The sequence below is a fragment of the Nocardia amamiensis genome (assembly GCF_015477605.1).
Lineage (GTDB): Bacteria > Actinomycetota > Actinomycetes > Mycobacteriales > Mycobacteriaceae > Nocardia > Nocardia amamiensis_A.
Genome location: NZ_JADLQX010000005.1, coordinates 56,681 through 172,023, shown reverse-complemented (window position 1 = coordinate 172,023; position 115,343 = coordinate 56,681). Strand labels below are relative to the sequence as shown.

Sequence of the window (115,343 nt, the reverse complement as noted above, 5' to 3'; positions counted from 1 at the left end):
CGGTGGCGCGGAACCGCCAGGCCCGCAGCCGAACCCGGAGGGCACACCGGACCGTTCCTTCCTGCCCGGTTCGTCGTTGCGATCGCACATCCCGCACCTGCCGAAGCGTTACGACTTCGACATGCCGGATCCACTGCACATCCCCGTGCAGCACCTGCCACCTGTGCTTCCACAGCCACAGCCACAGCCACAGCCACAGCCACAGCCACAGCCACAGCCACAGCCACAGCCACAGCCACAGCCACAGCCACAGCCACAGCCACAGCCACAGCCACAGCCACAGCCACAGCCGGAACCCCCGAAGTCGCCGGAGCCGCCGGGCCTACCGGAATCGCCGGAGCTGCCAGAGTTGCCGCAGTCACCGGGGCTGCCGGAGCACCCGGAGTTGCCGCAGCCGCCGGGGCTGCCGGAGCACCCGGAGTTGCCGCAGCCGCCGGGGCTGCCGGAGCATCCGGTATTGCCGGATTCGCCGGAGTTGCCAGATCTACCGGGGTCGCCGCACCCACCGGCCGTGCCGGAACCGCCGGAGCTGCCGGAGTTGCCTCAGCCGCCGGGGCTGCCGGAGCATCCGGAGTTGTCGCAGCCGCCGGGGCTGCCGGAGCATCCAGAGTTGCCGGAACCGCCTGGACTGCCAGAACTCCCGGGGCTGCCCGAGAGACCGGAGACGCCGCAGCCGCCGGACAAGCCGCGATTGCCGGATGTGCCGCGGTTCGGGCTGCCGGACCTGCCCGAAACCTCGGGTCTTCCCCGATTGCCTGAGCTTCCGCATGCGCCGGACGTGCCGCGCCCGCCGGGCTTGCCGCACGCTCCGAACCATCCACCGGCACCAGGGCCAGTGGACGCACCGGAGCTTCCCAATCGGCCGGAACTGCGCGACTTCCCAGGGGAACCGAGTGCGCCGGATGCGCCCTTCTCGCTCGAACTGCCCGAGGCACCGCGGTTTCCGCATGTGCCGGGCCTCCCGACCGCTCCGCACTCACCTGCTCCGCCGCACGTTCTCCCACCGGAGGCCTCGCCCTCCCAGAATGGCTCCGCGCCAGCGAGCGAATCGGCCGGGTGGAACGAATCAGGGCCCGGGACCGCGAATTACTCCGCGGCACCGGCATCTTCGGGTACGCCGGTGGCGCCGACCTGGCCGGATACGTCGGGCCCACACAATCCCGCAGCGCCCCAGAACGACATTTCCGGAAGCAACGGCGATCCGTCGTCCACGCACACCGCATCGAACTCGACACGCGAATCCGCAGGCCACCAGGAATATTCGGGCTCGAGCCCGGACCAGCACATCCCGCGGCCGGACATCGTCGCACCCAACCCCGCGGCTCCAACGCCCAACCAGCCAGGTGCACCCGGCATCCCCGCCATGCCGCCGATGGCCTCCCCTTCGTCGGATTCCGCCCCGTCGCGTGCGTTCCCGCGTGCGTCGTACGGCAACGGGCGAGATCACGGCGGCAATGGCGGGCCTGCTCCGAGCGGCGGGATTCTGGTTCGCGCACACGCCGGGTTCGGTGAAGTCGCCGACTTCGACCCCTCGACCGGGGCCCTGCGCGGCGTCGCACTCGGCGTCGGGCCGGTCGGCGGGGTCTATGGAGACCTCGGGCCGACGCACATGGTCTTCTACCGGGATGGCGCCCGCCTGGTTCTGCGCGCGGGCGAGCGGGTGATCGATCTGGAAGACCGGCAGCTGGCCGCGCAGTGGCAGCAGGTCGACAATCGCACCACGCGGTTGGTACTGACCGTGGCAGGCAGGGTGGTGTGCGATGTGCAGTATCCCGCGGTGCCGCCCGACTTCGACCTGGGCTTGCTGATCCGCGACGTGCTCGCTGACCCGGTCCGGCGCACCCGCATCTTCGCGGGATGAACCCGCGCGGACAATGGACGAGAGTAAGGAGGGATCGTGCGCGACGACTATCCGACCGACGACGAACTGCGCGCCAACTTCGACGAGCTGCTCGCTTCGGTGCTCACCGGTGGCGGCATCTACTCCGAGAGCGGTTTGGACATGGAAACCGAGAAGGCGCTGTGGACGATCGCGCGCGCATACCCAGGTGTGCCCGACGAACTCGTCGATGCCGCGCGCGCCGCGTTCGCCGGTCAGCTGGACGGTTCGAACGCCGCCGCCAGACAGGCCGTGATCGCCCGCAAAATCGAGGAGTTCAACCGGCGCAAGGCGGCGGAGCGGCCGGGCACGTAGCTGGGCAGGATTTGCGCGACTACCTCGTAGTTCAGCGGCCGTCAGGCGGGTCGCTGTGCCAGGATGGGACCAGTGACACAGCTCGGGCATCGGCGCGCCGCTCCCGCGTGGGGGCCGTGCCTCGGTGCGGACGAATGAGGAGATCGCGTCGACGTGACCAGACCAGACGACGAGGCCGAGAACCGCGCGGCGAGCGACGACGCGGGGTCCGGCGGCGGTCCCGATGAACCGACCGCGGGAGACGCAGGCGACGCCTTCATGCGGCAGTTCATGACGAGCTTCCAGGAGCACAGCGACGACCCGGACGTGGAATTCACTCTCGTCGAAGACGAGGGTTCCGATATCGCCGAGCGGGCCAAGCAACTCAACCACCAGATCGCGCGCGAGCTGGCGGCATCGGGTCCCCAGGGGTGGGCGCGGCTGAACGCGGTGTTCGCGCTGACGACGGGCGCGGAGGTGGCGCAAGTCGTCTTCGCCGACGACCAGGATCGCTCGGTGCGCATCCAGCCCACCGAGGCCGTGCTCGCGCTGGCACGCGAGCAGCGGCAGCTGTCGGCGGAGCTCAGCGACGGCCCTTGGTGGCGACTGGTGCTGACGTTGACCAATGTCGGGGAGATCGAAGTCGACTATGACTACGGCGACGAGCCGTTCCCCGATGATCAACTGTTCCCGCCGGAGATCTACCGCGCGGATCTCGAGGTATATCCGCGGGATACTCTGCCGGTCTGGTTGGCGGCCTATTGCGGACACGACGGCAGGCAGTCCCGCACGGCGCAGGAGGCCGCCGTACAGGCCCGAGCCGATCGCGAGGCGGGTGTGCGCGGGGTCTTGTCCGAGCGGGACTTTCCCGCTTTCCCGGTGATGTGGTCGCGGTGGGCGGTGATGGCAGCCGCGTTCGTAGCGGCCGGATCGCAATGGGGCCCGCGGGTATTGCCCGCGCTCGGCTGGTTCGAGGGTGCCAAGCGCAGCGGCTCGACGTTGTATGTCCTGCCTGGTGGGCGGGCCGTGCTGTCGGGTGGTGTGTGGAACGCGCCGGAGCTGGATGCCACCTACAACGACGGCGAGCCGATGCCCGCGTTCTTCGCGGGCGCGCCGGAGTGGGTGGCGAATCCGGTGTTGAATCCGCGTGCCGCCAATGGATTGTTGTCGTTCTGCTACTGGTGGGAGAACGGGAACTGGTATCGCGGCGAGTCGTCACCGGCTGATCAGCTCAGTGACGCGGTGCCGGGCATCTGGACCGCCGACACGGTGGCGGAAGTGATCACCGGACTGGTTGCCGAGCAGCCGACCGACCAGCAGCGGGCGGCGGTGACCACCTTGGTGTCGGCCGCAGAAGTCGGTGTCGTCACACGCGACACCCTGGTGGACGTGTTCGGCGACGACGGGAGTTTCGACGTCGACAGCGCCCTCTACCAGCTGACCATGGCCGGTGTGGCGTTGTCGCTGCCCGAGCCGATGGCCGCGGACGAGGCGATTTCCCGGGTGCGCCAGTACATTCAGGACCGCGGCATGGACACCAGCGGGTATCCGCTGGACGAGCTGCGCGCCGACCGGATCAGTGTGGGCTGGATGGTCTACGTGCCGACCGAGCCCGGTGAGATCTCGATCGGCCGGGCCCTCTTCTACATCGCCGACGACGGTGTGCTGGAGCAATCCTCGTCGTCGGTGGCGCCATCGGTGTACATCGCCGAGTTCGAGCAGCGTTTCCAGCAGCGCCAGGGCTCAGTGGAGGCGTGACCGGGGATTCACGCACAGAGCGACCGTCGCAGGAACCCTACGCACATGGGAGAACTGATGGTACGAGGACGATATCTCTCCGAAGACGAGCTGCGGCGCAACTTCGAGCGTGAACTAGGTTCGGTCACCACCGGCGGTGGGCTGCATTCGGAAACGGGGCTGGACATCGAAACCGAAACGGCCCTGATCGATATCGCCCGAGCGTATCCCGAGGTCACCGAGGGTTTGGTGTCGGCGGCGCGGGCCGCTTTCGCCGGACAGCTCGACGGCTCGAATGCCGCCGCGCGCCGTGCTGAGCTGGAACGGGCTATCGAAGAGCACAATCGGAAGAAGGGCCAGAACCCCAGCGGATGAACACATCCGGAGCGTCCGCGGATGATCCCAGGTCGCCGGGATTTTATGTGCTGGACAGTTGACGTTCATGCGATGATCGAAGGTGGGTGTTCGATCAGTCGAAGGACAGCAACATGGCAGCAGGCGAAATCGAGAACTACACCGAGAAGCTGCGAACTGCCGGTCTGGACACTTCCGAGGCCGATGAAGCATTGCTCGGCATCGTGACCGATGCGCAGGACGCCGCCGACCGGGCGAGCATCGCCGCGGGCCCGGACAAGTTCGGCAGCAAGTTTCGCGACGGCCCAGAGGGCTTCGACAACGTGATGGACAGCATCAACGATGCCACGAAGAACATCGCGACCTCTTTCCGCCGGATGTCCCGAGGTCAGTACCAAGCCGCGGACGCGTTCGACAACGGCGAGCAGGCCGGTACCGAGAACTTCGATCGCCTCGTCTGACCCGAAGGGCCGGAATGAGCGACGCAAGACGCGACGAGCGGGATATGGATTCGATCCTGGAGGCATTCCAGGAGCAGATGCGGATCATCGCGGAGGCGCAGCAGAAGCGCACGAAACTCACCGGGACGGCGACGTCGCGGGATAAAACCGTGACGGTGACCGTGAATGCCAACGGTGTCGTCATCGAGACCAAATTCACTGCGGGCATCGAGGCTTTGAGCTACGCGCAGATCGCCAAGACGGTGACGAAGGTCGCGCAGGACGCCGCGGCCGATGTGGCCCGCAAGAACCAGGAACTGGCCGCGCCCATCACGGATCGGCGCGCCCGGCTGCCGAAGCTTTCCGACTTGGTCGACGGCATGCCCGACTTCGCCGGTGAAATCCCGGTCGAACCACCGGTGTCGCTCGCGCCGCCGGGTTCGCCCGAGCGTGCGGAGGACGACGATGACGCCACCGCACTGCGATTCACCGATGTCGAGGAGTTCGACCACGGTGAGCGGGAGGCCGAGCCGGGGAGAGTCACCGACCCCAGCTGGTAGCACGAGGACGCCGCCATGCCCTTCTCGATAACCATTCCGCCTTGGCTGGAATGGCTGGAATGGGTGGCGGGGGCGGACTGGCCCAAAGGTCTGGAGGGCGATCAGAAGGCGGCCGGAGAAGATTTGCAGCGGCTGGCCCGTGAGCTGCGCACACGAGCCAGGCAGAAGGCCGAGACGGCGACCAACTCCACGATACTGGCCTATCCGGCCGGCGCGGGTCGCGATGAGATGGAGAAGTCGCTCAAGGAGCAACTGAAGGCCATCGACAAGCTGGCCGACAAATACGACGCGGCGGGGCAACGCGCCATCGACTCCGCCGCTGAAATGCGCGCGACGAAGCTCAACGACATTTTCTCGCTGGCGTGGTTGGCGGCGGAACTGGCGTACGCGCTGTTCCTCGGCCCGGGAGCGCCTTTCGCGCAAGCGGGCGCTATCGCGGCGACGCAGGCCGCGTGCCGGTGGCTCGGTGGCTTTCTGCTGCGCAGGATCGAAGCGATCCTGGCCAGGACGGCGCTGTCGCAAGCCAGCAGGGAGATCCTCGCCAAGGTCATCTACGAGATCGTGCAGGAGGCGATTACCGAAGTATTCCAGGGCACGTCACAAGAGCTGGCGGTGCAAGGCCTGAATATCCAGGCCGGGTACCAGCACGGTGGACTCAACTGGGACGCGGTCGGCCAGAACGCGTGGATATCCGCCGTTGCCGGTGGCGCGGGCGGTGCGGCCGGCCACGGCCTGCACAATGTCGTGAGTCACCTGCCCGGCGGCGCCAGCGGGCTGGCAGGTCTGGGCAAGGGTGCGATCACCGGTGCGGGCGCGGGCTCGGCCGGTGCGGGCGCGGCCTACCTGGCGACCGGATTATCCGGTGGCGGCTGGGAATTCGACCCCCGCATGTTCACCGGCGGTGCGCTGTCGGGTGTCGGGCCGAGCATGGTCTACGGCTACCGGGGTGGGTCGAACTACTCCGGCGGGCCGATGGGTAACGGGCCGGGGCTGACACCGAATGTCGGCACCATGCCGGACGGCACGAGCCAGGCTCCGGCGTCGAGCAACGGAACCGGCGCGGGAACTGGCTCCGGTGCCGGAACCGGGGCAGGGACCGGTACCGGCACCAATGGCGCGGGAACGGCGACAACTTCCGCGGGCACGAATGGCAGCGGCACTGGCGGAAGTACCTCGAGTAGTTCGAATGGCGCTGGCACCGCCGCAGATACGTCCGGCAGTACAAACGGTGCCGGTGCCGCGGGCGACCCAGCAGGAACCGCGCAGAGTGCGAATCACGCTGGTTACGCCGGCAATGCGTCGAGCGACACACAGCGTGCGGATGACGCCGGTATCAACGCCGATACCTCTGGCGGGCAGAGTACGAATGGTGCTGGAGTCGCCGGGGAAACGGCGGGCGGCACGCAGACTGGCGGCGACACCTCGACCGGTTCCCAGCAAGACGGAGGCACGGATACGGCCGCCGCGAGCACGAACGGCGACAGCCATGGTACGGAAGGTCCCGGTGCTCAGCAGGCAGGGTCCGCCGATTCCGGTGCCGACGCCCGCGGCCCGTCGGACGCGGTGGCAAGCCAACCCGCCTCCGATCCAGGCCGAGCCGCACCCGATGCGGGCCAGCGCACACCTGATGCGGGTCAAAACGCAATCGACGCAAGCCAAGCCCCCGGCACCAGCCGGGACGGAAGCGTCGGTGAGAGTGCTGACACATCCCAGCCCGGCGGAGCTACTCCTTCCACCACCGCGCAACCAGCTACCGCACCGCAAGGCGCGGCCACCGACTCGGCCGCGGCAGGTGCCACACCCGGTACCTCGGCTGGATCGGTGGCGGCACCAGGCGCCGGGACCGTGCCGGGAACGGCAGCGACGCCGACCGGCGCGGCGCCGAACTCGCCCTCGACCGCTCCGAACATTTCGGCGAGTTCTTCCTCGACTACCGCTGGCCCCTCCACGGCTTCGTCGTCGACCACGCCGAGCACTTCGGCGAGTTCTTCCTCGACTACCGCTGGCCCCTCCACGGCTTCGTCGTCGACCACGCCCAGCACTTCCACGAGTTCGTCCTCGACCGGTGCCCCCGCGGGTGCGGCGCGAACCGTCGGCCCGGCGACCGGTCCGGATCAGGGCCGACCCCTGCTCTCGCAAAGCGATTCTCCCGTCGACCCACGCGCAGGTCGTGCTGGGGATCGAGACGGCACCGCGCCGCGCGCCGGCGGTACCGCGGCGCAGGACGGTACGCAGGCACGCGCCGGTGCCGCAGACCGGACAGCTGCCGGGCCGCTCGGTAGGGAAGGAGCCGTCCAAGCCCAAACGGCCGATTCCGAAGCCGCGCAAGCGAGGCCGGACGCCGACGGGGACGCCGACCAGGGTGTCCCGGACCAGACCGTGGGGCCCGAGGATGTCGCGCTGGTCGCCGGGCCGATCGCGGCATCGTCCAGCCCCTCACCGGATCGCCGTACCGCCGACTCCAGCCGCGGCCGTCCCGATCCCGCCGCCGATCGCCGGACCGACGCGGACTCGGATACGTCCGGAGACGGGGAGACCTCCGGCCGGACTCCCGCCGACGCCGATAGCGATGTCGATACCGCCGCCGACAGCGCCGCCGACACCGGCAGGGATGCCGACACCGGCAGGGATACCGACACCTACCGCGCTCCCGACACCGAGCGGAATCGCCTAGACCGGGTTCGACTCCTGCCCGAAGACACCAGCCCGCCGACCCGGGCCGAGATCGACGATGCGAACGACGCGCTGCGCCGCTTGGGCGACGACGCGCGCGCCGAAGATCTGCTGCACGGCGAGAACACCGATACCGACGCCGCGCGGGACCGGGCCCGCAGGAACGCCGAGTGGTGGAACTCGCTGCGCGACAGCGCCACGCCGGACGGCGAGCTGAGCCCGATGCAGCGGGCGATGGTCCGGACACATCCGGACGTGATCGGCAACGCGCCCGGTATCGACGCGATGGCGGCGAACGAAGCGAACCGGTTGCAGATCGCGCGTGAGATCAAAGATCTCCAGTCGCGCTACGGCCTGAGCCGCGCCGAACGCGCACAGTTGCGCAATCTGCGGGCAACCGTCCGAGCCCTGGCCAGAGCGCATTTCCGGGCTGCCTCGCTCCCTTCCGCCCCGCCGGTGCACCTCGTGGCCTACGACTCGACGGCGTTCAGCGGGAAGGGCCGCGCCGCAATAGCTTTCGGAAATATCGACACCGCGGATCACGTGTCGTGGCATGTGCCCGGTATCCGGTACACGGTTTCGGACCTGCAGTCCGGTGTGCATATCGCCGCCGGACAGTACCGGTCCTCGGCGAGCCGGGTGCGTGCGGGCGAGTCGATCGCCTCGGTCGCGTGGATCGGCTACGACGTGCCGAGCGGTCGCGCGCAAGGCGTCTTCACCCGCAGGGCGCGTTCCGGCGCCGAACTCCTGGTGCGCGACATCGCCGCCGCCGACGCGGCGCGGGAGGCCAGGGGTGGACCCGAGGCCGTGCCGACGAACAAGGTGTTCGCGCACGGCTACGGCATCGATGTCGCCGAAGTCGCGGGCAGGCGCGGCAGGCTGGAGCGACTGGCCGGTGACGTCGTGCTGTCCGGGATGGCCGAGCCGTACATCAGGGAGGGTCACTTCGGTGACGTCCGTGTGCACGTACCCGACGGGGTGCGCGGCCTGTTCGGCACCATCGATCCGCCTGTGCCGGCAAGTGATTCGGCACCACCTACCGGAGTGCCGACTCGGGCGTCGCACGACGCCGGACGAATCGGGGCAGACCTGGTCGGCTCCGTCGACCACCGGCCCCCCGACACCGCGCCCGACCCGGACCAGCCGCCCGCCCAGTCGGTGAACAACTGCGGCGAACTCGCGCTCTGGCGAGCCGCCGTGCAGACCGGCAACGGCTCGATCTCGCTGGTCGAACCGGGATCGGTCGGCCCGGAGGGCATGTCCTGGCACGACTTGGAGGTCGCGTCCGGCGGTGAGATCACCAGGGTCGTCGGCAGCAAGAAGCGTCCCGCGCACCAGATGATCGCCGATGGCCTGCGGTATCTGGGCGGCGACGCGGCGGTGCTGGTCGTAGACGAGCACAAGGGCAAGGCCGACGAGCACGGGGTCGGCGCGCACGCCTACGTCATGTACCACGACAAGGCCACCGGAAAGATCATGGTGGACGACCCCTTGCGCGGCGGGGTCTTCGAATTCGATCCGGATACCGCACCGGACGCCAAGTCCACCTGGGGCGTCTTCTTCGGCGCCGAAGGCGAGCACCTGCGCCCCCTCGCCGACGGAGGCGCGGGCAGCCGAGCCCGCGGCATCGCGGTGGGCGACACCGAACCGGACGACGAAGAAGAGCCGGTGGAGCCGGCCGACGACCTGCTCGCCGACGCGGTGGCACGGCGCGATGAACTGGCGGAGCGAATCCGGCAGCTGGCCGAGAGCATGCGGGCCGCTGTCGACCCTGAGGGCCTGACACCGCAGCAGCTCGACGAGACGGTGCGTGACCTCTCCGATCGGGACCTGGCCGACGAGGACGTCGCCCGGCTGTCCGAAATCGCCGATCTGGCCCCTGACTACCTGCACGCGGATGCCGAAGTCCGGGACCTGGAGGCAGGGCGCCCGGTCGCGACACCGGATTCCCACACCGACGCTGTCCCCGCCGGGACGGATCCGTCGGCTGGGACGAACCACACCGCCGCCGACCCGGACCGTTTCGACACCAGGCGTACCGGGGATTCGTCGTCCACTACCGATAGCGATGCGCGACAAGCGGACGAGCCAGCGCAACGCGGTGACCGCGTGCCGCCGGAGGAGCTGACCGAGCCGTCCGGAGACCGAGTACTGCCGGAAGACCTGTCCGAGCCGAGCGAGGCCGACCTGGCCGCCGCGGACGCCGCGTTGCGGCGGCTCGGACCGGACGCATCGGCGGCGGACTTGCTGCACAGCGACTACCCCGCCGACATCGTGGCTGAACGGGCAAGAGATCTCGGGCGACGTAACGCGGAGTGGTGGAATTCACTGCGCGACAGCGATATACCGGCTGGCCAGCTGAGCCCGATGCAGCGGGCGATGGTGCGGGCGCACCCGGCCGTGATCGGCAACGCGCCCGGCATCGATGCCGCCGCGGTGGACCGGGCCAACCGGCTGCGGATGGCCAGGGAGCTGGCCGAGTTGCGGTCGCGCGACAGGTTGACGCGCGCCGAGCGCAGGCAGCTGCGCGTCCTGCAAGCGACCGAGAAGGCGCTCGCGGGCGCGCAGCGGCGAGCCGCGGCCGTGGACCCCGATCTACCGGTGCGTGTGATCGCCTTCGATTCCACGGCTTTCGGCGGAAAAGGGCGGGCCCTTGTCGCTTTCGGTGACGTCGATACCGCACAGCATCTGGCGTGGCACGTCATCGGCATGGGACACACCGTCGAGAAACTGCACGCGAGCCTGGATTTCGCGCTCAACGAATACCGGGTCACCGCGGGCAGGCTCGGCGCGGGCGAGCGCAACGCCTCGATCGCGTGGGTCGGCTACGACGTGCCCGCGGGCGGAAAGATCACCGCGCTGCTGCAGGCGGCGACCCTGCGCCGCGCCAAGGCGGGTGCGGAACTGCTGCTGCGCGATATCGCCGCGACCGACGCGGCGCAGCAGCATGTTCGCGGGTCGGACGGGAAACCGGTCAACCGCGTTTTCGCGCACAGTTACGGCACCGCCCTCACCCAACAGGCCGGAATGGGTGGCAGGCTAGTGGGTCTGGCGGGCGATATCGTGCTCTCGGGCGGACCCGGCGGCCCCATGACGAATGCCGCGCAGTTCGGCAGTGACATCGACGTCTATGTCGCCGCCGCGTCCAACGACATCTTCACACGGCTCGGCGCGACGGTGCCCGGCCGAGCGGGTCGCATCCTGCCGATGCTCGGTGTCGGGCTCGGCACCGATCCGGCGAGCGCGGGATTCGGCGCGATCAGGATCGCCGCCGAACTACCGGACAGCAGGCGGTTCTCCGGTGTCTGGCAACGGCATTCGGGCTACTACAAGTTCGCCGACACCCGCACCGGCACGCCGACGGAGGCGCTGGACAACTTCGGACTGATCGGTTCCGGCCGCGGTCGCGAGGTGCCCACCGCCGCGCACCGTCCCGAGGTCGCCGAACCGGGCTGGGTGCAGCGCCAATTGGGCGCTCGGTTCGAGGATCCGGAGCGCGGCCGTGTGCCACGCGCCGGCGACGGCTCCACGCCGCACCGGGTTCCGGACACCGTCCCGGATCGGCGAACCGACCCGCCGGATACCGCGAATCGAGTCGAGCAGCAGCACAACGAGTGCGCGCCGCGTGCCCTGCGCTGGATCCAGCGTCTGACCGGCAGCGCCGTGGTACGGCTCCCAGCGGGCGATATCGGCCCGCCAGGGATGACCGCGGAGCAGTTGGAATCGCACGCCGGTGGCCGGTTGCGCGCGTATGGGGCCGACCCGCGGCTGTCGGATCCGCACGATCTGATGGCGGCGAGGCTGCGGCTGCTCGGTGACGGCGCGTCGGTGCTGGTCGTCGACCAGTACCACGGTCCCGCCGACGAACACGGCGTCGGTGCGCACGCCTACGTGCTGAGCAACGACAACGGAACGATCATGGTTCACGACGACAGCGTCGGTGAGCCGCACCCGTACCCGCCGCGCACATCCACCCGCGACCTCGCCGGAACCTGGGGAATCTTCTACGACTCGGACGGCAACGCGCTCGACCCGGCCGAGGGCGTGGACCGAGCGCCGCGGGATGGCTCACTACCTTGGCATCGCATCGGCGCACAACCGGCCGAGCCCGGCTACTTGGTCGCCCCGCGCAACCCGGAGACGGGCTTGCCGGACGACGTGCAGGTCACGCGCGCCGACCACGATCTCGTGCGGGCGGCCGAGGACGCCCTGCGTGATCGGCTCGGCCCCACAGCGAACGCCAATTCCCTCCTGCGCCCCGCGGATCTGGAGAGCTCCGCGCGCACCCGGGCCGAAGAGAACGCCCAGTGGTGGCACGCGTTGAGTTTCGACCAGCGGCGCGCCATGGTCGCGATTCACCCAGAGATCATCGGCAACGCCGACGGCATCCCCGCCCAGGTGAAGGACGAGGCGAACCGGCTGTCGATCCGGCGCGACCTGGACGCGTTCATCGAGCGACTGGGCGCCCACTATCGGCGCCACCCCAGCCAGCTGGAACGGGTGCTCGCCGGGCCCGAACTCGACGCCGCCGAGCGCGGACAGCTGCGCAACCTCCTCGCCACCCAGCGGGCTCTGCTGCGCGCGGATCGGCTGGCCGGCGCCATGCACGTGGACGTGCCGACGCCGCGGGTGCACGTCCTGTCCTACAGCGCGACGGATTTCGGCGGCAGCGGGCGAGCCGTGGTCGCGTTCGGCGACGTCGACACGGCGTCCTCGGTGTCCTGGCACGTGTTCGGCGTGAATTCCAGCATCCGGACCATGGTGGAGCAGCTGAAGTCGGCCAGGAACGCCTACGAGATGACCGTGCGCACCGACTCGACGGTCACCGCGGCGTCCATCGCCTGGATCGGCTACGACGCACCGGACAGTCTGGCGCAGGCCACGACCACCGCCCGCGCGGAGGACGGCGGCGCACGGCTGGCCCAGGACGTGGTTTCCTTCCAGGCCACTCGTGCATACCTGGCCGCGCGCCAAGGCGGCGAGCCGGTGCCGACGAATCACCTGTTCGGCCACCGTTACGGCGCCACCACGGTCAGCGAGGCAGCGGCGGGCGCTCGGCTCGCCCGCGAGATCGGCACCGTGACGATGCTGGCCTCGCCGGGTGCGGGCCGGGTGGAGAGCGCGGCGGAGTACGGCGCGAACGTCGAGGTCTACGTGGCGAGTTCGTCCCGGGACTGGGTCGCCGGAATGGGCGCCAACACGCCCGGCGGCCAGGGCAGGCTGTTGAACATCGGCTTGGGAGTGAATCCGGCCATCGACGTCTTCGGCGCCACCCGCATGGCGGCCGAGATCCCCATCGAGGGATCCACGGGCACCAAGAAATCGATGTTGTCCCGGATATCCCTGAAGCTGATGGGATATCAAGACCCCCGGTTCGCCGCGGGCGCCCGGGTGCACAGTCAGTACTACTGGTTCGCCGACGAACACACCCGCGCGCCGACCGAGGCACTGGCCAATATCGGGCGAATCGCCGCGGGGCACGGCGATACCGTGCGGGAGGTGGAACACCGCGCCGCGGTGGAAGACCCGAGTGTGTGGCAGCGCAGGATCGCGTCCCGCTCGGCGGATCCCGAGGCCGGGCGGATGGTCCGCTTCCGCGATGGGTCCCTTCCGCGGCCCGAACCCGCCGACGTCGCCGCGGCCCCGGATACCGGCGCGCTGGTGCGGGAAGCGCTGGCGCTGCGCGGCGACGGTGTGGTCCCCGCGGACCTGATGCACCGCGGGTACGCCGACGACTACACGCGGGCGCGCGATCTGGCGACCGAGAACGCGCTCTGGTGGGATTCGCTGCGCGACAGCGGCACTCCGCACGGCGAGCTGAGCCCGATGCAGCGTGCGATGGTGCAGTCGCACCCATTCGAGGTGGGCAATGCCGACGGCATCCCGGCTCACGTCAAGGATCAGGCCAACCGGTTGCAGCTGCGACGCGACCTCGACGCACTGCTGGCTCGCAGGCCGCGGGGCGGCTCGCTCGCGCGTATCTTCCGCGGAAGCGACATCACCCCGCTGGAACGCCAGCAGCTGAAGAACATCATCGCCACTCAGGAGGCGCTGAACCGGTCCGGCGGTGTGCGACCCGGAATGCCGACGCCCCCAGTGCATTTGCTCGCCTATGACGGTCTCGCCTACGGCGGTGAGGGCCGGGCCGTCGTCGCGATCGGCAATGTCGACACCGCCGAGCACGTGGCCTGGCAGGTGCCCGGCATCACCACGACGGTGGAGAAACTGACCAAGCGCCTGCAGATGGCGCGCGACCCGTACGAGTCCATGGTGCTGGCCGACCCGACCGTTGAGGTCGCGTCCATCGCCTGGATCGGCTACGACGCGCCGAGCGGCAAGAAGATCTGGCTGGAAACCAGGACTCCGGAGTTCGCGGAGATCGGTGGCCGCCTGCTCGCCCGCGACGTGATGGCCTACCAGGCTGCCCGAGCGGTCCGTGCCGCACGTCCGATCGACCAGGCGGCTGCCGATCCGGCGGCGACCGATCCCCGGCCGGTGGGCCCACCGCCGCCGAAGATCCACCTTTTCGGCCACAGCTATGGTTCCACCACGACGAGTTATGCGGCCGCGGGCGGGCGGCTGGCTCGCGACGTCAGCACGATCACGCTGGTCGGCTCGCCGGGCGCCGGACCCGTACAGCACGCTTCCGAATTCGGGATCGGCGACAACGTCTACGTCGCCAAGCTCTCCTTCGATCCGGTCACCGGGCTCGGTGCGCTCATGCCCGGCCGGCACGGCCGCTTCCTCAATATGGGCTTGGGCATCAACCCGTCGGTCGAAGCGTTCGGCGCGCGGCGCATTCCGTCGCAGTTCCCCGCGGTCGGCCCGTTCGGCCGCGCCTTCCCGGCGCACGGCGCGTACTTCGACTTCGTCGACGCCGACATCGGCGAGGCGCCGGAGTCGCTGGCGTACTTCGGCCTGATCGCGACCGGACACGGCGACGAAGTGCCGCAGGCGCCGCACCGCGTCGTACCCGAGGAGCCCGGTGCGTTGCACCGTGCCGGATGGGCGCCGAAAGATCCGGAGGGCAAGCGAACTCCGGTGCGGCAGGATCAGCTCGGGCGCAGGCCCGCTGACGGAACTCAGGAACACCGGACACCTCGAGCCCCGGAATCGGGACAACCCGCGCCGGAGCGCACGGACTCCAGCGACGTACGGGATCCCGGGTCGCCGCGTCGAGTGCCCGAGGGTGGGGCCAGACCGGAGATCCAGGGCCACCGCGGTGGTCGCGGACTGTGGTCGGAGAACACCCTCGCGGGCTTCGCGCACGCGATGGATCTCGGCGTCGACGTGATCGAACTCGATGTCGGGCTCACCAGAGACGGCGTGCCGGTCATCTCGCACGAGCAGAAGATCGACGGGCACACCGTGCGCGACACCGGCCCGGCCCGGCCCGGCGATCCGCAATTCCCCTACGTGGGTAAGCCGATTCGCGAGCTCACGGCCGAACAGATCCGCACGCTCGACACCGCGGTGGTGAACAAATCGTTCGCCGGAACCCAGCAGGCCGCGCCGCGCGGCAGCGGGGTGCCGACTTTGGCCGAAGCCGCGGCGCTGGCCTCCGGCCGCGGCGTGACGCTGGCGGTGGAGATCAAGACCGATCCGTCCTGGAGCGACGCGGAAGTCCGTGCCGTGGTCGCGGCGACGGTGGCGTGCCTGAGCGGCTACGACGTGCCGTATCGGGTGCTCGGCTTCGACTGGCGGGTGCTGACGCACGCCGCCGAGCTGGCGCCGGACGTCGACCGCGTCGCGCTGGTGAGTTCCCGCACCGCGACCGAAGCGTGGCTCGGCGTCGATCCCGGCGTCTCCGGGCCGGGCCGTGTCCGTGGCATGGCGGCGCAGGTCGCCGGCCCGCGCCGTTCGCCGGGCGGCGACATCCCCGCCGCCGCACGGCAAGCGGGCGCGACGATGCTCTCGCCCGAGCGCGCTATGGTGACCGACGAGTTCTTGCAGCAGGCCGCCGACGTGGGCATGCCATTGGTGCCCTACACGGTCAACAATCCGGACGAAATGCGCCGCCTGATCGAGGAAGGCGTCGCGGGCATCGTCACCGATCACCCCGACCTGCTGCGCGCGATCCTGGTCGAGCAGGGCTTCGAGGTTCCGGAATCGGTGCAGCCGAGAGGCGATCACGGCCCGGATGATCCGCCGCCCGCTCCCGGTCCCGACAACCGCGGACCGGATCGAGGCCCGAACGATCGCGGCCCGCGTGCCGGCGGACCCGATACCCGCGGGCCGGGCGACGCCGATACCGCACGGACGGACGGCACGGGCGAGCCGGACGCCGCACGCGGCGGACGTACGGACGACCAGGCCGATCAAGGCCGGTCGGGTGACGACCGACCCGCTGCCAGGGCGGAAGTCGCCGACAGCGGACCCACCGACCTCGAGTCCGGTAGCGCGCCGACCCCGCGTGGTGTCGAGGGCGGTGGACGCGGCCCGAATGACCCAGGGGACACCCAACCGGCGGCTTCCGACCCCGATGAGCCGGGCGGCGACAGTGACCGAGGCGGCACGGATACGCACCCGCCGCACCTCGGTCCCGCTCTTCCGGTCGATCCCGGATTCACCGAAGAGCAGCGGCGGATGGCCGACGCGGCGCTGCGGGACGGCGGCTTCGAGGGACCGGACGCGCTGCAGCGCAGCGGAACCCGTCGCATCGTCGACTCCGCGCGGCGGCGGGCGACCGAGAACGCCGACTGGTGGCATGCGTTGACCGACCCGGCCCGCCCCGGCGAGCTGAGCCCGGCACAGCAGGCTCTGCTGCGGGTCTACCCGCATCAGATCGGCAACGCCGACGGCTTGCCCGCGCAGGTGCGCAACGACGCGAACCGGCTCGCGATCACCCGCGACCTGGAAACGTTCCTCGCGCGGCGGCCCGAAGGACGCGGCATGTGGTGGTCGCGCACCGTGCTGAGCGCGGCCGAGCTGAAGCAGCTGGGCAACCTGGTCCGCACCCGCAACCACTTGGCGCAGCTGGAACAGCAGGCAGGTCAGCTGCCCGGCAATCCGCCCGTCCACGTTCTGTCCTACGACGCGACGGCTTTCGGCGGCGACGGCAAGGTGGTCGTCGCGCTCGGCGACGTGGACACCGCCCGAACGGTGAACTGGCATGTCCCCGGCACCAATACCACTCTGCGGTCGCTGCACTATCAGTTCACCCCGCTACGTCATCTGTACGAAGAGACCAAGCGGGTGGACCCCGATCTGGAATTGGCCTCGATCATCTGGATCGGATACGACGCGCCGACCGGTCCGATCAACACCGGGTACGTCAGGGCCGCCTTCCGCGGTCGTGCGAAGGCGGGCGGCGACCTCCTGCTGCACGAGATCGCGGCCTTCCACGCGACCAGGGCGCACGCCGGAACCGCCGACCCGCGGCAGCTGACGAACCGGATCTTCGCGCACAGCTATGGTTCCGTCACCGCCAGCTTCGCGGGCAAACACGGCAGGCTGGCCGGGCTGGTCGGCTCGATCGCGCTGTCGGGTTCCCCCGGCGCGGGGCCGGTGCGCAGTGCCGCGGCGTTCGGCATCGGTGCGCAGAACGTCTACGTCGCCGCCTCCTGGCGTGACCCGGTGACCATGTTCGGCGCCGACCGACCGGGCGCGTGGAGCCGTTATCTCGGCACCGGGCTCGGTCTCGGCATGGACCCGTCGTCGGAAGCGTTCGGCGCGAGACGAATTCGCGCCGAATTCCCGCGGTCGGAGAACTTCGGCAATGCCGAACAGGTGCACCAAGGCTATCTGCGACCCAGCGATCCGCGGACCGGGCGGCCCACCGAGTCGCTGGCCAACTTCGGCCGGATCGCCGCGGGTCGAGGCGACACCCTGCCCTCGGTGGATCATCGCCATCCGCCGCCGGACCCGGGGTGGGCGCGGCGCCGGGTCGGTACCGCGCCGATCGATGTCGAGCGCGGTCGTTACGACGACGGCAGCACCGATACCAGGGCGCCGGATGTGACTACTCCGCCCGGCGTCGCGCATGTGACCGAGGCCGGTCCGCGCGACTGTGCCGTTCGCTCGTTGCGGATCGTCCAGGACCGGACCGGCAGCACGGCGATCGACGTCGCCGCGGCAAGGGCCGTCGGCATGGACGGCATGCGCTGGCAGGATCTGGAAGCGTACGCGGGCGGCCGTCTGCGAGCCGAAAGCCACGCGACCATCGCGGCACGCTTGCGGCGCATGGGCGACGGCGCCACCACCCTGGTCGTCGACGAGTACCACGGCGTGGCCGAACGCAATAACGGCGTCGGCGCGCACGCGTACGTGATGACCAACGACAACGGCACCATCCTGGTGCGCGACCCCGCGACGAACGAGGTTCGCCGCTACCAGGATTGGACTCCGCCGCCTGGCGTAGCGGGAACCTGGGGAATTCACTACGACGCCGCAGGCGTTCCGCAACACCCGCATGACCTCGGCAGGGACGGCGGCGCCCGTCCCGCCAGTCTGATCGGCGAATCGCCGCACCCGCCGGGCGATCCCGATGCCCAGCTCGCCCGGGCGCGCGCACAGTGGACCGCGGTGGAAGAGGCCGTGCGCGCGAAAGGGGAACCGGTCCGCTACGAGCGCATTCCCACCGGCCCGGAGAGCAACGCCGTCTATATCGTCGAATTCGCCGACGGCGGCAAGTGGGTATACAAGCCGACATCCGGCCAGACGTTCGGTCAGATCCAGGTGCTGCCATCCGGTTCGGTCGTCCGTGAAGTCGCCCGGTACCGAAGGGATCTGCTGCTCGGGTACGGGCATGTGCCGCCGACCATCGCGTGGACCGGGCGTTATGGCGCCGGTTCACTGCAGGAACTGGTCCGGGTCCTGCCGAGTAGCCCGGTGTCGGCATATTCGCTGGCGGAGCGGCACGCGGTGGCGATCGGGGTCTACATCGATGCCGATCAAGATCACAACGACTATCTCACCGCGGCCGGTGACGCGCGCCGCCCGCGTGGATCTCTCGTGATCCACGATGGCGAGCACACCTCGCCGCTGGACACCAGTCGCATCGGTATCCGGTCGAGTTTCGTGGTCGACGCGCTGCACGAGTCGCTGCACCCGGATCCGCTCGCGGCGGCGAGGGAACTGCATCCGGACGCGTTACGCGCCGTGCTCACCGAGTTGGGCATCGAGCCCGAAGCCGTCGACGGCGAGATCCGGCGGCTCGCGGAAATCCAAACCGACGGCGTGATCAGCGGCAGTGAATGGCCGGGGCGGATCAGGGACGTGCCACGCATCGCTCCGCCGCCGGAGCCCGAGGTCGCGCCCACTCCCGAGCCGGAGAGCACCGCGCCCGGTGCCCGCGCGGACGCACCGAGCCTGTGGCGGCGCCTCCGCGGCCTGTTCTCCAGCGACAGCGGCCCCGCGCCGGATCCGGAGGTCGTCGACGGTACGACCCGGCAGCGCGCACCCGACGACACCCCGACCGACACCACGCGCTACCGCAACGACTGTGCACCACAATCGCTTTCACGGGTGGTCGACCTGACCGGCAGCACGGTCGTACGGGTGCCCGAGGCGGCGGTCGGCCCCGAGGGAATGACGGCCGATCAGCTGGAGGACGCGGCCGGTGGACGTCTGGAAAGCTTCGACTCCCGCGACGCGATCGCCGACCGGCTGCGCGGAATGGACGACGGCGCGACGATCCTGGTGGTCGAGGACTACCACGGACCTGCCGACCGGCACGGCGTCGGCGCACACGCCTACGTCATGACCAACCAGGGCGGCACCATCATGGTGCACGACTCCGCCCTCGGCTTCCCGCACCCATACCAGCCGGGGCAGCCCACCCCCGATGTCCGCGCCGTGTCGGGAATCGTCTACACGCCCGACGGGACGCCGACCCGCTCCATCGACGAATTCACCCCGGACTCGAACGCACGCCCGGATACCGGGATCGGCATGTCCTCGGACACCGATCCGCGACCGGTCCGCATCGAGGAGACCTTCGGCACGGATCCGGACCTATCCGCCGACGAGCGCAGGGCAGATGCCGAGACCGCGCGCAACTGGGTGGTCGAGAAGCTGCGCGAACTCGGCTGGCGCAATTCTGGGCAGCTCGACGACATGCGCGTCGTCGTGTCGGAACTCGTCGCGAATGCGCTGGACCACACCTCGGACCCGGTCCGGGTCGTCATCGAGGTGACCGGGAAGGCGGGCGCCCGATCGGTGCGCGTCGACGTGATCGACACCAGCGGTGTGCAGCCCGAACTGGAGGGCTTCGATCTGCGGCCCGACGACCTGATCGAGCAGTCGGACGACGACTTCGACCTCGACGCGCTGATCGCGGGCCTCGGCGAGCGCGGCCGCGGCCTGGCGATGGTCGCGGACATGACCCACGATGCGGGAACCACCGAGCTCGAGGTGGGCAAATCGACCTGGTTCGTGCTGCAGGAACTGCTGGTCCGGGTCGCGCCACAGGAGGGGCTGGCCGCGGCGTTCGCGCGGTACGGCGACACCGGCGGCGGTTGGACCGGCGCCGACAGCACCTACTCGCGGCGGTTGCCGGACGGCAGGCATCTGTGGATGTTCTCCGACACGTTCCTCGGCACGGTGCGTCCGGACGGGTCCAGGCCCTCGGATGGCCACTTCGTGAACAACACCTTCGTGGTGGACGACAACGGCGCGATGTCGACGATTCACGGTGGGACGCAGGAGGTTCCGCAGGCTCTGGTGCAGTCGGGGCCGGATGGTTTCTACTGGCTCGGCGGATCGTTCGTCACCGGATCCACGCTGAACGTCATGTTCGTCGGGTTCTCCCGCACCGGCGCCGGGATGTGGGATTTCGCCTTCCGCGACAACGTGCTCGCCCGGTTCGGCACTGACGATCTCCGCCTGCTCGACATTATCCCGATGCCCTCGGAAACGGGCGTGAATTGGACGGCGTGGCTCGAATTCGACGGCACCCACACTTACATCTACGGCATGGAGGACGACGGCACGTCCAAATACATGCACGTCGCCCGCGTGCGGGGCGATGATCTGCGCACGTCGTGGGAGTTCTTCGACGGCTCGGGTTGGTCGTCGAGCGAGACCGAATCCGCACGCGTCATGCCGGGTGTCGCCAACGAATACAGCGTCACCCGGTGGCGCGGCCACTACTTGTTGATCACGCAGGACACCAGGTCCCCGTTCGGTACCGACATCCTCGCCTATGTCGCGGACGCACCGACCGGACCGTTCACTTCGCCGACCGTGCTCTACCGGACCCCGGAGACCGGCGCGGAAGGCTCTTACGGCGACGCCGACGTGATCACCTACAACGCCCACGAGCATCCCGAACTCCGCCGCGGCGACGGCTTGGTCATCAGCTACAACGTCAACAGCCTCGACCCCGGCGGCGTGATCGAGGACGTGACCAAATACCGTCCGCGCTTCATCGAGGTCGAGTTGAATCCCGATTCCGGCGGGCCGGATTCCAGTGGCACCGCCCCGGCGGATCCGCCCACCGGACCGGGCGAGCCGGACAGCGGTCGGCGCGCCGAGCTCGGCGAGCCCGAACCCGGGCAGATCGGCGACGTCGAGCCGGCGAGGTCGCCTGCTTCGGAACGGGAGGCGTTGTCGTCCGATGCGGAGCTGAGTCCGCCCGCGACAACAGCACCGGTGAGCGACGCCGATGTCGAAGCGCTGATCGCCGATCGCTCGGCGGCGCTCGGGATAGACACCGACTCCGCGCTTCTGCTCGAGGCCAGTTTGCTGATCGAGGACAAATACCTGAGCATCGCGGTGATCGCCGACCAGCCGCGGCCGGAATTGGTCTTCGGTGAGCGGGCCTGGGCAGGTCACCTGGGCGCGCGACTGGTTGCCCGAGAACACGGCAGTCGAGCGCTGACAGTGGATTTCATGCTGGATCTGCACGACCGGCTGACCATGGCGGAAAAGCATGGAACTGGCGAGGTTCCCGCGCCGAGATCGAGAACGGGCGTTTTGTCCTCGGAACCGACCGAGGATCAAATGGCTGCGATCGAACAGAATCCGTTGCTTTCGTACGTTCCGCCACCGGCCGGGCCCGGTGAGCACGGCGTCATCGAGTACCACGATTTCGCCTCCCGTGCCGAACTCCGCCGCGAGCTGCAGGCGCTGTGCGATTGGTACAACGAGACGAAGCGCGATCCCGGCCACGATCCGTACGAGCTGGCCGCCGGCCTGCAGCGCTGGTTCGTCTCCATCCATCCATTCGAATACAACGGTCGTGCCTCCAGAATTCTCATGAATTGGTCGCTGGAGCAGGACGGGGAATGGCCCAGTGCGGTCGGAGAATTCGATGATGACATCCTCACCCGAGCAGCGGACTGGGTGGCCACGGTTCGCGCGGGAAGCCAGCGATATGGCGAATGGATGGCCAGGATTGCGCAGCACGGCCCGACGATCGAACCGGTGACTCTGTTCGGCCTGGATCGACAACGGGAACGCTACCGGCAGATGGGTGGCGAAACCGCTCCTTTCGTGGTGGGGCAGCGGCACGACGGTGCCAAGTATCGGCGAGTGCTGGCGGTGGTCAATTCCGAGGAGCCGCTGTTGCATATCGACGATCCGATGCCTTCGGCACCTGACTTCGTCACCGGTCCGCGGGAAGATCTTCGCGCGTGGGCGGCCAGTTTCGACGACCGGCAGGTACGGCATCTGATCAGCGAGCGGCACGTCGAGGCCGCAGCTCACCTTGCGGCGCTCCAGGGCGGTGAATGCCCTCCGGTCGAGGAGATCGTCGGCGCCGCGCGGGAACTGAGCGTGTTTCTGCGAGAAGCGCTACATCGGCTCATGCTCAGAGCAGCCCTGCCCGGCTCGGTTCCGGACAACGCCGCCGGACTGTTCGACATGGTGCGGGCGTTGCCCGATCGCTTCGCAGAAGTACCGGAACTGCGTGCCGCTGCCAGCACCTTGGTCGCTGCGGAAAGCGCACTCGCGCAGTTGCGTGCCGAGCCGTCCGAGCCGACCACTGGGCCCCGTTCCCGTATCGGTGTCTCGCAGCGCGAAGACCCGGCGGATTCTGGCGAGGCCCCGCCATCGCGAGATGGGCAGGTTCCGGCGCAGCGTGCACCGGCGGTGGAGCCCACCGAGTCCGCAGTCGTGCCGCCACAGCGGACCCAGGTCCGCGACACCGGACGCTTGCCGTCGGAGCGCGATGTCGATGCGGCCTTGGTCGCCGCGGTCAAGGCGGGAGACACCGAGGCGTTCGGCATGCTTTATGAGCGGCACGTGGGTGCCGCCCGCACCGCCGCGGCCGGGGTGGTTCGCGGCCGGGAGCACGTCGACGACGTGGTGGCCGAGAGTTTCGCGAATGTCTTCGCGCTGTTGAGCCGCGACGGCCGCACCATCGAGCATTTCCGCGCGTACTTGCTGACCACGGTGCGCCATGTGGCCGTGGCGTCTCGCAAGCAGGGGGACCGGCAAGTCGCGACCGACGACTTGGAGCGTCTCGCTCCCGAGGAGCCGTTCCGCGACACGGTGGTCGAGGAACTCGACAGTTCGCTGGCCGCGCGCGCGTTCCGGTCGTTGCCCGAGCGATGGCGAATGGTGTTGCAGCGGCTCGAGGTCGAGGGCATGAAGCCCCGCGAGCTGGCATCGGAACTCGGGTTGACCCCGAACGCCACGAGTGTCCTCGCCGCCCGCGCCCGGGAGGGCCTGCGTCAGGCGTATCTGCAGATGCACCTTTCCGGTCCGGTTCGGGAGGAGTGCCGCCCGGTGGCGGAGAAACTCGGCGCCTTCGTGCGTGCCGGTCTCGGCAAGCGTGAGACGGCAGCCGTGCGCGATCACCTGGCCGGCTGCGCCGACTGCGGCGCGGTCCACCGGGAACTCGCGGACATCGATGCCGTGATCCGGCGTAACCGAGGCGAAGTCCCCGACGCGCCGGGGCGAAAGCCGCCGGGCGACGGCACCGTGCCGGTACAGCGTGTCTCGGATCAGCCGGGTGGTGCGGTCCGATCCGATTCCGCCGGGCAGGACCGCGCGGATCGGAATCCGCCGACCACAGGTGGAAAGGATGCCACGAGGTCTGGCCGACCGGCCGAGGGGGACGCCTCGCCGTCGCCCGGTCCGTCGGTGGATGACGCTCGGGGCGCGCCGGCCTGGACCATGACTCCGGCGGAGCGCGCGCTACTCGGCCTCGGCGCGGTGATCCGTGCAGAAGTGCTGGAAACCGGCCACTTCCACCTGAACGAGGTGCTTGTCGTGCACTTCGAGAACGGCACGGCGGTGTATCGGCCCGCGGCGCGCGAGCCGATACCCGGTATGGAGCTGCCCGCGGCGGGGCCGGTGGCCAGCGAGGTCGCCACCTTCCGGTTCGACCATCTGCTCGGGTTCCATCAGGTTCCGCCGACCGTCCCCTACGACGGAAGCCGTGGACCCGGATCGCTGCAATACTTCGTCGCCGAGCTGACGGAACCGAGGGCACCGCAGGGATATTCCGTCACGCAGCGGTTCATGATGGCGATCCGGGACGCCATCACGGGCGAGTGCGACCGGCAGGGCAGCGACGGCACCGCGGGTGCGATCGCCATCGCGGCCGACAACGACTTCTCGTTCCCGGAGCACCCGGGTTCGTTCGTCGTCGCCGACCCGGACCTGGTCCTCACCGACAGCCCGGACGCGCGAACCGATCTGCCGTTCCTCGGCACGAGATTTCCTTACCTGCTGGAGATGATGAACCAGCCGATCCCGCCCGAAATCCTGGCCAAGGTCCGCGCGGTCACGCGCGCGCGGGCGGAGGCGGTGCTCGCGGAACTCGGCCACTCGCGCAGCGCGATCGATGGCGCGCTGCACCGCCTCGCGTCCATTCAGTCCCGGGGCATGATCACCGCGGAGGTCTGGGCGTACGCTGGTTCGCCACCGCACCGAGGCGGCGAAGGGATCGGCCAGGTCGATGACACAACGCTCGGTCCACCGGACGATATCGGCCCAGGACCGGCCCGCGGTCTGGCTTCCGCGCCCGACCCGATGAACCAGCCGGGGACCGAGGAATCCGGCCCACCGGACGACGATCGCGGATCACCCGACGCGGCAGCCGAATCGGCCCGCGGTGTGCTGGACCCGATCGACGACGACTTCGCCCGATGCGCCACCGTGGAAGCGGTCGGCGCGCTGCTGACCGCGAAACATGGTGTGTCCGCGGTGGGATTCGACGCCCGCTCGCTGCCCGACGGCCGGGTCATCGATGTGGAGGCAGCCCGCGAATTCGCCAGGGCGCTGGACGACAAGCTCACCAAGCATCCGTGGCTGGATATTCGTGAGGCGCGCATCGGGGCGACCGACGATCCGGGTAATTTCGCCGAGACCGAATACGGGGTCGAGAACGGCGGGCTCTATGCGAAATCGATCGTCCTCAACGAGCTGTACGCCGCAGATCCGGAGCGGTCCATGCGGGAATGGGCCGAAGATTTGGCCAGCGGACACCACGTCGGTCCGGAAAACCGGCCCTGGTACGGCAATATCGTGCACGAGATCGGTCACGCGGCGGACTATGCGGGCGGGTTGGCGGCCCGGCGCGAGGCGCCGTACGCACTGCTCGAGCGTTACCTGCTCCTGCAAAGCCAGGCAGGTGTCCAAGGCGAGGCGGACATCGATGGATACGAGCACTGGGTGCGCGAGCAGTTCAGCAGGTACTGCTTCGACGAGCGTGGCGATTTGAGGTTCGGCGAGGCGTTGGCGGAGGCGTACGCCGCTGTCGAATACGACGACTCGGATATCACCGAGGGCGAAGAGGTGCTGTACGACCTGCTGATGCGCCATGCCGCGGTCCCCTCCGGCACACCGGCCACCATGGCCGACCTCGCCCTGCCCGAGGCGGGCAGGGAAGCCGTCGGCTCTGGCGGCCCCTCCGAGGGTGACCACGCAGCGCCGCCGGAAGGCGACCGTCACCACGGGACGGTCGGCAACCTGGGTGAATTCCGCGGCGACGCACGTGCACCCGGCCGCGACCCCATGCGCCACTCCGTTCTGATGCGTCAAGTGGAAAGCGCCCTGCGGCTGATCACGCCGGAGGACGTGAGCTGGTTCCGGCCGCCGCCGGTGGGTCCGGCGGGATCCATGAGCCGCGTTCGCGTAGACGGGTATTTCAAGCTGCCGGACGGCAGGCCGGTGTACCTGCGCGTCGGCGAGGTCAGCGCCGCGGCGATCGCCGAATACCACACTCGCCCCGACGGTTCCGCCTTCGATCTGACCGTGTCCGACCGGGCGCGTTCGCGCGACGTCGCCCGTGCGGTGGCCGATCTTCTGGTGCAGATACGGTTGGCCACCGATCCTGCCTTCCGGCATCCCGGCGGACGTTTCGCCGAACTCGAAGTGGTCGTCGCGCAACTGGATCAATCGATCTTCGACCCGGCACGATCGAATCTCACACCGGACTACCGCCGGGATCTCACCGACCTGCTCGACCATCTCGGCATCACCGCCGATCCGGTCGGCGCGGCCGCCGAGTTGCTCGCCGAACACAATCCCGAGCTGGCACGGCGAATCGGACTGGAGTACGGCGGAGCCGTGGCACACCGCCCGGTCTTCGGGCTCCTGCTGACCGAACCGGCCTTCGCGGACGCGGCCCAGGCGCATCTGGAACGCCTCGCTGGACTGCTGCGTGGCGAGTACGCGACCGACGTGCTGATCAGCGAGGCGCTGGCGCTGAACGGCCGGATGCACGAGGAACAGGTCCGCCGCATCTTCGACCCGATCTATTTCGACCCCGCCGCCGATACCGCGCGCGCAACCGTGGGCAGGGACGCACTGATCGAGGCGCTCACGCCACTCAGGGCGGCGATAAATGATCCGCTGCCGCACGGTCCGCGGCGGTTGGCCGCGATCGAGGCGGCTATCGACGAGCTGCGCGCGTCACCGCTGATCACCGACGAGCTGCGCGGCGCGGTGAATTGGGCGCGCATGCGCCAGGCCGCGTCCGCGCTGGCGGCGATGCCGGACTGGATCGGAGGCGTGCTGGACCGGAGCACGGGACAGGTCGAGATCCGGGCGGCTCTACCGGCGCATCCGCGGGGCGCGGCGATGTCGCTGCTGGACTTCCTGCACACCGTCGACAGGGCGAATCGTGGTGCGGCGCAGCACGGTTTGAACGTCGAGTACGTAGTCGTGATCCACGACCAAGCCGACGGGCGGTCCTCGGTGGAGGTGCTCTCCCGCCCGCGGCCGACCTACCGGCTACCCGCCGAGCGCAACGATCCGGTGCTCTTCGCGCCGCGTCCGTCGGTGCCTGCGGCGCGCGCGGGCGGGCATACCGTCGACGTCGGCGTGGGACGCAGCGCGTTCGCGGTGGAGCTGACCCCCATCCAGGACACGATGGGCCGCGGCCTGATTCTGCAGACCGAGTTGCCGCAGGACTTCGCCGACGCCGGGCAGCGCCGCCGCAACCTCGGCGTCCTCGATCCGGGTCCGCTGCCGATGCCGGGTGCGCTCGTGCTGTTCGCCGACCTGCTCACGCACGGCGAGGTGCTGCGGGCGGGCGGCAACGGCGGTGTCGCCAGGTTCTACATCAACAACGTCAGCGCGCACTACACCGCCGCTCAGTACGACGCGCTGGCCGCGCGACTGCCGCGAACCTTGGCGCCGGGCGCGCGCGTGGAAGTGCAGTGGGACATGACCTCGGAGCGCGCCGAGGGCGGCAGGCCGGGCGATCGCGGACACATCCAGGGCGATCTGCTGATGGAAGCGATCGAGCGGGTGCTGCCGCCCGCGGTGGCGGGGGCGTTCCGGGTGGTGGAGCACACCGTCTTCGACCCGCCGGGCAACGAGGACTACCTGTACTCGATCGACGCGGGCGCGAGCAACGTCCTCAACGCCGGGACAATGGCGCTGTACACGCCGCCGAAACCCGACCACCGCATGGTGATCGCCTACGAGCCGGACGCGGGCGCGCCGGCGGCGGTCGTGGAACGTGCCACGCCCGCCGTCGACGTGGACGCGATCCTGGCCCACGACCGCAGACCGGAGGTACTGGCCCAGCCGACCGGAGATCCGGCGACCGCCCATCTGCCGACGCCGCGTCAGCACTACATCGCGGAGGTGGGACGCCTGCAGGCCGTGGAGGACGCGCTGCGCGAACGCGGCGCGTCCGACGAGGAGATCGCCAGGACCCTGCAGAACGCGCGCCGGGAGATCGGCGCCTTCTACAGCACCCAGGACTACGGTGAATTGGAGCATCTGAAGGAGCGGAGGCGGAACATCCGCGACTACAAGGACCCGCTCGGCCCGACCGTCGAATATCTGCGCGAGGTCGAGGGCCTCAGCTGGGCGCAGATCATCGCGGGCGCCAAGCGGCCGGGTGGCGCCGATCTCGGACTCGGCCGTGACGAATCGGGAGGCAGTGCGTGACCGCACCTCGGGCTCGGCTCGACCGCGCGGCGGAGCAGCTGCGCGACTACCTGCTGTGGTTGGCCGCGCGGCTGACACCCGGCGTGACCCCGCAGGTGTCGGTGCCGGACCACCCGGTCGCGGTGGACTGGCACGAGCCGGTGCGGTACCAGTACCGCGCCAGCGCGCGCGTGCACCCGCCCGGCGCGGCCTATGACCCGGCCGTGCTGCACCGAGCGGTGGCCGCGCTCACCGAGGCCGGGTGGTCGGTCGACGTCGAGCGCTCCGCGGACGAGCCGGGCGCGGTGCAATCGACGGTCGTCGGGAAACACGACGAGTTCGTGGTGCGCGTCCGCGTGCAGGAAGGGTATGGCGGAGTCATTTTCGCCGGTGAGACACCCATCATCGCGGTACCCGAGGATGATTCGTTCGTCCCGCCCGAACCGGTCGTCACCGCCGAGACCGTCGGCGCGGACGCGGTGCTGTGCTACGAGTGCGCGGGCCTGGGCTGGTGCCCGGCCTGTCAGGGCCGCGGCTGGACCGCGACCGGTCCTTCCGGCCGCCAGCGGTGCCGAGAATGTCTCGGCGCCAAGGTCTGCCCGGTCTGCCGCGGCGCGGGCGAACTCGTGATCGCCGAACTGACCTCCGCCGACCGAGCCCACTATCCGGATCTACCAGGCACTTTCGGCCAGGGTCGAGCCGATGGGTGAACCCGCGGCCTTCCGGATGGGTGGTGATGTCACTTGCTGGACATCCGTTGTTCGGATGAATCTTCGAAACTTCGTTCCGGAAGGAGACGTTGCGGCGCGAGCACGGGTGGGATGATCGGATCGATGGTGTCTGTGCCGAGGCGAATCCCGCCCGGCGTCATCAGCCACACGGCGCGCCGGGTATGGCCCCGAAGAAGGTAGCTTGGGGATACAGGACGTGCGACGGATAGGCAGGAGCAGGACCTGTGGGCGACGGAGTGAACCCATGGACGGGATTGCAAGGGTTGGCTCGTGACGGCAAGATCACGGTGGACCACGGTGTCGCGGAGACCGCCGCGATCAACGTCGCCGACGCGCTCACCATGGTGGGCATCGTGCACTCCGCCGTCGAGCGGGTCCTGAACTATCAGGGCTTCGGAAATCTCGGTTCCGGCGCCGCGCTCGCGTCGAAGTTCTTCAAAGCCGGTCGCGATCTGGACGATCGGCTGAAGGACCACAAGAACATCCTCGCCGAGATGGGGGAGACGTTCGTCGTCGCTGGCCGGCTGTACCGGGACGGCGAGACCGACTCGGAGGCGGCGTTCACCCGGATCAAGAACAGCCGCTGGGGCGAGTGGCAGGACTTTCCACACGTGCCGGACGCCGGTGAGACCCAAAGGCCGGACTGGGCGACCGGGAACGAACTGCCCGCCATGAACGAGCGTCTGCGAAATGTCGGTTCGTCGCAGGACCGCGACACCGCGACGGTGACTCCGGAGCGAGCGCCGGAACGACCGCGGGACAGCGCGCAGAGCGGCGAGCACTGGAACGAGAACTCGGTGCGCGTCGAGAACGCCTACGCGCTGGAGTACAACACCTACTACAGCCTCGGCCAATCCATCGGCGACCACATTTCGGAAGTGACCGACGCGGCAGGCACCTGGAAGTGGATGGCCGACCGGCTGGAAACGGTCTTCACCAACCTGAAGAATCAGCTGACCCAGCTGCAGTCGAACGGTTCGTGGACCGGCGACGGCGCGGCGGGCGCGGTCACGGCGGCAACCGCGTACCAGGGCAATGTCACCGAGCTGACCGGGGATATGCGGCTGGTCAGCGACAACCTCATGTACACCTCGGGGTGGCTGTGGGGAACCAAGATCAACATGCCGCACACGCCATGGGCGAACGTCGGCAAGCCCTATGCCAGGGACGAACTGCTGCCGAAGGCCAGGACCGCGTTCAGCACCTTCTACGCGCCGGGTATCACCGCGTCCAGCAACGCGATTCCGCTACTGCCCGCCGCGCTGACTCCGGTCACCGCTCCCCAGGGGCCCGGTCCCGGTCCTGGTACAGGCCCAGGGCCCGGCACCTCTCCGGGGCCTGGGATCGCTCCCGGCCCGGGGATCAACGGCCCCGGTCCCGGAACATCCCAGACGAAAGCGCAAGCGGACGCGCAACGCCGTGCCGAAGCCGCCGCACGCCAGCAACAGCAGGAGGCGCTGCAGTTCCAGCGACAGCAGCAGGCCGAGGCTCGCAGGCAGCAGCAGGAGGCCGCGCAGTTCCAGCGGGAACAGCAAGCCGCGGCGCGCCAGCAGCAGGCCCAACAGGCCGCACAGCAGGCCGCCCAGCAGGGCCAGCAGGCGGTGCAGCAGGCGATGGCCGCCGGACAGCAAGGCCTCCAGCAGGCGATGCAGGCCGCTCAGCAGGCCGCGCAACAGGCGTTGCAGGATCGTCAGCGTGCGGGTTTGCCCGGCGTCCCGTCGGTACCAGGCACCGAGATCGACCCCAAGACCGGGTTGCCGAAAGGCGCCGGTGGACCCGGACCCGGCGCGGCGGGCCCCGGTGCGCCGGTCGGCAAGGATCTCACGCAGGCCGCCAAACTGTTCCCGCGTGCGAGCACGGCTACCGCGACGGCGGCCGGGACCGCGATGGGCCGTGGTGCGGGCATGGCTCCGACGGCGGGCATGCCCGGTTCTCCCGGAGCGGCGGGCGCCGCGGGCCGGAGCGCGGGAGATGGCCAGGCGCACAAGCGGCCCACCTTCCTCGATTCCACCGAGCACTTGGACGAAGCGCTCGGCGATGCGCCGCGCGTGGTCAAGCCGGTCGTGGAGAAATGAAGCGAACCTGGAAGTTCAGCGACATCGAGTTCTTCGTGCTCTGGGAGGGCCACGCCAAGGACGCGCTGCCGCCACCACTGGTCTTCACCAGCCGCACCCCGCTGCTCGACGACTTCGAGCTGGAAAAGAGCAGCGTCCGGGAAGCCTTGCGGAACAAGGTGGAGCACTCCTTCGGCGAGGTGCTGGCGACGCTCGCCGCGCCGGACATCCGGATCGTGGTCGACGGCTGGGACGGCACGGACGGCGACGACCCGAAGAAGTGCGTCCGTTTGCTCGCGGCGCGGCGGGGTGACGCCGGGTACGTCGTCAAGCAACTACCAGGAGAAACCATCTGGCACAGCGGCGGGTTCGAAGTGACCGAGTGCGCCGCGGTGGGACTCGCCGACGCGGTGGTCGCGCAGATGCCGGAAGCCGCGGCGGGCAAGCAGCCGGAGGTGGTGCTCGCCACCGACAGCGGCTCCGACATGGATTACGCGTACGGCGAGTCCGCGGTGGAGGATTCGTTCGACGACACCGTCGCCTACCGCTCGCGGAAGTTCCTCCAGGCCGAGGCCACCACGATCGGGACCATCGCGGTGATCCAGGGCAGCTCGGTGTTCGGGCCGCGCGGCGTCACGCACCGCGAGATCCGCTGGCGCGACGTGGTGGACGACGGTCGCTACGCGAGCAGCCCCGGCCTTCCGTCCGTCGCGGTGGGGGCGGATGCCGCTCGATTGACGGCGATGATCAACACCGAGGTCGCCGCGGTGGTGCGGGCGATCAAAGACGAACGCCGGTAGGCCGAGTCGGCCGGGCTTCCACTTTCGGAGGCCCATGGGATTCGACCAACACATCGACAAATCGATCGGTGACCATGCAATTGGTGTCGAAACCGATTGTGGACCAATGATCACATCTTGGCGATTCACCGACCTGTAGTGGGCGGTCCACGCGGGGAGAATTCGAAAAAGATGATCTTCCCGTTTCGGTCGTCTTCACTGCGCGTTCGAGATCGTCCGCATCATCAAAGATCAACAAGGTGCTGGGGCTCAGAGGAAGATGGGTGCTACTTGTCGGTAGCCCGTCGTACACTTTCAGGTACGACGAGCGGATGAGGGATGCCATGTGGAAAGCAGCGTCCAAGAGTGGCTCGATCTCGGTTGAGACCACCGAACAGGGACTGCCGGTATGTATCACGGTCGAACCTGGCGAATTACGACGCGAGCCGGGGGAGTTGGCGGGGGAGATTCTCAGATTATGCAAACAATCGGCGAATCGCGCCGGGCTTGCTCGCAGGGCGGAATTGGAGGCGGCTGGGCTCACCAGCGACGTCTTGGCGTTGACCGGCTTGCCCAAGCCGGAAGACGTTGCGCGGCAAGAGCTGGCGGAGGAGGCGGAGTACGAGGTCGAGCCGCAGAGCTGGCTCAGGTCGGTATGAGTGAGGCGGTTCGTATGAACGAGGCAATGGACGCCCTCGAAGCGCGAGTTCACCGTCAGCTCAATCGAATGCGCGATCTGGCCGACCAGATGGCCGCGGTCCGCGTGCGCGAGACCTCGCCCGACGGCGCCGTCACCGCCGTGGTGGACGGCAACGGCGCGCTCGTGGATCTCGAACTGTCCGGCGCGATCACGAAACTGTCGCCCGCCGAGTTCGAGCGAATCCTGGTGAGCACGGCGGCTTCCGCGGCGCGACGTGCGTTCGCCGAACGTGGCGCACTGGTGACCAGCTTCAACGAAGAAGTCGCCGAGTATGCGTAGGAATTCGGTGTCTGAAATGTCATGGAAGTGTCTACCGGTGTTTACGAAATATTCCCGGATCAACTGGTGGGATGATCCGGTACATTTGAAAAGAACGGACCAATCGTGTTCCGGCAGCGGAGGTTCCCGATGAACGAGATCGTTGTAGCTTCTGACGCCATCCGCGGGTACGGAGACGCTTCGGCGGCCATGGCCGTCGATGTAGCGGTCGCGGGGGCGGCGAACCAGGCGGCGACCATCGCCGCGGCAATTCCGGTTTTCGGCCTGATCGGGCAGGATTTCCTGGCCGCATTCGCCGTCGCGCAGGCCAACAACCTCACCTCGGTCGCCGAGCTGGCGCATGTGCACGGTATGACCGCCGTCGCCGCACACGAGAGCGCCGCGACCTACGACCTCACCGACGACGCTTCGGCCGGCGACTTCGGGTCGATCAGCACATCGATATGAGTGCGCCGCTCGACCAGTCCGTCGTGGATCTGCTCCGGCAGAGTGCGGTGGGGCCGATGCTCGACCGGCCGGTCAACGATGTCCTGAAAGACATGGGTTTGCCGCCGCTGCCGGAGATCTCGGGTCTGCCGCCGCTGCCGGAGTTCCCGCCGCTACCGGTGATCGACCTGTCCCTGTTGGCCAAGCCGCTCACGGATTTGGCGAGCAGTTTCGGGACCGGGCAGCTGCCCGCCGCACCACAGCTCGACCCGGCGCAGGTGTTGTCCCAGGTCTCCACCGTGGTGCAGACCGCGATGACGCTCGGCACCTCGGCGTTGCAGCTGGTGATGCAGCTCTGGCAAGGCATGGGCGCCTCCTCGGCGGCTCAGAAGGCCGGGCAGGCGGCCTCCGACGGCGCCGCGGTCGCGAGCCAGAGCGCGGCGACCTCCGCCGGTGTCACGGCGGCCTCGGGTTCGGTGTTCCAGGGCGCGAGCCTGATGGCGGCGATCATCGCGAAGTTCATGACCTCGCTCGCCGCTTCCGCGCCGTTCCTCGGCACGCCCGGCGGCCAGCTGTTCGTGGTCGCGCTGACCACCGAAACGCTCGCCGAGGCAACCGCCGTGGTCGCCAAGACCCGCGGTGAACTCACGGTGCACAGCGCGCAGATGACGACGACCGGACAGAAGGTGCCGGTCACGAACGCGCCGAAGAACGTCGACCCGATGCAGACGGTGTCGCAGCTCATGCAGCTGCTCGGCCCGTTGACCCAGATGGCGACCACCGGCGCGCAGGCGCTGCAAGCCGCGCAGACCGCGTTGAACGTGCCGAAGTCGATCTCGGACCCCGAAAAGGACCGGGAGCGGCTGAAGGAAGGCGAGCACCCGGACGGCGCGGAAGGTGCCGGTGCGGGCCCCCTCGGGGCCGGTGTCGGCGGCGCGGCGGGAACTCCTGCGCGGCAGTTGACCCCGTGGGCGGGTGCGCGCGGCGCCGGAGCGCTCGGCGCCGCGGGCGCGAGTATGCCTGCCGCCGAAGCCGCTTCCACCACGTCCGCCTCCGCGGCACGTGGCATGACTTCCGGTCCGGGAATGGTGCCGATGGCAGGCGCGGCCGGCGCCGCCGGCATGGCGCGCTCCGGCGAGCAGAGCACCGACGGCTTGCGTGGATTGCTGGTCACCGAGCAGCACGGCAACGAAGTCGTCGGGGAAATCGAGGGTGCCTCGCTGCCGGTGGTCGGCGCGGCCGAACGGGTCTCCGAACCACTGGACTCCGAGCCACCGGACAAGTCGCTCACCCTCTGACAGGAGGACGTCATGGAATTCGATCCCATCGAGGCCCGCAAGTCCGCCGCGGACCTGGACGCTCTCGCCGCGCGTCTGGAAGCCGATCTGCGGCAGAGCATGCCCGCGCTGGCGGTCGAGCCCGCGGGCTCTGACGAAGTGTCCGGTCGCGCGGCGGATACGTTGCGCGGTGTCGCGTCCTCCTATGACGGGGCCGCGTCCGCCGGAGTGCTGGAGATCCGAAAACTGGCCGCCGCGTTGCGTTCCCACACCGATCTGCTGGTGCGGATGGACGACGACAATGCCGCCGGCTTCGGAGCGAACTGACACGGAGCGCGCATGGTCGAACCACCGGTAATCGGATTCACCGGTGTGGTCTGGCAGGCCAGGCCAACCGAACAATTGGCGCGGGATCTGACCACGGGACCCGGCGCAGCGCCGATGGCCGACGCGAGCACGGCATGGGCGAAGCTCGCCGCGAGTTTCGGCGCCGCCGTCGTGGAATACGACCAGATCGTGGCGAAGATCCGCGAGTCGTGGCGATCCGGCGAGAGCGAGGCCGTGCTCGAACGCATCACCAAGCTGCGTGACTGGCTGGTCGACGCGGCCGCGGCGGCCGGCCAGAACGCCGCGAAGGCGGGCGCACAGGCGGTCGCCCACGAGGTGGCGCGCCTTGCCATGCCGCACGTCGCCGAAATCGCCGCGCTCGAAGCGGCGAAGCGCGGGATCGAGCAGGCCGGTGCCGCCCTGGGCGCGCCCTTGGTCGGGGCCGCTGCACAGGTCGATTCCGAACAGGACCTGGCGAAGGCGAACGCCGCGCGGGTGATGCAGAGCTACGAGGCGGCCACCGCGCCGCTGGCCATGCCGTGGCAACAGCAGCACCCGCCGGTGATCGCGAGTGGCGCGGCGCTGGAAGCCGAGGCAGGCGCGAACCAGACCACGGCGGCGGCGGCCGCCGCGAGCGTCCCGCGCATCGGTGGCATGCCGAACCTGGGCGCGCTGTCGATGCCGCGCGCGAAGACCGCGTACCACGCGCAGACGGTGTCGCAATCGGTGGCCGCGCCGGAAATCGTTCCGGTGGAGCCGGCTCCGGTCGTCGCCGACAACGCGTCGAGCCGGATGGCGCCCGGCGCGATGGCTCCCGGCATGGCCGCGGGCGACACCGAACGCGCCGTCCGCGCCGGAGCGTCGTCCGCGCCGCGTCCCGGCGAGGGCCTGCAGCTCGAGGCGGGCGTCGAAGCAGCGCCGCCGGTACTCGGCGCAGCACCCGAGCAAGCCGCGCGACCGGAGTCGGCACAGACCGAGGTGGCACCGTGACCGAGCGCGGCAAGGGAGTTATCGAGCACGGCGTCAGGGGGCGTGGCGCGGCTGTGCGTCAGCGCGGTGGTGTCGTGATCGAGCGCGGTGAGGTAGTCGTCGAGCACAGCGTCAACAGGGGCGGCGCGGCCGTGCGTCAGCGCGGTGGTGTCGTGACCGGGCGCGGCTGGGTAGCTATCCAGCGCGGCGCCAACGGGCGTGACGCGGCTGTGCGTCGGGAGGTGGCGTCGTGACGGAGTGCGGCCAGGGCGTTATCGAGCACGGTGTCAGCGGGTGCGGCGCGGCTGTGCGTCGGCGAGGTGGTGTCGGGACCAACTGCGGCGAGGGAGTTATCGCGCACAGCACCAGGGGACGCGGTGCGGCGGTGCGTCGGGGACGCGTTGCGTCCGCGCCTCGGGGGAGGAGGCCGGCGTGCCGACGATGACCAACGACGGACTGCTCGCGGCGTCCGGCCTGATCGGTGTGCAGACGTTGCCGCTGGTGCTGGGTGTGGGCCCGCGGCAGGATTCGGCCGAGGCGTGGCAGGAAGCGCAGCGGGAGGCCCTCACGGGCTTGCGCGCGTCGGGGCTCGTCGACGGCTACGACGAACTCGACGCCGAACTCGCCGCGGCGCTGCACACGTTGGCCCAGCCCGATCGTGAGCTGGTCGCCCGCATCTACACCGAAACCGGACCCGTGCGCGTGTGTTTGGCTCGCCGGGGGAGTGAGCACGCGGCCGCCATCCGTACCGGTGACGCCTTCGACGTGCACACGGCCTGGGCCGACGACGACGGTGCAGCGCTCGCGCGTCCGGTGCTCGCCGCGCTGGGCGCTTGCCCGCCCGCCGAGATCGCCGGCTTCAGCGCCCCGTCGGAGGAATTGCGCGAACGTCTCGACGGCGCGACCGCATCGAGTGATTTCACCCAGGCGGTGTACGCGCTCGGCGTGCTCGACCAGCGCGACGCGATCGAATTCGGTCTCGCCATGTCCAGCTGCCACGCGCACGCCGAAATCGTCGCCTACGCCCACGAGGACGGGGCGACACTCCGATCGTCCGGGGCGGTAGCCGTGTACGACACCGCGCGGGGTCGTATCGCGGCCAGCCCCGGCGCCGCCGCGGACCTCCGGGTCTGGTCCACCTTCACCCCGGGTTCCGATCACCGGATCGCGCAGGCGATTTCGGCACTGATCGAATCCCTGCCCGGAGGAAGGTGGATGCCCTAGCTCGCGCGTCGTCGAGAGCTGCGTGCGAAAACCCGGGAAACGTGAATCGCCAACATGAGTAACGACAGACGAAGGAAGGTCAGAAAATGTCCAAGGTAAGTCTCGACGATGCCGCGGCAGCCCAGGTCGTGAACGATTTCATGACGGCCGTCGGTCAGATCAAGACGACGATCGGCAATATCGGCAGCGACATCGAGGCCGCCAAGCCGGGCTGGCAGGGCGATGCCAACGATGCGTGCGGCCGGGCCGCTCAGGCATGGCAGGACGAAGGCGCCCGCCTCAACAGCAAGCTGGACGACATGACCTCGAAGATCTTCGAGGGCAGCCAGACGAAGAACAACGTCGACGCCGAGAACGTCGACTCGTTCACCAACCTGGTCTGAGCGCGGCGCCGACCCATCTCCTACGAAAGGATCCGACATGCTCTACGACCCCAAGTACCTGGTGCCGCTGATGGATCAGCTGGACGGACACTACCGCAACCTGCAGACCCAGATCTCCAATCTGGAGGAGGCGGCGGCGAAGCTGATCAACGTGGCGTGGGAGGACAACCAGTCTGCCGAGGGTTTCCGCACCGCCCACACCGCGTGGACCAACGAGTTCAGCGACACCGCCGACATTCTGGAGCGGCTGCGCGACGCGGTCGACCGCGCGCTCGGCAACGCGCAGCACGCCGACATGAAGGTGTACAACAGCTTCGCAGGCTGAGGGCACCGCTGACCACGAACGGCCCGTTCTCGGTAAGGGCGAACGGGCCGTTCGACGGCTCCCCGCGCACGCGGGGTTGATCCGTCAGTACGACAACGCGATCGGCGTGCCGAGGTAGTTCATCTCTGCCGGGGTGGCGACCATGTGGACGGTAGTGGTTCCGGTCGCGGTGCGTACGGTCACCAGGTTCGCCGTTTCGGCGTCCTCGATCAACGTGACGTCGGCGTCGAAGGATTCGGCGCCGGTCGCGTCCGAACGCAGCACGATGACCGTCGCGTCGGAATGGTGTGTGGACGGCGGAATGCCGTCGTAGACGAACACCGTGGCCGACCGGTGCGAGCTCGCCTGCTGCGAGCCTGCCGACCACGACGCCAGCGACAGCGAGTGCGGCGCGTCGACATATGCCACCATCGAGCGCCATGCGTCGTGCCGGTTGGTGTGCACCACCACGGTGGCGCCCAACGCGATTGCCCGCAGGATCACCTGCTTGGCGATGAGCAATGCGCCGATGATCTCGACCCGGCGCACGTACTGCCCGACCAGCGGCAGTGCCACACCTTGGCCGGAGGAATCGGCGCCGATCACCTGGCCACAGCCGGTGATCGGGGTGAACAGGTCGGCCAGGGATTCCGGCGTGCCCAAGTAGCTGTCGATCGGCAGCTGCGGCCCCTGGGTGTCGACCGGCAGATATTGCAGCAGCGCGCGACGGTGCTTGCCGGACATGGGCAGCAGGCCGGGAATGTCGACTTCGAGCGGCCGGGCACGCGAATCGAACCGAACGGTGGCGGTCACCGCGATGGTGGCGGGCCCGGCGTCGTGCGGCCGCGTGGTCGCCCCGGCCGCCTGCCGCAGGCGCAAAGTCACGGTGGTCGCCAGGCTCGGTGTCGCCCAGACCTCGGCGAGGCCGCGCGGACCGAGGGCCTCCGGCGCCATCCGGTAGAGGGCCGAGTGGATGCCGTCGTGTTCTACGCCGTGCTGGGTTTCGGTGAGCCGATCGAGTGCGGCGCCGCGGGTCAGTTCGTGCACGGCCGAGGTGATTTCGGCGGCCGACAACACCGACACGGTGAGGTCGCGCGCGGCCAGGCGGTTGGCCACGCGGCGCGTGGCGACGATCGCCGACCGCAGCGTTCCGGTGGAGCCGCCGCCGCGCCGGTCCACCGCGGGCGCGTTGGCCAGCGGATCCAAGCGCAGCACCAACCACACCGTGCGGTGAGCGACCGCGGGCAGCGGCCCGAGGATCTGCTCGTAGAGCCGGGCCACCTGGCCCGCGTCGGAGGTGCGCGAGCCGGTGCTGATCACGTCGATCGAGGCCAGCCCGATGTCGAATTGGTGCAGGCAACGAGCGATTTCGGGGAGCGGAACCATCTCGCCGGTGTTCAGGCCGCTCGGGCTGAGCAAGGTGACGCCGCGCGGCTGCGCATCGATCCGCAGCATGGTGATCAGCCGGGTGCCGTCCCAGCGCATGCCGTAGCTGCCGCCGTCGGGCAGTGGAACGTCGAACGGCGCATGGTTGACCGCGGTGGAACGGTGGCGAAACGCGTGCCACCGGAAAGTGAATTCTTCGGCGAGAAACGCCGCCAGGCAATTTCCGCGCCGCCGTACCAGCCCGATCAGCACGATCAGCGCGCCGCCCGCGACCGCGGCGTAGGTCGGCGCGTCGAACGCCACCGCGACCAGCGCGACCGTGATGGCCAGCAGCAATACCGGCAGTACCAGGCGAAGCGGGAGAGTCCGGAACAACCAGAACTGTCGTGAGTGCAGCGGCGGAGCCGAAGCCCGTGTGGCCCGGTCGGCCGTCGTTGACGCCATGGGCTCATCATGGACCGAACTTCCTGAGCTTCGCTACTGTAGAGCCGCGCGACCATGTCGCACCCCGATCCACCCGCGTCCTGTTCGGAGGATTCGTGCCGGCCCAGTTGACCACGCGCGCTCAAGTCAACGGCTACCGATTCCTGCTACGCCGTTACGAGCACGCACTCGTGCGCCGGGACGTGCGGATGCTGCACGACCCGATGCGCTCACAGTCCCGGTCGCTGGTCGTCGGTGCGGTGCTCGGCCTGCTGGTGGTGGCGGGCGCCGCGATCCTGGCGTTCCTGCGGCCGCAGGGCTCGGTCGACGACGCGAAGATCGTGATGGCCAAGGAGAGCGGCGCGCTCTACGCCGTCGTCGGCGAAACCTTGCATCCGGTGCTGAATCTGGCCTCGGCCCGGCTGATCACCCAGAGCAACGAGTCGCCCACTTCGGTCAAGGAATCCAAGCTCGCCGCACTGCCACGTGGTGCGCTGCTGGGCATCCCCGGCGCACCCGCGTCGCTACCAGGTTCCTCGGCGGGAAAGCGGTCGATCTGGACCCTGTGCGATGCGGTGCAGCTGTCCCCCGCCGGCAGTGCGGCCCGCTCCCCAGGGGTGCACACCACGGTGATCGCGGGTGGTTTGGCGACCGACGCGGACGGCGTCGCCCGGCCGCTCGGCGCCGACGCGGCGCTGCTGGTGGTCCGAGAGGGCAAGACTTTCCTGCTGTTCGACGGCAAGCGCGCGGAGGTCGATCCGAAGGACTCCGTGATGGCCCAATCGCTGAACCTGCGAGCCCATCAGCCCCGGCCGATCGGCACGGGGCTGTTGAACGCCGCGACCCAGGTCGCCGCCTTGGCCCCGCCGCAAATCGAGCGCGTCGGCGAGCCGGGACCCGGCAAGCTGTCCGGCGTGCCGGTCGGCGGCGTGATACGGGTGCGCGGCGTGGTCGCCGACGACCTCTACGTGGTGCTCGCCGATGGCGTGCAGCGGGTGTCGCCGTTCGCCGCGCAGGTCATCCGGAACGCGAATTCCCAAGGCATGAGTGAGATCACCACGGTACCGCCGGACCGGATCACCGGCGTCCCGGTGCTGGAGCGACTCCCGCTCGACCACTTCCCGTCCGAGACGCCGAAAATCCTGGCGGCCGAGGACGCACCGGTGGGCTGTACGTCCTGGTCCAGGGGCGCCGACGATCCGGCGGCGACGGTGACCATCCTGGCCGGTCGCAAGTTGCCGCTGTCCTCCTCGGCCACCCCGGTCGAGCTGGCCACGGCCGACGGTACGGGCGAGCGCGTGGACGCAGCCTACATTCGGCCGGGCACGGGCGAATTCGTCCAGGCCACGGGCATCGATCCGGAGAGCGCTCGGCGCGGCACGCTGTTCTACGTGGGCGACAACGGCATTCGCTACGGCGTCCCCGACGCCGAGACCGCGGCGGTGCTCGGCCTGGAATCGAAACCACGGCTGGCTCCGTGGCCGATCGTCGGCCAATTGGTGCCCGGCCCCACTCTCACGCCGCGGGACGCGCTCGTCAGTCACGACACACTGCCGTCCGGTCGTTAGACGCCAACCAACGCCGCGAACACGCAGTGCCGCAGGCACTGCAAATCAGACACCGCTACCGGTTCAGTGTGGCAAGCACATTCGTGAGGGCATTGGACATGTCGTCGGCCTCGATGCGCATGAGCACCACCTCGTCCAGGTCGGCCAGATCCAGGCTTTCGTCATTGGCCAGCCGGAACTCGCGCTCCTCCTCGGCCGCCTCGATCACGTTCCTGATGAAGCGGCCGTTGCCGGCGAGGTCGATGCCGCGGCGCGGCTGACCGCTCTGGTCGGTGCTCTCCTTCTCGTACAGCTCGGCGCAGGCGGCGACGAGCAGCGCCAGCGCCTCCTCGGAGACCTCCGAATCCCGCTTCCGCGCGATGAACTGGCCGATCTCGCCGAGCTCCTGCGGGGTGTAGGAGTCGAACTTCACCCGCTTGGCGAAGCGGGAGGCCAGACCGTCGTTGGCGGCGAGCAGCCGATCGATCTCGCCGTCGTAACCCGCGATGATCACCACGAGCCGGTCGCGATCGTCTTCCATCCTGGCCAGGAGCGTGTCGACCGCTTCGCGGCCGAACGCGTCGCCGCCCTGCAGGCCGGTCTGGATGAGCGTGTACGCCTCGTCGATGAACAGCACGCCGTCCATGGCGCTGTCGATCAGCTTGGAGGTCTTGATCGCGGTGCTGCCCAGGTGCTGTCCGACGAAATCGGCGCGCTTGGCTTCGACGAGATTGTCGGTCTTCAGCAAACCGAGCCCGCAATAGATCTTCGCGACCACCCTGGCGATGGTGGTCTTGCCGGTGCCCGGCGGCCCGGTGAAGGCCAGGTGCTGGCCGCGCGGCACGCTGGCCATGCCCTTCTGGGCGCGGATCTTGGCCAGTTGCGCAGTGGCCTGCAGCTTGGCCACCTGGGTCTTCACCGCGGCCAAGCCGATCTGCGCGTCGAGTTCGGCCCGCGCGGACTCGAGGATCTGTTTGGCCTTGTCGTCGCGCTCTTCGCGTCCGATCTGCTCCGCCGACGGCGCCGAGGTCGGATCCCAGCGGTTGGTGCGCGCGTCGATCTGCTCTTTCGTGGTCACCGTGATGCGGTACTTGCGGTCCCGCATGGCTTGGGTGTTGGCCTCGAAATCCGGCGCCTCGGAGAACACCTTCTCGAACAGCGCCTGCGCTTCGGCCTCGTTGCCGGTTTCCCGCAGGCACAGTCCGCGGCAGAACCGGGCGGTGGTCGCCGCGGCCGGGATCGGGCCCTGCTCGGCCTGCTCCATCCGGCGGATCGCCTCGCCGAACAGCCCGAGCTGGGCGCAGGCAGTGCCGACCATGACGTGCGCGGCGGCGGCCATGTACGGGTCTTCCCACTCCGCCGACCCGGCCAGCACGGTCATCACGTCGGGCCAGCGCTGGGTCTGATAGTGCAGCACCGCACGCACATAGGCGCAGATGCGGTCGTCGATCTCCTTATCGGGCTGGGAGAGCTGGGATTTGCGATGCGAGGCCAGCTCGTCGAGCACCCGTTCGGCCTCGTCGTAGTCCGCGTCGGCGATCAGCTGCGCGGCCTGGGCGAGCCAGATCTCGGTATAACTGGCCAGCGGATAGTCGATGTACTGACCGACCACGAATCGGCCCGCGAGTTCCCTAGGCCGCAGGCCAAGCCTGCGCTGCTCCCGAAAAAGCGTGGTCGAGCTGGTCTTATAGAGATTGAACAGAACTTCCCGGGTGACCTCGCCCGCGGCGGCGCGGCCGAGCCACGCGTCGCACATACCGGGATCCCACTCCGTCGCCCTGGTGAACGCAAGCTTCGCGTAGTCGAGATCGCGTGTGGATTCCTGCCCGTCGATACTGAGGCCCAATGACAAGACGCCGGCGTCGAAGGCGCGTTGTGCTTGGCGGTTGCCGGTCATGCGGGTAAGCCCCCAAAGCTTACGGTAATTGCGAGTTCTCGGTCAGCATACCGGGAGACAGCGGTATAGATTGGGTGCGTTGCCAAGCAAGACAGAGTCGACATAGGGAGTCTGCAAACTCGTGACCGAGTCGTCGACCAGCGGCTTGGGAGCCGCTGATCCGGAGCTGTGCCGAGTCTCGGTGATCGGCGGCAACACCCAGCTGGATCTGGGGCTGCCCGCGACGATTCCGATCGCCGCGTTCATCACCGACATCGTGGAACTGATCGAGTCCCGTACTCCCGACCTCACCGAGCACGACGAAGGCGCCCCGCTGCGCACCGAGCATTGGACCCTGGCCAGGATCGGGCGCGACCCGATTCCGCCGAACCAGACGCTGACCGACGCCGAGGTGTTCGACGGCGAGCTGCTGGTCTTGCGGTCGGTGACGGCGAAGGAGTCGCCCGCCCTGTTCGACGACGTGATCGACGCGGTGTCGCGGCTGACGGCCGAGTCGTTCCACAGCTGGTCACCGGTCGCGGCCCGGTGGATGGGCCTGATCACGGCGCTGGCCGGGGTGCTCGCCGCGATCGGTGTGCTGGCCGTGGCCAAGACCGACGGCGCGAGCATCGCGATCGGCTTCCTGCCCGCGGGCGCCGGGCTGGCCGCCGTGACCGCCGCGGTCATCGGCGTGCGGAAGTACCAGGCGACACTGGCCGCGACGCTGCTGTCGCTGTACGCGATCGCGTTGTTCTTCGCCGCCGCCGCGTTTTTCGTCCCCAACACGCTCGGCAGTCCGCATCTCTTGCTCGCCTCGGTCACGGCGCTGGTCGTAGCCGTGGTCGCCTACAGCGTCACGGGGGTCGGCGCGCTGCTGTGCGCGGCGGCGCTCACCACGGCCGCGTTCACGGGTTGCGCCGCGCTGGTGCGGATGGTGTGGGAAGTCGGAACGCCCAAGATCGCGTCGGGCGTGCTGGTCGCCGCGTTGATCATGATCACGATGGCGCCGCGGCTCGCGGTCGCGGCCGCGCGCCTGCCCGTCCCTCCGGTGCCCACCGCGGGCGGCGCGATCGACCCGGCCGATCACGAACCGCGCCCCACCATCGAGGACATCGGCGCGATCGGCGCCACCGCGCTGCCATCGGCGGCGGGTCTCGAACTGCGCGCGAAAGCCGCCAACCAGTACCAATCCGGCATCCTGCTGGGCAGCACGCTCGCCGCGACGGTCGGCGCGGTGCTCGCCGCCGATCCGCTCGGCGCGGCGCGCTGGCAGGGCATCGCACTGGCGGTGGTCGTCGGGCTGATCCTGTCCTTGCGCGGACGGGCATTCGCGGACCTGGTCCAGACCGGCACGCTGATCGCCGGTGGCGCGACCACGCTGGTCGCGGTCGGGGTCGCGGTCGCGGTCGGGCATCCGTCGTGGTTGGTGCCGATCGCGGGCATCCTGCTGGCTGTCGCGACGGCGATGGTCGGCTTCGGTGTCATCGCCCCGCACACCGAGATGTCGCCGGTGATGAGACGAGCCGGTGAGATCTTCGAATATCTGCTGATCGTCACCGTCGTGCCGCTGGTGCTGTGGATCATGGACTTGTACTCGGCGGCAAGAAACCTGTGATCGTGGAGTGGTTGTGGCGATGAGCGTTCCGCTACGGCTCACCGGGGTTGCGCTGGTGCTCGGTCTCAGCTGTCTCGCCCCGCCCGCCCCGGCCTCCGCCGCCGGGCCGCCCGTCATCGATGACGGCGCGCTGGGCGCGGCGATCGCGGTCAACGCCAGGGGCGGCCCGCCCGACGAGACCGAACAGCGCTCGGTGTGTGCCGAGCCGATGCTCGGCGGCGGCCCACCACGCGACGCACCGCTGCCGCAACGGATTCTGGAACTGCCCGCGGCCTGGGAGTTCAGCCGTGGCGGCGGACAGAAGGTCGCGGTGATCGATACCGGCGTGAACCGGCATCCGCGGCTGCCCGCGCTGCAGCCCGGCGGCGATTTCGTGGCCAACTCCGACGGCACCAGCGACTGCGACGGCCACGGCACGCTGGTCGCCGGCCTGATCGCGGCGCGGCCGAGCCCCGACGACGCGTTCTCCGGCGTCGCGCCCGACGCGGAGGTCCTGGCCATCCGGCAGCTGAGCCTGGCGTACGAGCCGAAAGACCGGGCCCGCTCGGAGGTGCCGGGAAAGATCGCCAGCGCCGGGTACGGCAATGTGCTGACCTTGGCCGCGGCGGTCGTGCGTGCGGTTGACCTGGGTGCGAGCGTGATCAACATCTCCGAGGTCGCCTGTTCGCCGACGGGCGCGGACCCGGCCGACGGCGCACTCGGCGCGGCCGTCAAATACGCCTACGATCGAAATGTGGTCGTGGTGGCCGCGGCCGGAAACATTCAGCAGGGTGGGGCATGTGATGGCCAGAACGAGGGGACAGGATGGGGCGCGGTGCGTACCGCGGTGAGTCCGGCCTGGTTCGCGCCCTACGTGCTCTCGGTCGCTTCGGTGGAGGCCGACGGCACCGTCTCGCCGTTTTCCATCCACGGTCCATGGGTGGGCGTCGCGGCCCCGGGACTCAATATCGTTTCGCTGGACAGCAAGCCGGGCGCTACCGGTCTGGTCGACTCGGTGCAGACCGCCGAGGGCGTCGGATCCATCGACGGGACCAGCTTTTCCAGCGCCTACGTGTCCGGGCTCGCCGCGCTGGTGCGCGCACGATTCCCGCAACTGTCGGCGCAGCAGGTGATCGACCGCATCACCCGAACCGCGCAGCAACCCGGTTCCGGACGCGACGACCGGATCGGCCACGGACTGATCGACCCGCTCGCCGCGCTGACCGCCCAGTTGCCCGAACGCCCGGTGAACGCGGGAGCCGATGTGGCGCGGCCGATTCCGCCGACTCCGCCGCCGCCCTATGTCGATCCCGCGCCGCGTCGCGTCGCGACCATTGGCGCCATCGTGCTGCTGTCGCTGCTCGGCATCGGATACGCGCTGTCCGTCCCGTTCCGCCGGGGCCGCGGCGTCGTCGACCCGGCGGAGACCGGAGAAGGACTGTAGGACATGGCTACCGAAGGTTTCGTGCGCAGGCCTCGCATCGCGCCGCCGCGGGCGCCCGGCGGCGAGGTCGCGCTGACCGCACCGCCGGAGATCGCCCGTCCGATACCGACCGGGCTGCTGATGAAGCTCATGCCGGTGGTGATGGTGGTCGCCGTGGTCGGCATGATCGCGATGATGGTCATGATGGGCCGCAGCCTGCTGGCCAATCCGTTCATGATGATGTTCCCGATGATGATGATCATGTCGATGGTCGGCATGATGGCGGGATACCGGGGCGGGGGCGGGCCGAAGAAGGCCGCGGAGCTCAACGAGGAACGCAAGGACTACTTCCGGTACCTGGACCAGGTGCGCAGGGACGTCCGCAAGACCGGGCGCGCGCAGCTCGACGCGCTGCTGTGGAGTCATCCGGACCCGGCCGATCTCCAGTCGCTGGTCGGCACCCGGCGCATGTGGGAGCGCCGCCCCAACGACCCGGATTTCGGGCACGTGCGCGTCGGCGTCGGCAGCCACCGGTTGGCGACCAAGCTGGCCAGGCCGGAGACGGGTCCGCTGGAGGATCTGGAGCCGGTGTCGACGGTGGCGCTGCGTCGTTTCGTGCGCACCCATTCGGTGGTGCACAACCTGCCGACCGCGATCTCGCTGCGTGCGTTCCCGGCCGTCAACATCGAGGGCGACCCGGCACAGACCCGCATGCTGGTGCGGTCGATGCTGATGGAGTTCACCGCGTTCCACGGACCCGACCACACCGCGGTCGCCATCATCTGCGGCGATCCCGACGGCGCGGCGTGGTCGTGGGCGAAGTGGCTTCCGCACCTGCAGCATCCGGTCGATCGCGACGGCATCGGATCGGCTCGCATGATGTACCGGTCGCTGGGCGAACTCGAAACCGCCATGGCCGCCGAGCTGCTCGAACGCGGCCGGTTCATGCGTAACGCGCAGCCGACCGTGGGCCGGATCCACCTACTCGTCATCATCGACGACGGTTTCGTCAGCGGAACCGAGCGGATCGTCAGCGACGCGGGCCTGGACTCGGTGACCGTGCTCGACCTCACCGCGCCGCAGACCGGTCTCGCCGTGCGCCGCGGCCTGCAACTGGTGGTCTCGGACGGGTGGGTCGCCGCGAAATCCGCTGCGGGCACCGAGCGATTCGCGACCGCGGACTCGGTGAGCCTGGCCGAAGCCGGCGCGCTGGCCCGCGACCTGGCCCGATACCGCGTCGCGACCGCGGCGCAGATCGTCAGCCTCGGTGACGAGACGCGCGCCGTCCCGGGTCTGATGGCGCTGCTGAAGATTCCGGACGCCGCCCAGATCGACCCGGCCGTGGTGTGGCGCCCGCGCAGCGACCGGGAGCGACTACGCGTGCCGATCGGCGTCACCCCGGACGGCACGCCGGTGGAGATCGACATCAAGGAGTCCGCCGAGAACGGCATGGGCCCGCACGGCTTGTGCATCGGCGCGACCGGCTCGGGTAAGTCCGAGTTCCTGCGCACCCTGGTGCTCTCGCTGGTCGCCACCCATTCGCCAGACCTGCTCAATCTCGTGCTGGTCGACTTCAAGGGCGGCGCGACCTTCCTCGGCCTGGAATCGCTGCCGCACGTCGCCGCGGTGATCACCAACCTCGAGGAAGAACTCTCGATGGTCGACCGCATGAAGGACGCGCTATCCGGCGAGATGAACCGGCGTCAGGAACTGCTGCGCTCGGCGGGCAATTTCGCCAACGTCACCGAGTACGAGAAGGCGCGCGCCGCAGGCGCCCAGCTCGACCCGCTGCCCGCGCTGTTCGTCGTGGTCGACGAGTTCTCCGAACTACTTTCGCAGAAGCCGGATTTCGCCGACCTGTTCGTGATGATCGGCCGCCTCGGCCGCTCGCTGCGGGTGCATCTGCTGCTGGCCTCGCAGCGCTTGGAAGAGAACAAGCTGCGCGGCCTGGACAGCCACCTGTCCTATCGCATCGGTCTGCGCACCTTCTCGGCCAACGAATCCCGCGCGGTGCTCGGTATCACCGATGCCTATCACCTCCCGAGCGTGCCCGGTTCGGCCTACCTGAAGAGCGACGCGGACGACCCGCTGCGGTTCAACGCGGCCTATGTGTCCGGGCCCTACGTTTCGCCACGCGGCAGCCAGCAGGTGGACGGCCGCGCGGTCGGCGGCCAGTCGCCGGTGGTGTTCACGGCGAGCACGGTGGAGCAGCCGGAGCAGGCCGCCCACCGCGAAAGTACCGCACCGCACGGGCTTCCCGAGCTTCCGCCGCCCCCTGGATCCCTCGAGCTGCCACCTCCGCCGGGCGAGCTCGACCTCGCGGAGGAACCGCTCGAGGTCGCCCGGCCGGTCGAGGCGGTGCCTGCGACCTTGCTGCAAGTGGTGGTCGGACGGCTGACCGGTCACGGCAGGCCCGCGCACGAGGTCTGGCTGCCGCCGCTGGACGAATCGCCCTCGGTGGACATGCTGCTGCCCGATCCGGACTGGAAGTCCCCGGTGAACCGGCACGGTCAGCTGTGGATGCCGATCGGTGTCATCGACAAGCCCTACGAGCAGCGCCGCGACGTGCTGGTCATCGATTTGTCCGGGGGGCAGGGCAATCTGGCCGTGGTCGGCGGTCCGCAGTCGGGCAAGTCGACCACCCTGCGTACGGTGATCATGGCCGCGGCGGCCACGCACACCCCCGAGCAGGTGCAGTTCTACTGTCTGGACTTCGGCGGCGGCACCCTGGCCGGCCTGGCCGACCTGCCGCACGTCGGTTCGGTCGCGGGACGGCTCGAGGTCGACCGGGTCCGGCGCACCGTCGCGGAGATGACCACGCTGCTGCACCAGCGCGAGGAACGCTTCCGTGAGCTGGGCATCGAGTCGATCCACGAGTTCCGCAGGCGCAAGGCGAAACTGGCCATGATGACCGAGACCGAGCGCGCCGCCGACCCGCTGTCGGAGGATCTGTTCGGCGACGTATTCGTGGTCGTCGACGGCTGGCCCACCATTCGCGCGGAATTCGACGTGCTGGAACCGGCGTTCAACGCGTTGGCCGCGCAGGGCCTGTCCTACGGCATCCACCTCATGGTCTCGGCCAATCGCTGGGCGGAGATCCGGCCGGCCGTCAAGGACCTCATCGGCACCCGGCTGGAGTTGCGCCTCGGTGACCCCGCGGATTCCGAGATGGACCGGCGCACCGCGGTGCTCGTCCCGATGGGACGTCCCGGCCGCGGCCTGACGCCCGACCGTCTGCACATGCTGATCGCGTTGCCGCGGCTGGATTCCGACTCCGATCCGCAGACCCTGCCCGAAGGCGTCGGCGCCGCCAAACAGCAGCTCAACGAGCTCTACGGGGGCAGGCGCGCCCCCGAGGTGCGGATGCTGCCCATGGAGATTCCGCGCGAACAGGTCCTCGCGGCGGCGCGTGCTCGTGGCATCGAACAGGGGCCGACCCGCGTGGTCGTCGGTCTCGGTGAGTCCGAATTGCAGCCGCTTGTCCTCGATTTCGGCGCACAACCGCATTTCATGGCCTTCGCCGACGTGGAATGCGGCAAGACCACCCTGCTGCGCAACATCGTGCTGGGCATCGCGGAGAACTCGACCGCCGACCAGGCCAGGGTGATCCTCATCGACTACCGGCGCACCATGCTCGGCGTGCTCGAAGGCGACCAGCTGGCCGGCTATTCGACGTCGTCGCAGACCTCGGTCGGCATGATCAAAGAAGTCGCCGGCTATCTCGCCAAACGGATTCCGGGTTCGGACATCACGCCGCAGCAGCTGCGGGAGCGCAGTTGGTGGAGCGGGCCGGAGATCTACATCGTCGTCGACGACTACGACATGGTCGCCGTCGGCCAGAATCCGCTGGAACCGCTGCTGGAATTCCTGCCCCAGGCACGCGATATCGGCATGCATCTCATCGTCACCCGGCGCTCCGGCGGCGCGTCGCGGGCCCTGTACGACAAGGTGCTCGGCCGGATGAAGGAGATCTCGGTCGACGCGCTGCTGATGAGCGCGCCCAAGGACGAGGGCAAATTCCTGGGCGACATCCGTTCGGCCAAGCTTCCACCGGGCCGGGGCACCCTCATCTCGCGCAGCAGGGAACCGGAGATGATCCAGATCGCCTATCTGCCGCCGCTCTAACCCGCGGCTGGTCAGTTGTTCGGTCGCGGTGGCCCCAGGATCACCGAATGGTCGGGACGGCCGATGGCGGGGACCGGCACGGGCCGCGCCTGATCCCAGCTGCCTGCCCTGCGCTCGAACAGCGCGCGGGAGGGCCCCCGCGCTGCCGGTCCCGCGATGCGGACCAGCCGGAATCCCGCCGAGCGGTAGTAGTCGTGCAGGCCGGTGTTGGTGGTCCAGGCGTCCAGGCGGACCCACTCGCGCCGCCGTTGGCGCGCAAGCGTTCCTGCGTGAGCGAGCATGTGATGGCCTACGTGCTGGCCGGCGAATCGCAGGTCGACGATCATGAAGTGGACGATCACCGCGTCGTCGAGTTCCCACCGCGACCACAGGCCGTTATCGGCGCGGTCGTTGACCGTGATGGTGCCCGCCGGTTCGCCCGCGACCTCGGCGATCCAGGTCTCGCCCGCGTCCAGCGATCGGCCGACCGCGCGAGCGAAGATCTCGATGGGCAGGCCGCGTCCGGCGACCGTCCACTGGTCGGAGCCGCGCGCGGTGAGCCACGCCGTGCGCTGGACACGCAGGCGGCAGATCATGCCGAGATCGCCGAGCGTCGCTTGGCGGAGCACGATCGTCATGGTTTACGCGGGACCGAGCCGGTGCGACCTGGCGAGCGTGGCCCGGATCACGGCCGTGCCTTCGGTGTCGCCGAGCTCGTAGGCCAGGCGATTGCCGGTGGCGAGCGAGCGATGTCGGGTGGCGCGGGTGACTCTTTCGTGGTTGGCGCCGATCCGCAGGTGGTCGAGCAGGACGGTGCCCGACGCTACGCCGAGCACGATGGCTTCCTCCGCGGTGGCGGGCCGGGCGACGAGCGTGTCGCGGTGCGCGGTCTCCGCATGGCCGCGGTCGGCGAGGCGGCGAGTGGTGCCTTCCGGAATATCGTGCGGTGAGTCGATTCCGGTGGCCTCGGCCAGATCTCGGGGATAGAAGCTGACCTCCCAGGACCAGGGCTCATGGTTGAGATACTGCACCACCGTCCTGGCCAGTACCCAGGAGTCCGGCGGCACGCCGAGCCAGGACGCCACCTCGCGGCTGGCGGGCTCCATCTTCGCGCTGAACTCCTTCGACGGCTCCCGGTTCGCGGCCCGCGCGATCTCCTCGAAGATGTCGTGCTCGGTCTTCGGCCGGCCCGGCCGGATATGGTCGGTGACAACGGATTCCAGCACTTCCTGGCTGCGCACGATGGTGCCGCGGGAAGTAGCGGTGTAGACGAGGTTTTCGGTCACCAATACCTGGATGGCATTGCGGGCGGTGGTAATCGAGACCTGCATTTGATCGGCGAGCTCGGAATGACTGGGCAGTCGATCGCCCGGCTTCCACTTGGCTGCGCGGATCTCCTCGCGGAGGAGGTCTGCGATCCGGTGATACGTCGGACCGTCCGCCATCTTGCTCCTCGGTTGGTCATGCAGGTAACGAAGTGTACTCTTCGTGACTCCCTACGGCCGGGTAACGCTTGACAGGCGACTTCAGAGGTTTATTGTAATGAACGTCCTGATCCGGTGTTGTGCGGCGATGACGGCGAGGCAACGTGGCAGGTTCGGATACAACGGTCGTAATGGCCCTCCCCGGCACACCGAGGTGTGTCGATCCTTCAGCGCGTGCTTCGGCACCGGGACTACTTCCTATGTCCGATCTACTAGTTCGGGCGTGTCGCGGCCACCGCGTGGTCGGCGGTCCGCTGCTCTGGTTCGCCCGTGACCTGGCGGTGCTTCATGAACGCCGGCTCGTCGGGCGTGGCGGTTCGGTGGACACCTCCATCGCGGTGATCCGCGAAATCGAGCGTCGCAGAATCGAGTTGGTGATGGCGATCGACGACTGGGTGATGCGCAGCGTGCCGCAGCATCGGCTCGGCGCCACCTTGCACACCGAGACCGTTGGCGCGGTGATCGACCGGCTCGCCGAGTCGTCGGTGCGGGCGCACCACGCGTTGATGACGTTGGACGCGCACGACGATCTGCTGCACAACGCCTGGCATCATCTCGCCGAACTCGCCGACGCCTACGACGATCTGGTGCGCGATGTCCTGGCGGGCCGACGGCGTCTACCCGAGTGGTGAGCTGACTCCCGCACGCCGTGCGACCACCGCACGCCGTCCGACCACCGCACGCCGTCCGGGGCAGGCTCCGGCTGGCGTCACGGGCGGTAGCGGCGGTGATCGGTGGCGAAATCGTCGGCGACGGTCGCGGCCAATTCGACATAGGCCCGCTTGGTCTGCTTGTGCAGCCGGTGCAGGTCGATCTCGGCGCCCTCGGACAGGTGCTGGTCGTACGGAATGATATGCACCGCGCGGCAACGCGACAGGAAGTATTCGCGCAGCTGCTGGACGCCGACATTCGGTGACCCCTCACGCGGCAGGTTGATCACCACCACCGCATTGCGGACCAGGTGATCGTGGCCGTGCAGCGATAGCCAGTCCAGTGTGGCGGCGGCGCTGCGGGCGCCATCGATCGCCGCCGAGGAGATCAGCACCAGCGAATGCGCCAAGTCGAGCACCCCGGTCATCGCCGAATGCATCAGGCCGGTACCGCAGTCGGTGAGGATGATGTTATAGAACCGCTGCAGGATGCCGGCCACCGCGCGGTATTCCTCGTCGCTGAATGCCTCCGAGGCGGCTGGATCTCGTTCGCTGGCGAGCACTTCCAGTCGGCTGGTGCCTTGCGAGGTGTGTCTGCGCACGTCCGAGTACCGCTGGATCGAGGAATCGAGCAGCAGGTCGCGCACGGTGGAGCGGGTTTGCAGCGGCACCCGCTGCGACAGCGTGCCGAAGTCCGGGTTGGCGTCCACCGCGATCACCCGGTCGCCACGGATCGACGCGAAGATCGACCCGAGACCCATTGTGGTGGTGGTCTTTCCGACACCGCCCTTGAGCGAGAGCACCGCGATGCGGTAATCGCCGCGGACCGGCTGCCGAATCCGCGCCACGAGTTCCTGCAGTCTGCGTTCCTCGGCGGACATGCCCGGGTTGATCGCGCCGCCGGACATGTGGTGCACGGCCTTGCGCCATCCGGATCCCGGCGCCCGCTTGGCCCGCCGCAACGGCACATCGTCCAGCGAAGGCTGCTGGAATGGCGTCCCCGATCGGTGATTCGGCTGCTGGGCAGGGGGCTGAGCGTAACCCTGCGGATGGCCCCATTGCTGGCCACCCGCCTGCGCGGCTTGTCCGTAGTCCTGGGGTTCGGGATGCTGCTGCCGCGCGGGGGGTGCGGAATAGGGCGCCGCCTGGCTGCCCTGCGTGGGGTTCTGCTCGGCGACATGGCGCCATTGGTCCGCAGGTTCGCCGACCGGTGCCTGTCCACCCGCGAACGGGGCACGGTGCCCAGTGGAATCGGCCGGTGCGGTGCCGGCGTGCCGGGCGGTATCGCGCCAGTCGTCGGTGGGAGCCTGTTGCGGCGGAACTGGTGCCGGAGCACCACCGGACTGCGGTGCGTAACCCGGATATTCGGTGGCGAAGTCGGCCGGAGCATGTGGACCCGGCGCGACGTTGCCCACCTCGCGGTGCGGCATCTGCTGGGTTACCGGCTGCTGATCGAAAGCTTGCGCCTGATCCACCGGGGCTTGGGCGACCGGCAGTTCGCTCGTCTCGGTGGGCAACCGATGTCGTCCGCCGACCGGCCGTGCCGAGGCGGCGCCGACTTCCGCGGCGCTCGTCCAGCCCGACGCCGCGACGCCCAGATCGCTTTGCGGACGTGGCGGATTCGCCGCTGCTCCCGGTTGCCCGGTCGCCTCGTTGGTCGGCGCTATGCCTTGCGGCGCTATGCCTTGCAGCCCGGTGCCCTGTGGCGCGGTGCCTTGCGGCGCGGTGGTGCCTTGCGGCGCTATGCCTTGCGGCGAGGTGCCTTGCGGCGCTATGCCTTGCTGCGCGGTGCTTTGCGGCGAGGTGCCTTGCGGCGCTATGCCTTGCTGCGCGGTGCTTTGCGGCCCGGTGCCCTGGGGCGAAATGCTTTGCGGCGCGGTGCCTTGCGGCGCGGTGCTCGACGGGCTACCGGTCGCGTACGGATTTTCGGGCGCCGATGGCACGGCACCGATCCCGCCGTGCGCGGCGTGGGGAGCGGTAGCGGACGGCGACGCCGCCGAAGCCGGTTCGGTTCCGGTGCGTTCCGCGGGTGACAGGTTAGAGGCCGGTCGGCGATCGGCGCGTACCCGCGGTTCGGATGCGGCATCCGATGCTGAGTTCTCGGCGGACGTCCGGGCGCCTGCCCGACCAGCCTGCGCCGCAGTCTCGTTCGGCGCGGGTGGAAGACCTGGTCGGCCCGCCTGTTCCGGCGCGGTATGCCCGAGCCAGGGCGGCGGCCCCTCTCCATCGCGTGCGGTCGGTCGCCGCTCCTCGTGCGGTGGCGTCGCCGTCGGCACGCCGGGTGCACCACCATGCGGGCGCTCGTGCGGCGCGGGCGGGTCGGGCAGCGGCGGGAGGCGGCGCGGAGTGCCAGTCGTCGAGTTAGCCGCCTGCCCGGGCGGCGGTGCGGCGAGCCAGGGTGGCGGACCGTCGGAGCCCGCCGTGGTGAGAGCCCCGGTAGACGCGGACGAAGACGACGCGGCCTGAGATGTCGGCGTCGCGGGACCGACCGGCGGCGTCGCGGACTGATCACCCGCCGGGTGTGTCCGGTCCGCGGAGGCAGGCTGATCACCCGACGCTACGGATCCGCTCGAATCGGTGTCCGACACGGCGGGCTGGTCCCCGGTCGCGACCGGCCGAACATCGGCAGGTGGGGCGAGAGCGTCCGCACCGGTAGGCGGCGTCTGCCCGCGGACTGGCGGCATGGCGTCGTTCGCATGCGGTCCGACCTGATCATCGGCTTCCGCACTCGGCGACGCATCCGAATGCTCGCCCAGTTGTGGCGCGCCATGGCTTCCAGCGGTCGCCGGAGTCGCGGAGCGCTCGCCGTGCGACTGCGCCGCCGAGCTTCCGCCGGTGGGCGGCACCGCCCGTTCGGTGCCGGACGTGGAACCCTCGCCGATTGGCATCGCCGCTGGGCGTCCGGACTGCGAGGCCGTGGGGTCCGCGCCGGTGGCCGGGCTTCCGGCGGTCGGTCCCGACGCCGGATCGCTCGAGTGCCCTGCCTGGTCGCCTGTCGGAGCGGACCCGGCATGGGGCTGGACCCCTGCATTTTCGCCGGTGGGTGCTGGGCCGTATCCGGTCTGCAGGGCGGAATGCTCATCTGCCGGTGGCCCGAGCGGGGCTCCGCCGGTGTACGGCACCGGAGGGATGGTCCAAGTCGGCGTCGCATGTTGCTCGCCGGTGGGGGGTGTCAGGTGCGTCCGATCCTGGTGGATCGTGGGATCCGCGCTGGTCGAAGTTGCGCCGGTGGGGGGAGCCATCCGATCGGCGCCAGTGGGCGCCCCGCGATATTCGCCGGCCGGAACCGCCTGATGATTTCCGGCCTGCCACGCCGCGTGGTCTGCACTGGTCTGCGGTGTGCCGGGATGCCTGCCTTGTGGAGGCACGGCTGACCGGTCATCGGCAGGCACTGCCGGGTGGGCACTGGTCGGCCACGTCTGGTTCGGATCGGTCGGCGGCATTGCCGGATGCTGGTTGCCCGGCCCGGTGTTCGGGTTCGCACCGGTCTGGCCCCCGCCCGTGCGCGGTGCGACAGGACTCCCATCGATCGGTGGCGCGGACATCTGGTTGGTCTGCGGCGTGGTCGGCCAGTGACTCGGCCGCACGGCGGAAAGCGCGGCGTCGAGCCGGGGATTGCCGGTGGACGGCCACTGGCTCGGTTGCGGGTCGAGCGGGGGCCGATCCGGTCCGGCGGCCCGGCCGCCTGCGCCCTCGCCGGTCGACGGTCCGGGGTACTCGCGGTTCGGCGCGGGACCGGGCCGTTCGTCGTCCGGCTGCCGCGGCTGGTCCGGCAGTGGTGGCGGCGGCAGATCCGGCCTGCCTGCCTGCTGCGGCGCCGACCAGTTGTTCGACACCGGCGCTTCGGCGTCGCGGCTGCCCAGTGGCTGGAACCCCGGCGAGGGCTGTGAAGGGTTGCGGGTGGGCAGCGCCTGCGGCCCAGCGTCGGTGCGCTGGGACGGGACCCGCCACTCGCCGTCCGGCGGCGGCGGTGCCTGCTCGTAGGTGGGCTGCTGCCACGAATCCTGCGGTAGCGGAGCCGGCGCAGGCCCGTCCGGTGCGGGCGCGGGCCGCGGCGCGCTCTGCTGCACTCCCTCATCGGATGGTTCGTGCTTGTCGCGGCGCCAGCCTTTGCGGCGCTTGTCGGGACGCGCGGCTTCGGGACGCTCCGGTTCCGACGCCCGGTTTTTGAACCGGCCGCGTCTGCGGCTCGGCGCTTCCTCGATGAGCTCGTCGTGCGGGAGGTTCTGTACCGGTGCTTCGTAGCCGGCCTGTGTGACGTCGCTCTCGGACAGCCACGGCGGCAGCATGGGCAGGTCGTTGTTGTTACGGCTCACGACTTCGCCTCGCTAGCGTTCGGCTCGGCCGGGATCGTGGGCGCTGTGTTCCTTGCTCGCGCGCTATGCTCGGCCACGACGCCGCCATGACAAAAGGGCGCCGTGCTCATAGCTTGCTCGCGGCGCGCGCTCACGCCTGCGCCTCGCTGGCGCTCGGCTCCGGCGCGAGCGCGCGTTCGGCTGTGCCCATTGTTCGCTCGCTGCGCTCGCTCATGCGTCCCCCTCGATCTGCTCGACCCAAATACCTGGACAGCGGCCAGTTTACGCGACAACAAGCCGCCGTCGCGGCGCAGCACCCGGCCCTCGCCAGGGGTGGGAAGATGGCTGCGAAACCCCTGGCGACGGGGGTATACAGGGAGGCATTTTTGCCCGATCCGGAACTGATCGGTAAGCTGGAGCGGCGGTGCACCCAGGCGCCGCCTGTTTGTGTGCGAGCGGTCGGTCCACGCAAGCAGACGTCAGGCAGACAAACCAGGTTGAGCGTAACCGGGATCGCGGAGGACATGGCGAAAAAAGACGGGGCCATCGAGGTCGAGGGTCGAGTTGTCGAACCGCTGCCCAATGCGATGTTCCGGATCGAGCTCGAGAACGGGCACAAGGTTCTCGCGCACATCAGCGGGAAGATGCGGCAGCACTACATTCGCATCCTCCCCGAGGACCGTGTGGTCGTCGAGCTCTCGCCCTACGACCTGTCGCGTGGCCGGATCGTATACCGCTACAAGTGAATCGAGTGGGCGACCCCTGCTCACGCAGAGCGTTCGCCCATGTCGATTCAGGTGTAAAGAGACTTCCCCAGTCGCCGACTGGGGAAAAACTGTGTTCACACCCGTGTGAACCACAACAGATTGGACGGACGTGAAGGTTCAGCCGAGCGTCAAGAAGATCTGCGAGAAGTGCAAGGTGATCCGCCGCCACGGCCGGGTCATGGTGATCTGCGACAACCTGCGCCACAAGCAGCGCCAGGGCTGAGCGGAGGCGAGGGCTTCCTCGTACCACCGGCCGGAGGCTTGCCGACGGCGCCGCTCGACGCGACACCAGCCAAGCACCGAACCGCAGTTCGGATTGGCAAGAAGAACTCCCAGCACCAGCCGCACGCTGCGGAAATTCAGGGCTAGCCCTGGGGCGTGTGCGCCTACCACCGGTTCGGAGGCCGGTGCCCCACAAGACGAGGGGACGGACAGGGAGCAGACCTCCGCAACGATTAAGGAAACTGCCAGATGGCACGTCTCATGGGCGTCGACCTCCCGCGCGAGAAGCGCATGGAGATCGCGCTGACCTACATTTTCGGCATTGGCCGTACCCGCTCCAAGGAGATCCTCGAGGCCACCGGCGTCAGCCCGGACCTGCGTTCGAAGGACCTCAGCGACGACGATCTGACGAAGCTGCGTGACTACATCGAGGCTTCCGAGTTCAAGGTCGAGGGTGACCTGCGCCGCGAGGTGCAGGCCGATATTCGCCGCAAGATCGAGATCGGCTGCTACCAGGGTCTGCGCCACCGCCGTGGCCTGCCCGTGCGTGGCCAGCGCACCAAGACCAACGCGCGCACCCGCAAGGGCCCGAAGCGCACCGTCGCCGGCAAGAAGAAGTAGGGATAACCGATGCCTCCGAAGAGTCGGGCCGCGGGCCCGAAGAAGACCCAGAAGTCGCGTCGCCGGGACAAGAAGAACGTCCCCCACGGCAACGCGCACATCAAGAGCACGTTCAACAACACGATCGTGTCGATCACCGACCCGAACGGCAACGTCATCTCCTGGGCGTCGTCCGGTCACGTCGGCTTCAAGGGCTCGCGCAAGTCGACCCCGTTCGCCGCGCAGCTCGCCGCCGAGAACGCTGCCCGCAAGGCGCAGGAACACGGTGTGAAGAAGGTCGACGTGTTCGTGAAGGGCCCGGGTTCGGGCCGCGAGACCGCGATCCGCTCGCTGCAGGCCGCCGGCCTCGAGGTGGGCACGATCTCCGATGTCACCCCGCAGCCGCACAACGGCTGCCGTCCGCCCAAGCGGCGTCGCGTCTAGCGGGAAAGGAACAGCGAACAATGGCTCGTTACACAGGCCCTATCACCCGCAAGTCGCGTCGTCTGCGTGTCGACCTCGTCGGAGGCGACCAGGCGTTCGAGCGTCGCCCCTACCCGCCCGGCCAGCACGGCCGCGCGCGGATCAAGGAGAGCGAGTACCTGCTCCAGCTGCAGGAGAAGCAGAAGGCCCGCTTCTCCTACGGCGTCCTGGAGAAGCAGTTCCGCCGGTACTACGAGGAGGCCAACCGCCTCAAGGGCAAGACCGGTGACAACCTGCTTCGCCTGCTCGAGACCCGCCTGGACAACGTCGTGTACCGCGCCGGTCTGGCCCGCACCCGCAGGCAGGCTCGCCAGCTGGTCAGCCACGGCCACTTCTTGGTGAACAACAAGAAGGTCGACGTTCCCAGCTTCCAGGTGACCCAGTACGACATCATCGATGTCAAGGAGAAGTCGCTGGGCACGCTGCCGTTCCAGGTGGCGCGCGAGACCCTCGGCGATCGCCCGGTTCCGGGCTGGCTGCAGGTGATCCCGGGCCGGCTGCGGATCCTGGTCCATCAGTTGCCGGAGCGCGCACAGATCGATGTGCCGCTGCAGGAACAGCTGATCGTCGAGTACTACTCCAAGTAGCCCTCGGCGAGCCGCGCAGCACCGTGCTGCTGGTGTGTGGTCGCCCGGAAGCCGAGCGACCACACACAACCCCTGAGACGAGGCGTCAAATAGCGGGCGCCCTAAAAGGAGGATGATCCACATGCTGATTTCACAGCGTCCGACGCTGACCGAAGAGGTCGTCGCCGAGAATCGCTCGAAGTTCACCATCGAACCGCTCGAGCCGGGCTTCGGTTACACCCTCGGCAACTCGCTGCGGCGTACCCTGCTGTCCTCGATTCCGGGGGCCGCGGTCACGAGCATCCGCATCGACGGCGTCCTGCACGAGTTCACCACCGTTCCCGGGGTGAAGGAGGATGTCACCGACATCATCCTGAACCTCAAGGGCCTGGTCGTCTCCTCGGAGGAGGACGAGCCGGTCACGATGTACGTGCGCAAGCAGGGGCCCGGCACCGTCACCGCCGGTGACATCGTCCCGCCCAGCGGCGTCGTGGTGCACAACCCGGACATGCACATCGCGACCCTGAACGACAAGGGCAAGCTGGAGATCGAGCTCGTCGTCGAGCGCGGTCGCGGCTACGTCCCCGCCGTGCAGAACAAGGCGTCCGGAGCGGAAATCGGCCGGATCCCGGTGGATTCGATCTACTCGCCGGTGCTCAAGGTGACCTACAAGGTCGAGGCCACCCGTGTCGAGCAGCGCACCGACTTCGACCGGCTCATCCTGGACGTGGAGACCAAGAACTCCATCAGCGCGCGGGACGCGCTCGCCTCGGCGGGCAAGACCCTGGTCGAGCTCTTCGGCCTGGCCCGCGAGCTGAACGTCGAAGCCGAAGGCATCGAGATCGGCCCCTCGCCGGCCGAGGCGGACCACATCGCCTCGTTCGGTCTGCCGATCGAGGACCTGGACCTCACCGTCCGGTCCTACAACTGCCTCAAGCGCGAGGGTGTGCACACGGTGGGCGAGCTGGTCGCCCGCACCGAGTCGGATCTGCTGGACATTCGCAACTTCGGCCAGAAGTCCATCGACGAGGTCAAGGTCAAGCTGCACGCGCTCGGCCTCTCGCTCAAGGACAGCCCGGCGTCGTTCGATCCGTCCAGCGTGGTCGGCTACGACGCGAGCACCGGCACGTGGAGCGACAGCGGCACGTTCAGTGACACCGATGGCGGCGAGCAGGACTACGCCGAAACCGAACAGCTCTAGGCCGTCGGGGTAGGCGCCCCGGACCGGCCTCTCACAAGGAGAACCACACAATGCCCAAGCCCAAGAAGGGTGCCCGCTTCGGCGGGTCGGCGACGCACCAGAAGGCGATCTTCGCCAATCTGGCCACGGCGCTCTTCGAGCACGGCCGGATCACCACCACCGAGGCCAAGGCCAAGGCCGTGCGCCCCTACGCGGAGAAGCTGATCACCAAGGCGAAGGCCGGCACGCTGGCCGACCGTCGCGAGGTGCTCAAGGTGATCCGCAACAAGGACGTCGTGCACGAGCTCTTCGAGCAGATCGGCCCGTCGTTCGAGGGGCGCGAGGGTGGCTACACCCGCATCACCAAGACGCTGCCGCGCAAGGGTGACAACGCGCCGATGGCGATCATCGAGCTGGTCCGGGAGAAGACCGTGACCAACGAGGCCGATCGCGCTCGCCGCGTCGCCGCGTCGAAGAAGGCCGAGGAGGCTCCGGCCGCCGAGGTCGTCGAGGAGAAGGCCGACGAGGCCGTCGCCGAGACCGCCGATGCGCCCGCCGCCGACGAGGCCGCTGAGGACAAGAAGGACGCCTGAGATCGTGTTCCCCGCCTGTGGGGATGATCCGGACGTCTGACGTTCGCGAACGAGCCCGCCACCCGTTCCCGGGTCGGCGGGCTTGTTCGCGTTGACCAGGAGATCGTTGTGATCGAGCGCTGGCGAGGTGGAGTCGTGAGTGTGGAGGACTTGGATGCCACGGTGTCGCCGGAATCGGCTCCGCCGTCGGCGCGGCACGATGCGGTGCCGCAGCCGGATGTGGCCGGGTCGGCGCCGGATGCCATGCGCCCGACGGTTCGCGTGCGGCTGGACATCTCCTACGACGGCACCGATTTCGTCGGATGGGCGCGACAGCCGGGTCTGCGCACCGTGCAGGGGGTCTTGGAGGACTCGCTGAGCAAGGTGTTCCGTGAGCCGATACAGCTGACCGTCGCGGGGCGCACGGACGCGGGCGTGCACGCCGAGGGACAGGTCGCGCATTTCGACACGTCCGGCGAACTGGACGCGGACAAGCTGGTGCACCGGATGGCGCGATTCCTGCCGAAGGACGTGCGGATCAAGCAGGCGGCGCTCGCCTCGCCCGAGTTCGACGCCCGGTTCTCCGCTGTTCGCCGCCACTACGTCTACCGACTGACCACCGCACCGTACGGCGCGGAGCCGTTGCAGGCGCGCAGCGTGGTCGCCTGCCGGTCCGGCGTCGATCTCGAGGCCATGCGCGCTGCCTCGGGAAAACTGCTGGGCCTGCATGATTTCGCCGCGTTCTGCCGGCGCAGGGAGGGCGCGACGACGGTCCGGGAGCTGCAGCGCTTCGATTGGGTGCGCGAAGGTGATCTGCTGCTCGCCTACGTCAGCGCCGACGCGTTCTGCTGGTCGATGGTCCGCAGCCTGGTCGGCGCGGTGCTCGCGGTCGGCGAGGGGCGCCGCGGCCCGGAATGGGTGGGCGAGCTGCTGCGCGAGACTGAGCGGTCCAGCGCGGTCACCGTCGCTCCCGCCCACGGCCTGAGCCTGATCAGCGTCGATTACCCCGCGGACGGCGAACTCGCCGCCCGCAACGCGCAGACGCGCGAGATGCGGTCGGTCCCGGTCCCGGACGCGGGTTGCTGCGGTGACTGACATAGAGCTACCCGCACCCGTGCGCGGATGCGGGTAGCGAGGCGGTCACTTCGAGGCTTGCCCAGGTCGCGGCGTCTGCTCGGACTGTGTCGATGCTTCGATCGTCCTCGGTTCCTGGGACGCCCCCGAGATCGCGATGCGGCGCGGCTTGGCGCGCTCGGCGATCGGGATCGTCACCGACAGCACACCGTTGTTGTAGGTCGCGCTGATCCGTTCGGCGTCGACGTTCTCGCCGAGGGACAGCTGCCGCATGAACGTACCGGCGAAGCGCTCCGAGGCGATCCACTGGACGCCTTCCTCACTGGGAACGGTGCGTTGCGCGCGCAGGGTGAGCGTGCCGCTGTCGACGCTGACATCGATCGAACCGGGGTCGACGCCGGGCAGGTCCGCGTTCAGCACGTAGTGATCTCCCGCTTTGAAAAGATCCATCGGCATGAATCGCGGTGCGCGAGCGGTTCCGGCGGTTTCGCCGAGCAGTTGGCGGGCGACGGTGTCGATGTCATGGAATGGATCGAATCTGAGCACAGCGATCACCTCCATCTCCTAGTGGTGACGCCTGCCACGGCGGCGGGCGCCGATAGCTGTGCAATTCTCACAGTAGCTCGCTCGGGCCGGGCTCGCTTCGATCTGACGAGGTCGAGTCGTTCGCCGACGCGGAATAGCCGTCCGCGGACCAGTGTTGGCTCGGGACATGGCATTCGAGAGTCTCGGACGGTTCGGAGTGTGGCGGGCGTACAACGGGTTCACCCCGGAGGATGCGCGGGAATTGGAGCAGCTGGGCTACGGCGCGCTGTGGTTGGGGGCCTCGCCCCCGGCGGATCTCGCGGTGGTCGAACCGCTGCTGGAGGCGACCGAAACGATCACGGTGGCGAGCAGCATCGTGAACATCTGGGCCGCACCGGCGAAAGAAGCGGCCGAGTCGTTCCATCGGATCGATGGGCGGTTCCCTGGCCGGTTCCTGCTCGGCGTCGGAGCGGGCCATCCTGAGCACACCGGTGAGTACCGCAAGCCCTACGACGCGCTGGTGGAGTACCTCGACGAACTCGACGCGGCGGGCGTGCCCGCCGAGCGTCGCGCGGTGGCGGCACTCGGGCCGCGCGTACTGAAACTGGCCGCCGAGCGGTCCGCGGGCGCGCTGCCCTATTTCGTGCCGTCGGCGCACACCGCGCCGGCACGCGAGATCGTCGGTCCGGACGCGCTGCTGGCGACCGAGCACAAGGTGGTACTCACCGACGACGCCACGGCGGCCCACGCTGTGGCCGACGGGACCGTCGGGTTCTACCTCGGCCTGACCAATTACGTGTCGAACCTGCGCCGATTCGATTTCACCGACGCCGATCTGACCACCCCGCCCAGCGACCGGCTGTTCGACGCCGTCATCGCGCACGGTACTCCGGACCGGATCGCCGCTCGGCTGTCGGAACATCTGGACGCGGGTGCCGACCACGTCGCGGTGCAGATCCTCGGGGACAACTACCTCCCCGCGCTGCGCACGCTCGCGCCGCTGCTGACCGCGCGATCCTGAGCCGGAATCCAGCCTCGTTCGGCCCTCGACGTCCGCCGTCCACCGCGGCGCTGTTCGGGGGCCGAACCGGTTTTCCCGCCCGGCGGTGATCGTCCTAAGGGACTGTTAGGAACAGCGGAGAGCCATTCCGCGGGGTTGTGACTGCCGACACACTGATCTGCGACGACGCGATGGGGCGTCGAAGAAGGAGATCTTGTGACTACGACACAGCCCGTGGGCGAGCGCCGGGTGGTCGCGAACGTTCTGCGCGGTTCCATCGGCAACCTCGTCGAGTGGTACGACTGGTACGTCTACGCCGCGTTCAGCGTGTACTTCGCGAAGACGTTCTTCCCCAAGGACGATCCGACGGCGCAGCTGCTGTCCACCGCCGCCGTCTTCGCGGTCGGCTTCCTGATGCGCCCGATCGGCGGCTGGGCGCTGGGCCGGTACGCCGACCGTTTCGGTCGCCGATCGGCGCTCACCCTCTCGGTGACCGTGATGGCGGCCGGTTCCCTGCTGATCGCGGTGACGCCCGGCTATCAGACCATCGGACTCGCCGCTCCGGCGCTGCTGCTGTTCGCCCGGTTGCTGCAGGGTCTCTCGGTCGGCGGCGAGTACGCCACCAGCGCGACGTACCTGTCGGAGGTGGCCTCGGCGGGCAGGCGCGGGTTCTACTCCAGCTTCCAGTACGTGACGCTGGTGGCCGGCCAGCTCGTCGCGCTGGGCGTGCAGATCGTGCTGCAGCAGTTCCTCGACACGGCCCAGATGAACGACTGGGGCTGGCGGATTCCCTTCGTGATCGGCGCTGCCGGTGCGCTGATCGTGATGTGGCTGCGGCGCGGCATGGACGAGTCCGATCAATTCCGCGCCGAGTCAGGGCACGCGCCGGGCGAACCGACCCACGCCGCGGGGGCTTCCGCGTCGCGTAACTCGCGCGGTTCGCTGCGCATCCTGCTGCGCTACCCGCGGGAATGCCTGCTCGTGATCGGGTTGACGCTGGGCGGAACGGTCGCGTTCTACACCTACACGACCTACATGCAGAAGTTCATGATCAACACCTCCGGCATCTCCAAGTCGACCGTCGCGTGGATCAACTTCATCGCGTTGCTGGTCTTCGTGGTGCTGCAGCCCCTGGCCGGTGCGTTGTCGGACCGGGTGGGGCGGCGCAAGCTGCTGATCTTCTTCGGCGTGTCGGGCACCGTGCTGACCGTGCCGATCATGAGCGTCCTCGCGCGGACCACCGATCCGGTCGCCGCGTGGGGCCTGATGATGGCGGCACTGGTCATCATCACGGGATACACCTCGATCAACGCGATCGTGAAGGCCGAGCTGTTTCCGACCAAGATCCGCGCGCTCGGCGTCGGGCTGCCCTACGCGCTGACTGTCGCGATCTTCGGCGGCACCGCGGAGACGATCGCGCTGGCGTTGAAGAAGGCGGGCCACGAGTCGCTGTACTTCTGGTACGTCGCGGGGTGCATCGCCATCTCGCTGGTCACCTACTACTTCATGCGGGAGACCTCGACCTCGTCGACGATCGACGCGGGCGAGCCCACCGCGGACGCCGATACCGGGTCCGGCGCCGCGGTGGCCGAGCCGGGACGACCGTTGGTCACCGTGCGTGACTGACCGCCCGGCACACGCGCCGATCCGCCCGCTGTGGGAGGATCGGCGCGTGCGGCTTGCGGTGGTCGAGGACGACGACGGCGTGGGAGACGCGCTGGTCGAGGCGCTGATCGCCCGCGGTTACCGCGCCGAACGCAAGCGCCGCGGCGCGGATCTGCTGATCGCGCATCGTGACTACGACGCGGTCGTCCTCGACCTCGGCCTGCCCGACGGCGACGGCCTGCAGGTGCTGCGCAGACTGCGCGAGGTGAGCTCGGTGCCGGTGCTGATCCTGACCGCGCGCAGCGACGAACGCTCGATCGTCCGCGGCCTGCGCGGCGGCGCCGACGACTACCTGGTGAAACCGCCGCGGATCGCGGAGCTGGTCGCGCGACTGGAGACGGTGACGCGGCGCGCGGCGGCCGCGGCGCGGCAGGAGCGGTCGGTGGTGGTCACCGGTGACGTGCGGGTCGACCTCGGCGCCCGGGTGGTCGAGGTGGAAGGCGTACCGCTGCCCTTGACGCCGAAGGAATTCGAATTGGTCGAGGCGCTGGTGGAACGGCCGGGCGCCGCGGTGAGCCGTCAGCAGCTGATGGATCGCATCTGGGGTGACGCCTTCGTCGCGGTGTCGCGGTCGCTGGACGTGCACATGACCGGCTTGCGGGCCAAGCTGAATCGGCCCGGGCTGATCACCACGATCCGCGGTTACGGATATCGGTGGGGGCAGTGAGCGCGGTGCCCGCGGCCGGGCGGGCCGGAGGTAGGTCATGCGGCGTCGTCTGCTCGTCGCGCTGACGGTGTTCGCGGCGATCGCGGTGCTGGCGTTCGCGGTGCCGCTGTCGCTGACCATCGCGACCAGCCGCACCCAGCAGTTGGTGCTGGCCCGCTCCGGGGACGCCGACCGCTTCGCCACTCTCGCCGACGACGCCGTCACGGCCGGGGACACCCGCGCGCTGGCCGACGAAGTGCTGCGCTATCACGAGCTGTACGGCGAGAACGTCCTGGTCGTAGACGCCAGGGGCGCCACGACGGTCAACGCCGGCGCCGACGTGACCGATCCCGGCATCGTCGCGGCGGTAGCGGCCGCGCGCCGCAACCAGCGTCCGCACGCGGTGGACAAGCTGACGCCGTGGGGCGCGCCGGCCATGCTCGTCGCGCGGCCGGTCGGCACCGGGGTGCAGGTGAACGGCGCGGTGGTGATCGAGGCGTCCACCGCGCGCGCTCGCGGCGACATCGCGCGGGCCTGGGCGGTGATCGTGCTGGGCGGCATGGTCGCGATGGCGCTGTTCATGCTGCTCGCGGTGACGCTGAGCCGCTGGGTGCTGCGACCGCTGTCGGCCCTGTCGCGCGCGGTTGCCGAGCTGACCGCGACGCTGCCGAAACCCCGCGCGGACAGCGTCGCGCCGGTGTCGATCGCAGGCAGGTACGGCGGGCCACCGGAGATGCGGGCGGTCGCCGAATCCTTCGACGCGATGGCCCGCGCCGTCGCCGATTCGGCCGACGCGCAGCGCCAGCTCGTCGCCGACACCGCGCACGCGATGCGCAATCCGCTGGCCGCGTTGACCATCCGCCTCGATTCCTTGGCCCCCGCGATCCCCGCGAGCGCGGCGGGCACCTTCCGCGGGGCGGGCGCCGAAGTCGATCGCCTGACCGCGCTGCTCGACGGCCTGCTCAGCCTCGCCGTCGCGGAAACGCCCGCGGCGTTCGACGTCACGCGGGCCGCCGAGACCGACGACCAGTGCGACGCCGTGCAGGTGGTGGCCGACCGCTTCGACGCCTGGTGCTCGGCGTTCGAGGCGGCGGGCCAGCGACTGCGCGTCGCGCCCGCACCCGCAGGTGCGGAGGTCGCGGTCCCCGCCGACGTGCTCGCCCAGATCTTGGACGTACCGCTGAGCAACGCGACGCGCTATGCCGGACCGGGCACGCAGACCGAACTTATCGTCGTCGCGGAGCCGGACTGGGTCGCGGTGAGCGTTCGCGACGACGGCGCCGGCGTGCCGTCCGATGAGATCGGCAAACTCACCACCCGTTTCTTCCGCGGCTCGTCCGCAGGCGCCGGTGGCTCCGGGCTCGGTTTGCCGATCGCCGCGGCGCTGGCCCAGGCGCGCGGCGGCACGCTCACGGTCGAGCGGGTGCATCCGCACGGTCTCGCGGTCGGTGTCCGATTGCCCGCGGCGGAGGTGCGATGACCAGTCGAGAACCCGGTGCGCGGCGCGGCATCGGCAGGCGTGGTTTTCTCGCGCTGGCCGTCGCGGCGGGCATCGCGGGCTGCGGTCCGAGTGGTGGTGGCGCCACTGTTCGGCTCGCGTCCGGCGAGGTCGGCGGTTTCTATCACGCTTTCGCGGGGTTGCTCGGGGCCGCCGCGGCCGAGAACGGGGACGTGCGCATCGAGCGGGTCACCACGTCCGGTTCGCAAGACAATCTGGCACTGCTCGCCCGAGGCGAGGTGGATGCCGCCCTCGCGCTCGCGGACTCGGTGCGGGAAGCCGCCGACCGGCTCGCCGACCCGTCGCCCGACCACCAACCCTTATCGAGTCACTACGCGACGCCGGCCCGCCCGTCGCCCGGCCACCACCCGTCAACGAGTCGCTCCGCAACGCTGGCCGACCTGTCGCCCGACCACCACCCCTCAACGAGTCGCTCCGCGACGCTGTGTGCTCTGGGCCGGGTGTACGAGAACTATCTGCAGCTGGTCGTGCGCTCCGACAGTCCGATCGGATCGATCGCGGATCTGCGTGGGGCCAAGGTGAGTTTGGGCGCGGAAGGATCGGGTGCGGCACTGACCGGTGAACGGATTCTGCGCGTCGCCGGCCTGGACCCCGCCGTGGATGTGGCGATTTCGCATCGTCCGCTGGCCGAGGCGGTGGCCGCGCTGACGGGCGGCGAGGCGGACGCTCTGCTGTGGGCGGGCGGCGTGCCGACCACCTTGCTCGCGGTGCCGAGCCGGATGCGGCTGGTGGACATGGGCGAGCTGGCCGCGCCGATGCGGGAGCGGTTCGGTCCGGTCTACGACCGGGTTGCGATCCCCGCCGACGCGTATCCCGGCGCCGCCGCGGTGCACACCATCGGCGTGGCGAACCTACTGCTCGCCGCCTCCACCATGCCCGAGGACGTGGCCGCCGCCATCGTGGAACTGCTGGTATGGCACGCGGACGCGTTGGTGCCCACCGTGGCGGCGGGCACCCAGTTCCTCGACGGCCGGTCGCTGATCAGCACCGGTTCCATCCCGCTGCATCCCGGCGCGGCCGCCGTCTATCGCCGCTGGCACGGGTGAACGCCGTCAGGAGCGGACGAGTCGGGCGATGGCGTCGGTGGCTTCCTTGATCTTGGCTTCGGCCTCCGGGCCACCGGTGACCGCGGCGTCCACCACGCAGTGGCTGATGTGGTCCTCGAGCAGGCCCATCGCCACCGCCTGGAGGGCCTTGGTCATGGCCGACACCTGGGTGAGGATGTCGATGCAGTACTTCTCCTCCTCGACCATCCGCTGCAGGCCGCGTGCTTGACCCTCGATGCGGCGCAGACGCTTGAGGTAATCGTCCTTGGCGGTGATGTAGCCGTGCGGCGCGTGCTCGGGCGCCGCGTGGTCGTGGGGGGTAGCTGCCACCGGTGTCTCCTCGCTGCCTGCCGGTCCGGGAACCGGATAATACCCCCCTAGGGTACAGTTTCGCGCCGGTCTTGTCAGGTCGGCGGCGTGTTCCCCGCTGACGGTACCGGTGGATCGCCTGCCGAGGACTTCGGCGGGCGCTTCGATACCACCGGATTCGCGAGCCGAGGCTGATCCCGCCTATCGACGGTGGCGGCGGGACGAGACAATTGCGGTATGAGCTCGCACCCTCGTCCCACGCTCGCCGTCATCGGCGGCAGCGGCTTCTACGATTTCTTCGACAACGAGGCCACCGCCGTCGAGGTCGATACGCCTTATGGCGCGCCGAGCGCACCGATCGCGGTCGGGGAAGTGGAGGGCAGGCCGGTGGCCTTCCTCCCGCGGCACGGCAAGAATCACGAATTCGGTCCGCACACTCTGCCGTACCGGGCCAACTTGTGGGCGCTGCGCTCGCTGGGCGTGCGCCGGATCTTCGCGCCGTGCGCGGTCGGCAGCCTGCGCGCGGACTGGGGTCCCGGCACGGTGGTGGTGCCGGATCAGTTGGTCGACCGGACCTCCGGTCGCCCGCAGACCTACTTCGAGGGCGGCGGCATCCACGTGTCCTTCGCCGATCCGTACTGCGAGGAACTGCGTGCCGCCGCGATCAAGGCCGAGTCCGACGCGCTGCACATGATGCACGCGGCCACCATGGTGGTGGTGGAGGGACCGCGGTTCTCCACGCGCGCGGAGAGCCGGTGGTTCGCCGCGCAGGGCTGGGATCTGGTGAACATGACCGGTCACCCGGAAGCCGTGCTCGCCCGCGAACTCGAAATGTGCTACGCCGCCGTCGCGCTGGTGACCGATCTGGACGCGGGCCTGGAAGAGGGTGAGGGCGTGCACGCCGTCGACGTCTTCGCCGAGTTCAAGCGCAACCTCGCGCCCTTCAAAGAGCTCATCCGCCGTGCGGTGGCCGCGGTGGACGCCGTCGACACCTGTGAGCGGTGCCGCGTCCACGCGGGCGTGTCGCTGCCATTCGAATTGCCCTGAGGCCGATGCGAGTGCTGGTCACCGGCGCGGCCGGTTTCCTCGGCGGACACCTGCGGCGCGCGCTGGTGGCCGCGGGACACGACGTCGTCGCGGCCGACCTGCTGCTCGACCTGGTACACGGACCGGACGCGCAACCGCCGGAAGGTGTTTCGCGGGTGGACGTGCGCGATGCCGACGCGCTCGCGCCGCTGCTGGACGGAGTGGAGGTCGTCTGTCATTTCGCGGCGGTCACCGCGGGCACAGCCGCCGACTTCGCTTCGCACAACGATCTCGGCACCGCCGTGCTGCTCGAAGCGATGGAGCGAGCGCGGGTGGCTCGGCTGGTGCTCGCCTCGTCGGTCAGCGTCTACGGTGAGGGCCGCTATCGCGGTGCGCAGAGCGGGCCGTTCTTCCCGAACCTGCGCCGCAGGGCGGATCTCGATCGTGGCATGTTCGACCATCGCGCTCCGCGCACCGGCGAGGTGCTGACCTGGGAGCCGGTGGGGGAGGACACGCCGCTGCGTCCACGCGGCGCCTACGGTGCCAGCAAGGTCGCCCAGGAGAATTACGCGCTGGCCTGGGGTCTGGCGACCGGAGGGGCCGTCACGGCGCTGCGGATGCACAACGTCTACGGCGTGGGCGCTCGTTCGGGATTGGTCGCGCGTTTGCGCGCCGAACTGGCACAGGGGCGCGCCCCGCACGTCTTCGAGGACGGCGGGCAGGTCCGTGATTTCGTCGACATGCGCGACGCGGTCGCGGCCACCGTCGCGGCGATCGAGCGTCCGCTGCCGGGTTTCGTCGCGCTGAACATCGCGTCGGGGCGGCCGATCACGCTCTGGGAGGTGGCCTCGATCATGGCTCGCGCCCACGGCGGGCCCGCGCCGCTGGTGACCGGTCAGTACCACATCGGCGACGTCCGCCATTTGGTCGCCGACCCGGAACGGGCCAGGCGCATGCTGGATTTCACGGCCGCGATTGCGCCCGCCCAGGGCCTCGCCGAGTTCGCGGCGACTCCCGGCTGATCATTCTTCACTCGGACAGGCGCATGGTCGTCGGGACCGTACTCGGGTGCCGGTGATCTCCGGTATCGCCAGGCGGGCGTCGTCACCGGGGCCGCTGCTGGTGATGCTCGGTTGCCTGGACTGCCATTGGGATCGCGTGTCGTCAGCCGGGCCGCCGCTGGGTGATGCTCGGTCGCCTGGGTGCGTCGTCAGCTGGGCCGTCGTTCGGGTGACGCTTGGTGGCCTGCACCGTCACCCCGGATGGTGCATCGTCACCTGGACCACAGCGAATTCCGGTGCATGCGCGCCGGGTGCACCATGGGGCAGTGGCGCGGCTTCCAGGTCGGCGACGATCCAGTCGCCCTCCGTGGTCGCCAGCCGAACCTCGGCCAGCCGGACTCGCTGCCTGCCCGCGCGGAGATCGGCGCGCGCGGCCAGAATGCGCGGACGGTCTCGGGGATGCGGCACGGTACGGGCGTCCGTCCCGCCAACCCAGCGCACACCGGGCACGGGCTCGGTGACCCAGCGGATCAGCCGGACCTGCGCCAGATCTACGACGGCCAGGTACCGATTCGATGACGTGCCGCGCAGCAGGTCCAGTGCCACCGATTCCAGCGCTTTCGCTTGCGGGGCAATGTCTTCGGTGACATCGACGGCGACGCCGACCCAGTGGTGCCGGTCCGGGTCCGGATTGCGCGCGGCGAGCATAAGGGTGCGCGGACCGTCCGCCGAACGCATGGTGGCGGTGTCGAGCCAGCGGACGCCGGGTTCGGAGCGCGCCATGGTGGCGACGAATTCGAGTGCGCCGTCGAAGCGCTCCATCGTCTCGAAGACCTCGGCGCCGAACCACACCGCCGGTTGGTGATCGCAATGCGGGCCCGATTCCTCCCGGACCACCTCCACCCGCCTCGCGTGCCCATCGATGCTGAAGGTCGTCACGCCGACCGGCGGCGGTGGGGCACCGCTACCCACCCACAACCGGACCGCGTGCACCCGCGCACCCGGACCGAGCAGCGGCTGCGCCCGCAGGCGCCCTCTCGACCAGGCATGGCGCGATGGCGGCAGCTGGTGGTCCACCGCGGTGCCGGAGTGGTGAGCCGCGGTGACGAACCGTTGCAGACGCGCGGGAACCGCACGCCGATATGACTTCCAAGCCCGCGGCGCGGACCCGGTCGCCAGCAGCGACCAAGTGCCGACCGGGCCGAGTGTTTCGATCAGCAGCCAGCGTCCGATGATCATGATTTCCCCCTCACCCCTCTCGAACCCTAGTGCCACGGCCAGGGGGATGGCCAGTGAAATGTGGCGAAAACGGGTCGCGCCGGTGGCCGTGGTCGGACACTCCGGGGTTAGGCTCGCGCGGTGGACTCACCGTTGCGGCTCGAGGTCATCGTGGCCAGCGTGCGTCCGGAGCGGTTCGCTCCGGTGGTCGCCGACTGGTTTCTGCGCACCCTGCGCGCCCATGCCGAATTCGACACGGGCGTCATCGATCTCGCGTACACGCCGCTGCCGATCGACCTCACCGAGACCGAGCAGACCGTGGCCTACCGTGCTCGACTGCGCGCGGCGGACGCCTTCGTGGTGGTCACCTCCGAATACAACCACGGCTACCCGGCCTCGCTGAAGACCGCCTTCGACACCGCCAAACACGAATGGCGCGCCAAACCCATCGCTTTCGTCTCCTATGGTGGCCTTTCCGGCGGGTTGCGCGCGGTGGAGCAGCTGCGTCAGGTCGTCGCCGAAATCCACATGGTCTCGGTTCGCGAGACGGTCAGTTTCCATCAGGCCAAGAAGCGATTCGACGACGCGGGCGAGACCAGCGACGGTGCCGCGATCGACGCGGCCGAACGGATGCTGCGCCAATTGGCCTGGTGGGCACGCACTTTGCGGGCCGCGCGGGCCGCCGACCCGTATCCCGGCTAGCTCTCGCTACCTGGCCGGCACGGCACGGCGGCCACGCGGCTGACCGATGTAGGTGGCCTCGCGCGGGATCGACACCAGCGTCAGGTCGACCTGTGCGGTACCGGTACGCAGGATCACGTGGTTGCCGATCGCACCAGGCTGGTGAATGGACAGGTCGGGGCGGGTGACCGGCCAACCCATCGGATCACCCGTCACGTAGATGGTGGTGACGCCGGCGTGCGGCGCGGGTGCGAGCACGCCGTCCACCACCGTGGCGGTGAATCCCGCATCGGACTGGTGGGTTTCGACCGCGATGGTCAGCCGTTCGGGATTGCCGATCGTCGTGACCAGGTTCTCCCACGCCTGCGCCCGGTCGGTGCGGATCAGGATCCGCTCGCCGACCGCGAGCGCCCGGAACACAAGCTGCTGCGCCAAGTACAGCTCGCCCGCGACGTACACCGTCGAGATGCCGGCGCCGACGATGCGGACCGCGACGCCGTTTCCTTCGTCGTCCGAGCCGATCAGCTGGCCGCAGCCGGAGGAAGGCAGGTGCAGCACGTCGAGCACGTCGATGGGGTACTCGATCATCGGAACGGTGTCGTCCAGACCGGGGACGGCGATCGGCAGATGGGCGAGCAGTCCGTCGCGGTGGCGTCCGTTCATCGAGACCATGCCCGGCAATTCGGCTCGTTCCGGCAGCTCCCGCGCGGTCAGGCGCCATGCGGCGCCGACACTCACCGATTCGGCCGAACTGCCTGGGCGCAGCCGCACGGCCACCGTGGTGCCGCGCGACGGCGGCACCCACAGCTGGGCGAGCAAGTCGGAGCTGAGGCGCTTGGGGTCGACGCCGCTACCGACGTTCACGTTGTTGCCGATTTCCGCGTAGCGCCAGCGGTGTTCGAGGGTCCGCGGGTCGTAGTCGCCGGTGATCTGCAGAACCGCCTTGCGGATCTCCGGCGCGGTCAGGATGCGGGCGCTGCAGTCGGCGTCCTCGAGCGTGCGCATGATCCGCTGGGTGGCGATGGTGACCGCACGCGAGGCGCCCTCGGCCCCGCCGCCGCGCCGGGCCGTGGCCTCCGGGCATGCCACCGCGTCGAAGCTGATCGCCAGCCATACCGTGCGGTGCGCGGTGGCGGGCAGCGGACCAAGCAGCGATTCGTAGATCGGGCCTGCGGGCGTGCCGGAGCGGCTGCGGTGCCCGTGACTGATGATGTCGATGCCGCTGAGCAGGATGTCGTGCTGGTTCAGGCATTTCGCCAACTCCGGCAGCGGAAGCAGGTGCGAGGCGTGCACCGTGGTGCGGCCGATCCTGGTCAGCCCGCCCGGCGGGGGCAGCACCTCGACCACCGTCACCACACGGCTGCCATCCCAGAACAGGCCCAGCGAACGTCCGTCCGTGCCGCGGTAGTCGATCGTGTCGCCGATCTCGTACTCGCGGTGGGTGAGATAGCGCCACCAGGTGGTGATCCAGTCCAGCAGGGTACGTTTGGCGACGGGGACGAGCGGGATCAGCGTCGCGACCACCGCAACGCCGAGCGCGGGCAGTCCGGGCAGGCCGGCGAGCAGCGCGACAACTCCGGCGATCAATCCGGCGATCTGCGCGATCAGCAGGTTCTGCATCGAGATGCGCCCGAGCAGCGGTCGTGGTCCCGCGCCGGCCGGTTCCGCCATCATCGTCCCCCATGTACCCGGTGTCGGCCGGATTGTCGTGGCCGAGCTGAACAAGAGTCCTCGGGAACTGTACTGTGTTCGGCGAACGCGAGCACTGTTCGGGGGAGGAATAATGCCTTCAAAACCCACTACACGCTGGCAGGTCAGCGGCTACCGCTTTCTGGTCCGGCGGATGGAGCATGCCTTGGTGCGCCGGGACGTGCGAATGCTGCACGATCCCATGCGTTCTCAGTCCCGCGCGTACGCGGTCGGCCTGATCCTGGCGTGCGTGGTACTGGCCGGCTGCGGCGTGCTGGCATTGCTGCGTCCGCAGGACAAGATCGGCGACAACAAGATCCTGATCGGCAAGGATTCCGGCGCGGTCTATGTGGTGCTCGACGACGTGGTGCACCCGGCGCTCAACCTGGCCTCCGCACGCCTGGCCGCGGGTGAGGCGGCCAAGCCGGCGATCGTGAAGGAATCGGAGCTCGGCAAGAAGCCGCGCGGCCAATTGATCGGCATCCCAGGCGCTCCCGGCTCGCTGCACTTCGACAAGGAGGGCAAGGGCCGGGTCTGGACGGTGTGCGACTCGTTGAAGACCGACGGCAGCGACGACCGCAGCAGCTCCGTGCTGATCGGCGATCTGGAACTGGGCGACAAGGCCGCGCCGATGGGCAAGGACAAAGCGCTGCTTGTGAAGGGCAAGGACGCGGCCTACCTGGTCTGGAACAAGACGCGCGCCCGTGTCGACATGAATGACCCATTCATAACCGGACCGCTGAACATTCGGGGGATGACCCCGCGGCCGATCAGCGAGGGCCTGCTCAACGCGATTCCCGAGGTCGATCCGATTATCCCGCCCAAGATCACCGATCCAGGCGGGCAACCGTCCGGGTATTCGATCAACGGCTTGAAGATCGGCACAGTCGTCCAGCTCGACGGCAAAACCAGTCAGAATTACGTCCTGCTGCGCGACGGTCTGCAGGCGGTCAGTCCATTCACCGCCGAAGTGATCCGTGGCTCGCAGCGCAACCCCGACCATGGCACCGCCATCGAATCTTTCGACAAGACCAACGCGCCGGAGTCGCGGGCACTGAACGTCGACACCTACCCCGAGACCGCGCCGACGATCATTCAGCCCAAGGCGCGCCCGGTGAGCTGCTTGTCGTGGAAGCCGATTCCCGGAGTCGCGGGCAACACCGATGTCGCTGTGCGGGCGGAACTGTCGTTCATCGACGCGAGCGATCTGCCGATGTCCAGCGGCGCCAAGCTGGTTCCGCTCGCGCAGGCCGACGGCAAGGGTGACAATGTCGACTCCGTGTACTTCCGGCCGGGTTCGGGCGCCTTCGTCCAGACCACCGGCATCGAACCCGACAGCAGGCGCAAGGACAGCATGTTCTACGTGGCCGACACCGGCGTTCGCTTCGGCATCAAGGACAATGAGGCCGCGAAGGCGCTCGGCATGGACGCCGAGTCCGGTGTCAAACCTGAACCGGCGCCTTGGCCGATCGTCGGGCTGCTTGCCGGCGGACCGACTATGGGTCGCGACGCCGCCATGGTGGCGCACGACGGCGTCGCCCCGGACTCCGCACCCGCCAAGCAGCCGGTCGCCTCGGCGAAGTAGTCGATCGGCCAACGCCTGAGCGGGCGAGTCCACTATTGCCTGCCCAAATCCCTTGGGCGGTAGGTAGACGGGCTTCCCGCTCATGGTCTGGCCGAGATCGGGTGATCCGCCAGCGGTGCTGAGGGGTTCGTCGTCGCTCATCCGCACACTGTCGTGCCGTGGCCGAGTGCGGCCAGGAACTGGTCGCAGCAGTGTGCGGCGTGGTTGGTAAGCGCGAAACGGGCGTGCTCGATGTTCTCGATCACCGGGTTGGTGCACGGTTGTGCGCGCCAGCGGTCGAGGACATCGGCGGGAACGGTGGGGTTCACCGAAAGTACCTCGCTGGTTTCATGTGCCCGGCTTCGATGAGCACGTCAATGGCTGCGGCTTTGGCGGCGCAGGTGTGGACGTCGCAGTCGATGTGGTCCTGCGTGACCCAGTGAGCTTCCTCCACCAGGTACGGCCTGCGCGGTGCGGCGTGGGGTCCTGCACGTTCCCGGGCTTCGCCGGTGTGGCCGGGCAACTGGGATGCGCTGTCGATCAGCCAAGGCAGCACCCAGAACAGCAGGATGAGCAGTCCCGCGACCGCGGCTGTGACTGTCAGTACGAGTGCGAGCTCTGCGGGCACTATCGCCCACTTTCTTCGGATGGCTTATAGGCGAGTGCCCAGTTGTATTCCGGAGTTACGGTGATCAGGGAACAGACTCGGCAGATGCGGCCGGGGCCGCCGATGTGCTCGAGGGTCGGCGTGATCACCGCGGCGACATCGAGGCGGCGGACGATGATCAGCAGCCGATGCAGCGGGTCGCGGATGTCGGGGTCCATGCGGACGGTTTTCACCAGGTCGTAGCCGAGCCGGGTGGCCAGTGCCAGGATCGCCTGCTCGTCTTCCCGCCACCCCGGTCCGCTCACGTCATCGCGCAGGTAACCGATTGCTCTGGGGTGGGCTTGCGGGATGTCCGGCAGCGCCGTGTGTGGCCGTGTCATGCGGTGTCCCCTTCGGGTCGACGGTCTGGTGAGCGTCCGGCGCCGGGGGCTTGCGCCACCGGCCCGCAACCCTTTGCGGCCGATGTGCCCTGGAGATGGCATCGTCCCGCACCGGAGCCACCGATAGCCTCGGCCCCCGCTTGCGGTGCGGCGACTGCCCGGGGCGATCGGGCCGATTGCGCGATATCTGCCGTTTGCCACCGCGAATTGCATTGCCGGGAATAGAGTTCCGGCTATTGCGTATCGCTTCGTACCAGGGGGACGAATGTGACAGATTCACCTTTCACCGCCGTGTGGGAATCGCCCCGCTTCCGGCAGTTGCTCGCCTCGGGCAAGCCTGGTTCGGCGCTGGCTCTCGTACGCAAGCAGATGGGGTTATCTCAGGCGGACTTCGCGGAGCTGCTGCACTGGGATCGCACGCATGCCGGAAGAGTTGAACGGGGTGAGGTCGGCACGATTTTCGATGTGCGGGAATTGATCCGCGCGGCGGACGCGCTGGGTATACCGCGCTCGGCGCTGATGCCCCTCTTGCTCGGTAGCGCTGACGCGGGGACCATCGACAGAGGGGGCTGTGAAGGAGTCGATGACGTGGATCGCAGACAATTCGTCCAGGTGGCAACGGTCGCGGTAGCGGCGACGGGTGCGGCGACCGATCTGCCGTGGTCGGATCCGATACGCGTCGGGACCGGTCACATCGCCTACCTGCGCAAGATGACTCAGCAGCTGTGGGAGCACGACAACCTTTACAGCGGCGGCAGGATCGCTGACTCCGTCATTCAGCAGTACCGTCTGGTTCGTCGTCTGGTCGATCATGGTGAATACGGTTCCCGCTTGGGTGCGGAGTTGATCGATGCGGCCTGTCGGCTGGCCGGTTTCGCAGGCTGGGTCACTGAAGACAGCGGGCGCGTTGAAGTTGCCAGGCATTTCTACACGGAGGCAGTTCTTCTCGCCGAACAAAGCGGAAAAGAAGACTTGCTAGAGGACGCCATCGCGAACATGTCATTTCTTGCCACGAAACGTCCGGCGAGCCGTGAGCCGGTACACCTTGCGCGGCGTGCAAGCGAACTCGCACGCCGCATCCCTTCAGCGCGTTTGAATGCGTTGCGGATCGCACGAGAAGCAGTAGCGCACGCGGCAGTTGGCGAGAGTCGCGAGTTCGAACAGGCCATGATCCGGGCCTGGCGGGAAGCGGACCGTGGTCTCGATGATCCCGATGACCCGATCTGGTTGCACTTCGTCACCCCGGACGAGATCCGATCCATCGAGGCCCGAGGCCGATCCTATCTGGGACAGCACAGCAGGGCGGCAACTATCTATCGCGAGGCGACCAGCAGTGGAGGAACCATGCCTCTCCGAGACAAGGCGTCATACCGTGCGTACTTCGCGGCGTCGCTTGCTGGCCTGGGCGATATCAACACAGCAATCACCGAGGGGCACCGTGCCCTGTCGATGCTGGAAGGGCCAGTCAGCTCGCCGCGCTTGGTGGAAGAGCTTCGACCGGTGCGAGTCGGCGCCTCGCGGCTGCGTGGAGATGATGCCGAACACTTCCGCCACCGATTCGACGCCTTGTGCGGTGCGGCTACGGGGCACGGCGGATCCTTCCGATCGACCTAGGGCCCGACTGTGGTCAGACGTAGATGCGACGGCGAGACCAGGTTCCGGTAGGCGCGTGCCCATGTCGCTCATCGACGCCGAGGCCGTAGGCCGCCGTGCTCCCGGACACCGCACGCGCCACCGGCACCGCCCTGCGGGTGACCCGGCACGAACTCACCGACGAGGACCGCCCGTTCACCGCATTCCACGACGACGCCCCACGGCCACCGCGCGAACAAGCGTCAATTCTTCCCGTTATTCAGCTTCGATCCACCGATGAAGGTCGAGGCTCAGTCACCGCAGTGCACTCCGAATTCCTCCCAGATGTCGTCCTTGATGCGGCCGCCCCAGTCGATGCACTTACCTTCCGCTTCGACCTTCGCATAAGCGAAGTGGGTGAAGACACGGTCGTCGTTCACGACCACCTGGGAGTGGTCCTTCGACTGCCGCACACCGGCGCCCATTGATATCGGCTCACCCGGGTTGTCCCGCACGGTGACCACGCAGTTCGTCCTGCCGTCGTAGGTGAGGAAGACCGTGCCGCCCTTCAACCCGTGTGAGTCGATCACCTTGAAGCCGTCACCGCACTGGCCACCATATGTTGCCGCGGACGCAGTAGCGGGGAGGAATACCGCCACCCCGGCCGTGATTCCGATTGCGGCCGCGCACGCGGCGATCGACTTTTTGGCGTTGATCAATGTGGAACCTTTCCTCTTTTCTGTGACATCGAGCGTTCGCATTCTTACCCCGCCCGCTCGGGACCTAAACTCGGGCACTATTGCTGCTGCCAACCCGAACCTAGGGCAGCAGTTGACGACCGCGTATTCGCGGCCTTCCAGATCTGGGAACCGATGCCCGAGCGAGTCTGGGAGCGCGTGCCGCGAATGGCTACGGATGATGCGTATCGGGTGGCGCCATCGGGGCCGCCAGGGTGTCGGCTGCGGAACTGGTGAGCGCGGCGATCTCGGCGCGCAGGGCGCGGACCTCCTCGGCGAGGAGGCCGATCTCGATATCGGCGCGTTCCGCGGACCTTTCGACGGACCTCAGCTGGTCCATCACCCAACTCGTGGTGGTACCGATGGCGAAGCTGATCAGGCCGATGCCGAAGGTCATCAGGATCAGCGAGACGAAGCGCCCTTCGGTCGTCACCGGATAGACATCGCCGTAGCCGACGGTCGTCACCGATACCATCGCCCACCACAGCGCGTCGCCGAAGCTGTCGATCTTGCTCTCTGCGACGCCATACTCGGCATCGAAGAATGCCAGGCTGCACAGCAGGATCACGAGCGCCGAGCTGGTGGCGACGAACACCGCCATGCGGGCGCGGGTCTCTGTTCTCCGGTTCACCGTGTCGATCAGCAGCAGCGCTGCCCGGACCACCCGCACCGGGCGGAACGGTGGCAGCAGCACGATCAGCAACTCCAGCGGATGGGTGCGCACGAAGCGCCATCGGTTCGTGGACAACCACAGCCGGATCGCGAAGTCCGCCGCGAATACCACCCAGATCGCCACGTCGGCACGGGTGAGCCAGGCATCCAGTTCCCGTGAGGCGCCGGTGTCGAGCACGTACCAGGCATAGATGCCGACGAAGCACACCGCCAGCACGATCATCGGCGCATTGGTTGCGCGTTCCCATGCCTGTCTGCGGGTGGTCGTGGCGGGGCGGGCAGACGTTTCCACGTCGGATTCGCTCTGGGCCATGGGATGGAATTCGGATGTTACGGGGGGCATGGCAGCTACCTGTGTCGATCTGATGCGGTATTCAGTTACCGCAGTGCAACACGTGCACGCTACCTGTCATCCGTGTGCCATTCGCCCGAGTACGGTGACCGGTCGGAATCACACAGCTCGTCGGGCGGATGGGGAACGGGCGAACGGCCGAGTATCAGGCCGGGGTCATCCCTCACCTGCTCGAGGCGGTTTGTCGCGTCCCCCGACCGTGTCGTGGCTCCGGAATTCTCACTCGTCCTCACTGACCCCGAACCTGCGGCGGATCGGGAACGAAGCGAGCATGCCCAAGACGAGCAGTGCCGCGACGCTGCCGCTGCCGATCAACGCCACATTGCGAGCGCGGTGGTCCGGCGGCGGAGGTGGCGCGGGTACCTGAAGCTGCACCCTCACAGCTGCGGCCGGTCGTTTAGGTGGAAGCGTTCTCGGTACTTCGGCAGTCAATGCGGCGACCGGATCAATGGCGCCGTAACCGACGTAGGGATTCCAACCCTCGCCCGGCGCGTGCGCCGTGGCCTGGATACGCTTGATGACGTCGAGAGCGCTGAGTTCGGGAAAGCGAGCGCGGACCAGTGCGACCACCCCGGACACATAAGGCGCGGCGAAGCTGGTGCCCTTGAGCGGTGCCAGGCTCTGGTTCTCATACTTTCCGGTGATGGTGCCAGTTCCGCGCGGATCGAGCGAGACGATGTCCTCGCCTGGTGCCGCCACGCCGACCCACGGCCCCGGCACGGTGAAACTCGACGGTGCGCCGTTCTGGTCGATCGATGCGACCGTCAGGACGTAATCGTCGTAGCGTGCGGGCGTGACGTTGGTGGTCACGTTGTTCCACGGATCGCCGTCCGGCTTCAGCGGGTCGATGCCGGGGTTGCTCGGCTTGCACTTCCCATCGGTATTACCCGCCGCGACCACGACGACGGCGTCCATTTCCAGTGTCGCGTAACGCACGGCCGCGCCGACCGGGCCGTCGTTGAAGCTCTGGCCGCTGGGGACGCAGGAGACCAACGAGATGTTGATGACCGAAGCGCGCCGGTCGGCGGCCCGCCGGATCGCGGAGGCGAGCGCTTCGATCCTGCCGTAGCCCTTCGGTGGGTCTTCCGGTCTTTTGTCCTGTTGGCCAGGGACCTCGTACAACGCGCTGGTCTGGCGGATAGAGAGAATCCGCGCTTCCGGAGCCACGCCTGAGAAACCTTGCCCCGCTACGGGTTTCGCGGCGATGATGCCTGCGACCACCGTGCCGTGGGCGTCGCAGTCCTCGCTTGTCCCGTCGCCACCGTCCGCGACGTAGTCGCCGCCCGCTTCCAGATCGGGCAGGCGGGGATGCGAGGCGACCCCCGTGTCGATCACCGCGATCAGCTGACCTTCGCCACGGGAGAACTCCCACGCGTGCGGCAGATTGAGCGATAGCTGGGGAATGGGAACGGCAGGGCCGTCGCCGCCCTGCTGGGTGGAGTAGCACGCCGCGTTGGCCGGGCGCTCGGTTTTGTCCAACGGCCGCGCCGGATCACCCGACGGCAGTTGGCCGGGATCGACCGGCGGCGGGCGATCGGCGTAGGCGATGCCTTGGCCCGCGCCCACTCCGAACGACACGCTCAGCGACAGCACCGCCGCGGCCGCGCCGGTGCGAAGTACGCGGTTCACAGCCCGCGGACGAGGGAGTAGAGGTCGGCGACCCAGAACACCAGGGGCAGCACGGCCGCCACGAACGCGTACTCGAGCAGTTCGACGCCGCGGCGCATCGGCGGCGTCGCCGACTGGTTCGGGATGATGATGCCGAGAATCAGCGCCGCGACCAGCGCGAGCATCGCCGCGCCGAACACCGCCAGCGGCTGGTCCATCGCGAATCCGGCGCCGACCAGCATGATCAGCGCGATCGCCGAACCGCCCGCGATCAGCACGACGGCCTGCTCCGCGCCCGCGTAGGTGCGACTGCGGAACATCAGGACCGCCGCGCAGACCAGCGCGAGCGCGATGCCTTGCCAGTACGTGCCGTCGGCGGTCGGGTCGGTGGCCGCCAGTGCTCCGGCGGCGGTGACGAGCGTGGTGGCCGCGACCAGGCCGGCGAGATACATACGGGCTCGTTCCGACTTCACCCGCAGCACGTCCATGGTCGGCAGGGCGCGGTGATCGTCCGGATCGTCCTCGGTCGGATCGATCGGCGTACCCGGCGAAGGAACCGGCGGCAGCGGCAATTTCGCGAGCAGCATGGACACCCGCGGCGCCAGCGAGAGCCCGCCGAGCCCGAGTGCCGCCGCGCCCGCCCCGATCGCGCGTTCCGGCTGGTCGGTGAGCAGGCCGATCAGCGCCGCGGGTACCGCGTACGCCGCGAGGGTGGCCGCGCCGATGAACAGCGCCAGTCCGACGCCGGTGACCCGCCAGGCCAGAATCGCCGTCGCGCCCGTCAATACCGAGCCGAGCAGAATGTGCGCCCAGCCATAGTGATCCGGCACGTAGAGCATGCCCGCGGTGAACGCGGCGGGCAGCGCGCAGCCGCCGAGTACCAGCGCGGTGCCGGTCTCGCCGTACATCCTGCTGAGCACCATCGCCGCCACCACGAGCAGGATCGCGACGACCAGCGCGACCGAGCCGCCCACCCCGATCGGCAGCGAGCCGGGGGACAGCAGCAGACCGAGGCAGCCGACGATCATGGTGATCGCGGCGAGCACCGAGCCGGTGATCCGCGCGACCCGCGGGGTCCAGCTGCGGTAGTGGTCGGCGTCGGCGATCGCGACGTTGTACATGATGTCGTCGAACAGCGGCGTCGGCGCGGTGTGCGAGGCGCTCTCCAGCATCAGCAGCTCGCCGTCGCGGACGCCGTGTTCGCCGAGGCTGAGCGAGTTGGAGAACGGAGGGTGGCCGATGCGGGCGAGTACCCACTCCGCGGGCTCGAAACGCTCGCCCTCGTTGTCGAATTCGTTGGTGCGGCTGTGCTGGGCGACCATGTCGACGACGCTCGGTATCACCAGCGCGACCGGCACATCGACCGGGATGGCCATGTCGACCTGGGTGTGCTTGGCCAGAATCGTCACCCGGGCGAGGTCGGGAGCGCGGACGATTCCACGCGAGGATTCTTCGTCGATGTGGTCAAGTCGCGCGTGCGTCAAGCTTCCCCCAACTCGGTCTGCTACCTCGTGATTCCGCGACGCCGCGGGCCGGGGGCGAGCTTGCGAACCCACGGTCCGGGCAGCAGAATGCTGGTCGAACTGTACGACATGTCGGCTGTGACCTCTACACTGAGGCCGAATCACAGCGTTCCGAAGGGGGATCTCGTCGATGAGCACTGTCCGCTTCCAGCGCCGTGCGCGCCGCGAGATGCCCCGATCGCCCGGTGGCGAGGTCACCCTGCAGCCGCCGCCCGAAATCCCCCGGGTCACACCGGGAAACCTGCTGCTGAAGCTGATGCCGGTCGTGATGGTGATCGGCATGGTCGGCATGATGGCCCTGCTCTTCACGCAGGGCGGCGGCATCGCGTCGAATCCGATGAGCATGATGTTCCCGCTCATGATGCTGTTCTCGATGGTCGGCATGTTCGCCGGTCAGGGCGGCGGCAAGGGACAGAAAGCCGCGGAGGCCAACGAGGACCGCAAAGACTACCTGCGCTACCTCGACCAGGTCCGCAAGGACGTCGACGAGACCGCGCGCCAGCAGCGGGCTTCGGTCGAGTGGAGTCATCCTGAGCCCGGGTTGATCTGGATGCTCGCGGGCACCAGCCGGATGTGGGAACGCCGCGCGGGGGACAAGGACTTCTGCCACGCCCGCATCGGCGTCGGCGGGCAGCGCCTGGCCACCCGGCTGGTCGCGCCCGAGACCGGCCCGGTCGAGGAGCTCGAGCCGATCGCGGCGGTCTCGCTGCGCCGCTTCGTGCGGGCCCACTCCACCGTGCCCGACCTGCCGACCGCGATCGCGGTCAAGGGCTTCGCCACCATCGCGCTGGACGGCGACCGCGGCGAGGCGCGGGACATGACTCGCGCGATGTTGGTGCAGCTGTGCATGTTCCAGGCGCCCGACCAGGTGCTGGTCGCGGTCGTCTGCGGGCCCGATACCGCGCGGGAGTGGGCGTGGACCAAGTGGCTGCCGCACACTCAGCATCCGGACGCGCAGGACGGTATCGGCACCCAGCGCATGTTCTATGGCTCCATCCGGGAGGCCATGGCCGGTCTGCAACCGTTGCTGGGCAACCGGGTTCGCTATTCGCGCAACCAGCCAGCCAACGCGAACATGGTGCACATCGTCATCGTGGTCGACGGTGGCCTGCTCGAGGCCGAGGACGATCAGCTGCGGGAATCCGGCTACGAGGGCGTCACCATCATCGACCTGTGCGGCTACGCGCCGCGCCTGGCGGTGTCGCGCGGCATCAAGATGATCGTGGAGAACGGCGAGTGCGTCGGCCGCGGCGCGACCGGCAACCAGGAGCGCTTCGCGCTGATCGACCGGATCAGTCCGCAGCAGGCCCAGCAGGTGGCCCGCAGGCTCGCGCCCTACCGCGCGGCGACCCAGCGCAGCAGTGACGTGGAAACCGACGACTCCGAGGTGATCTCGACCTGGGCGCAGCTGATGGGCCTCGGCGACATCGGCATGTTCAACCCCGAGCACGCCTGGCGGCCGCGCTATGGCCGGGAACGCCTGCGTGTTCCGTTCGGTGTCGGCGCAGACGGCCTTCCGGTGGAACTGGACATCAAGGAGGCCGCCGAGAACGGCATGGGCCCGCACGGTCTGTGCATCGGCGCCACCGGTTCCGGTAAGTCGGAGTTCCTGCGCACCCTGGTTCTCAGCCTGCTCGCCACGCACTCGCCGGACCAGCTGAACCTGGTGCTGGTCGACTTCAAGGGCGGTGCGACGTTTCTCGGCCTCGACGGTGTGCCGCACGTCGCCGCCGTCATCACCAACCTGGAGGAAGAAGCCGATCTCGTCGACCGCATGAAAGACGCCCTGGCCGGTGAGATGAACCGTCGGCAGGAAGTGCTGCGTGCGGCAGGCAACTTCGCCAACGTCTCCGAATACGAGAAGGCCAGGGCCGCAGGCGCCGACCTGGACCCGCTGCCCGCCCTGTTCGTCGTGCTGGACGAGTTCTCCGAACTGCTCACCCAGCACCCGGACTTCGCCGAGCTGTTCGTCATGATCGGCCGCCTCGGCCGCTCGCTGCACGTCCATCTGCTGCTCGCCTCGCAGCGCCTGGAGGAGGGCAAGCTCAAGGGCCTGGAGAGCCACCTCTCCTATCGGATCGGCTTGAAGACGTTCTCCGCCAACGAATCTCGTCAGGTGCTCGGCGTCCCCGACGCCTACAACCTGCCGAACAACCCCGGCGGCGGCTACCTGAAGGCCGATTCCGGTGAGATCCAGCGGTTCCAGGCGTCCTACGTCTCCGGTCCCTACGTCGGGGGCGGCTCGCAGCGCGATATGACCACCGCCACCCAGTCCGGCGAAATCGACGTCCACGCACGCCCGTTCACCGCGACGCACGTCGATTTCCGTGCCGCGGACCGGGTTCCGCTGCCGCCGGAGCCGAGCCTGGAGCCCGAGCATCAGGACGAGGACGGCGAGCAGCTGTCCAACGTGAACATGCTGGTCTCCCGGATCCGCGGCCACGGCCGCCCGGCGCACGAGATCTGGCTGCCGCCGCTGGACGAGGCTCCCACGCTGGACCAACTCATCCCACGCTCGATTCTCACCGGCGAATACTCCCCGGTGGCCACGTTGCGCGCCCCGATCGGCATCGTGGACCGCCCCTACGATCAGCGCCGCGACCCGATGATCGTCGACCTGTCCGGTTCCCGCGGCAACGTCGCCGTCGTCGGCGGCCCGCAGTCCGGCAAGTCCACCGCGCTGCGCACCATGATCATGGCGATGTCGTTGACCCACACCGCCGAGCAGGTGCAGTTCTACTGCCTCGACTTCGGCGGCGGCACCTTGGCGAGCCTGCAGGGTCTGCCGCACGTCGGCTCGGTGGCCAGCCGCTTGGACGAGGACCAGGTCCGGCGCACGATCGCCGAGATGACCACCATCGTCCGGCAGCGCGAGGCCCGCTTCCGCCAGCTCGGCATCGAGTCGATGACGGAGTTCCGCAGGCTGCGCGCGGTGGACCCGTCCAGCAGCCCGGCGGCCGCGGGCGCGCACGAGGACCCGTTCGGCGACGTGTTCCTGGTGATCGACGGCTTCGGCTCGATCCGCCAGGACTTCGAGATGCTCGAGCAGACCATCATGAATCTGGCGGTGCAGGGCCTGTCCTACGGCGTGCACGTGGTGATCGCGCTGAACCGCTGGGCGGAGGCGCGTCCGGCGCTCAAGGACCAGATCGGCACCAGGATCGAGCTGCGCCTGGGTGATCCGATGGATTCCGACCTGGGCCGCAAGTTCGCCTCGCTGGTCCCGCAGGGCCGGCCGGGCCGCGGTATGACCCCCGAGTGCCTGCACATGCTGACCGGCCTGCCGCGCATCGACGGCAGCGCCGATCCGAACAACCTGGGCCAGGCGGTCGGCGACGCGGTCGCCACCATCGCCAGGCTGACGCCGGGCCGTCCCGCCCCGCAGGTCCGCATGCTGCCCGAGCAGCTGCCGCGCGAGCAGTTGCTGTACCTGGCAGGCGACTGGCCTTCGCAGGTCGATCCGAACGCCAAGTGCCTGCGAATCCCCTTCGGCATCAACGAGTCCGAGCTGGCGCCGGTCTACATCGACTTCGTCGAAAGCCCGCACTTCATCATCATCGGCGATACCGAATCGGGGAAGACGACGCTGCTGCGCTCGCTGATCGAGGGCATCGCCGCATCCAACACGCCCGACCAGGCCCGCTTCATCCTCGGTGACTATCGACGCTCCATGCTCGGCCTGGTGCCGGAGGGCTATCTCGCCGGTTACGGCTCGACGGCGCCGCAGTTCACCCAGAACATGGCCGATCTCGCCGCCTACGTCAACCAGCGCACCCCCGGCCCGGATGTCACGCCGCAGCAGCTCCGCGAGCGTTCCTGGTGGAGCGGGCCGGAACTGTTCGTCATCATCGACGACTACGACTTGGTCGCCACCTCCGCCGGCAACCCGGTCCAAGCGCTGCTGGAACACCTGCCACACGCCCGTGACCTCGGTTTCCACGTGATCATCGCGCGCCGCTCGGGTGGCGCCAGCCGGGCGATGTTCGAGGCGACGCTGGCCAGGATGCGCGATCTGGGTTCGGCCGGATTGATTCTGAGCTGCAGCAAGGACGAAGGCGTGCTGATGGGCACCAAGCGTCCGAGCCCGATGCCGGCGGGACGCGGCACCTATGTCACCCGGAATACCGAGGGACTGGTCCAGACGGCGTGGATGCCGTCGCCCTGATGTCCGAAGTCGAGCTGGTCATCACGGAAGCGCGCCTCTGGGCGCGTGGCGCTACCACGCACTGGGACCTGCCGCCCTCGATCGTGCTGGGCAGCAATGGTTTCGATCTCGTCGTGGGGCAGCCGCTGACTCCGCCCACCCAGGTCGGCTCGGCGGTCCAGTTCATCCCCGCCGACGTCATCGCTTTGCCTCCCCGCACGCCGTCGGTGGTGGACGCGATGGGCGCCGTCTTCACCAGCGTGCTGGACAACTTGCGGATCGCCACGCCGTGCGCACGAATCACCCTCGTCTGCCCGACCGAGTGGGGCGCCGGTCGCCGGAGCGTGCTCGAGCAGGCGGCGCGCCGCTGCACGGCGGATGTCGCGTTCGAGGACATCGCGGTGCGTGCGGTCGCGACGGACGAGGGCACCAGCCACAGCCAGCGCACCCTGGTGCTGGAGTTCGGCTTGCTCACCACCACGGCATCCACCGTCATTCGAAGCCATCACGGTGTCCACATCGAGTCCTGCGAGCACGAACCCGCCCTCGCGCTTGCGGAGATCACCCCGGGCGCACCAGGATTCGATGCGCTCCGTGCTCTCATCGACCGGCTGCTCGATGGTCGGCCGGTCGACGTTGCCCAGGTGGTCGGCGTCGCCGATACCGCGAAACTCGACCTCCTCGGTGCGGCTATCGAGCAGACCGTCGGGACCGCCGTCGCGGTGCGTCCGGTCGCGGGCGCAGATCTCGTCCGTGGTCGCAATGTCGAACCGAGCCCACGAGAAGCGGCACCGGCCGCGCCTTCGCACGCCGAGTGGATGCAACCGCTGCGGGAGCGTGCGGCGGCCCAACAGCCGGGGTATCGCGCGACCGGCGTCGCGCTCGCGGGGATCGCCGCTGTGGTAGTCGTCGCCCTGGTAGTGGTTGCCGCGGTGATTCTCGTGAACCGTGACGCCGATACTACGACGGCCGCACCGAGCACGGAACCAGCGCCGACCAGCGCTGCGGTCCCGCCCGCCAGCAGCACTTCGGCGGCCGATCCAGAAACCTTCGGCCGCATCAGTTTTCGCGTTCCGCCCGGGTGGCGCGTCGCGTCGACACCGGAGAGCGGACGGGCGCGCATCGATTTGGTGCCGGAAGATGCTGCTCGGCAACGCATTACGCTGGTGCAGACGCCGCTTGCCGCGGGTTCCGGTTATGAGCAGGTCGCCGCGAAGCTGGAGGCGCAGATCGCGCAACGCCCGTCCGGGGTACTGACCGACGTGAAACGCGATGTCGTGTTCGGTGGTCGTTCCGGCCTGGCTTACTCGGAACGTCCCGGTGACGGATCGACTGTCCGCTGGCATGTCCTGTTGGAGTACGGCATTCAGGTCAGCATCGGCTGCCAGTACGCCGGAGACGGTTGGGACGCGTTGGAGACCCAGTGCGCGAATTTCGGCGACTCCGTGCGCGTTATTCCGTGATCAGAATGTAGCGCTGTGGAGGCACCGCTGGGCCCGGTGGCTACCGGTTCGCCGCCAGATACTGAATCACCGCACCACGGCGAGATACACGCTGTCTCTCGGCGCCGATCGCGCCGCCTCTGCGTGAACGCCGCCACCGTCTTTCTATGATTCGAGCCCCCGGTACGCGTACCGGGGGCTCGAATCGGCCGAGACGGATCTCAGAAGAGGCCCGCCAGCGTGGTGTCGGTGGCCTGCAGGTCGGAGTTGCCGCTGCTGACCAGGCGGCCCGCGCTTTCCAGCGTGGTGTTCAGTTGGGTGATGTTGGTGTTCCACTGGGCCTGCAGCGACGCGAACGCGTCGTTCGCGTCACCCTTCCAGTAGTTGGTCACGAAGTCGGTGACCTGCTTGTGGAAGTCTTCGAGCATGGACATGACGTTGCGGGCCTCGGCCACGATGGCCTGGGCGCCCGCGTCGACCTCGCCGAAGTTAGAGGCAATCCGTCCGGGATCGTTCGCTACCATAAGGAGCTCCTTGTTGTCTGTGGTTCAGCTGTGGAATCAGGGAAGGTCCAGGCTGGAGGCCTGCGCGGCCACCTGCTGGGCGAACTGCTGGTCCTGATCCGCGAACTTCCGTCCAGCGTGGGCGAGCTTGTCCGAAGTCTGATCCAGCTGGTCGCTCAGCTTCCGAGCCTGGGCGAAGTAGCTGTCCATGAACGTGTCGAACGCCTGACGCGCCGCACCGCTCCAGGTGGCGGTGGTCTGGTCCGACTTGTTGTTCAGTGCGGTGATCGCGGTCTGCAGATCCTGGTGCCGCTGCCGGCAGTTGTCCACAAACTTCGTGATCGCCTCTTCGCTCGCTTCGAGCTGTCCTGCCATTTCGGCTCCTTTCGGTTCCCGTCTCGGCCAACGGCGGAAGCCTCAGTTGGCCTGTACATCTGGTTGGACGCGGTGCGGGTCTGATCGGTTCCATCCGACTCGTAAAATGTTCGGCATCGCCCCACGAGATCAGTGCCCTGCGTCGTCGCCCGGCTCGTCCATGGTTTCGTGGCCACATGCGGGCCCGCTCGAAAGACCACGGTGCGGACCGGGTCTGCATGACTTGGTAACGCCAGCGCTCGGCTCCCCTCCTTCCCCCTGCTCGCTGCTGTAATGATCGGCGAGTGGGCTGGCTGGGTACACCTTACCGAACGCCTATGTCCGCCGCTACCAGCAGATTGCAGCTCGACCGCGACGAAAGCCGTTAGACCGGAAGCGAAGAGGCTGTTGCGCGTCTACTTCACCCGGTTGCGCAGCACCGGAAGCAGCCGGTCGAGCAATGTCTGTTCGGAGGACTGATTCCAATTCCGGACCGCGGCGACGGCAGCGGGATCGTCCAGGGGGATCACCGTGGCGCGGGTGCCGGAGACCTGATAGGGCAGACCGAGCAGACCACCGCCGCCCGCTTTCTCGTCGCTGCGCACGGCCAGCACGTAGCCGTCCGTCGCGACCTCCAGCTTCGCGGTGGTCGTCAGTTCCCGCGGCGACGCTTCGTCGCCCTGCTTGGCGTAGTTCAGGTTGTAGACGAATCCGAGATCTTCCAAGAACTTCGTCTGCGGGGTGCCGCCGAGAAAGATCGAGACCTGCGTGCCGCGCGGTACGTCCACCATCGTGATGGTCTTGCCCCGGAACACCGGGTTGTTCGCACGCGCCTGCTCGATGGGCGACAGCGAATTCGGTGCGGCCGTGCTGCTCGCCGCGGCGACGGCAGGGGCCGACTCACCCCGGTTCAGCGCCCAGATGCCGATTCCCGCGGCGAGCGCGACGATGACGACGCCGATGCCGGCCATGAGCAGGGGCTTCCGGCTGGGCGACGGTGCGGCCGCCGCGGTGTCGACCCGGGAGGCGGCGCGGCGTGATTCGGTCGCGAGCGTCGGGTCGAAAACCTGAATCGGGTAGGTCGGGGAGGTATTGGTGGCGACCGGGTTGTAGCCCGGAGTGAGGGCGCTCGCGGCCGCGTCGGTGAATTCCCGGCAGCTGTTGAAGCGTTCGGCCGGGTTCTTGGCCATGGCACGCGCGAAGACCTGGTCGATAACCGGGGGCAGGCCAGGGTTGACCGCGGTGGCCAACGGCGGCGGCTCATGCAGGTGACCCATCATCACCAGCGCGGGTTGCGTTCCCGGGTAGGGGTTCTGGCCGGTGAGCAGTTTGAAGAACGAGCACGCGAGGCTGTAGACGTCGGCGCGGTGGTCGAGCGGGCTGCCGGTGAGCTGCTCAGGCGGGGCGTAGGCGATGGTGGCGACGAAACTGCCGGTCTGGGTGAGTTCGGTGGTGTCGTCATTGGATTTGGCGACCCCGAAGTCGGTGAGCAGGACGCGTTCTTCTTCGCCGTCCGCGGGGGTGGAGAGCAGGAAATTGGCGGGTTTGACGTCGCGGTGCAGCAGGCCCTTGCGATGCGCGTAATCGAGACCCTTTCCGACCTCGGTCGTGATGCGCAGTGCGCGAAGCGGATTCATCGCGTGCGGGTCGCGGGCGAGCTCGGCGGCGGCATCGGTGCCGTCCACGTACTGCATGGCGATCCACAACTGGCCGTGTTCTTCACCGCGGTTGTACACCGAGACGATATTCGGGTGGTCGAGCCCGGCGGCGAGATTGGCCTCCCGTTCGAAACGGGTACGGAACTCGTAGTCGCGGCTGAGTTCGCCGCCGAGCACCTTCAGCGCGTCAGTCCTCGGCAAGCTGGGATGTTTGGCCAGATACACGGTGCCCATACCGCCCGCACCGAGCACGCGCAGGATGCGGTACCCGCCGACGATGGTCCCGGGGCTCATCGCCATCTTTCACGATCTCCTGACTCGACGCGGGCCACTGCGTTCGCAACGCAGCAGCATACTGGACTCGGGTCGTGCGGAATGTGCGGCATTATCGGCTGTTCGCGAAAATGGAGTATTGTGCGGCCGCGCGCTGCTGGGCGTCGAGCAGCTGATTTCCGGCGACGAAGCCGACGTATTCTTTGTACGCCACGATGCAGGTGAATCGTTTGTCGTCGAACAGCCCGGACTTGTTCTCCACACATGCCGAGTCGGGCAGATGCGGAGGTGGCTCGGCCGCCCCGGCCGTGAACGTCGGCGTCATGCGTTCCGCGGCGACTCGCCGCGCGGCGTCCGGACTCGATGTGCGAATCACCAGTGTGCCGTTGGACATTGCGAATTTCTCCGCGCCCATCGCCGTGAAGCGTTCTTTCGCGTAGTTCCGGTCTTCGGCGTAATGCATGATCCCGCGCAGACCGAACAAGGCTTGCGTCGCATCGAAACTCGGGGTCTGCACCTTGTTCGCGTTCAGTGTGCGGCTCAGCAGATGGTCCGGATCCCAGGGCAGCCGCAGCATCTGTTCCTCGGTCAGCGGCGGCAACTGGTCGAGCAGCGGGAGCTGGGTGTCGTACGCCTTCTCCGCCAGCGCGATCAAGGCGTCGCGGTCGGGAGCGTTGACCGACACAAGGAACGCCACCAAATAGGTCCCGTGCGCGAGCAGCGCGCGCAGGAAGGGCGATCCGGGACGCCAATGTGCCCGTGCTTGCGCGTATTTGGGCAGTGCGACCGGCTCGTTCCGGTCGCGGTACGCGCCGAAATCGGCGTCGTGGAACTCGGCCGCGGCTTGCCGGGCGCGATCCGGATCGGGGAATTGCATGACGACCGTGCTGACGGTTGTCGAGTTGGCCCGCGGTTTGGTCGGCCATCCCGAGGCGAACATGCTGATGTTCTGATCGGAGCCGTTGGTCCGGAACCCGAACATCATGCGGTTCCGTTGCGCGATCGGCTTCATATCCTCCGGACGACCGAGTTCGTCGGGCAGGACCCCGCTGCTGACGCTCGAGGACGACCAGCCGTATTTGAGCCGCGGATCGATGTCGTAGGCGGAGACGACGTGATCGGCCAGCCGCATCGCGGCCACTTTGTTCATGTGAATGAACTGGGGCAGATAGTCGTCGTCGTGCGCATTCGGGGGCTCGGTGGAGTAATTGCCGGTGTCCAGATGGCGAATGTCGATTTCACCGGGCCGCGCGGTGCCCGGCATCGTCGAACCGCACGCGGCGAGGATCGCGGCGGAGACAACGCAGACGAATACGGCCGGGACGATGCGAAGGGATCTCATGTGGCATTCACCAACAATGCGTACTGGGCGGAGATTCGTTGCTGCGCGTCGAGCAGCTGATGGGACCAGGCGAAGGCCGCGTAGCGGTCGTAGGACACCGAGCAGTAGAACCGGATGGCGATGGTCTTGTTGCCGATGTACTCCTTGCACTGGGCGGCGGGAAGGCCTTTCGGTGACTCGGACCCGCGGAACTTCTTGCTGAGACCGCCACGCTCCTCCCGCAATCGCGCGGCCGCGGCCGCGTCGCGCGCTCGGAACACATCGGTGCCGTCGGTCGCGAACCGATCCACTCCCGCCGCTTCGATGCGCCTGCGGTCCTCCGCCGAATCGGTGGTGAAGTGCAAGGCGCCCTGGCCGGTGTACGCGCCGGGCGGGTCGATCCAGGAGTCTTCCCGCGGCCGTGGAAGCGTGCGATCGAGCATGCGGTCCATGTCGATCGGCAACGTCATCAGCTGGTCGACCGGTGTGGGGGTGAACCGGCTGATCGACGCGACCACGGTGTCGAGGCTCTTCTCGACCAAGGTGAGCAGCTCGGAAAGCTCGACCTTCTCCAGGAAGATCTTCAGGTAGTCGTAGATCCAGGTGTAGACGACGAACTTCCCGGTCGCGAACCAGGATCCGATCGACTGCTCCTGCGGCTGCCAGTGCGCATGCGCCGCCGGGTATTTCGGGATCTGCACCGGTGCGTTCCGCTCGTTGGCCTCGAAGTCGACGCGCTCCAGCGCGGCCGCGGCGGCGGCAGCCTTCTGTTCGTCGGGGAAGACGAGGACGGCGTTCACCAGGTCCGTGCCGCGGTTGTCCGGCGCGCTGCCCGCGTTGCTGAGGAATCCCGCGACGAAATCCGGTGCGGCCTCCGCGAACCGGGAGACATCCATGATCCGCCCGAGCGCGTTCTTGGGCTCGATGAAGATCTTCGAGATGGACGGGTTCGCGTGGACGAACGCGGGGTCGATGTCCGACGGCGCGGGAACGAAGTTCGCCAGCCGCTCCGCCTCGACCATGCGCGCCTGATCGGGATTCTTCACCGTCCCCAGCTCACGTGGCGTGGTCGCGTAGTTGCCCACGTCCAGCTGGGCCAGATCGACCGGACGCGCCGACTGCTCGGTACCGGCCTCCGAGTCGCCGCACGCGCCGGTACCCGCGGCCACGACAGCGGCCATGATCAGGGCACAGGCGGCCCGGGTCGGTCGCGTTATCGCGCCGTACTGCACTTACTTCCCTCCCCTGACTGCGGTGGTTGCGGCCGAATGCTACTTCACCCCGCCTCGCGATCCGCCGATCGCGAGGGCGCCGACCGGCACCACCGCGTGTCAGAAACTGTTCGCCAGCAGCGCGTACTCCGCGGCCACCTTCTGTCGGACGTCTGGTTCCTTATCACTGGTGACGACCCCGACGTAACGCTTGTATGCGACGTAACAGCGGTACTTGTACTCCTTTTCCGGGTCGCCCTTGCTGTTGAGCTGAAGACACTTGGCGCCGGGGACGTCCTTGGGCGCGCCGAGGGTGTCGTAGTGGCCGCCTTCGCTTTCCAGCAGGCCGGTGACCAGCTTCTGGGCGGCGGCCGCGTCGTGGGTGCGGGCGACGTAGCTGTCGTCGGCGACGGCGGTGCGGTCAACGCCCGCGTCCTCGATCAGGCGCAGGTGCGTCGCCTCGTCGTCGGCGCGGTGCACGGTGTGGTAGCCGCCGTACACGGCGAAGGTCGCCGGGTCGGGAGCTCGGTTGGCGCGGTCGGCGACCGCGACGCGAGCGAGCAGGTCGTCCGGGTCGACTTTCAGGGTGTCGAGCCGGGCGACCGGGGTCGCGGTGAACTTGTCCAGCTGCGGGACCTGGGCGGCGAGGGTCTTGTCGACCCACTTCGTCAGGTCGTCGCCGTCGGCCGTCGGCCGCTGGATGAACAAGGAGATGACGAATTCCTTGTGGGCCATGAAGGTGCCGACGGTGGGAACGCCTGGGCGCCAGTGGATGTAGGCATCGGGAAATTTGCTGGACGGCAGTTTGCGGTTGTCCGGTGACACGGCGATGTCGACGTCCTCGAGTTCGCGGGCGGCGAGTTTCGCGGTGGCCTCGTCGGGGAAGCGGAACACCACATTGGTGACCGCCGTGGCGTCGGCGGCCGGGTTGGACTGCCCCGCCGGATCGGGGCGGTCGGCGCCGCTGACGGCGTACCCCACGACCAGCTTGCGCGTGTCGAAGACCGGTTTGGAGACCTTGGCCACGAAGTCGAGCGCCTGCTCGGCGTCCGCGACGACGGTACTGCCGCGCCCGACCTTCAGGGACGGATCGATGCGCACGGTCGGGACCACCGCGTCGGACATCCGCATGCCCTCCAGCAGCGCGCCCTTGCCGCGGGAGTCCTGGTCGTACTCGTGCCGGTCGACGGGATAGGTGCCGACTTCCAGCATCCGCACGTCGATCTCCCCCGCGGTGGGGGTCCCCTGCACGCCCGCGCAGCCGGTCAGCAATCCTGCCAATGCGAGACATGACGCGGCGAGCGCGATGCGTTGCGTCCGAACCATCTCAGGGCCCCTCGTTCCTCCCGTTGCTGACACTGAAGTTACCCGACGGACGCCGGGCAGGGGGACCGATGGTGTCCGTATTGCAATACCCTTGTCGGTGTGGCGACGACCCTGCACTGCATCCCCGGTAGAGGCCGATTCCGGTGATGGATCGGCAGGTCGAGGTCGTCGCGGGCAGCCATGCCGTGGCCAGGGTCGCCGGCGCGGTGATCGTCGTCGCGCACCGCGGGCCGGGCAGGCCGGCCCACGATTCGCCCGCCGTTGTCGCACTCGAATCACTGGCCGAACTGGTGCGTGAGGCCACCGATCGGGAGCCGGACGGGCCGGGCGCCATGGTGGCGCGGCAGGCCACGCGCTGGCTCATGAAACACGCCGAGCAGATCAGCCCCGGCGAACCGATCGACTTCGGCATCCTGTCCACCGCCGAGAACGGCGGCGTGGCGATCTTCCTGCACGGCGCGATCACCGCCGTTCTGGCCGATGACGGTGCGGTCGAGCAGTATCGCGGCAGCGACGCGGCGTTCACCGTGGATCGGGTCGCGGGCGTGCCCGCGCGGGCGGTGGCCTTGTTCGTCGACGACGCGAAGGGCCGCGTCCCTGAGCTGCCGCCGGAGCGTGGCATCGGCTGGCTGGTCGAGGGTGTCGCGCAGGCGGGCGGCGCGATCGTCTGGTCCGACGGAGCCCGCGGCCGGGTCCCTGCGAGTGGCCGGGCATCCCGCCCGGAGAGTATGCGGCGCCGCCCCGAGGCGCCACCGCTGCCGACCGCGCGCATCGCACACGAGCCGCCCGCCGAATCCGAACGGCAGCACCCCGAACCGCAGCATTCGGCGGACCGGTCCGCGCCGTCCATCGAGATGCGCACCGGGGAGTCCGAGCAGGCGCCGATCGACCCGCACAACGCGCCGACGCAATTGGGCGGCACCAACCCCGCGCCGCGTCCGGACCCGGAGTTACAGCGTCGTCTGGAGGCGACCGCGCGGGCCACCGCGCTCACCGTCAAGGTGATGGGATTCAAATGCGCGCGTGCGCATCCCACCGATCCGCGCGCCGCGTTCTGCACCGTGTGCGGGATGCCGGTCGACCAGACGCAGCCGCTGATCGAGGTGGTGCGCCCGCCGCTGGGCATGCTGATCCTCGACGACGGCATGACCTACATGCTGGTCGCGGACGCCGTGATCGGCCGCGATCCGGAGCATTCCGCGGCGGCCGAGCGTGGCCTCGTGCCGCTGCGCGTCGAGGACGCCTCCGGCGGCATGTCGCGCGCGCACGCCGAGATCCGCCTGGTGAATTGGGATGTCACCGTGGTGGATCGGGGCTCGACCAACGGCACCCGCACCCGCCTGCCCGGCTACCGGGACTGGATGCGCCTGGCGCCGAACCAGTCCATGGTGCTGGTTCCGGGCGCCGAGATCATGCTCGGCAACCGCGTACTGCGCTTCGAACTCGCCGCGCCGCCACCCTTCGGCCGCTGATCGCGGGATCGGTTCCCCCCCGATCCTGTCCACCCAGAAATTTCGCCGGCACGAACCTCGGTGCTCGCGGTGTGTCTCTATAGCTTCGTCGGCCGCCCGCAGAAACTCGATGGAACCGATCGCAGCGCCGATGCATCCAACAGTAGTGGGGGCAACTGCTCCTGCTGCGGCATGAACGACCGGGTAATGCGTTCTGTCGCTGTCGATCCGGAGAGGAGACCGAGTATGTTTCGTGTGGTCGCCAAGGCCGCGGTCGTTGCTGCGGGCATTGCGATTACCACCGCCGGGATCGGAGCTGTCGGCGCGTTTGCCGAGCCCCAACCGCCTACCGACGGGGTGCATTGCTTCGAGCAGGATGCGCCGGAGGCGAACAGGGTACCGATGTACTTCCCATTGCGGAAGACATGTCCGCCAGGGTGGATTCCTGCTCCGGGCTGGCAGAACTGAGTCTCGGTCCGGTCCGGCGCAGCGTTGTGTTGCCGCGTCGGGCCGGCGGTCCGGACGGACAAGAGCTTTAAGAATATCGCGCCTCGCAGGCCCTTTCGCCGTTCATGACGCCCGCGCGAAAAGCATCGACGCGGGAGAAGCCACTCCGTACGGTCTGGCCCTGTACGTCGCTGGCTGCCAGGCCGTCGGTGAGCAGGCCAGAGACCGCCTCATCGAGATCGCCTGCGGAGAGCATGATGTCACCCTGGCTGACCGGTCGTCCGGATTCGGCAAGTTTGCCGGTAACCACTCCGGACAGGCACGCCGCGCGCAGTCCGGTCTTGGCGCCGACCAGACTCTGGCCGCGGCTGTGCTGGACGGCCAGGGTGTATCGAGCGATGAACACGATGTAGCCGTTGTAGTCGCCGGTCACTTTGAGGGGCAGTGGGTCGTCCTCGTCGTAGTTGGAAGTACCCCGCGCGGCGAGGCCGGGTATGTCAGTGGCGATCGTGTTCGTGGCCGGGCAGTACGAGACCGGTTCCGTGACCACGCCGTTGCGGCATTCGATCGTTGCTCGGGAGTAGTCATAGGTCGGGTCGTCGTCGACTGGCAGAATGGCTTTGAGCGCCTTTGTGAGCTCGACCAAGTTGCCCTTCGATATGGGGTACTCGCCGCGCGCTTCGTCACCACTGAAACTCTGTGGCAGGTTGGCGCGGCGCTGGTCGATCTCGTCCTTGTCGATGCCCTTGCAGGCACGCGGCCCGTCGGTGAAGCCGATCTGTACCGCGGTGACCCGCTCGAAGGCGGACCCGTGCACGCTCTCCGGGTCGTCGGGGTTGGAGTCGCGGATGGCCACGGTGGCGGCGAGCACCGAGTTGAGGCCGTCGGAGGTGTTGATGGTGAAGTGCTTCGCCTTGCCTTCGGCGACGTGGCGCATGAACGCGCCCGCGAAGCAATCGGCCTGCTGCTCTTTGACGATCACCGGGTCCTTCGGCCCGACGATCTTGGCCATGGTCTGCACCGCGTGCCCGTACTCGTGCGCGAGCACCATCACGACGGCCATCTTCCCGAAGGTCTCCTCCATGGTGGGAAGCAGGACGGAGCGATCCCAGCCGATGGAATTGTCCAACCGGCAGTAGGCGGCGTTCACCAGACGGTAGGTGTTCTCCTTGCAGAACTCGATCGCCTCGGAGCGCCCGGACTTCGCGCTCCAGGAAACCAGCTTCTCGACCGGTTTGAACTCGGCTTGGAATTCCTTGCCGAACTCACCCCGCCAGTAGGTCTGGATGTCGTCGACGGCGTTGAGCGCCAGGGTGTCCACCGGGCCGCGGTCGCCGTTGGTCGCGGTCAGCGGGCTGTCCGGGACACCGGAGCGCGGTCCGCTCGGCCCGCTCGTGGTGGGAAGGCCGGCGACCTTGAACGGATCGTCGTAGATGGAAACGGCGTGGCCGTCCACGAATCGAGTACAGCCCCCGACCAGCACCAGAACGCTGAGCAGCGCGGTAACGAGCGCAGTCGCTTTGGCTGTCGGCATGGCTCCCCCTAGTCGGCCGGAATCGCATTCACATCGGTCGCCGGATCGGGGTAGAGGCGCATCGGGGGCACCGCCGATGTCCGGGTGATGGAATAGTATCCGCTGCATGTCTTCACCGGGGGCGCAGACCATCACCGTGCGCCATGATGGAAACGAACGAGTATTCGATTCGAGCCAGCAGGTCACCATGGGCCGCGCGCCGGAAGTGACGCTGTTCGTCGACAGCCCGCTCGTCTCCCGGGTGCACGCGACGCTCGCCTGGCAGGGCAGTGCCTGGGTGTTGACCGACAACAGGAGCACCAACGGCGTGTTCGTCGACGCGCGCAGGGTGACCCAGCCGGTGTCGATCGATCGACCCACCCAGGTACGACTCGGTGACGCGATCAGCGGTCCGCTGCTGCACCTGCTGCCCGCGAACCCGCAACACCCGCAACGGCCTTCGATGCGGCCGCCGCAACCGGCGCCGCAGCCCGGACCGCCCCCGCAGGTTCGGCCGCCCGCGCAGCAGTTCCAGCGCCCGCACTATCCGCCGCCGCAGGACGTGCCCGCGCCCGCGCTGAACGTCAACATGACGACCAGGGCCGACACTTCGAACATGCCGCCGGTCCGGGCCAGGGCCGCCACGGCGCCGGTCGCCCGCGCGGACCGGATTCCCCAGACCGGTCTGGCCATCGGCCGCACCACCGACAACCAGATCGTCGTCAACGATCCGCTGGCCTCCCGCAAGCACGCCCGCCTCGTCGCCTCCGCCGAGGGACTGACCATCGAGGACCTCGGTTCGGCGAACGGCACCTTCGTCAACGGGCACCGGCAGCAGCGGGCGGTGCTGCGCGAGCGGGACATCATCACCATCGGCAACGTCGACTTCGTCGTCCAGCAGGGCGCGCTGGTGCACCGGCAGAAGCCGGTCGCCGAGCAGGGCCTCGCGGTGCACGGTGTCGGGTTCACCGTCGAAGGCAACAAGCAACTGCTCGTCGACGTGAACATGTCGGCCAGCCGCGGGACCCTCACCGCGCTGATCGGCCCTTCCGGCGCGGGCAAATCCACGCTGTCGCGGCTGATCGCGGGCACCACCCGCCCCTCGGGCGGCGTGGTCACCTTCGAGGGCCGCAACCTGCACGCCGAGTACGAGGCGCTGCGCTCCCGTATCGGCATGGTGCCGCAGGACGACGTGCTGCACCGCCAGCTCACCGTGCGCCAAGCGCTCGGTTTCGCGGCCGAGCTGCGGCTGCCGCGCGACAACAGCAAGGAAGACCGGCAGAAGGTGATCGACGGTGTGCTGCAAGAGCTTTCGCTCACCGAGCACGCCGACACGAGGGTCGACCGGCTGTCCGGTGGTCAGCGCAAGCGCGCCTCGGTGGCGCTGGAACTGCTGACCGGCCCGTCGCTGCTCATCCTGGACGAACCCACCTCGGGCCTGGACCCGGCGCTGGACCGGCAGGTCATGGTGATGCTGCGCGAGCTCGCCGACGCCGGCCGCGTGGTGATCGTGGTGACCCACTCGGTGGCGCACCTGGACATGTGCGATCAGGTGCTGTTGCTCGCGCCCGGCGGCAAGACCGCCTACTGCGGCAACCCCGCCGGTGTCGGCGCGGCGCTCGGGACCAGCGACTGGGCGGAGATCTTCGCCAACGTCGCGGCCAATCCGGATCAGGCGTTCGCGGCCTATCGATCCCGGCAGGCGTTCGCGCCGCCGCCTCCGCCCCCGCCGCAGCCGTACGGACCCGCGGGCAGTCCGCCGCAGTCCAGCCGGGGCAAACAGTTCTCGACCCTGGCGCGCAGGCAGATCCGGCTCATTCTGGCCGATCGCGGCTACCTGACGTTCCTGGTGATCCTGCCGTTCATCCTCGGCGCGCTGTCCCTGGTAGTGCCCGGCAAGAACGGTTTCCAGCGCGGGGCCTTGAAGGCGCTGCCCGACGGCACGTTCGTGCCCGAAGGCGGCGGCGAGACCCAGCAGCTACTGGTGGTGCTGATTCTCGGCGCCTGCTTCATGGGCTCCACGCTCACGGTGCGCGACCTGGTCGGCGAGCGGACCATCTTCCATCGCGAACGCGCGGTCGGACTGCTGCCTTCGGCGTACCTGATGGCGAAGATCGCCGTGTTCAGCGTCACCGCGCTGCTGCAGTCGGCGGTGCTGGTCGGCATCGTGCTGGCGGGCAAGAAGCGCCCCGGCGAGGGCGCGGTGCTGGCGTCCGGCAGCGCGGAGCTCTACATCGACATCGCGCTGACCGCGGTCTGCTGCGTGGTCGTCGGCCTGCTGCTCTCGTCGCTGGCCAAGTCGAACGAACAGGTGATGCCGCTGCTGGTGGTGGCCGTCATGTGCCAGTTCGTGATGGCGGGCGGTCTGATCCCGGTCACCGGACGGGTGGTGCTCGAGCAGGTGTCCTGGTTGTTCCCGGCCCGCTGGGGCTATGCCGCGGGCGCGTCGACGGTGAACATCCGCGAGTTGTTCCTCAACGCGCAGCCCGACACGCTCTGGCAGCACAAACAGGAGATCTGGGCGCTGGACGTCGGCGTGCTGTTGTTGATCACCTTGGTGCTCGCGATCGTCACGTGGCGCCGGTTGCGACTGAAGAAGTCGGCGACGTGAGACGTTCCCCACGACTCGCGGGCGCCGCAGCGCGGGAAAACGGTGACGACCGGGGCCGGGCCACAACGGCGAGCATCTCGGCCACGAACCGGGCAGACTGATGCCTGTGACGGTGCGAGTAGGGGCAGTGCATCTCGGGTGGGATGTGGTGTCCGTTGCGGCGGGCGGCGGTGGCATTCCGATCCGCCCGGTGCAGGTGGAGGGTGTGTGGACGCCGCCGGCGTATCTGCTTGCGGATTCGTCGGGCCGGCTGCACACGGCCGGTGTGGAACGCAACCGGCCCGATCTCGGGATGGCGATCGCCGACGTGCGCGACATCCTGGGGCATCCGCAGATCGTGGTGGCGGGCGCGACGTGGCCCGCCGAGCTGGTGTTCCGCGCGCGGATGTACAACCCGCTCGCCGAGATCGGCAAACACTTGCGCGGCAAACCGGATCTGGTGGCGCTGCCCTTCCCGGACGGCTGGCCGGACGAGAAGGTGGAGATCTACGCCTCGATGGTGGAACAGCTCGACGTCATCGTCGAGCCGCTACCCGAAAGCGTGGCGCTGTCGGGTTACATCCGCGCGCTCGGGCTGGTGCATCCCCCGGACCTGGCCAGGCCGAACGGCATCGGCGCGACCGGCGTGTACTCCGACGGCCGCACCATGCTGGTGGTCGCGGTGCACGGCGACGACGAGCAGCCCACCGAGTCGGTCGAGGTCCCGGTCAACGCCGAGGCCATGCGCGATGCCCGGTCGGCGGACAACGTCGTGATCGAGGTCATGGCCGCCGCCCGCTCGATCGGCGCGGATACCTCGACGGTCCTGCTATCGGGCAACGTGCGCTTCAACGACGCGTTGCGCTTGGCCTTCCAGAACCATCTCGGGCACCGCTTGCACGTGGCCGACCATCCCATGCACGCGCTCGTGCTCGGCGCCGTGCATCTGCTCGTGAGCGACACCGAGGCGGCCGAACCGGAGCCGCCGGGCAGGCCTGTCGCCGAACCCGGGCCCGTCCCGCAGCGTCCGGTGGACCCTCGCCAGCAGGCCGAATATGCGCCGCGGACGGAGACTCAGCAGCAGTCGGACCCTGGCCAGCGCGGTTCGGAGCAGACGCCGCCCCAGCCGGTGCCCGGCGTCCAATACGGTCCGGGATACCCCACTCAGCACGACGAGGCGACGACCAGGATGGGCCGCGACGAGGCGCCGCGCGGTCTCCCGCCGAACCTCGCCGAACTCGGCAGCCGGTTCACCAGGCCACCGAGCGCGCCGGACGATCAGCGCGGCAGCGCGCCCGGACGTCCGCAGGGCGAGTTCGCCGGTCCGCCACCCGGTGGCCCGGTGCCACCGCTCGGGGCGCGGCCGCCGTATCAAGGAGCACCCGAACAGCAGCAGCAGCCGTACCGCGGCGCGCAGGAGCAACCAGGCCACGGTTCGTGGCAGGAATCCGGCGCGGAGCCCGACGACGCCCAGGATCGGCCCCGCAAGGGCAAGGTCTGGAACAAGATGAAGGGCAATCTGTTCGGAGTCAACACCGTCGTCGGCGCGGTGGCGCTGGCCGTGGTCGCGCTTCCGGCCGGTACGGACCAGGCCGAGCTGACCGGGCGCGCGGCAGGTTTCGAGGCGGGTTCGATCACCCTCGACGAGGCGGCGGCGGGCGAGGCGGAGCCGATCGCGTGCCCGCTGACGCCCTACGCGATCAACCAGCCGAAGCCGGGCATCGCCACCGCCAAGGGCCGCCTCTCCGACGGCCAGGTCGGCGACCCGGACTGCGGGCGGCCTGGTATCGATACCCTGCGTTACCTGGTCCCGGGGCCGCCCGGCGCCATCGACCTCGGGCCGCCGATCGAGATCTGACGCGATTTCTTGCCGGCGCTACCCCACTGGTATGGTGGCTCGTTGGCGTGTGGAACGTCCGGTCGATCTCCTGGTGAATCGTCCGGTCGTCCGCCGGGTCCCGGGTCTCCACCGGCCGCCGGGAACACCTCGACCACACGCTCGGCTGGCAACACCGACGACAGACAGGGAAGCACTGTGCCTACGTACAGCCCCAAGGCGGGTGACGTGACCCGGCAGTGGTACGTCATCGACGCCACTGACGTAGTGCTCGGCCGTCTCGCCGTCCAGGCAGCGAATCTGCTGCGTGGCAAGACGAAGCCGACCTACGCTCCGAACTTCGATGGTGGCGATTTCGTCATCATCATCAACGCCGACAAGGTTGCCATCAGCGGCAACAAGCGGCAGGACAAGCTGATCCACCATCACTCCGGGCACCCGGGCGGCCTCAAGTCGCGGACCGTCGGTCAGGTGTTGGAGACTCGGCCCGATCGGCTCGTCGAGAAGGCCGTCAAGGGCATGATCCCGAAGAACAAGCTCGGCAACGCGATCGCGAGCAAGCTGAAGGTCTACGCGGGCCCGACGCATCCGCACGCCGCTCAGCAGCCCATTCCGTTCGAGATCAAGCAGGTGGCCCAGTGACCGCTCCTGAGGAATTCAACGAGGACTACGCCGAGGAGTTCGACGCCGAGGCCGTCGAGGACGGCGCGGGCTACGAAGAGACCGAGAGCTCGCCGGCGTACTCGCCGGTCGTCATCGATCGTCCGGTGCAGACCGTCGGCCGCCGCAAGGAGGCCGTGGTCCGCGTTCGCCTGCTGCCCGGTACCGGCAACTTCGTGCTCAACGGCCGGACCATCGAGGACTACTTCCCGAACAAGGTGCACCAGCAGCTGGTCAAGTCGCCGCTGGTGACCGTCGAGCGCACCGAGTCGTTCGACGTGCACGCCCGCCTGGTCGGCGGCGGCCCGTCGGGCCAGGCAGGCGCCCTGCGGCTGGCCATCGCCCGCGCGCTGATCGAGGTCACCCCGGAGGATCGTCCCGCCCTGAAGCGGGCCGGCTTCCTGACCCGTGACCCGCGCGCCACCGAGCGCAAGAAGTACGGCCTGAAGAAGGCGCGCAAGGCGCCGCAGTACTCGAAGCGCTGATTCCGGCAGCGTCGACCACCGCATCCGGCGTCCCGGCGGCGCCGGATGCGTTTTGGAAGCGAAGCTCGCGCAACCCGTCAAGGGTCCCGCTTTCGCTGCGTCCATACGGTACGGTCGACGCGGCAGCTGTACGAGAGCAGGCTCCCAGCGAACAGCTGGTCGCCTGCTCTCGTGCTGTATGAACTTGCGGTGTTCGCGGCTCTCTGTGGTCGACATGGTTGCGGCCTCCAGGGCTGTTGCGCTCACCGCAGGGTGAAACATGCGGTGTTCGCGGGCATTTGTGGTGACTCGGACTGCACTTCGGACGTCGCTCACACCGCAGATCGACCGACGTAAGGCGAGGTATGGGACGTTTGTTCGGCACCGACGGAGTCCGTGGGCTTGCCAACGAGTCGCTGAGTCCGGAGCTCGCGCTGCGCGTTTCCGGTGCGGCCGCGCAGATCCTGAGTCGCGGCAAGAAGCGCGCGCTCGCGGTGGTCGGACGCGACCCGCGGGCCAGCGGCGAGATGCTGGAGGCCGCCGTGACCGCCGGTCTGACCGCGGCGGGAGTCGACGTGCTCTCGGTGGGCGTGTTGCCGACGCCCGCCGTCGCCTATCTCACCGGTTTGTACGACGCGTGTCTCGGCGTGATGATCTCCGCCTCACACAACCCCATGCCGGACAACGGCATCAAGATCTTCGCCGCGGGCGGGCACAAACTCGATGACGCGATCGAGGACCGGATCGAGGCGCTCATCGCCGCGGATACGCCGTTCCGGCCGACCGGCGCGGGCATCGGCCGAGTGCGCAACGCGGCGGGCGCACGCGATCATGGGCTGGTCATCCCGGACCAATACAGCCTCGCGGGCACCCATGAGCGCTACGTGGAACATCTGGTGGAAGCGACCGGACAGGCTTTGTCCGGACTGACCGTCGTGGTCGACTGCGCGCACGGCGCCGCCGCGGAGGTCGGACCCGCCGCCTATCGCGAGGCGGGCGCGACCGTCATCGCCATCAACGCCGAGCCCGACGGGCTGAACATCAACGACGGCTGCGGCTCCACCCATCTCGACCAGGTCCGGGCCGCGGTGCTGGAGCACGGCGCCGATCTGGGCCTCGCGCACGACGGCGACGCCGACCGCTGCCTGGCCGTCGACGCCAGTGGCGCCGTCGTGGACGGCGACGCGATTCTGGCGATTCTGGCCCTGGCCATGCACGAGGCGGGCGAACTGGCCCACGACACCCTGGTCGCCACGGTGATGAGCAACCTCGGCCTGCACATCGCCATGCGGGCCGCCGGAATCACCGTCCGCACCACCGCCGTCGGCGACCGCTACGTGCTGGAGGAGTTGCGGCGCGGCGGATTCACGCTGGGCGGCGAGCAGTCGGGACACGTGGTCTTCCCGCGCTACGGCACCACCGGCGACGGCATCCTGACCGGCTTGCGCTTGATGGCCCGGATGGCGCGGACCGGGCGCACCCTGGCCGATCTGGCGAGCGTGCTGCACACCGTGCCACAGGTTTTGGTGAACGTGCCGGTGGGCGACAAATCCCTGGTCGCGCGAGCGCCCGAGGTGCGGGCGGCGGTGCAGGAGGCGGAGCGGATGCTCGGCGACTCCGGCCGAGTCCTGTTGCGTCCCAGCGGCACCGAGGAATTGGTGCGGGTCATGGTGGAGGCCACCGACTTGGCGCAGGCGCGGCAGCTGGCGGACGATCTCGCCAAACGGGTTGCCGCTGTCTGATTTCGGCAGCGCCAGCGGGTTTGCGGGCCTTCGATGGCTCGCGTTCGAGCGACCGCAGCCGGCGAGTCACGTCCCGCTCGAGTGTTCACCGCTTCTCAGCCAGCGACCTCCGTGCGAAGGCGGCGGCTTCGTCGAGCAGTGTTCGCCAGAGTTCGCGATCGGCCGTTGGGATTGCCACCCACTCGCGGAAGACCTTCCCGGCCGGCGCGAACGGGTCGCCGGTGCCGCTGTCGACCAGCTCGGCGACGCGCTCGCGAGGAAGCTTGACGACGAGGGAGCCGGCCTTGTCGTCGAAAGATGCCAGGAACCTGCCCGCGAGCCGCACACATGGGTAACCCATCATCGTGGCCCGGCCGATGGCGGGGTCGTAGAGCAGGTCATCGGTGAGTTCGTCGTAGAGGTCGCGGGCGTCGCCGCCGGACTGATCCGACGGCGACGACTCCGCGTGATGCTTCGCCATCAGGCTGCTGGCGGTGTGAACACGGCGAACATATTGCCTACCGGGTCACGCAGATAGGCGAACGCCGGCACACCCGGCCCTGGGGCGAGCTGCTTGCTGACCACCGATCCCCCGAGTTGCTCGGCGTCGGTACAGGTGGCCTCGACGTCTGCCACCAAGATGTAGAACACGGCGTGGTCCGGAAGCTGCCCTCCCGTACCCATGATGCCCCCCATCGGCGTGTCGGCGCCGGAGGCCTTGATGGTGCGGTAGTCCAGCCCTGCGGCGGCCGACGGGCCGTCGGCCTCGAAGGACCAGTCGAACAGGCTGCCGTAGAACTTCTCGGCACCGGCGGCGTCGCTGGTGGCTATCTCGAACCAGGCCAGCGCTCCTGGAGCGGGGTTGGTCACTGTTCTCTCCTTCTGCTCGGATCACCCGCCAGGGCGGCGGGCCCAACTCACCTTCTCGCGGGTTCGCGACAGCCCTATGTCGGTGTTTTGCAGAAGATCTCAGGGACCCAATTCCCTCGCCGGCAGCTTCATCTCATGGCCGTCCACGCACAGTTCGGGAGTGACGCGCTGATGGCGCGGCGGGGCCGGTTCCCGCTCGGCACGGATGATGCGGTCCATGCGGAATACCCGGTCGTCTCGTCGCAAGTGGCACCAGGCGGCGAGGTAGGAGCCGTTGGGCCCGACGACGACGTGCTGTGGCTCGACCTTTCGCTCGGTCTCGACGCCGCCCACGTCGATGTAGTGGATCCGCAGCACCTGGTTGTCCCGGACGGCACGCCAGATGGTCTCGGCGACCTCGGCGTCGGGGTCCGGCGCAGGCTGTATCAGCAGTCGCACCTTCTCGGCAGTGGAGCGTGCCTCGGCGAGCGCCTGCTCCGGCATGGCCGACATGATCTTCTGGAGGGCGCTGCGGGCGTCCTTCTTGAAGAGCACGTGCTCGCTGCGGCTGAGCGCCACGGCGACCGCTGCGGCCTCGCGCGGAGTGAAGTTCAAGGGTGGCAGGCTCATCGACCGGTCCAGCGTGTAGCCGCCCGAGCGCCCCTGCTTGGTCGCGAGCGGCACCCCGGCCTGCCCGAGGGCACTGAGATCGCGCTCGATCGTCCTGACGCTGACCTCGAAGTACTCGGCCAATTGCCGCGCCGTACGGCCCCTCGGTCCTGCGGCGCGCAGTTCCTCGACGAGGGCGTAGAAGCGGTCGATCCGGTTCATACGCGCATGCTAGACGGCGGCGGGGACAAGAATGGGCCGCGCCGTCCTGCCCCGCATGGTCGGGTTCCGGCCGTAGATCCAGCGCTCAGAGCGTCTCGGTGAGGCCGCCCGCGGCCATGTGCCAGCGCCGTGTCGCGCGGACGGTGTCGAGCATGCGGCGGTCGTGCGTGACGAGCAGCAGGGTGCCGGTGAAGGATTCGACGGCCTGCTCGAGCTGTTCGATGGCGGGCAGGTCCAAGTGGTTGGTCGGCTCGTCCAGCACGAGCAGGTTGACGCCGCGGGCCTGCAACAGCGCGAGGGCGGCGCGGGTGCGCTCGCCTGGGGAGAGCGTGTCGCAGGGACGAAGCACATGCGGACCGCGCAGGCCGAACTTGGCCAGGAGCGTGCGCACGTCCGCTTCCGGCCGGTCCGGCAATTCGGCGCCGAAGGTATCGGCCAGCGCCGCGGTCCCGCGGAACAGTCCGCGCGCCTGGTCGACCTCGCCGATCGCGACGCCGGAGCCCAGGCTCGCGGCTCCGCCGTCCGGCTGGATCCTGCCGAGCAGCACGCCGAGGAGGGTGGATTTCCCGGAGCCGTTGGCCCCGGTCAGCACGATTCGGTCGGCCCATTCGACCTGGGTGCTGATCGGGCCGAGCGTGAAATCGCCCCGTGTGACGGTCGCGTCGGACAGTGTGGCGACCACCGAGCCACTGCGCGGTGCCGCGGCGATGCTCATCCGCAACTCCCACTCCTTGCGCGGCTCCTCCACCACCTCGAGCCGCTCGATGCGGCGCTGGGTCTGCCTGGCCTTTGCCGCTTGCTTCTCGGTGGCTTCGGCGCGCATCTTGCGACCCGACTTGTCCGAGTCCAGCTTCCTGGGGTCGCGCGCCTTGCGGCGCGCGGTGCGGACGCCGTGCTCGAGCCAATTGCGCTGCATCTGCGCGCGTGCTTCCAGGCCCGCCTTGGTGCCGGCGTACTCCTCGTACGCCTCGCGCGCGTGCTGCCGAGCGATCTCCCGCTCCATCAAGTACGACTCGTAGCCGCCGTCGTACAGCCCCACCTGCTGCTGGGCGAGGTCCAGCTCCACGATGCGATTCACGGTGCGCGCCAGAAACTCCCGGTCGTGGCTGATCACCATCAGCGGGACCCGGACGCCGGCGACGAACTGCTCCAAGCGTGCCAGGCCGTCCAGGTCCAGATCGTTGGTCGGCTCGTCCAGCAGCAGGATGTCGAACCGGGACAGCAGGACCGAGGCCAGTCCGGCGCGCGCCGCCTGGCCGCCGGACAAGCCGGTCATCGGAGTGTCCAGGCCGTTCGGGAGGCTGTCGGCGAGACCGAGGTCGGCGGCCACCTCATGGGCACGCTGGTCCAGGTCGGCGCCGCCGAGGGCGAGCCAGCGTTCCAGCGCGGGGGAGTACTCGTCCTGGCCGCCTTCGGCGAGGCGCTCGGCCGCCGCGTCCATTGCCCGTTGCGCCGCGGTGACTCCTGTTCGGCGGCCGAGGAACTCGAGCACGGTCTCGCCGGGCACCCGCTGCGCCTCTTGGGCCAGATAGCCCACCGTCGCGTCCGGCGGACTGAGTGTGATGCTGCCCGTCGGCGTGCGCCGATCGGCGAGCATCCGCAGCAGCGTCGATTTGCCCGCGCCGTTCACGCCGACCAGGCCGATCACATCACCCGGCGCCAGGGTCAGGTCGAGGTCGGCGAACAGTGTGCGCTCGCCGTGGCCGGCCGACAGGTCTCGGGCATGCAGAGTGGTGCTCACCTGCACGAGTCTGCCGTGCTCGGGGTTGCACCCTGAGGTCGGCCCCGGGAGAAATCAGGGTCGGTATCGGCCGTTGTACCGATGCCAGTGGAGGTGGAGGCGGGCACAGTGGAGGTCGTAGCGATCATCGCCAGAGAGGGAAGACCAATGACCGTCCCTACCCGTCGTTTCGCCCGATCTACCCAGGACAAGTGGATCGCGGGCGTCTGCGGTGGCATCGCCGAGTACCTCGGCTGGAACGCCAACGTCGTCCGGTTGCTGTTCGTGGTTTCGTGCCTGCTGCCGGGGCCGCAGTTCATCGTCTACCTGGTGCTGTGGCTCCTGATGCCGAAGAAATGATTCCGCCCGCGGGTCATCGCGCTCCGGTCTTCGTCGATCCCGTCGCCAACCGGTGCTCCAGTAGGTGGCCGCGCAGGTGGGCGAGGATCTCAGCGCGTGCGGGACGGGCCGCGGGGACCAGTCCCGGCATGCTCAGGAAGGCGTGCACCGCTTCCTGGTAGCGGGTCAGCGTCACTTCGACTCCCGCCTGCCGCAGGCGGTCGGCATAGGCCGGAGCCTGGTCTTCCAGCGGGTCCGTACCCACGGCTTGGATCAGGGCCGGGGCGAGCCCCGCGAGGTTGTCGCTGTGCAATGGCGAGATCGTACGGGGGTCGAACGATTCGGGAAGCGCGATGCGCTGCACCGCACGGCAATTGGCCGGTGTCGCGGTCGGGCTGTCCGCGTTTTCGGTGAACGAGGGGTACTCGAAGACGCGTTCGGTCCAGTCGAGCTGCGGATTGATCAGTACCTGGGTGCGCACCGGTAGCCCGAGTTCGTCCGCCCTGATCGCGGTGAGAGCCGCGAGTGTAGCTCCCGCGCTGGCACCCAGCAGGCCGATGCGAGCGGGATCGGCTGCCCACACCGGTGCCAGCTCGACGAGGCGGAGTACGGCATCGAAGGCGTCCTCGGCGGGTGCGGGCATCGGGTGCTCGGGCGCCAGCCGATAGTCGACCGAGGCGACCACGGCCGGACAGTTGGCCGCCAGGTGGCTGAGGAGCCAGTCGTCCTGGTCCGGGGCGCCGAGGATGCATCCGCCGCCGTGGAACGCGACGATCAGCGGCAGCGCCGAATCGGCCCGCTCGGGCTGGTACACGCGAACGTTCAGCCGACGCCCCGGTAGATCGAGTGCGTGTGCGGTGATTCGTGCGCCACGATCGGGCCTGCCGGTGACCAGCCTGCCGAGCGCGGACCGGCGCTTGCGGTTCTGCGCTTCGCGCAACTCGATGACTTGTTCGGCGGTGATCGAATCCCAGTCCGGCTCAGGCGTGAGCGCGGTCAGGATTCGGACTCGCGGTGGAACTTTGCCTCGCATGACGTACCTCCGGGCTGCTCGTGATGGTCTTCGTCGGCCGCCGTATTCCCGGCGGCGTAGCGATACCCTGGCAGCTGTGACCGTGGGTGCGCTTTCGGAAATATGCGGTCCGGCAACATCGCCGGTGGTGTGGCTGCGGCCGGGCCATGTCGGTTACATCGGGCCGGAGCTCGGCGTCGACCTGCATTCCGTCTCGGTCGCGGTGCTCAGCGTCGGCCTGGACGGGCCGTTCGTCCTGGAGACGGCCGCACACGGGCAGATACGCACTCGCAGTTCGTTCGCTCCCGCCCGCGCGTCGCACCGCGTCGTCGCCCCCGAGAGGTGGATCCTGCTGCTGTTCGTCGATCCCGCGGGTACGCCCGCCACCGGCATCGCGGGAGAGATGACGGCGACCGCCGGTCCCTATGGTCTCGCCCACCGGCGGGAACAAGAGCTCGTCGAGCTGTGCCGTGGCGATGACGTGGATCCGGATCGAATCTTCGCCCAGGCCGTCGCTGGTTCCGCGCCGGTCGCCGATCCGCGGATCGAGTGGGCCGCCGCCGCGATCCGCCGGAATCCGAATCAGACGTTCCGGGCCGACACGATCGCCGCGAACCTGGGCCTGTCCACCACCCATTTCCTCCGCCTGTTCGCGCAGCGGTCCGGCACCACATTCCGCGGCTATCAGCGGTGGACCCGCGTCGTCCACGCGCTGCGAGACACCGCGACCGGCCGCGATCTCACGCGCTCGGCCACCGATGCCGGTTTCGCCACCCCGTCCCACTTCAGCGAAACCTTTCACCACATGTTCGGACTGTCCGCCACCGCACTGTTGCGCTCCGGTGTCCGCTTCGACCTCGGAACCCAGCCTGCGCCTGGATGTTTCGACTTCCTGCCGAATCCTTGACGCAAGTCACGTTTCCTCCTCGGCAGTGACCGACGGCGCATCCGCGCTACCTCCGATCGGCGAGCCCAGGGGATGCGTCGAGCCCGCGCGGGTGTCAGGATGGAACGATGCCGCCTGTGCGGCACCGCACCATCGCACGAGTCCCGTTGAGGAGTTTCAATGATCACCACGGGCGAATTCCCGGGTCTGGACATACCCGGGATCGACGCGTCTTCGTCACTGACCGGACTTGGCGCGGTCGAACTGCACCACCCCACTCAGGACATCGACGGCGACGGCACCTTGGACACCATCACCACCACCGGTGACGAGGCGATGCAGGTCTGGACCGACTATGACCACGACGGCTTCGCCGACCACGTCACCGTCGTGGAAAAAGACGGCGACTACTCGGCTTGGGAATTCCATCGCCACCCCGACGGCACCTCCGAATGGGTCCGCACGGACAAGGGCAAGATCGGCTAGCCCGAAAACTCGCTGACACCCTCAGCTGGTCGATTCGATTTTCTGCGCGACCAGCTCGGTGACGCGTTCATATCGATCGACTTCCTGCGCGCTCGGCTCCTCATCACGTCGCCGATCGGCGTGTGAGCGTCTTCGGCGCTCCGCGGCCTCGTTGTGGCCGCTGGGCGCGGACAGTAGGTTGCTGTGGACATTTGTGGATTCGGGGGAACCGAATGTCGATGGGTTGCGTCGAAGGAAGTATGGCGGCCGTCGGCGCGAAGGAGATTCGGCGCCTGGCGAGTCGAGACTACGAGGACGGAGGGGAACCGTGGGCGGATCGGAGATGGTCGGGGTTCGGACGGGGGAACTCGGTGCGCTGGGCGATGGCTATAGGCGATCGGCCACGGCGGTCCGAGATCAGTCCAAACGGGTTGCCGAGCATATGTTCGGTGACGGCGGCGATGCCGGGCGGAACTACGCGCAGCAGGGCATCGCGGTGCATCAGGGGTTGCAACGGATCAGCGCGTGGCTGAAGACCTGGAGCGATGCCACCACCGCGACCGCTGACGCGCTGGGTGCGGCGGTCGTGGCGTACTCGGATACCGACCAGCAGCGCGCGGCGGAGACGCCCAAGACGTGAGAACGCCGGATGCGACACGTTTTCCACTGAACGCCAGACATTCGAGGAGCCGGAACCATGACCGTTTCCTGGCAGGGTAAGGCGATCGACGCCATCCTGGACGAAGGCAGCTTCGGGCTGCAGTACTGGATCAGATTCATGCCGTTGTACGAGGCGGCATTCGGCAACAACGGCGACCGCGGGGACCTGAACCAGCTGCTGGCGATGTACGACGAGCAACGCGGCACGCGGGTGGAGAAGCTGGAGCAGGCGGGGGAAGCGCTGAAAGCCGCTCTGGCCGAGGTGGATACCCAGTGGGAGGCACAGCGCGGCTACACCGGCCGCCTGCCCGGACTGTGGCAGGGAGCGGCGGCCGACGTCGCGCTCGGCATGCTCACCAAGCAGTCCGTCCTTGCCGACGAGGATCGGCAGCACACGAGGGACGCTTGGAAGACGGTCGAGCCGATGGCGAACTCGCTGCGCCAGTCGGTCGGCTCGAAAGCCAATATGGTACTCGGGCTGCTGGAGGATTCGGGGAAAGGCAGCAGGGTCGTCAAGCTCGACGGCAAGACTCCGGAAGACGTGAAAGTCATTGTCGACGTGCACAATGCGCGCGAGTGGATCAGCGGGAAGCAGGCAAGCGACCTCTACCGGATCTTCCCCGCACTCGATTTATCCGGACAAATCGGAAAGGTCCCGCTGGACGAGCCGCTCGGCGAAAAGATTCGCAATACCGTCAACGATTGGCTGCGTGACCCCTTCAAACGGGACTTCGATGCCAAGCTGACGCGCTACGTCGACGCCTGCAAACTGGCCGACGATCACTTCAAGCAGCAGTACCAGAACCTGGCCAATGCGTTGGCGGCGGTGTCGGACCGCGCCTATCCGCGCCCGGAGGGGTCGACGAAGCCGTCCCAGGACAAGCCGTCCCAGGACACGCCGGGCAATCAGAACCAGCCGACTCCGTCCGGGCCGCCGGGTCCTCCCGGCACGCCGTCGCCCTCCACGGTCCCGGCGAGCACCACACCGAGCACAGTCCCGGCGAGCACCACACCGGCAACGCCAACCACGCCGACTACGCCGACTGCTCCGGCACCTCTTGCCCCCAAGCTGCCATCACTCGACGGCCTGGCCGCCGTCAGCCAGGTCGCGGGGGCACTGTCGCCATTGGCGACCGGTCTCACGCAAACGGTTCAGCAAGGCATCTCCGCGCTGAGCGGAACCATCAAGAGCGGAATCGACGACGCGATCGAAAAGCTCAAAGCGACCATCGATCCGGAGAATGCCGACAAAGACGGCAAGCCGAAGGCCGAGTTCGATATCGCTGGGAAGCACGTGACGTTCGAGATGGGTCCGGACGGCCAGTTGAAACTCGTCTTGTCCGACGAGGAAGGCAAGCAACAAGAGTTCGAGCTCGAGCTGAACGAGCATGGGATGCCGGTCATCTCGATGAACGAGCCGGAAGAGCCCATGCCTCCCGCCGACACCCCGGCTCCCGAAACGCCGGACAAGGACAAGCCGGTCGACGCCACACCCGCCCCTGAACCGAGCACCGGCCAGCCAGGCGTGCCATCCGGAACTCCGCCGACCACGCGACGTGAAGAAGATGGCGAGCACTGGCCGAAGCCGGTGCCGGAGCAGAGCGAAGCGAAACCCGAACAGGGCGAGCCGCAACCGGCGGCCCCGTTCGACAGTGGCGCGGAACTGGCCGAGGCGGGACCGCTATGAGCCCGGACGCCGGAAGTGCGACCGCGCGAGTCGAGCGAGGAGATGCCACATGGTGAACTACGCCGAGGAGGCGAGGCGACTCGCCGAAGAGAACCAGCGCCGGATGGCGATCCTGATCGAGGAGATCCAGGAGATCAACGAGCAAACCGCGGCACGAGGCCGCGAATTCGCCGACAACCTGGCGGCCGACATGGATCAGTTCCGGACGGAGCATGCCGCCGAGCTGGAGCGAGCTCGCGCCGAGGCCGAGGAGAAGGAACGGCTGGAGGCCGAGGCACGCGAGCAACGCGAGGCGATCGCGCGATCGATGGCGGCCCGAAGAGCGAATCAGACGGTCACGCCGGTCGACGAGGAGGACGAAGAGTCGAAGTTCTACCAGCGCAAGAGCTGGCTGATCTGAGCCGCGGTGATCAGCGCCGCAGGAGCGCCGCCAGCTGGCCCACCTTCAGCTTCGGCGGCTCCTCTTCGTGGGGCGCTAGGGGGTCGATCACCGTGGTGTGCGGAATGACTTCCTCGGGCTCGGCGAAGGGGCGGTAGGTCTTGTCGCCCGTCAGCGTCGCGAGCAGGTAACCGGTCAGCAGAGCGCGGGTGATGCGGGCCGCCTTGGGTTCGTGCTTGCCCGCACCCACCGCGGCGAGGACGCGACGGCCCTCGATGATGCCGTTGTGCGAGGCCTTGTCGATGACGCGCAGGATCGCGGGGCCGTCCCATGCCGTGGCCAGCGGG

86 protein-coding genes (2 of these 86 running past the window's edge) are annotated in these 115,343 nt (G+C 68.7%); 57 read left to right on the top strand and 29 right to left on the bottom strand.

What is annotated here, in order from left to right:
* From IU459_RS08880 to IU459_RS08785, 20 genes are all read left to right on the top strand, one after another.
* Window positions 1-1,861: the final stretch of a hypothetical protein gene (locus tag IU459_RS08880; RefSeq protein WP_195128995.1), read on the top strand. Its footprint begins 22,298 nt before the window's first position; only the last 1,861 of its 24,159 coding nucleotides appear in the window; its start codon lies beyond the left edge, outside the window; the stop codon is at window positions 1,859-1,861.
* A 36-nt stretch (window positions 1,862-1,897) separates the two neighbouring features.
* Window positions 1,898-2,194 (top strand): hypothetical protein, encoded by a 297-nt coding sequence (locus tag IU459_RS08875; protein ID WP_195128994.1) that lies wholly within the window; start codon window positions 1,898-1,900, stop codon window positions 2,192-2,194.
* Window positions 2,195-2,347: 153 nt separating this feature from the next.
* Window positions 2,348-3,931 (top strand): hypothetical protein, encoded by a 1,584-nt coding sequence (locus IU459_RS08870; protein WP_195128993.1) that lies wholly within the window; start codon window positions 2,348-2,350, stop codon window positions 3,929-3,931.
* Window positions 3,932-3,976: 45 nt separating this feature from the next.
* Window positions 3,977-4,285, top strand: coding sequence for a hypothetical protein (locus IU459_RS08865; RefSeq protein ID WP_228837619.1), 309 nt, complete (start codon window positions 3,977-3,979; stop codon window positions 4,283-4,285).
* Window positions 4,286-4,398: 113 nt separating this feature from the next.
* Complete coding sequence (locus IU459_RS08860; RefSeq protein WP_195128992.1) at window positions 4,399-4,725, top strand: hypothetical protein; 327 nt, start codon at window positions 4,399-4,401, stop codon at window positions 4,723-4,725.
* 14 nt (window positions 4,726-4,739) lie between these two features.
* Entirely contained in the window at window positions 4,740-5,264 is a 525-nt protein-coding gene (locus IU459_RS08855) for a YbaB/EbfC family nucleoid-associated protein (RefSeq protein WP_228837618.1), read from the top strand.
* A gap of 15 nt (window positions 5,265-5,279) precedes the next feature.
* Window positions 5,280-28,235: a sigma-70 family RNA polymerase sigma factor gene (locus tag IU459_RS08850; RefSeq protein ID WP_195128991.1), complete on the top strand. Its 22,956-nt coding sequence runs from the start codon at window positions 5,280-5,282 to the stop codon at window positions 28,233-28,235.
* Window positions 28,232-28,924, top strand: a complete 693-nt coding sequence (locus IU459_RS08845) for a hypothetical protein (RefSeq protein ID WP_195128990.1) — start codon at window positions 28,232-28,234, stop codon at window positions 28,922-28,924. Before IU459_RS08850 ends, IU459_RS08845 begins: the two co-directional genes overlap by 4 nt.
* A 245-nt stretch (window positions 28,925-29,169) precedes the next feature.
* Window positions 29,170-31,020, top strand: a complete 1,851-nt coding sequence (locus tag IU459_RS08840) for a hypothetical protein (RefSeq protein ID WP_195128989.1) — start codon at window positions 29,170-29,172, stop codon at window positions 31,018-31,020.
* Complete coding sequence (locus IU459_RS08835) at window positions 31,017-31,799, top strand: ESX secretion-associated protein EspG (protein ID WP_195128988.1); 783 nt, start codon at window positions 31,017-31,019, stop codon at window positions 31,797-31,799. The genes IU459_RS08840 and IU459_RS08835 overlap by 4 nt, the downstream gene beginning before the upstream one ends.
* A gap of 311 nt (window positions 31,800-32,110) precedes the next feature.
* On the top strand, window positions 32,111-32,437 hold the full coding sequence (locus IU459_RS08830; RefSeq protein WP_228837617.1) for a hypothetical protein: 327 nt from the start codon (window positions 32,111-32,113) through the stop codon (window positions 32,435-32,437).
* Window positions 32,438-32,451: 14 nt separating this feature from the next.
* A complete protein-coding gene (locus IU459_RS08825) occupies window positions 32,452-32,757 on the top strand; it encodes a YbaB/EbfC family nucleoid-associated protein (protein WP_195128987.1) in 306 nt (101 codons plus the stop codon).
* Between the two features lie 129 nt (window positions 32,758-32,886).
* A complete protein-coding gene (locus IU459_RS08820) occupies window positions 32,887-33,204 on the top strand; it encodes a type VII secretion target (RefSeq protein WP_195128986.1) in 318 nt (105 codons plus the stop codon).
* Complete coding sequence (locus IU459_RS08815) at window positions 33,201-34,481, top strand: hypothetical protein (protein WP_195128985.1); 1,281 nt, start codon at window positions 33,201-33,203, stop codon at window positions 34,479-34,481. Before IU459_RS08820 ends, IU459_RS08815 begins: the two co-directional genes overlap by 4 nt.
* A 12-nt stretch (window positions 34,482-34,493) precedes the next feature.
* Complete coding sequence (locus IU459_RS08810) at window positions 34,494-34,787, top strand: PE domain-containing protein (protein WP_195128984.1); 294 nt, start codon at window positions 34,494-34,496, stop codon at window positions 34,785-34,787.
* Between the two features lie 12 nt (window positions 34,788-34,799).
* Window positions 34,800-35,777, top strand: a complete 978-nt coding sequence (locus tag IU459_RS08805) for a PPE domain-containing protein (protein WP_195128983.1) — start codon at window positions 34,800-34,802, stop codon at window positions 35,775-35,777.
* Window positions 35,774-36,010: a hypothetical protein gene (locus IU459_RS08800; protein ID WP_195128982.1), complete on the top strand. Its 237-nt coding sequence runs from the start codon at window positions 35,774-35,776 to the stop codon at window positions 36,008-36,010. Before IU459_RS08805 ends, IU459_RS08800 begins: the two co-directional genes overlap by 4 nt.
* Window positions 36,011-36,197: 187 nt before the next feature.
* The gene (locus IU459_RS08795; RefSeq protein WP_228837650.1) at window positions 36,198-36,980 is read left to right on the top strand and encodes an ESX secretion-associated protein EspG; all 783 of its coding nucleotides are present in this window, start codon (window positions 36,198-36,200) and stop codon (window positions 36,978-36,980) included.
* Window positions 36,981-37,066: 86 nt separating this feature from the next.
* Window positions 37,067-37,363 carry a WXG100 family type VII secretion target gene (locus IU459_RS08790; RefSeq protein WP_067473339.1) on the top strand — a complete coding sequence of 99 codons (297 nt, stop codon included), beginning with the start codon at window positions 37,067-37,069 and terminating at the stop codon, window positions 37,361-37,363.
* Between the two features lie 37 nt (window positions 37,364-37,400).
* Window positions 37,401-37,688 carry a WXG100 family type VII secretion target gene (locus tag IU459_RS08785; protein WP_195128980.1) on the top strand — a complete coding sequence of 96 codons (288 nt, stop codon included), beginning with the start codon at window positions 37,401-37,403 and terminating at the stop codon, window positions 37,686-37,688.
* 84 nt (window positions 37,689-37,772) lie between these two features.
* Here the strand turns inward: IU459_RS08785 and eccE (IU459_RS08780) are convergent, their stop codons facing one another.
* Window positions 37,773-39,497: a type VII secretion protein EccE gene (gene eccE / locus IU459_RS08780; RefSeq protein ID WP_195128979.1), complete on the bottom strand. Its 1,725-nt coding sequence runs from the start codon at window positions 39,495-39,497 to the stop codon at window positions 37,773-37,775.
* Between the two features lie 95 nt (window positions 39,498-39,592).
* Between eccE (IU459_RS08780) and eccB (IU459_RS08775) the strand changes: the two genes are divergently transcribed.
* Entirely contained in the window at window positions 39,593-41,044 is a 1,452-nt protein-coding gene (eccB, locus tag IU459_RS08775; protein ID WP_195128978.1) for a type VII secretion protein EccB, read from the top strand.
* 55 nt (window positions 41,045-41,099) lie between these two features.
* Here eccB (IU459_RS08775) and eccA read toward each other — a convergent pair whose 3' ends face one another.
* Entirely contained in the window at window positions 41,100-42,920 is a 1,821-nt protein-coding gene (gene eccA / locus IU459_RS08770) for a type VII secretion AAA-ATPase EccA (RefSeq protein WP_195128977.1), read from the bottom strand.
* A gap of 121 nt (window positions 42,921-43,041) precedes the next feature.
* On the opposite strand from eccA, the gene eccD (IU459_RS08765) reads away from it, so the two are divergent.
* From eccD (IU459_RS08765) to eccCa (IU459_RS08755), 3 genes are read left to right on the top strand one after another with little or no spacing between them, the layout of a single operon-like run.
* Complete coding sequence (eccD, locus tag IU459_RS08765) at window positions 43,042-44,514, top strand: type VII secretion integral membrane protein EccD (protein WP_195128976.1); 1,473 nt, start codon at window positions 43,042-43,044, stop codon at window positions 44,512-44,514.
* A 19-nt stretch (window positions 44,515-44,533) separates the two neighbouring features.
* Window positions 44,534-45,937: a type VII secretion-associated serine protease mycosin gene (mycP, locus tag IU459_RS08760; RefSeq protein ID WP_195128975.1), complete on the top strand. Its 1,404-nt coding sequence runs from the start codon at window positions 44,534-44,536 to the stop codon at window positions 45,935-45,937.
* 3 nt (window positions 45,938-45,940) lie between these two features.
* A complete protein-coding gene (gene eccCa, locus IU459_RS08755; protein WP_195128974.1) occupies window positions 45,941-50,041 on the top strand; it encodes a type VII secretion protein EccCa in 4,101 nt (1,366 codons plus the stop codon).
* Between the two features lie 11 nt (window positions 50,042-50,052).
* Here eccCa (IU459_RS08755) and IU459_RS08750 read toward each other — a convergent pair whose 3' ends face one another.
* Complete coding sequence (locus IU459_RS08750; RefSeq protein WP_195128973.1) at window positions 50,053-50,658, bottom strand: GNAT family N-acetyltransferase; 606 nt, start codon at window positions 50,656-50,658, stop codon at window positions 50,053-50,055.
* Between the two features lie 3 nt (window positions 50,659-50,661).
* Window positions 50,662-51,465: a GntR family transcriptional regulator gene (locus IU459_RS08745; RefSeq protein ID WP_195128972.1), complete on the bottom strand. Its 804-nt coding sequence runs from the start codon at window positions 51,463-51,465 to the stop codon at window positions 50,662-50,664.
* Window positions 51,466-51,704: 239 nt separating this feature from the next.
* Here IU459_RS08745 and IU459_RS08740 point away from each other — a divergent pair, with 239 nt between their 5' ends.
* Window positions 51,705-52,136 (top strand): DUF4254 domain-containing protein, encoded by a 432-nt coding sequence (locus IU459_RS08740; protein ID WP_228837616.1) that lies wholly within the window; start codon window positions 51,705-51,707, stop codon window positions 52,134-52,136.
* Between the two features lie 77 nt (window positions 52,137-52,213).
* On the opposite strand, the gene IU459_RS40475 is transcribed toward IU459_RS08740, so the two are convergent.
* Window positions 52,214-56,470 (bottom strand): nucleotide-binding protein, encoded by a 4,257-nt coding sequence (locus IU459_RS40475; protein ID WP_440446473.1) that lies wholly within the window; start codon window positions 56,468-56,470, stop codon window positions 52,214-52,216.
* A 503-nt stretch (window positions 56,471-56,973) separates the two neighbouring features.
* Between IU459_RS40475 and infA the strand changes: the two genes are divergently transcribed.
* The 8 genes from infA to truA all read left to right on the top strand — a co-directional run bounded on the left by infA (window position 56,974) and on the right by truA (window position 61,934).
* The gene (infA, locus tag IU459_RS08730; protein ID WP_003418601.1) at window positions 56,974-57,195 is read left to right on the top strand and encodes a translation initiation factor IF-1; all 222 of its coding nucleotides are present in this window, start codon (window positions 56,974-56,976) and stop codon (window positions 57,193-57,195) included.
* 130 nt (window positions 57,196-57,325) lie between these two features.
* Window positions 57,326-57,439, top strand: coding sequence for a 50S ribosomal protein L36 (gene rpmJ / locus IU459_RS08725; RefSeq protein ID WP_011207363.1), 114 nt, complete (start codon window positions 57,326-57,328; stop codon window positions 57,437-57,439).
* A 248-nt stretch (window positions 57,440-57,687) separates the two neighbouring features.
* Window positions 57,688-58,059, top strand: a complete 372-nt coding sequence (gene rpsM / locus IU459_RS08720) for a 30S ribosomal protein S13 (protein WP_039795645.1) — start codon at window positions 57,688-57,690, stop codon at window positions 58,057-58,059.
* 9 nt (window positions 58,060-58,068) lie between these two features.
* On the top strand, window positions 58,069-58,482 hold the full coding sequence (gene rpsK, locus IU459_RS08715; RefSeq protein WP_039795647.1) for a 30S ribosomal protein S11: 414 nt from the start codon (window positions 58,069-58,071) through the stop codon (window positions 58,480-58,482).
* A 20-nt stretch (window positions 58,483-58,502) separates the two neighbouring features.
* Window positions 58,503-59,108: a 30S ribosomal protein S4 gene (gene rpsD, locus IU459_RS08710; RefSeq protein ID WP_067479665.1), complete on the top strand. Its 606-nt coding sequence runs from the start codon at window positions 58,503-58,505 to the stop codon at window positions 59,106-59,108.
* Between the two features lie 121 nt (window positions 59,109-59,229).
* Entirely contained in the window at window positions 59,230-60,288 is a 1,059-nt protein-coding gene (locus IU459_RS08705; protein ID WP_039796155.1) for a DNA-directed RNA polymerase subunit alpha, read from the top strand.
* Window positions 60,289-60,338: 50 nt separating this feature from the next.
* A complete protein-coding gene (gene rplQ / locus IU459_RS08700; RefSeq protein WP_195128970.1) occupies window positions 60,339-60,860 on the top strand; it encodes a 50S ribosomal protein L17 in 522 nt (173 codons plus the stop codon).
* A 243-nt stretch (window positions 60,861-61,103) separates the two neighbouring features.
* The gene (gene truA, locus IU459_RS08695; protein ID WP_195129096.1) at window positions 61,104-61,934 is read left to right on the top strand and encodes a tRNA pseudouridine(38-40) synthase TruA; all 831 of its coding nucleotides are present in this window, start codon (window positions 61,104-61,106) and stop codon (window positions 61,932-61,934) included.
* 45 nt (window positions 61,935-61,979) lie between these two features.
* On the opposite strand, the gene IU459_RS08690 is transcribed toward truA, so the two are convergent.
* Window positions 61,980-62,459, bottom strand: a complete 480-nt coding sequence (locus tag IU459_RS08690) for an Hsp20/alpha crystallin family protein (protein ID WP_195129095.1) — start codon at window positions 62,457-62,459, stop codon at window positions 61,980-61,982.
* 166 nt (window positions 62,460-62,625) lie between these two features.
* Between IU459_RS08690 and IU459_RS08685 the strand changes: the two genes are divergently transcribed.
* From IU459_RS08685 to IU459_RS38375, 5 genes are all read left to right on the top strand, one after another.
* Window positions 62,626-63,459, top strand: a complete 834-nt coding sequence (locus IU459_RS08685) for an LLM class F420-dependent oxidoreductase (protein WP_195128969.1) — start codon at window positions 62,626-62,628, stop codon at window positions 63,457-63,459.
* 195 nt (window positions 63,460-63,654) lie between these two features.
* Window positions 63,655-65,064 carry an MFS transporter gene (locus IU459_RS08680; protein ID WP_195128968.1) on the top strand — a complete coding sequence of 470 codons (1,410 nt, stop codon included), beginning with the start codon at window positions 63,655-63,657 and terminating at the stop codon, window positions 65,062-65,064.
* Between the two features lie 46 nt (window positions 65,065-65,110).
* Window positions 65,111-65,770, top strand: a complete 660-nt coding sequence (locus IU459_RS08675) for a response regulator transcription factor (RefSeq protein WP_195129094.1) — start codon at window positions 65,111-65,113, stop codon at window positions 65,768-65,770.
* 37 nt (window positions 65,771-65,807) lie between these two features.
* Window positions 65,808-67,229: a sensor histidine kinase gene (locus tag IU459_RS08670; protein WP_195128967.1), complete on the top strand. Its 1,422-nt coding sequence runs from the start codon at window positions 65,808-65,810 to the stop codon at window positions 67,227-67,229.
* Window positions 67,226-68,314, top strand: coding sequence for a TAXI family TRAP transporter solute-binding subunit (locus IU459_RS38375; protein ID WP_228837614.1), 1,089 nt, complete (start codon window positions 67,226-67,228; stop codon window positions 68,312-68,314). The genes IU459_RS08670 and IU459_RS38375 overlap by 4 nt, the downstream gene beginning before the upstream one ends.
* A 6-nt stretch (window positions 68,315-68,320) precedes the next feature.
* Here IU459_RS38375 and IU459_RS08655 read toward each other — a convergent pair whose 3' ends face one another.
* Window positions 68,321-68,644, bottom strand: a complete 324-nt coding sequence (locus tag IU459_RS08655; protein ID WP_195128966.1) for a metal-sensitive transcriptional regulator — start codon at window positions 68,642-68,644, stop codon at window positions 68,321-68,323.
* A 216-nt stretch (window positions 68,645-68,860) separates the two neighbouring features.
* Here IU459_RS08655 and IU459_RS08650 point away from each other — a divergent pair, with 216 nt between their 5' ends.
* Both IU459_RS08650 and IU459_RS08645 read left to right on the top strand, forming a co-directional pair.
* Window positions 68,861-69,670 carry an S-methyl-5'-thioadenosine phosphorylase gene (locus IU459_RS08650; protein ID WP_195128965.1) on the top strand — a complete coding sequence of 270 codons (810 nt, stop codon included), beginning with the start codon at window positions 68,861-68,863 and terminating at the stop codon, window positions 69,668-69,670.
* A 5-nt stretch (window positions 69,671-69,675) separates the two neighbouring features.
* On the top strand, window positions 69,676-70,671 hold the full coding sequence (locus tag IU459_RS08645) for an NAD-dependent epimerase/dehydratase family protein (RefSeq protein ID WP_195128964.1): 996 nt from the start codon (window positions 69,676-69,678) through the stop codon (window positions 70,669-70,671).
* Window positions 70,672-70,902: 231 nt separating this feature from the next.
* Here the strand turns inward: IU459_RS08645 and IU459_RS08640 are convergent, their stop codons facing one another.
* Window positions 70,903-71,889 (bottom strand): GAF domain-containing protein, encoded by a 987-nt coding sequence (locus IU459_RS08640; RefSeq protein ID WP_195128963.1) that lies wholly within the window; start codon window positions 71,887-71,889, stop codon window positions 70,903-70,905.
* A gap of 120 nt (window positions 71,890-72,009) precedes the next feature.
* Here IU459_RS08640 and IU459_RS08635 point away from each other — a divergent pair, with 120 nt between their 5' ends.
* Entirely contained in the window at window positions 72,010-72,570 is a 561-nt protein-coding gene (locus IU459_RS08635) for an NADPH-dependent FMN reductase (RefSeq protein ID WP_195128962.1), read from the top strand.
* A 6-nt stretch (window positions 72,571-72,576) separates the two neighbouring features.
* Here the strand turns inward: IU459_RS08635 and eccE (IU459_RS08630) are convergent, their stop codons facing one another.
* Window positions 72,577-74,220, bottom strand: coding sequence for a type VII secretion protein EccE (gene eccE / locus IU459_RS08630; RefSeq protein WP_195128961.1), 1,644 nt, complete (start codon window positions 74,218-74,220; stop codon window positions 72,577-72,579).
* 112 nt (window positions 74,221-74,332) lie between these two features.
* Between eccE (IU459_RS08630) and eccB (IU459_RS08625) the strand changes: the two genes are divergently transcribed.
* Complete coding sequence (eccB, locus tag IU459_RS08625) at window positions 74,333-75,823, top strand: type VII secretion protein EccB (protein WP_195128960.1); 1,491 nt, start codon at window positions 74,333-74,335, stop codon at window positions 75,821-75,823.
* Window positions 75,824-75,960: 137 nt separating this feature from the next.
* On the opposite strand, the gene IU459_RS08620 is transcribed toward eccB (IU459_RS08625), so the two are convergent.
* The 3 genes from IU459_RS08620 to IU459_RS08610 are packed head-to-tail and all read right to left on the bottom strand — an operon-like array spanning window position 75,961 to window position 76,789.
* The gene (locus IU459_RS08620) at window positions 75,961-76,131 is read right to left on the bottom strand and encodes a hypothetical protein (protein WP_195128959.1); all 171 of its coding nucleotides are present in this window, start codon (window positions 76,129-76,131) and stop codon (window positions 75,961-75,963) included.
* A complete protein-coding gene (locus tag IU459_RS08615; RefSeq protein WP_195128958.1) occupies window positions 76,128-76,430 on the bottom strand; it encodes a hypothetical protein in 303 nt (100 codons plus the stop codon). Before IU459_RS08615 ends, IU459_RS08620 begins: the two co-directional genes overlap by 4 nt.
* A complete protein-coding gene (locus IU459_RS08610) occupies window positions 76,430-76,789 on the bottom strand; it encodes a hypothetical protein (RefSeq protein WP_195128957.1) in 360 nt (119 codons plus the stop codon). Before IU459_RS08610 ends, IU459_RS08615 begins: the two co-directional genes overlap by 1 nt.
* Window positions 76,790-77,056: 267 nt before the next feature.
* On the opposite strand from IU459_RS08610, the gene IU459_RS08605 reads away from it, so the two are divergent.
* A complete protein-coding gene (locus IU459_RS08605; protein ID WP_195128956.1) occupies window positions 77,057-78,403 on the top strand; it encodes a helix-turn-helix domain-containing protein in 1,347 nt (448 codons plus the stop codon).
* A 269-nt stretch (window positions 78,404-78,672) separates the two neighbouring features.
* Here IU459_RS08605 and IU459_RS08600 read toward each other — a convergent pair whose 3' ends face one another.
* The 4 genes from IU459_RS08600 to eccD (IU459_RS08585) form a co-directional block, all read right to left on the bottom strand.
* Window positions 78,673-79,080: a spore-associated protein A gene (locus IU459_RS08600; protein WP_195128955.1), complete on the bottom strand. Its 408-nt coding sequence runs from the start codon at window positions 79,078-79,080 to the stop codon at window positions 78,673-78,675.
* Window positions 79,081-79,270: 190 nt separating this feature from the next.
* The gene (locus IU459_RS08595; protein ID WP_228837613.1) at window positions 79,271-80,113 is read right to left on the bottom strand and encodes a potassium channel family protein; all 843 of its coding nucleotides are present in this window, start codon (window positions 80,111-80,113) and stop codon (window positions 79,271-79,273) included.
* Between the two features lie 228 nt (window positions 80,114-80,341).
* Entirely contained in the window at window positions 80,342-81,751 is a 1,410-nt protein-coding gene (gene mycP, locus IU459_RS08590) for a type VII secretion-associated serine protease mycosin (protein WP_324198799.1), read from the bottom strand.
* A complete protein-coding gene (gene eccD, locus IU459_RS08585; RefSeq protein ID WP_195128954.1) occupies window positions 81,748-83,214 on the bottom strand; it encodes a type VII secretion integral membrane protein EccD in 1,467 nt (488 codons plus the stop codon). Before eccD (IU459_RS08585) ends, mycP (IU459_RS08590) begins: the two co-directional genes overlap by 4 nt.
* Before the next feature lie 169 nt (window positions 83,215-83,383).
* On the opposite strand from eccD (IU459_RS08585), the gene eccCa (IU459_RS08580) reads away from it, so the two are divergent.
* A complete protein-coding gene (gene eccCa / locus IU459_RS08580) occupies window positions 83,384-87,418 on the top strand; it encodes a type VII secretion protein EccCa (RefSeq protein WP_195128953.1) in 4,035 nt (1,344 codons plus the stop codon).
* On the top strand, window positions 87,418-88,860 hold the full coding sequence (locus tag IU459_RS08575; RefSeq protein WP_195128952.1) for a type VII secretion-associated protein: 1,443 nt from the start codon (window positions 87,418-87,420) through the stop codon (window positions 88,858-88,860). Before eccCa (IU459_RS08580) ends, IU459_RS08575 begins: the two co-directional genes overlap by 1 nt.
* Window positions 88,861-89,060: 200 nt before the next feature.
* Here IU459_RS08575 and IU459_RS08570 read toward each other — a convergent pair whose 3' ends face one another.
* The 6 genes from IU459_RS08570 to IU459_RS08545 form a co-directional block, all read right to left on the bottom strand.
* Entirely contained in the window at window positions 89,061-89,363 is a 303-nt protein-coding gene (locus IU459_RS08570) for a WXG100 family type VII secretion target (RefSeq protein ID WP_195128951.1), read from the bottom strand.
* A gap of 36 nt (window positions 89,364-89,399) precedes the next feature.
* A complete protein-coding gene (locus IU459_RS08565; protein WP_040774529.1) occupies window positions 89,400-89,717 on the bottom strand; it encodes a WXG100 family type VII secretion target in 318 nt (105 codons plus the stop codon).
* A 395-nt stretch (window positions 89,718-90,112) separates the two neighbouring features.
* Window positions 90,113-91,654 (bottom strand): serine/threonine-protein kinase, encoded by a 1,542-nt coding sequence (locus IU459_RS08560; protein WP_195128950.1) that lies wholly within the window; start codon window positions 91,652-91,654, stop codon window positions 90,113-90,115.
* 85 nt (window positions 91,655-91,739) lie between these two features.
* Complete coding sequence (locus IU459_RS08555) at window positions 91,740-92,969, bottom strand: DUF7373 family lipoprotein (RefSeq protein ID WP_195128949.1); 1,230 nt, start codon at window positions 92,967-92,969, stop codon at window positions 91,740-91,742.
* On the bottom strand, window positions 92,966-94,129 hold the full coding sequence (locus IU459_RS08550; protein ID WP_228837612.1) for a DUF7373 family lipoprotein: 1,164 nt from the start codon (window positions 94,127-94,129) through the stop codon (window positions 92,966-92,968). Before IU459_RS08550 ends, IU459_RS08555 begins: the two co-directional genes overlap by 4 nt.
* A 150-nt stretch (window positions 94,130-94,279) precedes the next feature.
* On the bottom strand, window positions 94,280-95,485 hold the full coding sequence (locus IU459_RS08545; RefSeq protein WP_195128947.1) for a DUF7373 family lipoprotein: 1,206 nt from the start codon (window positions 95,483-95,485) through the stop codon (window positions 94,280-94,282).
* Window positions 95,486-95,631: 146 nt separating this feature from the next.
* Between IU459_RS08545 and IU459_RS08540 the strand changes: the two genes are divergently transcribed.
* Window positions 95,632-96,957 carry an FHA domain-containing protein gene (locus tag IU459_RS08540; protein ID WP_195128946.1) on the top strand — a complete coding sequence of 442 codons (1,326 nt, stop codon included), beginning with the start codon at window positions 95,632-95,634 and terminating at the stop codon, window positions 96,955-96,957.
* A 514-nt stretch (window positions 96,958-97,471) separates the two neighbouring features.
* On the opposite strand, the gene IU459_RS08535 is transcribed toward IU459_RS08540, so the two are convergent.
* The gene (locus tag IU459_RS08535) at window positions 97,472-98,917 is read right to left on the bottom strand and encodes a metallopeptidase (RefSeq protein WP_195128945.1); all 1,446 of its coding nucleotides are present in this window, start codon (window positions 98,915-98,917) and stop codon (window positions 97,472-97,474) included.
* Window positions 98,918-99,023: 106 nt separating this feature from the next.
* Between IU459_RS08535 and IU459_RS08530 the strand changes: the two genes are divergently transcribed.
* The 5 genes from IU459_RS08530 (at window position 99,024) to glmM (ending at window position 106,189) form a co-directional block, all read left to right on the top strand.
* The gene (locus tag IU459_RS08530) at window positions 99,024-101,507 is read left to right on the top strand and encodes an FHA domain-containing protein (protein ID WP_195128944.1); all 2,484 of its coding nucleotides are present in this window, start codon (window positions 99,024-99,026) and stop codon (window positions 101,505-101,507) included.
* Between the two features lie 106 nt (window positions 101,508-101,613).
* Window positions 101,614-103,344: a hypothetical protein gene (locus IU459_RS38370; protein WP_440446472.1), complete on the top strand. Its 1,731-nt coding sequence runs from the start codon at window positions 101,614-101,616 to the stop codon at window positions 103,342-103,344.
* Window positions 103,345-103,521: 177 nt separating this feature from the next.
* Window positions 103,522-103,965 (top strand): 50S ribosomal protein L13, encoded by a 444-nt coding sequence (gene rplM / locus IU459_RS08520; RefSeq protein WP_195128943.1) that lies wholly within the window; start codon window positions 103,522-103,524, stop codon window positions 103,963-103,965.
* Window positions 103,962-104,468 (top strand): 30S ribosomal protein S9, encoded by a 507-nt coding sequence (gene rpsI, locus IU459_RS08515; protein ID WP_195128942.1) that lies wholly within the window; start codon window positions 103,962-103,964, stop codon window positions 104,466-104,468. The genes rplM and rpsI overlap by 4 nt, the downstream gene beginning before the upstream one ends.
* 344 nt (window positions 104,469-104,812) lie before the next feature.
* A complete protein-coding gene (gene glmM / locus IU459_RS08510; protein ID WP_195128941.1) occupies window positions 104,813-106,189 on the top strand; it encodes a phosphoglucosamine mutase in 1,377 nt (458 codons plus the stop codon).
* An 85-nt stretch (window positions 106,190-106,274) separates the two neighbouring features.
* Here glmM and IU459_RS08505 read toward each other — a convergent pair whose 3' ends face one another.
* The 4 genes from IU459_RS08505 to IU459_RS08490 all read right to left on the bottom strand — a co-directional run bounded on the left by IU459_RS08505 (window position 106,275) and on the right by IU459_RS08490 (window position 109,589).
* Window positions 106,275-106,649, bottom strand: a complete 375-nt coding sequence (locus IU459_RS08505) for a hypothetical protein (RefSeq protein ID WP_195128940.1) — start codon at window positions 106,647-106,649, stop codon at window positions 106,275-106,277.
* Window positions 106,649-107,038: a VOC family protein gene (locus IU459_RS08500; protein ID WP_195128939.1), complete on the bottom strand. Its 390-nt coding sequence runs from the start codon at window positions 107,036-107,038 to the stop codon at window positions 106,649-106,651. The genes IU459_RS08505 and IU459_RS08500 overlap by 1 nt, the downstream gene beginning before the upstream one ends.
* 99 nt (window positions 107,039-107,137) lie before the next feature.
* Window positions 107,138-107,848, bottom strand: a complete 711-nt coding sequence (locus IU459_RS08495; RefSeq protein WP_195128938.1) for a helix-turn-helix transcriptional regulator — start codon at window positions 107,846-107,848, stop codon at window positions 107,138-107,140.
* An 85-nt stretch (window positions 107,849-107,933) separates the two neighbouring features.
* Window positions 107,934-109,589 (bottom strand): ABC-F family ATP-binding cassette domain-containing protein, encoded by a 1,656-nt coding sequence (locus IU459_RS08490; RefSeq protein WP_195128937.1) that lies wholly within the window; start codon window positions 109,587-109,589, stop codon window positions 107,934-107,936.
* Window positions 109,590-109,736: 147 nt separating this feature from the next.
* On the opposite strand from IU459_RS08490, the gene IU459_RS08485 reads away from it, so the two are divergent.
* Window positions 109,737-109,928: a PspC domain-containing protein gene (locus IU459_RS08485; RefSeq protein ID WP_195128936.1), complete on the top strand. Its 192-nt coding sequence runs from the start codon at window positions 109,737-109,739 to the stop codon at window positions 109,926-109,928.
* A gap of 13 nt (window positions 109,929-109,941) precedes the next feature.
* Here IU459_RS08485 and IU459_RS08480 read toward each other — a convergent pair whose 3' ends face one another.
* Entirely contained in the window at window positions 109,942-110,940 is a 999-nt protein-coding gene (locus IU459_RS08480) for an alpha/beta hydrolase (RefSeq protein ID WP_228837610.1), read from the bottom strand.
* Window positions 110,941-111,016: 76 nt separating this feature from the next.
* Between IU459_RS08480 and IU459_RS39630 the strand changes: the two genes are divergently transcribed.
* The 5 genes from IU459_RS39630 to IU459_RS08455 all read left to right on the top strand — a co-directional run bounded on the left by IU459_RS39630 (window position 111,017) and on the right by IU459_RS08455 (window position 115,017).
* The gene (locus IU459_RS39630) at window positions 111,017-111,826 is read left to right on the top strand and encodes an AraC family transcriptional regulator (RefSeq protein ID WP_195128935.1); all 810 of its coding nucleotides are present in this window, start codon (window positions 111,017-111,019) and stop codon (window positions 111,824-111,826) included.
* Window positions 111,827-111,985: 159 nt separating this feature from the next.
* Window positions 111,986-112,291 carry a DUF6802 family protein gene (locus IU459_RS08470; protein ID WP_195128934.1) on the top strand — a complete coding sequence of 102 codons (306 nt, stop codon included), beginning with the start codon at window positions 111,986-111,988 and terminating at the stop codon, window positions 112,289-112,291.
* A gap of 307 nt (window positions 112,292-112,598) precedes the next feature.
* A complete protein-coding gene (locus IU459_RS08465) occupies window positions 112,599-112,910 on the top strand; it encodes a hypothetical protein (RefSeq protein ID WP_195128933.1) in 312 nt (103 codons plus the stop codon).
* A 57-nt stretch (window positions 112,911-112,967) separates the two neighbouring features.
* Window positions 112,968-114,617: a hypothetical protein gene (locus IU459_RS08460; RefSeq protein ID WP_195128932.1), complete on the top strand. Its 1,650-nt coding sequence runs from the start codon at window positions 112,968-112,970 to the stop codon at window positions 114,615-114,617.
* A gap of 49 nt (window positions 114,618-114,666) precedes the next feature.
* A complete protein-coding gene (locus IU459_RS08455) occupies window positions 114,667-115,017 on the top strand; it encodes a hypothetical protein (RefSeq protein WP_195128931.1) in 351 nt (116 codons plus the stop codon).
* Window positions 115,018-115,027: 10 nt separating this feature from the next.
* On the opposite strand, the gene IU459_RS08450 is transcribed toward IU459_RS08455, so the two are convergent.
* Window positions 115,028-115,343, bottom strand: the 3' portion of a protein-coding gene (locus tag IU459_RS08450; RefSeq protein ID WP_195128930.1) for an alpha/beta hydrolase. 542 nt of this gene lie beyond the right edge of the window; only the last 316 of its 858 coding nucleotides appear in the window; its start codon lies off the right edge, out of view; it ends in the stop codon at window positions 115,028-115,030.

Bases quoted from the DNA above. Each gene is read 5' to 3' on its own strand.
- IU459_RS08865 (WP_228837619.1), top strand. From the start codon at position 3,977: ATGGGAGAACTGATGGTACGAGGACGATATCTCTCCGAAGACGAGCTG.
- IU459_RS08860 (WP_195128992.1), top strand. From the start codon at position 4,399: ATGGCAGCAGGCGAAATCGAGAACTACACCGAGAAGCTGCGAACTGCC.
- IU459_RS08855 (WP_228837618.1), top strand. From the start codon at position 4,740: ATGAGCGACGCAAGACGCGACGAGCGGGATATGGATTCGATCCTGGAG.
- IU459_RS08850 (WP_195128991.1), top strand. From the start codon at position 5,280: ATGCCCTTCTCGATAACCATTCCGCCTTGGCTGGAATGGCTGGAATGG.
- IU459_RS08835 (WP_195128988.1), top strand. From the start codon at position 31,017: ATGAAGCGAACCTGGAAGTTCAGCGACATCGAGTTCTTCGTGCTCTGG.
- IU459_RS08830 (WP_228837617.1), top strand. From the start codon at position 32,111: ATGAGGGATGCCATGTGGAAAGCAGCGTCCAAGAGTGGCTCGATCTCG.
- IU459_RS08825 (WP_195128987.1), top strand. From the start codon at position 32,452: ATGAACGAGGCAATGGACGCCCTCGAAGCGCGAGTTCACCGTCAGCTC.
- IU459_RS08820 (WP_195128986.1), top strand. From the start codon at position 32,887: ATGAACGAGATCGTTGTAGCTTCTGACGCCATCCGCGGGTACGGAGAC.
- IU459_RS08815 (WP_195128985.1), top strand. From the start codon at position 33,201: ATGAGTGCGCCGCTCGACCAGTCCGTCGTGGATCTGCTCCGGCAGAGT.
- IU459_RS08810 (WP_195128984.1), top strand. From the start codon at position 34,494: ATGGAATTCGATCCCATCGAGGCCCGCAAGTCCGCCGCGGACCTGGAC.
- IU459_RS08805 (WP_195128983.1), top strand. From the start codon at position 34,800: ATGGTCGAACCACCGGTAATCGGATTCACCGGTGTGGTCTGGCAGGCC.
- IU459_RS08795 (WP_228837650.1), top strand. From the start codon at position 36,198: ATGACCAACGACGGACTGCTCGCGGCGTCCGGCCTGATCGGTGTGCAG.
- IU459_RS08790 (WP_067473339.1), top strand. From the start codon at position 37,067: ATGTCCAAGGTAAGTCTCGACGATGCCGCGGCAGCCCAGGTCGTGAAC.
- IU459_RS08785 (WP_195128980.1), top strand. From the start codon at position 37,401: ATGCTCTACGACCCCAAGTACCTGGTGCCGCTGATGGATCAGCTGGAC.
- eccE (WP_195128979.1), bottom strand. From the start codon at position 39,497: ATGGCGTCAACGACGGCCGACCGGGCCACACGGGCTTCGGCTCCGCCG.
- eccA (WP_195128977.1), bottom strand. From the start codon at position 42,920: ATGACCGGCAACCGCCAAGCACAACGCGCCTTCGACGCCGGCGTCTTG.
- mycP (WP_195128975.1), top strand. From the start codon at position 44,534: ATGAGCGTTCCGCTACGGCTCACCGGGGTTGCGCTGGTGCTCGGTCTC.
- eccCa (WP_195128974.1), top strand. From the start codon at position 45,941: ATGGCTACCGAAGGTTTCGTGCGCAGGCCTCGCATCGCGCCGCCGCGG.
- IU459_RS08750 (WP_195128973.1), bottom strand. From the start codon at position 50,658: ATGACGATCGTGCTCCGCCAAGCGACGCTCGGCGATCTCGGCATGATC.
- IU459_RS08745 (WP_195128972.1), bottom strand. From the start codon at position 51,465: ATGGCGGACGGTCCGACGTATCACCGGATCGCAGACCTCCTCCGCGAG.
- IU459_RS08740 (WP_228837616.1), top strand. From the start codon at position 51,705: ATGTCCGATCTACTAGTTCGGGCGTGTCGCGGCCACCGCGTGGTCGGC.
- infA (WP_003418601.1), top strand. From the start codon at position 56,974: ATGGCGAAAAAAGACGGGGCCATCGAGGTCGAGGGTCGAGTTGTCGAA.
- rpsM (WP_039795645.1), top strand. From the start codon at position 57,688: ATGGCACGTCTCATGGGCGTCGACCTCCCGCGCGAGAAGCGCATGGAG.
- rpsK (WP_039795647.1), top strand. From the start codon at position 58,069: ATGCCTCCGAAGAGTCGGGCCGCGGGCCCGAAGAAGACCCAGAAGTCG.
- rpsD (WP_067479665.1), top strand. From the start codon at position 58,503: ATGGCTCGTTACACAGGCCCTATCACCCGCAAGTCGCGTCGTCTGCGT.
- IU459_RS08705 (WP_039796155.1), top strand. From the start codon at position 59,230: ATGCTGATTTCACAGCGTCCGACGCTGACCGAAGAGGTCGTCGCCGAG.
- rplQ (WP_195128970.1), top strand. From the start codon at position 60,339: ATGCCCAAGCCCAAGAAGGGTGCCCGCTTCGGCGGGTCGGCGACGCAC.
- truA (WP_195129096.1), top strand. From the start codon at position 61,104: ATGCGCCCGACGGTTCGCGTGCGGCTGGACATCTCCTACGACGGCACC.
- IU459_RS08685 (WP_195128969.1), top strand. From the start codon at position 62,626: ATGGCATTCGAGAGTCTCGGACGGTTCGGAGTGTGGCGGGCGTACAAC.
- IU459_RS08670 (WP_195128967.1), top strand. From the start codon at position 65,808: ATGCGGCGTCGTCTGCTCGTCGCGCTGACGGTGTTCGCGGCGATCGCG.
- IU459_RS38375 (WP_228837614.1), top strand. From the start codon at position 67,226: ATGACCAGTCGAGAACCCGGTGCGCGGCGCGGCATCGGCAGGCGTGGT.
- IU459_RS08650 (WP_195128965.1), top strand. From the start codon at position 68,861: ATGAGCTCGCACCCTCGTCCCACGCTCGCCGTCATCGGCGGCAGCGGC.
- IU459_RS08645 (WP_195128964.1), top strand. From the start codon at position 69,676: ATGCGAGTGCTGGTCACCGGCGCGGCCGGTTTCCTCGGCGGACACCTG.
- IU459_RS08640 (WP_195128963.1), bottom strand. From the start codon at position 71,889: ATGATCATCGGACGCTGGCTGCTGATCGAAACACTCGGCCCGGTCGGC.
- eccE (WP_195128961.1), bottom strand. From the start codon at position 74,220: ATGGCGGAACCGGCCGGCGCGGGACCACGACCGCTGCTCGGGCGCATC.
- eccB (WP_195128960.1), top strand. From the start codon at position 74,333: ATGCCTTCAAAACCCACTACACGCTGGCAGGTCAGCGGCTACCGCTTT.
- IU459_RS08610 (WP_195128957.1), bottom strand. From the start codon at position 76,789: ATGACACGGCCACACACGGCGCTGCCGGACATCCCGCAAGCCCACCCC.
- IU459_RS08595 (WP_228837613.1), bottom strand. From the start codon at position 80,113: ATGCCCCCCGTAACATCCGAATTCCATCCCATGGCCCAGAGCGAATCC.
- eccCa (WP_195128953.1), top strand. From the start codon at position 83,384: ATGAGCACTGTCCGCTTCCAGCGCCGTGCGCGCCGCGAGATGCCCCGA.
- IU459_RS08575 (WP_195128952.1), top strand. From the start codon at position 87,418: ATGTCCGAAGTCGAGCTGGTCATCACGGAAGCGCGCCTCTGGGCGCGT.
- IU459_RS08570 (WP_195128951.1), bottom strand. From the start codon at position 89,363: ATGGTAGCGAACGATCCCGGACGGATTGCCTCTAACTTCGGCGAGGTC.
- IU459_RS08565 (WP_040774529.1), bottom strand. From the start codon at position 89,717: ATGGCAGGACAGCTCGAAGCGAGCGAAGAGGCGATCACGAAGTTTGTG.
- IU459_RS08560 (WP_195128950.1), bottom strand. From the start codon at position 91,654: ATGGCGATGAGCCCCGGGACCATCGTCGGCGGGTACCGCATCCTGCGC.
- IU459_RS08555 (WP_195128949.1), bottom strand. From the start codon at position 92,969: ATGAGATCCCTTCGCATCGTCCCGGCCGTATTCGTCTGCGTTGTCTCC.
- IU459_RS08550 (WP_228837612.1), bottom strand. From the start codon at position 94,129: ATGGCCGCTGTCGTGGCCGCGGGTACCGGCGCGTGCGGCGACTCGGAG.
- IU459_RS08545 (WP_195128947.1), bottom strand. From the start codon at position 95,485: ATGGTTCGGACGCAACGCATCGCGCTCGCCGCGTCATGTCTCGCATTG.
- IU459_RS08540 (WP_195128946.1), top strand. From the start codon at position 95,632: ATGGATCGGCAGGTCGAGGTCGTCGCGGGCAGCCATGCCGTGGCCAGG.
- IU459_RS08535 (WP_195128945.1), bottom strand. From the start codon at position 98,917: ATGCCGACAGCCAAAGCGACTGCGCTCGTTACCGCGCTGCTCAGCGTT.
- IU459_RS08530 (WP_195128944.1), top strand. From the start codon at position 99,024: ATGTCTTCACCGGGGGCGCAGACCATCACCGTGCGCCATGATGGAAAC.
- glmM (WP_195128941.1), top strand. From the start codon at position 104,813: ATGGGACGTTTGTTCGGCACCGACGGAGTCCGTGGGCTTGCCAACGAG.
- IU459_RS08505 (WP_195128940.1), bottom strand. From the start codon at position 106,649: ATGGCGAAGCATCACGCGGAGTCGTCGCCGTCGGATCAGTCCGGCGGC.
- IU459_RS08495 (WP_195128938.1), bottom strand. From the start codon at position 107,848: ATGAACCGGATCGACCGCTTCTACGCCCTCGTCGAGGAACTGCGCGCC.
- IU459_RS08485 (WP_195128936.1), top strand. From the start codon at position 109,737: ATGACCGTCCCTACCCGTCGTTTCGCCCGATCTACCCAGGACAAGTGG.
- IU459_RS08480 (WP_228837610.1), bottom strand. From the start codon at position 110,940: ATGCGAGGCAAAGTTCCACCGCGAGTCCGAATCCTGACCGCGCTCACG.
- IU459_RS08470 (WP_195128934.1), top strand. From the start codon at position 111,986: ATGATCACCACGGGCGAATTCCCGGGTCTGGACATACCCGGGATCGAC.
- IU459_RS08460 (WP_195128932.1), top strand. From the start codon at position 112,968: ATGACCGTTTCCTGGCAGGGTAAGGCGATCGACGCCATCCTGGACGAA.
- IU459_RS08455 (WP_195128931.1), top strand. From the start codon at position 114,667: ATGGTGAACTACGCCGAGGAGGCGAGGCGACTCGCCGAAGAGAACCAG.